At 52.1% G+C, this 115343-nt stretch carries 101 protein-coding genes and 6 tRNA genes (1 of these 107 running past the window's edge); 48 read left to right on the forward strand and 59 right to left on the reverse strand.

The window, feature by feature from the left end:
* Positions 1–529: 529 nt before the first annotated feature.
* The 7 genes from AB1N33_RS08690 to thrS all read right to left on the reverse strand — a co-directional run bounded on the left by AB1N33_RS08690 (position 530) and on the right by thrS (position 5938).
* Positions 530–1018 (reverse strand): hypothetical protein, encoded by a 489-nt coding sequence (locus tag AB1N33_RS08690; RefSeq protein WP_411271157.1) that lies wholly within the window; start codon positions 1016–1018, stop codon positions 530–532.
* Positions 1019–1164: 146 nt separating this feature from the next.
* Positions 1165–1761, reverse strand: a complete 597-nt coding sequence (locus tag AB1N33_RS08695; protein WP_411271158.1) for a hypothetical protein — start codon at positions 1759–1761, stop codon at positions 1165–1167.
* Between the two features lie 137 nt (positions 1762–1898).
* A complete protein-coding gene (locus AB1N33_RS08700) occupies positions 1899–2354 on the reverse strand; it encodes a hypothetical protein (RefSeq protein WP_411271159.1) in 456 nt (151 codons plus the stop codon).
* Between the two features lie 326 nt (positions 2355–2680).
* Positions 2681–3037, reverse strand: coding sequence for a 50S ribosomal protein L20 (gene rplT / locus AB1N33_RS08705; protein ID WP_411271160.1), 357 nt, complete (start codon positions 3035–3037; stop codon positions 2681–2683).
* A gap of 20 nt (positions 3038–3057) precedes the next feature.
* Positions 3058–3255, reverse strand: a complete 198-nt coding sequence (gene rpmI, locus AB1N33_RS08710) for a 50S ribosomal protein L35 (RefSeq protein ID WP_411271161.1) — start codon at positions 3253–3255, stop codon at positions 3058–3060.
* Positions 3256–3371: 116 nt separating this feature from the next.
* Entirely contained in the window at positions 3372–3911 is a 540-nt protein-coding gene (gene infC, locus AB1N33_RS08715) for a translation initiation factor IF-3 (protein ID WP_411271298.1), read from the reverse strand.
* Positions 3912–4021: 110 nt separating this feature from the next.
* Positions 4022–5938: a threonine--tRNA ligase gene (gene thrS, locus AB1N33_RS08720; RefSeq protein WP_411271162.1), complete on the reverse strand. Its 1917-nt coding sequence runs from the start codon at positions 5936–5938 to the stop codon at positions 4022–4024.
* 194 nt (positions 5939–6132) lie between these two features.
* Here thrS and AB1N33_RS08725 point away from each other — a divergent pair, with 194 nt between their 5' ends.
* Genes AB1N33_RS08725 through AB1N33_RS08735 form a run of 3 tightly spaced genes read left to right on the forward strand, consistent with a single transcriptional unit; the run spans position 6133 to position 8848 of the window.
* On the forward strand, positions 6133–7074 hold the full coding sequence (locus AB1N33_RS08725; protein WP_411271163.1) for a fructosamine kinase family protein: 942 nt from the start codon (positions 6133–6135) through the stop codon (positions 7072–7074).
* Between the two features lie 12 nt (positions 7075–7086).
* Positions 7087–7836, forward strand: a complete 750-nt coding sequence (locus AB1N33_RS08730) for a pteridine reductase (RefSeq protein ID WP_411271164.1) — start codon at positions 7087–7089, stop codon at positions 7834–7836.
* Positions 7817–8848: a DUF3080 family protein gene (locus tag AB1N33_RS08735; protein ID WP_411271165.1), complete on the forward strand. Its 1032-nt coding sequence runs from the start codon at positions 7817–7819 to the stop codon at positions 8846–8848. Before AB1N33_RS08730 ends, AB1N33_RS08735 begins: the two co-directional genes overlap by 20 nt.
* Positions 8849–8854: 6 nt before the next feature.
* Here AB1N33_RS08735 and AB1N33_RS08740 read toward each other — a convergent pair whose 3' ends face one another.
* Both AB1N33_RS08740 and AB1N33_RS08745 read right to left on the reverse strand, forming a co-directional pair.
* Positions 8855–10912 (reverse strand): ATP-binding protein, encoded by a 2058-nt coding sequence (locus AB1N33_RS08740; protein ID WP_411271166.1) that lies wholly within the window; start codon positions 10910–10912, stop codon positions 8855–8857.
* 102 nt (positions 10913–11014) lie between these two features.
* Positions 11015–11959, reverse strand: a complete 945-nt coding sequence (locus AB1N33_RS08745) for a diguanylate cyclase (protein ID WP_411271167.1) — start codon at positions 11957–11959, stop codon at positions 11015–11017.
* Between the two features lie 175 nt (positions 11960–12134).
* On the opposite strand from AB1N33_RS08745, the gene AB1N33_RS08750 reads away from it, so the two are divergent.
* A complete protein-coding gene (locus AB1N33_RS08750; RefSeq protein ID WP_411271168.1) occupies positions 12135–12503 on the forward strand; it encodes an Hpt domain-containing protein in 369 nt (122 codons plus the stop codon).
* Between the two features lie 16 nt (positions 12504–12519).
* Here AB1N33_RS08750 and AB1N33_RS08755 read toward each other — a convergent pair whose 3' ends face one another.
* Positions 12520–13524, reverse strand: a complete 1005-nt coding sequence (locus AB1N33_RS08755) for an adenosine deaminase (protein WP_411271169.1) — start codon at positions 13522–13524, stop codon at positions 12520–12522.
* A 210-nt stretch (positions 13525–13734) separates the two neighbouring features.
* On the opposite strand from AB1N33_RS08755, the gene AB1N33_RS08760 reads away from it, so the two are divergent.
* A complete protein-coding gene (locus AB1N33_RS08760) occupies positions 13735–15063 on the forward strand; it encodes an NCS2 family permease (protein WP_411271170.1) in 1329 nt (442 codons plus the stop codon).
* Between the two features lie 47 nt (positions 15064–15110).
* On the opposite strand, the gene AB1N33_RS08765 is transcribed toward AB1N33_RS08760, so the two are convergent.
* The 6 genes from AB1N33_RS08765 to AB1N33_RS08790 all read right to left on the reverse strand — a co-directional run bounded on the left by AB1N33_RS08765 (position 15111) and on the right by AB1N33_RS08790 (position 19471).
* Positions 15111–15362 carry a DUF3862 domain-containing protein gene (locus AB1N33_RS08765; protein WP_411271171.1) on the reverse strand — a complete coding sequence of 84 codons (252 nt, stop codon included), beginning with the start codon at positions 15360–15362 and terminating at the stop codon, positions 15111–15113.
* 28 nt (positions 15363–15390) lie between these two features.
* Entirely contained in the window at positions 15391–16056 is a 666-nt protein-coding gene (locus tag AB1N33_RS08770; RefSeq protein WP_411271172.1) for a TetR family transcriptional regulator C-terminal domain-containing protein, read from the reverse strand.
* A 119-nt stretch (positions 16057–16175) separates the two neighbouring features.
* Positions 16176–17483 (reverse strand): diguanylate cyclase, encoded by a 1308-nt coding sequence (locus tag AB1N33_RS08775; RefSeq protein ID WP_411271173.1) that lies wholly within the window; start codon positions 17481–17483, stop codon positions 16176–16178.
* A gap of 145 nt (positions 17484–17628) precedes the next feature.
* Positions 17629–17705: transfer RNA gene (locus AB1N33_RS08780), tRNA-Val, on the reverse strand.
* A gap of 125 nt (positions 17706–17830) precedes the next feature.
* The gene (locus AB1N33_RS08785) at positions 17831–18922 is read right to left on the reverse strand and encodes a patatin-like phospholipase domain-containing protein (RefSeq protein ID WP_411271174.1); all 1092 of its coding nucleotides are present in this window, start codon (positions 18920–18922) and stop codon (positions 17831–17833) included.
* 93 nt (positions 18923–19015) lie between these two features.
* A complete protein-coding gene (locus AB1N33_RS08790; RefSeq protein WP_411271175.1) occupies positions 19016–19471 on the reverse strand; it encodes a MarR family winged helix-turn-helix transcriptional regulator in 456 nt (151 codons plus the stop codon).
* 133 nt (positions 19472–19604) lie between these two features.
* Between AB1N33_RS08790 and hmgA the strand changes: the two genes are divergently transcribed.
* Entirely contained in the window at positions 19605–20909 is a 1305-nt protein-coding gene (gene hmgA / locus AB1N33_RS08795; protein ID WP_411271176.1) for a homogentisate 1,2-dioxygenase, read from the forward strand.
* Positions 20910–21169: 260 nt separating this feature from the next.
* Positions 21170–22246, forward strand: a complete 1077-nt coding sequence (gene hppD / locus AB1N33_RS08800; RefSeq protein WP_411271177.1) for a 4-hydroxyphenylpyruvate dioxygenase — start codon at positions 21170–21172, stop codon at positions 22244–22246.
* Between the two features lie 43 nt (positions 22247–22289).
* Here the strand turns inward: hppD and AB1N33_RS08805 are convergent, their stop codons facing one another.
* Positions 22290–22655 carry a VOC family protein gene (locus AB1N33_RS08805; protein WP_411271178.1) on the reverse strand — a complete coding sequence of 122 codons (366 nt, stop codon included), beginning with the start codon at positions 22653–22655 and terminating at the stop codon, positions 22290–22292.
* Positions 22656–22906: 251 nt separating this feature from the next.
* Here AB1N33_RS08805 and AB1N33_RS08810 point away from each other — a divergent pair, with 251 nt between their 5' ends.
* From AB1N33_RS08810 to AB1N33_RS08835, 6 genes are all read left to right on the forward strand, one after another.
* Positions 22907–23287, forward strand: a complete 381-nt coding sequence (locus AB1N33_RS08810; protein ID WP_411271179.1) for an ACT domain-containing protein — start codon at positions 22907–22909, stop codon at positions 23285–23287.
* Positions 23288–23298: 11 nt separating this feature from the next.
* Positions 23299–23805 carry a PTS sugar transporter subunit IIA gene (locus AB1N33_RS08815; protein ID WP_411271180.1) on the forward strand — a complete coding sequence of 169 codons (507 nt, stop codon included), beginning with the start codon at positions 23299–23301 and terminating at the stop codon, positions 23803–23805.
* Positions 23806–23896: 91 nt separating this feature from the next.
* Entirely contained in the window at positions 23897–24250 is a 354-nt protein-coding gene (locus AB1N33_RS08820; protein ID WP_411271181.1) for an ArsC family reductase, read from the forward strand.
* Positions 24243–25370, forward strand: coding sequence for a succinyl-diaminopimelate desuccinylase (gene dapE, locus AB1N33_RS08825; protein WP_411271182.1), 1128 nt, complete (start codon positions 24243–24245; stop codon positions 25368–25370). Before AB1N33_RS08820 ends, dapE begins: the two co-directional genes overlap by 8 nt.
* Complete coding sequence (locus AB1N33_RS08830) at positions 25367–26056, forward strand: M15 family metallopeptidase (RefSeq protein ID WP_411271183.1); 690 nt, start codon at positions 25367–25369, stop codon at positions 26054–26056. Before dapE ends, AB1N33_RS08830 begins: the two co-directional genes overlap by 4 nt.
* Complete coding sequence (locus AB1N33_RS08835) at positions 26053–26223, forward strand: DUF2897 family protein (protein WP_411271184.1); 171 nt, start codon at positions 26053–26055, stop codon at positions 26221–26223. The genes AB1N33_RS08830 and AB1N33_RS08835 overlap by 4 nt, the downstream gene beginning before the upstream one ends.
* Positions 26224–26392: 169 nt before the next feature.
* Here the strand turns inward: AB1N33_RS08835 and AB1N33_RS08840 are convergent, their stop codons facing one another.
* From AB1N33_RS08840 to seqA, 7 genes are all read right to left on the reverse strand, one after another.
* A complete protein-coding gene (locus AB1N33_RS08840; RefSeq protein ID WP_411271185.1) occupies positions 26393–26713 on the reverse strand; it encodes a heavy metal-binding domain-containing protein in 321 nt (106 codons plus the stop codon).
* A complete protein-coding gene (locus AB1N33_RS08845; RefSeq protein ID WP_411271186.1) occupies positions 26710–27135 on the reverse strand; it encodes an HIT domain-containing protein in 426 nt (141 codons plus the stop codon). Before AB1N33_RS08845 ends, AB1N33_RS08840 begins: the two co-directional genes overlap by 4 nt.
* On the reverse strand, positions 27128–28165 hold the full coding sequence (astE, locus tag AB1N33_RS08850; protein WP_411271187.1) for a succinylglutamate desuccinylase: 1038 nt from the start codon (positions 28163–28165) through the stop codon (positions 27128–27130). The genes AB1N33_RS08845 and astE overlap by 8 nt, the downstream gene beginning before the upstream one ends.
* Positions 28166–28238: 73 nt before the next feature.
* Positions 28239–29561 carry a putative bifunctional diguanylate cyclase/phosphodiesterase gene (locus tag AB1N33_RS08855; protein WP_411271188.1) on the reverse strand — a complete coding sequence of 441 codons (1323 nt, stop codon included), beginning with the start codon at positions 29559–29561 and terminating at the stop codon, positions 28239–28241.
* A gap of 193 nt (positions 29562–29754) precedes the next feature.
* Positions 29755–32232, reverse strand: a complete 2478-nt coding sequence (locus AB1N33_RS08860; protein ID WP_411271189.1) for a glycogen/starch/alpha-glucan phosphorylase — start codon at positions 32230–32232, stop codon at positions 29755–29757.
* 215 nt (positions 32233–32447) lie between these two features.
* Positions 32448–34100: a phosphoglucomutase (alpha-D-glucose-1,6-bisphosphate-dependent) gene (gene pgm / locus AB1N33_RS08865; protein WP_411271190.1), complete on the reverse strand. Its 1653-nt coding sequence runs from the start codon at positions 34098–34100 to the stop codon at positions 32448–32450.
* 49 nt (positions 34101–34149) lie between these two features.
* Positions 34150–34743, reverse strand: coding sequence for a replication initiation negative regulator SeqA (seqA, locus tag AB1N33_RS08870; RefSeq protein ID WP_411271191.1), 594 nt, complete (start codon positions 34741–34743; stop codon positions 34150–34152).
* A gap of 231 nt (positions 34744–34974) precedes the next feature.
* Here seqA and AB1N33_RS08875 point away from each other — a divergent pair, with 231 nt between their 5' ends.
* From AB1N33_RS08875 to AB1N33_RS08885, 3 genes are read left to right on the forward strand one after another with little or no spacing between them, the layout of a single operon-like run.
* Complete coding sequence (locus AB1N33_RS08875) at positions 34975–35892, forward strand: AAA family ATPase (protein WP_411271192.1); 918 nt, start codon at positions 34975–34977, stop codon at positions 35890–35892.
* Complete coding sequence (locus tag AB1N33_RS08880; RefSeq protein ID WP_411271193.1) at positions 35889–36860, forward strand: DUF58 domain-containing protein; 972 nt, start codon at positions 35889–35891, stop codon at positions 36858–36860. The genes AB1N33_RS08875 and AB1N33_RS08880 overlap by 4 nt, the downstream gene beginning before the upstream one ends.
* Positions 36857–38869 carry a transglutaminase TgpA family protein gene (locus AB1N33_RS08885; protein ID WP_411271194.1) on the forward strand — a complete coding sequence of 671 codons (2013 nt, stop codon included), beginning with the start codon at positions 36857–36859 and terminating at the stop codon, positions 38867–38869. The genes AB1N33_RS08880 and AB1N33_RS08885 overlap by 4 nt, the downstream gene beginning before the upstream one ends.
* An 83-nt stretch (positions 38870–38952) precedes the next feature.
* Here AB1N33_RS08885 and fusA read toward each other — a convergent pair whose 3' ends face one another.
* The 5 genes from fusA to AB1N33_RS08910 all read right to left on the reverse strand — a co-directional run bounded on the left by fusA (position 38953) and on the right by AB1N33_RS08910 (position 44200).
* Positions 38953–41040 (reverse strand): elongation factor G, encoded by a 2088-nt coding sequence (gene fusA, locus AB1N33_RS08890; RefSeq protein ID WP_411271195.1) that lies wholly within the window; start codon positions 41038–41040, stop codon positions 38953–38955.
* A 194-nt stretch (positions 41041–41234) separates the two neighbouring features.
* Positions 41235–42305, reverse strand: a complete 1071-nt coding sequence (gene rlmM, locus AB1N33_RS08895; protein ID WP_411271196.1) for a 23S rRNA (cytidine(2498)-2'-O)-methyltransferase RlmM — start codon at positions 42303–42305, stop codon at positions 41235–41237.
* A complete protein-coding gene (locus AB1N33_RS08900; protein ID WP_411271197.1) occupies positions 42302–42676 on the reverse strand; it encodes a DUF423 domain-containing protein in 375 nt (124 codons plus the stop codon). The genes rlmM and AB1N33_RS08900 overlap by 4 nt, the downstream gene beginning before the upstream one ends.
* Entirely contained in the window at positions 42673–43308 is a 636-nt protein-coding gene (locus AB1N33_RS08905; RefSeq protein ID WP_411271198.1) for an alpha/beta family hydrolase, read from the reverse strand. The genes AB1N33_RS08900 and AB1N33_RS08905 overlap by 4 nt, the downstream gene beginning before the upstream one ends.
* Positions 43301–44200, reverse strand: coding sequence for a transcriptional regulator GcvA (locus tag AB1N33_RS08910; protein ID WP_411271199.1), 900 nt, complete (start codon positions 44198–44200; stop codon positions 43301–43303). The genes AB1N33_RS08905 and AB1N33_RS08910 overlap by 8 nt, the downstream gene beginning before the upstream one ends.
* A gap of 228 nt (positions 44201–44428) precedes the next feature.
* Here AB1N33_RS08910 and AB1N33_RS08915 point away from each other — a divergent pair, with 228 nt between their 5' ends.
* Positions 44429–44710, forward strand: a complete 282-nt coding sequence (locus AB1N33_RS08915; RefSeq protein WP_411271200.1) for a hypothetical protein — start codon at positions 44429–44431, stop codon at positions 44708–44710.
* 69 nt (positions 44711–44779) lie between these two features.
* Here AB1N33_RS08915 and kdsA read toward each other — a convergent pair whose 3' ends face one another.
* The 6 genes from kdsA to hemA are packed head-to-tail and all read right to left on the reverse strand — an operon-like array spanning position 44780 to position 50870.
* On the reverse strand, positions 44780–45634 hold the full coding sequence (gene kdsA, locus AB1N33_RS08920; protein WP_411271201.1) for a 3-deoxy-8-phosphooctulonate synthase: 855 nt from the start codon (positions 45632–45634) through the stop codon (positions 44780–44782).
* A 17-nt stretch (positions 45635–45651) separates the two neighbouring features.
* Positions 45652–46029, reverse strand: coding sequence for a SirB2 family protein (locus AB1N33_RS08925; RefSeq protein WP_411271202.1), 378 nt, complete (start codon positions 46027–46029; stop codon positions 45652–45654).
* An 11-nt stretch (positions 46030–46040) separates the two neighbouring features.
* Positions 46041–47567, reverse strand: a complete 1527-nt coding sequence (locus AB1N33_RS08930; RefSeq protein ID WP_411271203.1) for a DUF3369 domain-containing protein — start codon at positions 47565–47567, stop codon at positions 46041–46043.
* A 59-nt stretch (positions 47568–47626) separates the two neighbouring features.
* Positions 47627–48463: a peptide chain release factor N(5)-glutamine methyltransferase gene (gene prmC / locus AB1N33_RS08935; RefSeq protein WP_411271204.1), complete on the reverse strand. Its 837-nt coding sequence runs from the start codon at positions 48461–48463 to the stop codon at positions 47627–47629.
* Between the two features lie 5 nt (positions 48464–48468).
* On the reverse strand, positions 48469–49554 hold the full coding sequence (gene prfA, locus AB1N33_RS08940) for a peptide chain release factor 1 (protein ID WP_411271205.1): 1086 nt from the start codon (positions 49552–49554) through the stop codon (positions 48469–48471).
* Positions 49551–50870 (reverse strand): glutamyl-tRNA reductase, encoded by a 1320-nt coding sequence (gene hemA / locus AB1N33_RS08945; RefSeq protein ID WP_411271206.1) that lies wholly within the window; start codon positions 50868–50870, stop codon positions 49551–49553. Before hemA ends, prfA begins: the two co-directional genes overlap by 4 nt.
* Positions 50871–50983: 113 nt before the next feature.
* Here hemA and lolB point away from each other — a divergent pair, with 113 nt between their 5' ends.
* The 5 genes from lolB to AB1N33_RS08970 all read left to right on the forward strand — a co-directional run bounded on the left by lolB (position 50984) and on the right by AB1N33_RS08970 (position 54161).
* Positions 50984–51592, forward strand: a complete 609-nt coding sequence (gene lolB, locus AB1N33_RS08950) for a lipoprotein insertase outer membrane protein LolB (protein ID WP_411271207.1) — start codon at positions 50984–50986, stop codon at positions 51590–51592.
* Positions 51577–52461: a 4-(cytidine 5'-diphospho)-2-C-methyl-D-erythritol kinase gene (gene ispE / locus AB1N33_RS08955; protein ID WP_411271208.1), complete on the forward strand. Its 885-nt coding sequence runs from the start codon at positions 51577–51579 to the stop codon at positions 52459–52461. Before lolB ends, ispE begins: the two co-directional genes overlap by 16 nt.
* Before the next feature lie 9 nt (positions 52462–52470).
* Positions 52471–52546: transfer RNA gene (locus AB1N33_RS08960), tRNA-Gln, on the forward strand.
* Between the two features lie 31 nt (positions 52547–52577).
* The gene (locus tag AB1N33_RS08965) at positions 52578–53525 is read left to right on the forward strand and encodes a ribose-phosphate pyrophosphokinase (protein WP_411271209.1); all 948 of its coding nucleotides are present in this window, start codon (positions 52578–52580) and stop codon (positions 53523–53525) included.
* Positions 53526–53657: 132 nt separating this feature from the next.
* Positions 53658–54161, forward strand: a complete 504-nt coding sequence (locus AB1N33_RS08970) for a hypothetical protein (protein ID WP_411271210.1) — start codon at positions 53658–53660, stop codon at positions 54159–54161.
* Positions 54162–54188: 27 nt separating this feature from the next.
* Here AB1N33_RS08970 and AB1N33_RS08975 read toward each other — a convergent pair whose 3' ends face one another.
* The 3 genes from AB1N33_RS08975 to AB1N33_RS08985 form a co-directional block, all read right to left on the reverse strand.
* A complete protein-coding gene (locus AB1N33_RS08975; protein WP_411271211.1) occupies positions 54189–55283 on the reverse strand; it encodes a PepSY-associated TM helix domain-containing protein in 1095 nt (364 codons plus the stop codon).
* Positions 55284–55344: 61 nt separating this feature from the next.
* Positions 55345–57471, reverse strand: coding sequence for a TonB-dependent siderophore receptor (locus AB1N33_RS08980; protein ID WP_411271212.1), 2127 nt, complete (start codon positions 57469–57471; stop codon positions 55345–55347).
* Between the two features lie 159 nt (positions 57472–57630).
* On the reverse strand, positions 57631–59442 hold the full coding sequence (locus AB1N33_RS08985) for a PilZ domain-containing protein (protein ID WP_411271213.1): 1812 nt from the start codon (positions 59440–59442) through the stop codon (positions 57631–57633).
* Positions 59443–59715: 273 nt separating this feature from the next.
* Here AB1N33_RS08985 and ahr point away from each other — a divergent pair, with 273 nt between their 5' ends.
* Positions 59716–60717 carry an NADPH-dependent aldehyde reductase Ahr gene (gene ahr / locus AB1N33_RS08990; RefSeq protein ID WP_411271214.1) on the forward strand — a complete coding sequence of 334 codons (1002 nt, stop codon included), beginning with the start codon at positions 59716–59718 and terminating at the stop codon, positions 60715–60717.
* A 125-nt stretch (positions 60718–60842) separates the two neighbouring features.
* Here ahr and AB1N33_RS08995 read toward each other — a convergent pair whose 3' ends face one another.
* Positions 60843–62123 (reverse strand): winged helix-turn-helix domain-containing protein, encoded by a 1281-nt coding sequence (locus AB1N33_RS08995; RefSeq protein WP_411271215.1) that lies wholly within the window; start codon positions 62121–62123, stop codon positions 60843–60845.
* A 121-nt stretch (positions 62124–62244) separates the two neighbouring features.
* Here AB1N33_RS08995 and AB1N33_RS09000 point away from each other — a divergent pair, with 121 nt between their 5' ends.
* The 10 genes from AB1N33_RS09000 (at position 62245) to AB1N33_RS09045 (ending at position 69734) form a co-directional block, all read left to right on the forward strand.
* Positions 62245–63648 (forward strand): S41 family peptidase, encoded by a 1404-nt coding sequence (locus AB1N33_RS09000; RefSeq protein WP_411271216.1) that lies wholly within the window; start codon positions 62245–62247, stop codon positions 63646–63648.
* A 218-nt stretch (positions 63649–63866) separates the two neighbouring features.
* Complete coding sequence (locus tag AB1N33_RS09005; protein WP_411271217.1) at positions 63867–64502, forward strand: 50S ribosomal protein L25/general stress protein Ctc; 636 nt, start codon at positions 63867–63869, stop codon at positions 64500–64502.
* Positions 64503–64507: 5 nt separating this feature from the next.
* Positions 64508–65095: an aminoacyl-tRNA hydrolase gene (pth, locus tag AB1N33_RS09010; protein WP_411271218.1), complete on the forward strand. Its 588-nt coding sequence runs from the start codon at positions 64508–64510 to the stop codon at positions 65093–65095.
* A 30-nt stretch (positions 65096–65125) separates the two neighbouring features.
* Positions 65126–66217 carry a redox-regulated ATPase YchF gene (gene ychF, locus AB1N33_RS09015; protein ID WP_411271219.1) on the forward strand — a complete coding sequence of 364 codons (1092 nt, stop codon included), beginning with the start codon at positions 65126–65128 and terminating at the stop codon, positions 66215–66217.
* A gap of 400 nt (positions 66218–66617) precedes the next feature.
* The gene (locus AB1N33_RS09020) at positions 66618–67481 is read left to right on the forward strand and encodes a peptidylprolyl isomerase (protein WP_411271220.1); all 864 of its coding nucleotides are present in this window, start codon (positions 66618–66620) and stop codon (positions 67479–67481) included.
* A gap of 157 nt (positions 67482–67638) precedes the next feature.
* Positions 67639–67715 (forward strand) — tRNA-Met (locus tag AB1N33_RS09025).
* Between the two features lie 46 nt (positions 67716–67761).
* Positions 67762–67846: transfer RNA gene (locus AB1N33_RS09030), tRNA-Leu, on the forward strand.
* 4 nt (positions 67847–67850) lie between these two features.
* Positions 67851–67926, forward strand: a tRNA-Gln gene (locus AB1N33_RS09035).
* Between the two features lie 37 nt (positions 67927–67963).
* Positions 67964–68039 (forward strand) — tRNA-Gln (locus AB1N33_RS09040).
* A gap of 291 nt (positions 68040–68330) precedes the next feature.
* Entirely contained in the window at positions 68331–69734 is a 1404-nt protein-coding gene (locus AB1N33_RS09045) for an alanine/glycine:cation symporter family protein (protein ID WP_411271221.1), read from the forward strand.
* Between the two features lie 19 nt (positions 69735–69753).
* On the opposite strand, the gene AB1N33_RS09050 is transcribed toward AB1N33_RS09045, so the two are convergent.
* Positions 69754–69930, reverse strand: a complete 177-nt coding sequence (locus AB1N33_RS09050; RefSeq protein WP_411271222.1) for a hypothetical protein — start codon at positions 69928–69930, stop codon at positions 69754–69756.
* The gene (locus AB1N33_RS09055; RefSeq protein WP_411271223.1) at positions 69918–71120 is read right to left on the reverse strand and encodes an FAD-dependent monooxygenase; all 1203 of its coding nucleotides are present in this window, start codon (positions 71118–71120) and stop codon (positions 69918–69920) included. The genes AB1N33_RS09050 and AB1N33_RS09055 overlap by 13 nt, the downstream gene beginning before the upstream one ends.
* 300 nt (positions 71121–71420) lie before the next feature.
* Here AB1N33_RS09055 and miaB point away from each other — a divergent pair, with 300 nt between their 5' ends.
* From miaB to AB1N33_RS09100, 9 genes are all read left to right on the forward strand, one after another.
* The gene (gene miaB, locus AB1N33_RS09060; protein ID WP_411271224.1) at positions 71421–72857 is read left to right on the forward strand and encodes a tRNA (N6-isopentenyl adenosine(37)-C2)-methylthiotransferase MiaB; all 1437 of its coding nucleotides are present in this window, start codon (positions 71421–71423) and stop codon (positions 72855–72857) included.
* Positions 72858–72887: 30 nt separating this feature from the next.
* Positions 72888–73943 (forward strand): PhoH family protein, encoded by a 1056-nt coding sequence (locus tag AB1N33_RS09065; protein WP_411271225.1) that lies wholly within the window; start codon positions 72888–72890, stop codon positions 73941–73943.
* Complete coding sequence (ybeY, locus tag AB1N33_RS09070) at positions 73940–74434, forward strand: rRNA maturation RNase YbeY (protein ID WP_411271226.1); 495 nt, start codon at positions 73940–73942, stop codon at positions 74432–74434. The genes AB1N33_RS09065 and ybeY overlap by 4 nt, the downstream gene beginning before the upstream one ends.
* A 33-nt stretch (positions 74435–74467) precedes the next feature.
* Positions 74468–75325 (forward strand): CNNM family magnesium/cobalt transport protein CorC, encoded by an 858-nt coding sequence (gene corC / locus AB1N33_RS09075; RefSeq protein WP_411271227.1) that lies wholly within the window; start codon positions 74468–74470, stop codon positions 75323–75325.
* Between the two features lie 32 nt (positions 75326–75357).
* A complete protein-coding gene (gene lnt, locus AB1N33_RS09080) occupies positions 75358–76839 on the forward strand; it encodes an apolipoprotein N-acyltransferase (RefSeq protein WP_411271228.1) in 1482 nt (493 codons plus the stop codon).
* A gap of 92 nt (positions 76840–76931) precedes the next feature.
* Positions 76932–78206 carry a Xaa-Pro dipeptidase gene (locus AB1N33_RS09085; protein ID WP_411271229.1) on the forward strand — a complete coding sequence of 425 codons (1275 nt, stop codon included), beginning with the start codon at positions 76932–76934 and terminating at the stop codon, positions 78204–78206.
* Positions 78207–78347: 141 nt separating this feature from the next.
* Positions 78348–78794, forward strand: a complete 447-nt coding sequence (locus AB1N33_RS09090; protein ID WP_411271230.1) for an Hsp20 family protein — start codon at positions 78348–78350, stop codon at positions 78792–78794.
* A 129-nt stretch (positions 78795–78923) separates the two neighbouring features.
* Positions 78924–80663: a PAS domain S-box protein gene (locus tag AB1N33_RS09095; protein ID WP_411271231.1), complete on the forward strand. Its 1740-nt coding sequence runs from the start codon at positions 78924–78926 to the stop codon at positions 80661–80663.
* Positions 80664–80759: 96 nt separating this feature from the next.
* Complete coding sequence (locus AB1N33_RS09100; RefSeq protein ID WP_411271232.1) at positions 80760–81467, forward strand: substrate-binding periplasmic protein; 708 nt, start codon at positions 80760–80762, stop codon at positions 81465–81467.
* A gap of 24 nt (positions 81468–81491) precedes the next feature.
* On the opposite strand, the gene AB1N33_RS09105 is transcribed toward AB1N33_RS09100, so the two are convergent.
* A complete protein-coding gene (locus AB1N33_RS09105; RefSeq protein WP_411271233.1) occupies positions 81492–84491 on the reverse strand; it encodes a ligand-binding sensor domain-containing protein in 3000 nt (999 codons plus the stop codon).
* Between the two features lie 134 nt (positions 84492–84625).
* On the reverse strand, positions 84626–85000 hold the full coding sequence (locus AB1N33_RS09110) for a PH domain-containing protein (protein ID WP_411271299.1): 375 nt from the start codon (positions 84998–85000) through the stop codon (positions 84626–84628).
* 139 nt (positions 85001–85139) lie between these two features.
* Here AB1N33_RS09110 and AB1N33_RS09115 point away from each other — a divergent pair, with 139 nt between their 5' ends.
* The gene (locus tag AB1N33_RS09115; protein ID WP_411271234.1) at positions 85140–86105 is read left to right on the forward strand and encodes an alpha/beta hydrolase; all 966 of its coding nucleotides are present in this window, start codon (positions 85140–85142) and stop codon (positions 86103–86105) included.
* Positions 86106–86181: 76 nt separating this feature from the next.
* Here the strand turns inward: AB1N33_RS09115 and greA are convergent, their stop codons facing one another.
* The 4 genes from greA to dapB all read right to left on the reverse strand — a co-directional run bounded on the left by greA (position 86182) and on the right by dapB (position 92248).
* Positions 86182–86658 (reverse strand): transcription elongation factor GreA, encoded by a 477-nt coding sequence (gene greA / locus AB1N33_RS09120; protein WP_411271235.1) that lies wholly within the window; start codon positions 86656–86658, stop codon positions 86182–86184.
* Positions 86659–86771: 113 nt separating this feature from the next.
* Positions 86772–89993, reverse strand: coding sequence for a carbamoyl-phosphate synthase large subunit (gene carB, locus AB1N33_RS09125; RefSeq protein WP_411271236.1), 3222 nt, complete (start codon positions 89991–89993; stop codon positions 86772–86774).
* Between the two features lie 13 nt (positions 89994–90006).
* Positions 90007–91137 (reverse strand): glutamine-hydrolyzing carbamoyl-phosphate synthase small subunit, encoded by a 1131-nt coding sequence (gene carA / locus AB1N33_RS09130; RefSeq protein WP_411271237.1) that lies wholly within the window; start codon positions 91135–91137, stop codon positions 90007–90009.
* A gap of 307 nt (positions 91138–91444) precedes the next feature.
* The gene (gene dapB, locus AB1N33_RS09135; protein ID WP_411271238.1) at positions 91445–92248 is read right to left on the reverse strand and encodes a 4-hydroxy-tetrahydrodipicolinate reductase; all 804 of its coding nucleotides are present in this window, start codon (positions 92246–92248) and stop codon (positions 91445–91447) included.
* 173 nt (positions 92249–92421) lie between these two features.
* Between dapB and AB1N33_RS09140 the strand changes: the two genes are divergently transcribed.
* Positions 92422–93105: a cytochrome b/b6 domain-containing protein gene (locus AB1N33_RS09140; RefSeq protein WP_411271239.1), complete on the forward strand. Its 684-nt coding sequence runs from the start codon at positions 92422–92424 to the stop codon at positions 93103–93105.
* A 3-nt stretch (positions 93106–93108) separates the two neighbouring features.
* Here AB1N33_RS09140 and AB1N33_RS09145 read toward each other — a convergent pair whose 3' ends face one another.
* The 10 genes from AB1N33_RS09145 to grpE form a co-directional block, all read right to left on the reverse strand.
* Positions 93109–95019: a propionyl-CoA synthetase gene (locus AB1N33_RS09145; RefSeq protein WP_411271240.1), complete on the reverse strand. Its 1911-nt coding sequence runs from the start codon at positions 95017–95019 to the stop codon at positions 93109–93111.
* 142 nt (positions 95020–95161) lie between these two features.
* Complete coding sequence (locus AB1N33_RS09150) at positions 95162–96172, reverse strand: M14 family metallopeptidase (RefSeq protein WP_411271241.1); 1011 nt, start codon at positions 96170–96172, stop codon at positions 95162–95164.
* Positions 96169–97614, reverse strand: a complete 1446-nt coding sequence (locus AB1N33_RS09155) for a glutamate-cysteine ligase family protein (protein ID WP_411271242.1) — start codon at positions 97612–97614, stop codon at positions 96169–96171. The genes AB1N33_RS09150 and AB1N33_RS09155 overlap by 4 nt, the downstream gene beginning before the upstream one ends.
* A 68-nt stretch (positions 97615–97682) precedes the next feature.
* A complete protein-coding gene (locus AB1N33_RS09160) occupies positions 97683–97895 on the reverse strand; it encodes a response regulator (RefSeq protein WP_411271243.1) in 213 nt (70 codons plus the stop codon).
* Between the two features lie 232 nt (positions 97896–98127).
* Complete coding sequence (locus tag AB1N33_RS09165; protein ID WP_411271300.1) at positions 98128–99687, reverse strand: amidohydrolase family protein; 1560 nt, start codon at positions 99685–99687, stop codon at positions 98128–98130.
* A 128-nt stretch (positions 99688–99815) separates the two neighbouring features.
* Entirely contained in the window at positions 99816–100814 is a 999-nt protein-coding gene (locus AB1N33_RS09170; RefSeq protein ID WP_411271244.1) for a hypothetical protein, read from the reverse strand.
* A gap of 238 nt (positions 100815–101052) precedes the next feature.
* Complete coding sequence (locus AB1N33_RS09175) at positions 101053–101532, reverse strand: c-type cytochrome (protein WP_411271245.1); 480 nt, start codon at positions 101530–101532, stop codon at positions 101053–101055.
* A 118-nt stretch (positions 101533–101650) separates the two neighbouring features.
* Positions 101651–102778, reverse strand: a complete 1128-nt coding sequence (dnaJ, locus tag AB1N33_RS09180) for a molecular chaperone DnaJ (protein ID WP_411271246.1) — start codon at positions 102776–102778, stop codon at positions 101651–101653.
* Between the two features lie 161 nt (positions 102779–102939).
* A complete protein-coding gene (dnaK, locus tag AB1N33_RS09185) occupies positions 102940–104862 on the reverse strand; it encodes a molecular chaperone DnaK (RefSeq protein WP_411271247.1) in 1923 nt (640 codons plus the stop codon).
* A 105-nt stretch (positions 104863–104967) separates the two neighbouring features.
* Entirely contained in the window at positions 104968–105609 is a 642-nt protein-coding gene (gene grpE, locus AB1N33_RS09190) for a nucleotide exchange factor GrpE (protein WP_411271248.1), read from the reverse strand.
* A 171-nt stretch (positions 105610–105780) separates the two neighbouring features.
* Between grpE and AB1N33_RS09195 the strand changes: the two genes are divergently transcribed.
* Positions 105781–109152, forward strand: a complete 3372-nt coding sequence (locus AB1N33_RS09195) for a PAS domain-containing hybrid sensor histidine kinase/response regulator (protein ID WP_411271249.1) — start codon at positions 105781–105783, stop codon at positions 109150–109152.
* Between the two features lie 256 nt (positions 109153–109408).
* Entirely contained in the window at positions 109409–110677 is a 1269-nt protein-coding gene (locus AB1N33_RS09200) for a sugar phosphate nucleotidyltransferase (protein WP_411271250.1), read from the forward strand.
* Positions 110678–110698: 21 nt separating this feature from the next.
* On the opposite strand, the gene AB1N33_RS09205 is transcribed toward AB1N33_RS09200, so the two are convergent.
* Positions 110699–111340 (reverse strand): response regulator transcription factor, encoded by a 642-nt coding sequence (locus tag AB1N33_RS09205; RefSeq protein ID WP_411271251.1) that lies wholly within the window; start codon positions 111338–111340, stop codon positions 110699–110701.
* A 153-nt stretch (positions 111341–111493) separates the two neighbouring features.
* Positions 111494–113803: a TonB-dependent receptor gene (locus AB1N33_RS09210; protein WP_411271252.1), complete on the reverse strand. Its 2310-nt coding sequence runs from the start codon at positions 113801–113803 to the stop codon at positions 111494–111496.
* Between the two features lie 183 nt (positions 113804–113986).
* On the opposite strand from AB1N33_RS09210, the gene AB1N33_RS09215 reads away from it, so the two are divergent.
* Complete coding sequence (locus tag AB1N33_RS09215; RefSeq protein ID WP_411271253.1) at positions 113987–115285, forward strand: GntP family permease; 1299 nt, start codon at positions 113987–113989, stop codon at positions 115283–115285.
* 8 nt (positions 115286–115293) lie between these two features.
* Positions 115294–115343, forward strand: the beginning of a protein-coding gene (locus tag AB1N33_RS09220) for an E22 family MetX-like putative esterase (protein ID WP_411271254.1). Its footprint extends 1132 nt past the window's final position; the window shows 50 of its 1182 coding nt (coding positions 1–50); its start codon is at positions 115294–115296; its stop codon lies beyond the right edge, outside the window.

A 115343-nucleotide genomic window follows, 5' to 3' on the forward strand; every position in this document is an offset into this window, starting at 1 on the left:
GATCTTAACGATCTGTGTTTCTGTGTATCGGGACTTTTTCATCAGGAGTTCTCCTTCTTGGCTCAGTGTACGCCGAAGAACTCTAAAAAGGTATGTCACTAGTTTAGGGGAGGTTTACATTATGATGGCAGTAACTTAACGGTTATTGATCCACGAACATAGACTGATGAGAAGGTGACCACGGCGGAATGAGTAAGGTAGGCACTGTTCACTGAAAGGTGAATAATCCACGGATACCAGCATGACAACCGACGACATTACTGCCTCATCCGGTGCGTAAGCTCATTTTAACTGGGCATTGAAAGAACTGATTATGGACCGAAATAATGTCAGGGAAACACTCGGTTATTATTGACAAAGGGAGTCATACCAACGCTAAGCTTTGGGGCGCAGGCACGGGGCTATAATCGCGAAGCGGCCCCGTGTATGCGTCCCAACGAACGAAGTGAGTGACAATAGCGTTTTGTTAAGTGCTCGCTGCAATAGACTTTTCATTTTGTATGTTATTGATATGTTTTGACTTAAAGATTTAAAACGTTATTCGATTGAGTACCTCATCAAAGCAACTCCCGCCTTTTGCACGCAGCTTCCATAAACTATGAGTTTCACCATTACTTAAATTAGTTCGTCTTTCAACTCCTGAAATAAATGCTTTTTTACTCTCAACTAACCATTTGAACGCTAGGTCGTATTTGTAGTCATCGGATACAAGAGATAAATATACAAACTTATCACTATCGTTCAGGCCAAGATTTGATGGCGTACGCGGCTCACTTTTTAAGCAGTTAATTAAGCTCGATTTAGCATTTTGGCTTTGGACATCCCTCCAACCTTTGAAGTTGACAGAGAGCGCAATTACTAATTGGTACTTTTCGCTATTTTCAAATAGGTCTTCGTAAAACTCTTTTTCGCTTATTTGAGTGGTTAGGCCTAAAATGTCAGAGTTTACATATACAAGAATCAACAAAGAAACCAGAATACCCAACAGCTTTGGCCCACCTATTGTCAGTTTCTTCATTTTTAATTACGACTCAAATTAATTAGCTTGAACGGCACTTAACTTCCCACTAAGGGGCGATAACGCATGGGCTAAAATTAGGAACGAAGTGACGCAGCCCATGTGTTAGCGTCCCAGCGAGCGAAGCGAGAGCCTTGAGTGGTTTGTTAGGCGCTTACAGCATCTCTATTAAGAGTAATGATCATTGTTTCATTACATTCATAGTCTTCTCGCCTTTTAAGCAATTCTTCACAAAAGTGCGTTGGCAATTCAAAAGTATACGTTTGTGAGTCTAATTTTCTTGAATCTCTGTCGTAATACTCGAAGCTTATCGATGACTTACCAGCAGATACAATGATGTTAGAAAGTTCTTGGGAAGAGTCATAAGGCACTTCTACGAATTTTATCGGGCACTGAATGCCTGAATTGCCATGGACCAGCATAGGAGAAGCTCTTCTAATATCATCCCAGCTTTTACCTTTTAAAGTATGATCTTCAGAATAGCAGAGCCACTTAAGTTCCCAAATCTGGTTATTACTATGAAGCTTCAATTTGAAATCCGATAACGTTCCTGATTTAGAACCTTCGTTTATTACTGTAACTGGAACATAAACGCAGAACGAGTTTCTCAGATAATAAATGACCAACCTATTATCGATATAGGCTTTTAACTTAGCATTTGAGTTACTAAGTATGTATCCGAGCAATGTTCCCAAAAGTGTTCCAATAACACCTAATATTCCGGCAATTATCGTTGTATCCATAACACGTCCTTGTAAATTGACCTGGCGCCTAACACCCGCATAACGGGCAAAAACACGTGGGCTACAATATCAAGCGAAGCGCCGGGGAGCCCACGTGTTTTTGTCCCTGGCGAGCGCAGCGAGTGTTAATGCGCTTGTTAGTTGCCAGTTGTCCTTAACCACATATTTAATATGTGCCAGATAATAAACAGGATGCCACCCATTACTAAAAATCTGAACTGCCACTTTGAATGCCGATTTTGAGCAGCTTGGTTTGAAGCATACGCTTGCCTAATACCTTGAGACGCAGCAGAAATATAGGCAGGGTTATTTCCAATCTCTTCATGCTCACCTCGCTCTACTTTGAGGAGGTCGATATTCGCGACAGTGTTAGAATTGTCATACTGGACTGTCCTGCAGCCGCAAAAGAAACTAAGAGCCCAACAAAGTACAGCAATACCAAGAGGAATAAGAGAATATTCTAACTCCATTTCCTTCGTTACCTGCGTGCTAAATGCAATTGCTGAAGCTGCGACAGCTAATAGAAAGTAAATATATTTATGCTGCGATGTTACCAACTGATTGTGCAGCATTCTTACGTTATCATCGGACATTGCAAATTCCTTTTGGCAACTAACATCTTAATAGATCCCAAAACGGTGTGATACACCACACCAATTTGGTGTATTTAACTTTTGTATTAAGTTCAGATTACGCGACAAGGCAATCAAACGAAAGAGAAAATCTACTGCTGTGCACTTTGCAGTAGAATTAAAAACACCAAAACGCCTGTTAGGTGAAAATGTCGTTTTTATGTACGCAGAGATGAGATAAGCGGGGCGTTTTTTCGCTATTTCTATATTTTTTCCCCACAACGAAAAACGGCGAACCATCCTGGTTCGCCGTTTCCCGAAAGAACTTAAACTTAATTAGTTAATAATTAAGCTAATGCGCCTTTAGCCGCTTCGACTAGTGCGCTGAATGCTGCTTTGTCATGTACTGCGATGTCAGAAAGGATCTTACGATCGATTTCAACAGACGCTTTCTTCAGACCGTTGATGAAACGGCTGTATGACATACCATTTTGACGTGCCGCAGCGTTGATACGTGCAATCCACAGTTGACGGAATTGACGCTTGCGCTGACGACGGTCACGGTAAGCATATTGACCAGCTTTAGTTACAGCCTGTACTGCTACGCGATAAACACGTGAACGTGCACCGTAGTAACCTTTTGCCTGCTTGAGGACTTTTTTGTGACGAGCACGTGCAATTGTGCCGCGTTTTACTCTAGCCATTATTCAGTCTCCTTCAAGTCTTATACGTATGGCAGCATGCGCTGAACCAGTTTGGTATCAGAATCATGCACCAGTTTCTTGCCACGCAGATGGCGTTTACGCTTAGAACTCTTCTTGGTCAGAATGTGACGCAAGTGAGACTGTTTGCTTTTAAAGCGGCCAGAACCAGTTTTCTTAAAACGCTTGGCGGCACCGCTTACAGATTTCATTTTAGGCATTGCTAAAACTCCGCATTGTTTAAATATCGACCCTTCGGATGTGCAGTTCCTTTGGTCGGTTAATGTTTGCAGCAGGGTGATTCAGGGTGCAGATTCCTGAATACTTTAGACCGCTACTACTTCTTGCTTGGGGCCAGCACCATGATCATCTGACGACCCTCTACCCGTTTAGGGAAAGACTCGCAGCTGGCAACGTCTTCCAAATCACCTTTAATGCGATTCAGCAGATCGATACCAATTTCCTGGTGTGCCATTTCACGTCCGCGAAAACGAATCGTGACTTTGGCTTTATCACCCCCTTCCAGAAAGCGACGCAGGTTGCGCAGTTTGACCTGGTAATCGCCTTCATCAGTGCCAGGGCGGAATTTAACCTCCTTGACCTGAATTTGCTTCTGCTTTTTCTTCTGCTCTTTCTGAGCTTTACTTTTTTCAAAGAGGAATTTGCCATAGTCCATAACTTTACAGACTGGCGGCTCGGCATTTGGACTAATTTCTACTAAATCCAGATTGGCGTCTTCGGCTGCCGACATCGCTTCGTCCAACGTTACGATACCGACCTGTTCGCCGTCTTTACCAATTAATCGAACTTCTCTGGCCTTAATTTCATCGTTAATGCGGGCTTTGTCGCCCTGAGCCTGTTTGTTAGCGCCTTTAATGTGCTATTCCTCCAAAAATTCTTGTCGTTTGCCTGCACCACCCTGTCATCACGTCAGGTGCAGGCCCCGTTGGTGGCAACCATTATGTTGCCACACAGAAAGTGCCGTTGTTACTTAATGACTTTGTCGGCCACTTCCTGGCCAGCCATCGCGATAAAGTCATCCAGGTGCATTTTGCCCAGATCATCGCCGCGACGTGAACGTACAGCCACCTCGCCAGCTTCCATTTCTTTATCACCAACAACAAGCATATACGGAACACGCTTAAGTGTGTGCTCGCGGATTTTAAAGCCTATCTTCTCATTTCTCAAGTCAGACTTCGCTCTAAAGCCTAATTCATTGAGTTTTTCTACACAAGAACGGGCATAGTCAGCCTGATTGTCGGTAATATTCATCACCACCACCTGCTGTGGTGCCAGCCATAACGGGAAGAAACCGGCATATTCTTCGGTCAGAATACCGATGAAGCGCTCCAGCGACCCTAGTACCGCACGGTGAATCATGACCGGTACGCGGCGCTCGCCATCTTCGGCCACATAGCTTGAGCCAAGGCGGCCAGGCATAGAGAAGTCCGCCTGCACGGTGCCGCACTGCCATGCACGATCAAGACAATCGTACAGGGTAAACTCAATTTTCGGGCCGTAGAACGCGCCCTCACCCGGCAGATACTGGAATTCAATGCCTTTGCTGTCCAGTGCATCGGCCAGGGCTTTTTCGGCTTTATCCCAAATTTCATCACTGCCAACGCGCTTTTCAGGGCGGGTAGACAATTTCACCGCAATTTTTTCAAAGCCAAAGGTTTTGTAAGCGTCGTAAATCATATCAATACACTTACACACCTCTTCCATGATCTGCTCTTCGGTACAGAAGATATGCGCATCGTCCTGGGTAAACCCGCGAACACGCATCAGACCATGCAGCGCACCTGACGGCTCATTACGGTGACAGCAGCCAAACTCGGCCATCCGCAGCGGCAGGTCGCGGTACGACTTCAGCCCCTGATTGAAAATCTGCACGTGACCCGGGCAGTTCATCGGCTTAATGGCATATTCACGCTTTTCAGATTCGGTCGTGAACATGTTTTCGGCGTATTTGTCCCAGTGGCCGGATTTTTCCCACAGCACACGGTCCATCATCAGCGGACCTTTCACTTCGTCGTACTCGTATTTACGCAGCATCTGACGAACAAACTTTTCCAGCTCGGTGTAAATGCTCCAGCCATCGTTATGCCAGAACACCATACCCGGCGCTTCTTCCTGCCAGTGGAACAGATCCAGCGCCTTACCAATTTTACGGTGGTCACGCTTTTCTGCTTCTTCCAGACGCTGCAGGTACGCTTTGAGCTGCTTCTTGTCAGCCCAGGCGGTACCATAAATACGCTGCAGCATTTTATTGTCGCTGTCGCCACGCCAGTACGCGCCCGCCACTTTCATCAGTTTGAAATGATGGCAGAATTTCATATTCGGCACGTGCGGACCACGGCACATGTCCACGTATTCTTCGTGGTGATACAGACCTGGACGGTCGCTCTTGTCGATATTCTCGTCAAGAATTTCCATTTTGTAGGTTTCACCACGCGCTTCAAACGCATCACGGGCTTCCTGCCAGCTGACTTTCTTCTTAATCACGTCGTAGTCGGTTTTTGCCAGCTCCAGCATGCGCTTTTCCAGCTTCTGTAAGTCTTCCTGGCTGAGACTGTGGTCCATATCAACGTCGTAATAAAAGCCGTTATCGATAACCGGACCAATGGCCATTTTGGTGTTTGGCCATAATTGCTTTATCGCATGGCCCAACAGGTGTGCGCAGCTGTGACGGATAATTTCCAGACCTTCGTCATCGCGGGCAGTGATAATTTGTAGCTGGGCGTCTTGCTCAATCAGATCAACCGCGTCAACCAGTTCACCATTTACCTTTCCGGCAATGGTGGCTTTCGCCAGGCCCGGGCCGATGTCATTGGCAACATCCATTACAGAAACGGCATTATCGAAAGCGCGCTGGCTTCCGTCAGGAAGAGTAATTACAGGCATGTTCTTTCCTTTACAGTGGTGACGCCTACTCTGCGCCACTTGTTCGTTTTTTAGCGTGAAAAATAAAAAAACACCGCAAGGGTGTTACGAAAGTCAGGGCAATACCAGTGCCCTGGATGTTTGCGATTATAACGGCTTGTCAGTCACATGCAACGCTGGCGGCAGGAAATAAGGCACGGCATAATTTAATGTTCATGAAACAGGCAAAACCCACAATCATTAACCATACTCATGAAAAATCAGCAACCACGATGACACGCGCCATGTGGCACTTTATCAGCGAACGGATCTCTACCGCGCTGGATACGCCGTTTATCGTCCAGCATCGTACTGCCGCCGCGGGTGGCGACACGCATCAAAGCTTCGTGATACGTGACGAGCGCCGTCGTTTTTTTGTCAAAATTCATCCACTCAATGGCGAGCGCCCGCTGGAGGCTGAAGCCGACGGGCTGCGCGCGCTGGCCGCTGTCGACGGCGTCACGGTACCCGAGGTGATCACCGCCGGCGATATCTCCGTTGACGGCGTCGCGCACGAGTATCTGGTGCTCAGCCACCTTCGGTTTACCGCACAAACCAGCGACGCTGATTTTGCCCTCGGTAAAATGATCGCCACACTGCACAACGCCACCGGTTACGATACCTACGGCTGGCACCGTGACAACTACATCGGAGCCACCCCACAAATCAATGCGCAATCTCATGACTGGGCGTCTTTTTTCGCCCACCAGCGGATTGAAGCTATGCTGCACCGGCTGCATGATGCCGGCTACAGCATGGATGATCCTCAGACTGTTGTGGATGCCGTAAAGCAGCGTCTGGCCGGCCATCATCCCGCGCCTTCGCTGCTGCACGGCGATCTGTGGTCGGGTAATGCCGGGGTAACCAGCAGAGGGCCGGTTATTTTTGACCCGGCCGTATATATCGGCGATGCCGAAACGGATCTGGCTATGACCGACCTGTTCGGCGGCTTTTCACCCGCGTTTTACGAAGGCTATTCGTCACTTCGCCCGGTGGCGCCCGATTACCGGATGCGTAAACCGGTTTATCAGTTGTATCATATACTCAATCACGCAGTATTATTTGGCGGTAGCTACCTGACGCAGGCGGCGTCGCTTATCGCTGAAATAAAAAAGTAGATTGAGGTCACTATGTCAGAGTCTTCTCCGGTAGCACTGGTTACCGGCGCGGCGAAGCGCATTGGCGCTACCATTGTCCGCCACCTTCATGCCAACGGTTATCGCGTTATCATTCACTGCAATCAGTCAGTGGACGATGCACAGCAGCTTGCTGATGCGCTTAATACCATACGCCCGCACTCTGCCAGTGTGATCCAGGGCAACCTGTGTGACGACAACGCCGTTGCCGATGTGGCGAACCAGGCAATGTCGGTGTGTGGCAGGCTTGATGTGCTGGTGAATAACGCCTCGGCGTTTTACCCCACGCCGGTCGGCGACATTAGCCTGTCTGACTGGGATGCGCTGGTGGGCAGCAACGCCAAAGGGCCATTGTTTCTTAGCCAGGCGTTGGTACCCGCTCTGCGCGAACGCGGCGGCAACATTGTGAACATTGTCGATATGCATATCGACCGCCCGCTCCCCTCGCATTCGGTTTACTGTATGGCGAAGTCGGCCCTGGCCACCATGACCCAAGCGCTGGCGGTGGATTTGGCCCCTGATATCCGGGTCAACGGTATTGGTCCGGGTGCTATTCTGTGGCCTGAGCGCACCCTGTCCGACGACGAGCAGCAGGCCATGCTCAATACCATCCCGCTGCGACGTCTGGGTACGCCCGACGATATCGCCTCCACGCTGGGGTTCCTAATCAATGCACCCTACATAACCGGTCAGATCATTTATGTGGACGGTGGCAGAAGTGTTAATGCAAATACCGTGGCGTAGCATTATCGGCGGCCTGCTCATTGCTGGCAGTCTGACCGGCTGTAGTGGCGGCGATCCGCTGCGCGACGCCACAGAAGAATACCGTGACCGGCTAAGCCGGGTACTGGATGTGCCCTTACCCGACCTGCCAGAAACCGGCTCGCTGGCCTACCCTGACGCTCAGGCCCTGCAGGTTGCGATCGCGCCTGTCAGTGTTAATTTACGTGATTTTTATGCGCTTAAAGACTGCGCCCTGTATACTCTGATTGCCGAGCGCAACACCTCCACCGGCAAAGTGCAGCAGCCGTCTCAGCGGCTGGTTTACGAAGCGGCATTTATCCGCGCGGCTGATGACTGCATTCACACACTCAACAGTAGCAACCCTGCACTGTCTGCACGCCTGGCCGACATTCAGCAACAAAAACTCACCCAGTATGAGCGGGTCTGGGCCACGCTTATTCAGCGCAGTGAAGCCTTGCACTACGCATTTGCGCTGCCAAACGGCCTGTTAAAACAGGAAGAAAACCGCGACGCGGGCGCCGCGGTGGTCGCCCTTCATTACCTCGACAAACGCCATCAGCCTGGTGAAGTCACGTCTGCCGAGCTGGAGGAAGCCCTACAGCAAAGTGCATCAGCCCGCCTGCCGGCCAAGCTCTGGCTGACACAGCAATACCTGACCAACGCGCTGACAACACTCACCCCAGCGCTGTCGGCGGCGCTGGATAACATTGCCTGTCCGGAGGGACGCGCGCCTGAACAGGCAAAAATTTTACGAAACGTGTTCTATTTGTTTTTTATCCGGCAGATCCAGCCGGTTGGCAGTGTACTTAACGACTATCACTATCAGCTTGACGGGGTATTCTCCCGCTGGCAGACAACGCCGGCGTTATCGCCGGTATTCAGAGACTATCTGACCCGCTATGCCACAGACGGCTTTAATGCCTACCAGTCGGCGATGCGGGAGCATGTGGCCTTGTGGCAGGCTTTTTTAGGCCGGTGTAATTTGTCGCCGCAGGCGCCGTCGGCGTCGTAACAACGCTCAGGCGATATCCGGGCGGTCGTAATGCAGCAGTTGTCTGCCGCGCACCGCCGCATTGATCACCCGAATCATTTCCGGTTTCACCAGCGGCTTGGCAAGGAAGAAGTGCATGCCTGCCCGCTCTGCAGCAAGACGATCAGCATCCGACGTGTTCGCGGTCAGTGCAGCAATCACGGTACCGGCGTGCACCAGCCCCTGCACCACCAGCTGACGTGAGGCCTCAATGCCATCCAGCTCCGGCATCACGACATCCATCAATATTAAATCATACAGTTTTGCCTGCGCGGCCTTAAGTGCCTCAACCCCGTTGACGGCGACATCGGCAGACAGATTAAGCTGTTCAAGCATTGCCAGCACCACGTAGCGGTTCACCTCGTTGTCATCGACTACCAGTACGGACAAGCTCCGCGCGGCAGCAGGATCATCAATGTCAGTGGAAACCGGTTCGTTATCCTGCATCTGCTCTGACGTATCCAGCGGCACCACAATATCGAAACAACTGCCTTCGCCCGGCCGGGATGACACTTCAATTTCACCGTCCAGCCGATCGACAATCTCCTTCACAATGGCCATGCCCAGGCCGGTACCCAGTTTATGGGCATCAACGCGCTTGTCACCCTGAATAAAGGGTTCGAACAACGAAGACAGTGTCTGCTCGGTCATGCCGGTCCCGGTATCAGATACCGTGATGAGCAGGTTGGTTTTATCGCGAAAGGTTTTCAGCAGTGCCACCAGGGTAATGCTTCCCTGATCGGTAAACTTAATCGCATTGGTCAGCAGGTTTGCTACAACCTGTTGCAAACGCGTGGCATCAGAATAAAGCGGCTGGCGGGTGTCAACGCGAATATCGGTATGCAGTGACAGGCCCTTTTCTTGCGCCAGTGGCGCGAACTGGCTTACCAGGTCGTCAAACAGTCTGTCGGGTTCAAACCGGGTTTTATTCAGTGAAAAACTGTCGCTGGCCACTTTGGTGTAATCAAGCACTTCGTTAATCAGACGCTGCAGTAAATCAGAGCTTCGTAACGCCAGTGACAGCTTCTTCTGTCGTTCCTCGGGGCGTGACTCATCTTCCAGTGACTGCAGCATGCCCATTACACCATTTAACGGGGTGCGCAATTCGTGACTGATTTTCCCCAACAGACGGCTTCTGTCTTCCAGCGCCTGCTCGGCAATTTTGCGCTGGCGAATCGCTTCGCGCCGTGCACTCACCTCGTCATTCACATCCTGGATCGTGCCAAATAAGCGAACACACTGGCCATCCTGTATCTCAGCGGTGCCGTGGGTTTTAATCCAGCGACATTCGCCCTGCGCAGTCACCAGTTGAAGTTCTTCTTCCCATGACTGGCCAGACTCTATCGCACGTTGTACAACAAGGCTGATGCGCTCGCGCGATTTCCCCTCTTTATAAAATTCGATAGCCTGATGAATAGCCGGATCAAACGCTTCATCCACCTGGTGAATTTTTTTCGTCTGCGACGACCAGGTGATACTGCCGGAAGGAATATCGTACTCCCAGGTGCCAATGTTGGCAGCCGTTTCCAGCTGTGACAGCAACGATTCCTGCTTTTTCAAACGCAGAAACTGCTGTTCTCTGACCATCGCCACACCAAACCATTCAGCCAGCAGTTGCAGGTTTTCGTTGGTCACTACCGCGCTGTCGTCGCATGCCAGCACACGGTTACCGAAAAACAACATCGCGCCGGTCAGCTCACTGTTGTGGTATACCGGCAGGCAGATAATAACCGGACAGGTGCTAAAAGCCGCAAATACATCACAGTCGGGGTTTCCTTTTGCGTTGCTGACAGCCTGCCCGGTGTGCTCACTCAGCCGGGCTTTCCAGCCGGCAACCTTTTGTTCCGACATTCCGGACAGCACCGCAACAGGTACATTATCACCACACTGGCCCTGCAGCAGCGCACGCTGCTGGTCAAAACGCACCAGCATACCGGACGACAGCCCCAGTTCCCGGCACCCAAGCGCCAGTAACGCAGAAAACTGTCCGCCGGCACACTGCGTGTGTGAAGTGGTAATTGCATGAAACTCGCGAAGGAAAAGCATAAGCGTCCGGCAGAGCGTACTCGTAAATTAACGTGATTAAAGCTTAGCCGCTACAGGTAATTTGAAAATTAGACAAAAGGTTAAAGTAGACGAAAGTGTAAGTCAGGCAACATCACTCATGGCGCTGGCAGCCTGAACGCGGTCGCGGCCTTTCTCTTTTGCCAGATACAGGGCGTCATCAGCTTGCCGGAGCAACATGCTGATGTCGCCTTTTTCGCAGGCCTTGGCATGACACACGGCCACACCCGCACTGATAGTGACCCGATCGTTTAACACGCCTTCATGCGCAAGACCCAGCTCGCGAATGGTCGTTACCATTAGTTCGGCCACCTTAATAGCGCCTTTTTCGTCCGTCTCAGGCAGCAGAATAACAAACTCTTCACCGCCAAACCGGATACACAAATCGCTGGTCCTATGGGTACAGGTTTGCAGGGTTTCGGCCACCTTGCGCAGACATTTGTCGCCTTCCAGGTGTCCCTTGGTATCGTTGTAATGCTTGAAAAAATCGATATCGATAACAATTGCAGCCAGAAACGCGTTGTATCGCGCCAGGCCGCCGACCAGCTGTGGCACTTCGGATGCCAGATAAATGCGATTATGCAGCCCGGTCAGCTGATCGCGAATAGTCATACTTTCCAGTAGTTCCATACGCAATTTACTTTGCAGGTGGTGATTGACACGATGTTGCAGCGTCGAGGCGGTGACCGGTTTTAACAAGAAATCTGACGCGCCCGCCTCCCAGCAATGGTCTTCGGTTTCCGGGTCAATCGAAGAGGTGACAAACAGCACGGGGACGTCTTCCAGTCGTTCCTCGGCTTTGAGTTCCTGACACACCGTGATGCCGCTCTTGCCCGGCAGGTTCATGTCCATCAGAATAAGATCTGGCAGATGCGCCCGGCAATACGCCAGCGCCTCCTCGCCACTGGTCACCACAGCGCACTGCACCATGTCTGATAACAGGGTGCTTAATAGCGCCTGACTGACCGGATCATCGTCAACAATGAGGACCAGGCACTCGGCCAATGGTTTTACGTCTAGCTTTATCATAATTTCGGTAGCGCTTGCTTATATCGTCTGCATCCCAGATCCAAAAAATACACAGCCGTTACAGATTATCGCGACCGTCACTGTACGGGAAGTAGACTTTTGATTAAGCTAACGTATCACATATGAGCTCAGTGTCACTATGATTTCGTTACTGTTACATGCAAGGAATCGCTGATTGAACGCAAACAACTTAAGCAATAATGACGCTGTCTGGGACAAAGCCGCCCTGCTTCAGCGCATTGGTGGTAGTGAGGCACTTGTTACCACACTGGCCAACCTGTTTCTTAACCAGGCGCCCGGGCTGATGGCTGAGTTGCATAGCGCACTCGCGGCCTGTGACGCCGAGGCGATTCGCCAACACAGCCACAAGCTAAAAGGCAGCGCAGGTGATCTTGCCCTCACACAGCTTGCCCGGGTTGCCGCTAAAATTGAGGGTCTGGCCCGTGTCAACGCGCCACAGGAGGCCCAGGCATGTGAATCGGCACTGGCTGCGGCAATGGAAGGCGCTACCAGCGCCCTCACACAGCATATCAATACGCCCTGACGCGGCATCCCAGCCGTTATCGGCTTGCTGCGTCAACCATACTCAGGTAATGCTGTTTCTGTGCATCACTTAAGAAGCTGCCGGTAAACCCGTTTTTCACCAGCCGTGTCAGCTGGTCGCGGGTTAATCCTAAGGCGGCGTCCAGCGCCACAAAATTTTCGGTCAGGTTACCGCCAAAGTAGCTGGGATCATCCGAATTAACGGTAACCAGCAAACCTTTGTCCAGCAGCGACAGAATATTGTGCGCCGCCATATCATCAATCACGCACAGTTTAAGGTTGCTCAGCGGGCACACGGTCAGTGGCACTTGGGTTTTAGCCAGGTGCGCCAGCAGCTCGGGATCCTGCTCAGACTGCACGCCATGGTCAATACGATCGACGTCCAGCAGCCGTAATGCCTGCCAGATATACTCAGCAGGTCCTTCCTCTCCCGCGTGGGCGACGCGCCGGAATCCTAATGCTTTGGCAATGCCAAACACCCGCTCAAACTTTTCCGGTGGGTTACCCACTTCGGCACTGTCCAGTCCAACTGCGGTGATGTGCTGATACCAGGGACGCGCCTGCTCCAGCGTATTTATCGCATCCTCTTCGCTGTGATCGCGAAGAAAACACATGATCAGCCGCCAGGTCATCCCCCACTTTTCTTCTGCCTCATTCAGTGCGCGCAGAAAACCAGACATAAAGACATCAAAGCCGATGCCCCGATGCGTGTGGGTTTGCGGGTCGAACATAATTTCCGTGTGGACAATATGCTGCGCATGGCAATCGTTCAGATAATCCATCATCAAAAGATAAAAGTCCTGTTCGTCCCGAAGTACCTCTGCGCCCTGGTAATACAGGTTAAGAAAGCTCTGAAGGTCCTCAAACTGATACGCGCGGGCAATCTCCTCAACACTCTCATACGGCAGCATCAGGCCATGCTTTTGTGCCAGCGACCACATACGTGACGGGGTCAGGGTGCCTTCAATATGAAGGTGTAGTTCCGCTTTGGGTAAGACTTTTATCAGTTCGGATACGGCCATGCATCGGCTCCTGTGCTGCAGACATTTAATGCGTCTCATTGATGGATATCGCGCTACGTGGTTAAATCCAGACCTGGTTACCGCAACGACTCGCTGACAAAACAGACTGCACGGTGAAAAAACAGTCGCTTGCAGCAACAACCAGACGGGTCAGCGCGTGTGTTATCAACATGACATAAAATCAAAAATAAATCATCCCGAGAACCCGCTATGCTCAGCTTACTGGAACGTGTGTTTAAACTAGAGGCGCATCAGACCTCTGTGAAAAAAGAGGTCATGGCAGGCCTGACGACCTTCGCTGCCATGTCGTACATTCTGATTGTAAACCCTGAAATTCTGGGCCTGAGCGGCATGCCGGTAGCGGGACTTATTACGGTGACGGCACTGTCGGCCTGTATTGGTACCCTGCTGATGGCCGCCTTTACTAACTACCCTATCGCGCTGGCGCCCGGCATGGGGCTGAATGCCTTTTTTGCTTTTACCATCTGTCTGGCCCGCGACGTCCCGTGGCAGGGTGCACTGGGTATTGTCTTCTGGAACGGTGTGCTGTTTCTGCTGCTGACATTAACCGGGATCCGCCGGCATATTGCCGAAGCCATCCCACGCGCCCTGAAAATTGGTGTGCAGTGTGGTATCGGCCTGTTTATTGCGTTTATCGGGCTGAAAAATGCCGGACTGGTGGTGGACAATCCCGCCACCTTTGTGAGCCTGGGCGACCTGTCAGAGCCTGCTATCCTGCTTGCCCTGTTCGGAGTGCTGCTGACCCTGATCCTCTACATTCAGCGTGTTCCCGGCGCAATTCTGCTGTCTATCCTGGCACTGACCCTGATTGGCCTGGTCATTCCCACCGACTCAGGCCCACTGACGCCGGTGCCCGACGCCATTGTCGGTCTGCCGGAATCTATCAGCCCAACCTTCATGGCAATGGATATCTTCTACCCGCTCACCCACTTTTCACAAACCTGGGATCTGGTGTTTGCCCTGATGTTCGTTAACATGTTTGACACCATCGGCACCCTGATTGGCGTGTCACGCCGTGCCAATCTGCTGACACCAGCAGGCAAGCTACCGAAAATGGGCAGTGCCATGACCGCCGATGCTGCTGCCAGTGTGGCCGGTGCGGTACTGGGAACCTCGCCGGTGACCAGTTATGTTGAATCTGCAGCCGGTGTGTCAAGCGGCGGCCGTACCGGGCTGACCGCGATTACCGTTGCCGGTTGTTTTTTGCTTGCGTTGTTTTTCACGCCGCTGATGAAAGTGATCCCACTGATGGCAACCACACCGGCGTTGCTGGTCGTCGGCATTCTGATGATGGAGAGTATCCGGCAACTGGATTTTGATGATATTGGCGCGCTGGCCACGGCATCGGTTGCACTTATCGCCATGCCGCTGACATTCAGCATCAGTGAAGGCATTGCGCTGGGTTTTATCACTTACACGGGGATCATGCTGGGCACCGGCCGCCATCGTGAAGTCAGTCTGCTGACCTATATCCTGGCTGCCGTCTTTTTGCTGCGCTATGTGTTCGATCTGAAATAAGTTAACAATGAAAGGCGCCGATGAGATCGGCGCCGGTCAGCGCCTGATCACTCAAGCCCTTCGTAAGAAAACGTGACAGCTTTATCGCCGATAAAACCAATTTTGATGTGTGTGGCTTTTTCGTCGCCCCAGATACACGCCAGCGTGCCAAGCGTTTTACTGCAATTGTCCGCGCTGCCAATAATGGCTTCAACTTCCGCCTGGCTCATGCCCGCTTCCAGCTTTTCGTAATTTTCTATATTTAGTTTTGAGCAGCCTGCCAGTAACAGTACGGCTGCGCCAATAAGGATTTTACGCATAGTTATCACCTTTATTGTTTGTTATCGATTATGACTGTATAGCACAATAGGTCGCTTTCACCGAATCCGGTACGCTAAGACCACAACCAGCCAGAATGCTCTGAATTAACTGGTAGGTTGCCTCATCGTAATCGGCTTTGCGCATTTTGCCACCATGCAGCAGCGAAATCTGCGCAGCGAAGTTGGCGTAATGTTCCGTACTGGCCCAAATCTGATAAAGCAGGAACTCAGGGTTAACCGGCGTCATTTTGCCAGCATCAATCCAGCTCTGGATCAGCGACGTCCGCCCTTTCATCCATGCCACATGCTCGTCATTAAAGTAACGGGACAGATTAGGTGCCCCACTTAAAATTTCCATGGCAAATAACCGCGATGCGGTTGGCTGTGTGCGTGATAACGTCATCTTCTCGGCAATATAGCGGCTAAGCACGTCAGCCGGATCATCCTGCGGTGTGGCCTGTTCAAACTGAGACGTCCATAAATTAAGAATATTGTCGAACACCGCACTGTACAGTGCCTGTTTGGATTTAAAATAATACAGCAGGTTGGTTTTTGGGATCCCTGCCATGTCGGCAATCTGCTGTACTGAAGCCCCTTTAAAACCAAATCGGGCAAACGCCTGTTCTGCGGCTTCGAGGATTTTACGTCGGTTTCGCGCACCGATACGCGCGTCGTTATCGCTTTTGCTGCTCATTGCTGTGATTACCGTCAGTGACGACTGACTGCTTATTCTGTAATGTCGGCATAGTGTGCCATAGCAGGGCAAACTGGCAAGTGTTATCCGCTTTGACACTTACCATAAGGAAGGCCAGCTTACTGCTGCATATGATTTTGATGGCGCAACTGGCGTTTTTGCCGGTACATCGACGAGTCAGCCAGCTCAACCCACTGCTGTGCACTTTGAATAGCGGGCGTCCACACACTCTGCCCCACCGAAAACTTCACCGGTACGTCAACATTGTCGCCACCTGTCACGCTGACACCGGCATTAAGCAGACGCTCTTCAAACAGCTTCGCGGCGGTGTCACCCGCGTCATGCAGTAACACCAGAAATTCATCGCCACCGTATCGACCGAAGCAATCTGACTCGCGCAGCAGCGCACCTATAACCTGACAAAAGCGTCGCAACGCATCATCGCCGGTGCGATGACCGTAATCATCATTGATGGCCTTAAATTCGTTGAGATCGATAAACAATAAGGTGGACTGGAGATTGTCTCTGCGCAGACGCTTAATTTCCTGGTCTACCTGATACAGCATTTCGCGTCGGTTAAGGATCCCGGTCAGACCGTCCGTGCGCGACATCAGTTCGAGTTTCTTGTTGGCATTAAGCAGCGCGTAATACATGCACTTGTCATCGGTCACATCATCTGCCGTGCCCACCACGTACAGCGGTTTACCGTTGTCGCTGTATACCGTCATGCCTCGATCGTGAATATAACGCATGACACCCGCATCATTTAAAATACGGTATTCCAAATCCCACTGGACCCGCTCTTTGCTCCGATAGATCTCACTGACCCGACTTTTATCCTCTTCGTGGATGTAATTCAGAAATTTCAGCGGATAATTAAGCAGTTCCGTCCGGCTACCGCCCCAGATAAGGCGGTAACCGTCGTTCATGTAGATCATTTTTCTGAGCTCCGGGTCGGCAACCCAGACGAACGTGCGGACCGAAAACGAAGACACAATTTGCTGAAACAGGGTTTCGGTATCATGCAGCTTTGACTCACAGCGCTTCTTTTCATCAATGTCCTCAACCACTGAAATAAAATACCGGGGCTGCCCGGACAAGTCGCGCACCAGTGACACGGTTAACTTTCCCCATACCAGCCGGCCGCTTGAGTGCATGTACTGCTTTTCCATGCTGTAGCTGTCGCGTTTACCCGCTATCAGTTCTTTTGCGAAGGCGACATCTTTATGAACGTGGGCATCGGCGGTGAGTTGCTGGAAGGTAAAGGTACTGAGTAGCTCAGCCGGATAACCTAAAAAATGGCAAAGGCTGCTATTGACGCGAATAAAGCGCCCGTCTAGGGCCACGTGTGCCATACCCACGGCACAATGGTAAAAAGAGGCGTGATACACGTCATGAGACAGCGTATCTGAACGTAGGTCGTCCATGAAAAGTGGTAACTCGTTCTGCGTTATTATTTTTTAATGTGTAAAGAATAAAACGTAGTCGATCACGGCCACTTTCGCGAACAAATCTTGTTAAAAAGAACGTGAAAAACGTGGTTGAAAAAGAATGAGTCGGGATGAAATAAGATGGTGCGTCTACCCTGACTCGAACAGGGGACCTCTACCATGTCAAGGTAGCGCTCTAACCAACTGAGCTATAGACGCAAACAACATGAGTTGTCGTTCAGACGGCGCGTATAATAGCGACGCCGTCTCTGTGGTGCAAGCAGATTTTTCATCATCACGATTTGTTTGCTTGTCTGTTAACCAATTTCATCGTGTTCGGAGAGTCAGGCCACCGATGCAGGCTTGTGCAAGGCAAACGGCAACGGCTTAATATGTTCAATAAATGACGGCTGCTGAGCCATCGACATGAAGTAATCGCCCAGCCTGTCGGATTCACTTAATACCGCCTGCCAGTATTTTATCCGGGTTGGCGCATCCATGGTTTCAAAATCTTTACGATCAGGAATTTTGCCATACGGCAAATTGGCAACAAACTCTGAGGATGGCACCAGCATCACGGTGTTGTAGTAATTCTCATAATGCGGCAGGCGATTTTTCAGGTGTTTGTCGAACCAGCCCGGTATCGCAAACGGGTAAAAATGCGGATACAGCACAAGCCCCGGCTCTGGTCCAAATTTCACGTCAAAGTGGTAATCCACAATACCACCGTCGCGGTAGGTCGTCTCCGGCGCCCCAATAATATGCCGGACACTTTGTAACACCATAGGAATAGAGCCTGACGCCAGCAGCGACGTGGAGATACTGTTGTGGCCCAGTTCATAATACTCAGTAGGAATATTGTACGGATCGTCAATGCTAATTTTCGCGTGCGGCGCTGAAAACACGCAGCGGGTGTAGAAACGTCGCAAGTGCCGACGACCCAGCGAGTTTGCCGCCGCGCTCATTGCCAGTCCGGTTAGCTGAGACAGACTGTTATCGCTTTTCACCGGTCCATGGCAGCGTGCCACAATAAAGTGCGCTTTAAAAAGCTCATTGGTGATCAGGTCGAGTTTGCCCTGCTCACCCAGCATATGGCGGATGAGTGCCCTCGCCTTACCGGTGATTTCCCGCGCGGTCGGTTTGTCAGAATACTCGGTGTGCGAATAGTGATCGGCCAGCCGGTTAATTGCAGCCAGCGGATCGCGCTGTACCGCGCAGGCCGCCCTGAACGCGCCCGCAGACGAACCAATAATGTGCAGTGGCGTACCGCGCTGCCTCAGCCACTCAGGGAACAGCACGCGATCAAGCCCGGCCAGTACAAACCACTTAGGTCCGCCTGAGGCACCCAGAAAATATTTGAAATGGCGGGGAAGAAATCCCTCTTTTTTAATTACGCTCATGGCGCCGGGGCCAGCGTATATGTCTAGCGGTGCCAAAGCACGTCCTCACTTTCCGTTCACTGTCAGGTAATGTACCAGTCCGTCCCCCGATTACAATGACTTCTGCTGATATCCGTCCATTGGTACAGGTTATGGCATGGGCGTTGAGTCCAGCACCTGCTCCAGTTTATCCATTGCAGACAGCAACGCCTGCTTTTCAGCATCATCCAGCACGGCCAGCAACCGGTCCTGCCACGCCTGGGCGAGTGGCATGATGCGCTGGTACAGCAACTGCCCTTCCCCGGTTAACGCAATACGGTATGCCCGCTTATCTTCACTGGTCTGTTTGCGCGCAATAAGGTCGCGATGAAGCAGTGACTGCACGGCACGCGACACTTTTACTTTGTCCATGCCAGTGCACTGAGCTATCTGCTGGGCACTGAGGTCCGGCTGATCGGCAAGCGTGGCAAGAATGCGCCATTGGGGAATACTGAGGTCGAAGCGTTCGCGGTATACCGACGATACCGCCTGACTCATTTTACCTGCCAGTCTGACCGTACGGTACGGCACAAATTCTTCCAGTTTCAGCGTAGTGCGTGCAGTCATATCACTCCTTTAAGCGTGGGGTAAAGATTCATTGACAGCAGGATGTAGCGTGCTTTTCACATAACACTATACCGTGCAGGGTTTCGGCATTATAGTTTCAAATGAAACTAATTGCACAGGTAAGGTAAAGGATATGAGTGATACCGCATCGCTGTCATACCTGACAGGCTTTGATAACGAACATGAAACCGAAGCGCTGCCTGGCGCACTGCCAAAAGGCCAGTTCAGCCCGCAGCGATGCCCGTATGATCTGTATTGCGAGCAGTTCAGCAGCACGGCCTTTACCGCGCCACGACATAAAAACCGCCGCAGCTGGACCTACCGTATTCGTCCGTCGATTACGATGGGCGACTACACGCCACTGGCCCACCCGCTATTAAAAACGGCGCCGCTGAAAAATACCCCGTGTCCGCCCAATGTGATGCGCTGGGATCCCCTCGACATTCCAACCGAAAGCACCGACTTCATCGACGGTCTGGTGACCATAGCCGCGAACGGCGATGCTGCCACCCAATGCGGTATTGGCATTCACGTTTATCGTGCCAACCGCGATATGGGCAACCGCTTCTTTTGTTCGTCTGACGGTGAATGGCTGCTGGTACCGCAACAGGGTGAACTGCTTGCCAAAACCGAATTTGGTCACCTGGCGGTGAAGCCGGGCGAAATTATGGTGATCCCCCGTGGCGTTAAATTTTCTGTCACACCGGTAGACGGGCCTGTGCGGGGCTACATTTGCGAAAACTACGGCGCTCCGCTGGAGTTGCCTGAGCGTGGCCCGGTGGGTGCCAACGGCTATGCCAACGATCGCGATTTTCAGTATCCGGTAGCGGCATATGAAGACGTTGAGGGCGATTTTGTGCTGGTCAATAAATTCTGTGGCGAGCTGTACGAAGCGCCACTGGATCACTCTGTGCTGGATGTGGTTGCCTGGACTGGGAACTCGGCGCCGTACAAATATGATCTGTCCCGCTTTAACGTTATTAATTCAGTCAGCTTCGACCACCCGGATCCGTCTATCTTTACCGTACTGACCTCGCCGTCCGACTCGGCAGGCGTTGCCAACGTTGATTTTGTTATCTTTCCGCCGCGCTGGATGGTGGCAGAAAACACCTTCCGTCCACCCTGGTATCACCGCAATATCATGAGCGAGTTCATGGGGCTGATTGAAGGTGTTTATGATGCCAAGGAAAAAGGCTTCGTGCCGGGCGGAATGAGCCTGCACAACTGCATGACACCACATGGTCCGGAAGCGGAGGTGTTTGAAAAAGCCTCCACCGTTGAACTTGCACCGCAAAAGTACGAGAACACACTGGCCTTTATGTTTGAGTCCCGTTACGTCATCGCGCCCACGCAGTACGCGCTCGACACGCCATTGCGTCAGCGTGATTACCTGGATTGCTGGAAAGGGCTGAAAAAACACTTTACCGGTAAAAAGTAACCGGTCCTGACGGGCGGGCATTGACAAGTGTAGCGAAAAGTGAACACTTTCAGCGCCCGCCTGACAACAAAATATTCATTTAAATTCAAGCCCTTAAATTTTTTACGCTGCCCGTCACACCAGCATTACCTGTCTCCATCAATATTTCTTTACACCTTTTACAGCGTTTCGTGTTAGCGGGTTGTAAACGCCCTGTTGATTAGGCTTTATCGCCTTTTTAAAATCACCGGCAGACTGATAACCAATAAGAGACAGATGTCATGGCAGATTTATTTGATAACCCGATTGGGCTCGATGGCTTTGAGTTCCTGGAATTTACCGCGCCGGAGAAAGGGATCCTGGAACCCATCTTTGAGGCAATGGGTTTTACCAAAGTAGCACGCCATAAGTCGAAAGACGTTGAACTGTGGCGTCAGGGTGACATTAACCTGCTGAGCAACTACGAGAAAAACTGTCACGCCGAATTTTATGCCGACGAGCACGGCCCGTCTGCCTGCGGCATGGCGTTTCGCGTGAAAGACGCGCAGAAAGCCTATAAAGAAGTGCTTGAGCGCGGTGCACAGCCCATGGACACCTACACAGGTCCGATGGAACTGAAACTGCCGGCTATCAAAGGCATCGGCGGTGCAATGCTGTATCTGATTGACCGCTATGAAGGTGAAAATACCATTTATGACATCGACTTCAACTGGATTGAAGGTGTTGATCGTCACCCCATCGGCTGTGGATTCCACACGCTGGACCACCTGACCCACAACGTTTACCGTGGACGCATGAACTACTGGGCGAATTACTACGAGAAGCTGTTCAACTTCAGAGAAATTCGCTACTTCGACATCAAAGGTGAATACACCGGCCTGTTGTCAAAAGCCATGACCGCTCCTGACGGCAAAATCCGTATTCCTCTGAATGAAGAAGCCGTTGGCGGCGGTGGCCAGATTGAAGAGTTCCTGATGAAGTATAACGGTGAAGGTATTCAGCACATCGCATTTGCGTGTGATGATCTGATCAGCTGCCTGGACAAGCTGCGTGATCGCGGCATGAAGTTCATGACGGCGCCACCAGAAACCTATTATGAAATGCTGGAAGAGCGTCTGCCTGGCCACGGAGAGCCGGTTGATGAGCTGAAATCACGCGGCATTCTGCTTGATGGCACAACAGAAGGCGGCCAGCCGCGTCTGTTACTGCAAATTTTCTCAGAAACCGTATTTGGGCCGGTATTCTTTGAATTTATTCAGCGCAAGCAGGACGAAGGCTTCGGTGAAGGTAACTTTAAAGCGCTGTTTGAATCTATCGAGCGCGACCAGGTTAAACGTGGCGCACTGAAAACAAGCTGACAGACACTGTAATGATAAAAAGCCCGGTATCAACCGGGCTTTTTTATTTCTCCGCTGTTTCATACAGCGCACAACAGGCGCCGGCAACATCGCGTATGGCACAGTATCGCCCGTCACCAAACTGACGCACGTTGCCCAGCATCTCGCCGCCCTGCTTCACTACCGCGTTCAGCGCGACGTCAAGATTGTCCACGGCAAAATACATCAGCCATACCGGCGGTAGCGCGCTGTTAGGCCCTGCAGCGTGACATATACCACCAACCACCTTACCGTCGCTGTCTTTCATAACATAGTCATTGTAGCCGTTCATCGGCACTGCCTCGCGCTGCCAGCCGCAGACCTGCGCGTAAAACTCACACAGACTATCCGCATCCGCTACGCTGATATCACACCATGCACTTATTCCCATTCGCTATTGTCCTGTTAATTTTTTTAAAAGAGTATAGACATTGCCTGTGGAAAATGTTGAGGGTATCTGCTTATTTATCCACTGCGCATTGTTTGCACAAAATTTATTATTTATTACAAACAATAACTTACAGTTAACTCCCAAACTACTTAACAAACTTATCCACAGATTACGTGGATAACACAATGGCGCATTTGCGCAGTAAATGATTTAATAACCGTAGCCTTCTCAGACAACGAGCGACCGCGTTTATGCCAAAACAGACACTGGAACTGCTGCCACAGGAATTCACCATACACAGTTTTGATGTTGACGATGACATCCCTGCTGAGGTGCTGGCCAGTCCTTTGTATTTTCTTGGTAAAACGCCGGATGAACTGTCCATCGTCGTGCCGTCAGACATCGCGCTTACCTCTCTCGATTCAGACACAGGATGGCGGGCTATGGAAATTATTGGCCCCCTGCATCTGTCGATGGTCGGCATCATGGCGCAGATAGGCAAAGTGCTGGCAGATGCCAAAGTCGCGATTTTTGTGGTATCAACCTTTGATACGGACTTTTTCCTTTTAAAAAACAATAAGCTCGATGATGCAGTGAACGCACTGCGGGCCGCGGGCTATACCATCAGATAATTGCTGACTGCATGACAGGACTCTCACACATTCGCAGCGCGGTGCCCACGGTATACAGTAAAAAGCTCGCGATTACGGCGCCGGTGAATGGTAAAACAACGTCACTGAGCAGCGTAGACAATCCACTTTATGCGGCAGGCGCGTGGGGACCCGGTCATGCGGTAGTGACTGCCTCGAGTCAGGTCATCACCCCGCTTGCTGGTGTCATCGCGCTCACCGATCCGCTCGACTACGCCGTTATAGTAAATGCAGAGAACGGTGTCAGAATGAAAATCAAACTGGGAGACAATACCGGCTCACTGCTGGGTGAAAAGTGTTTTTTCAACGTAAAAAAAGGCGATGCTGCAGGCAGGAACGCCCCGCTTATGACCTTTTCCCCTGCCTGGCTTAAACAGCAGCATGTTGAGCCGGTCTGCCTCGTCACTCTGTTAAATGCGGATAAAGCCCGGGCCGTGGTGCCCACTGACCGGTCTCAGGTTACCGCCGGTGAAGATGTGCTTTTCACCCTGTACGTATAAGGCACCTGACCATGCGTCTGTTTACGCTGCGTTCAGTTTTGCATTCGTTTCAGATAGACTTGCCAGCACGATGTAATGAGGTATCACACACATGACAACCACTCTGTATGGTATTGCGAACTGCGATACGGTGAAAAAAGCAAAAAAATGGCTGGCCGCCAATAACATTAATTATGTTTTTCATGACTTCAGAAAGGACGGTCTGGATAAAGCCTGGCTGGACGCTGTCGCCGAACAGGTCGACTGGAGTGTACTGCTGAATAAGCGTGGAACCACATTCAGACAGCTTCCCGACGAAGATAAACAGGACATCGATAAAGACAAAGCCCTGGCTCTGATGCTGGCCCATCCGGCCATGATAAAACGCCCGGTGCTGCTGCATAACGACACCTGCCAGGTTGGCTTTTCAGAGGCGGTATATCAGGATGTGTTCGCCAATGAATGACGTCATTGCGCTGACAAAAGCGCTCATCAACCGCCCGTCTGTGACACCTATCGATGCTGGCTGTCAGGACATGATGAAAGCGCATCTGGAAAAGCTTGGGTTTACTAATGAAACCATGGTGTTTGAAGACACCACGAACCTGTGGTCACGGCGTAACACCGACGGTCCGGTACTCTGCTTTGCCGGCCATACCGATGTCGTGCCTAGCGGCCCTGAAAATGCCTGGAAAACACCGCCGTTTACCGCCACCGAGGTAGATGGGTACCTGCACGGGCGCGGCGCAGCCGACATGAAGGGCAGTCTGGCCGCCATGTTAGTTGCCGTGGAGCGCTTCGTCACCGATTACCCTGCGCACAAAGGCAGCATTGCCTTTCTTATTACCAGTGACGAAGAGGGCCCGTTTATCAACGGGACAACACGGGTTATTGATACTTTGGAGGCGCGCAACGAGAAAATCACCTGGTGTGTGGTCGGCGAGCCTTCCAGCACAAATGAAGTGGGCGATATTGTCAAAAACGGACGCCGTGGCTCACTGACCGGCGATCTGGTGATAAAGGGGATCCAGGGCCATGTTGCCTATCCGCATCTGGCCAAAAACCCGGTGCATGAAGCCGCCGCCGCGCTGCATGAACTGGCACACACTCACTGGGATGACGGCAATGCGTTTTTCCCGCCCACCAGTTTCCAGATATCCAACATTCATGCCGGGACCGGCGCTGGCAATGTCATTCCCGGTTTACTTGAGGTCTGTTTTAACTTCCGTTTCTCTACCGAGGTCACCGATCAGGAGCTCATTCGTCGGGTAACCACCGTACTGGACGCCCACGAACTGGATTACGACATTAAATGGACATTCAACGGTCAGCCTTTCCTGACCGACTCCGGTGCCCTGCTGGATGCCGTGCAGCAGGCAATCAGTACCGTCACCGGTAAGCCCACAACACTGTCAACGGCCGGGGGAACCTCTGATGGCCGCTTTATCGCGCCGACCGGCGCAGAAGTTGTCGAACTTGGCCCGGTAAACGCTACGATCCACAAGATTGACGAGTGTGTGAAGATGGATGACTTAACCAGGCTGACCGACATGTACTATCACATTATGGTGAACCTGCTGACATGACAGGCGCTGATGCACTGACCAGAGAATGGCTGAGCGCGGATCCGTCGTGGCTGGCCGATGCCGGCGACGGACACCGGCTTCATCATGACGTGGTGGGCCCCTTCGTTGCCATGCAGCAGGCCGCCCGCGAAGACGGTATCGATTGTCAGATTGTCAGTGGCTACCGCAGTGTTGAGCGTCAGCTGTCGATATGGAACCGCAAATGGCACGGCGCCCTGCCACTGTATGATCAGCATGGCGAAAAACTCGATACCGCTGCGCTGTCAGACAGTGAAAAACTGCACGCAATCCTGATGTATTCGGCCTTGCCCGGTGCCAGTCGCCATCACTGGGGCACCGACCTTGACGTTTATGACAAACAGCGGGTGCAGGACTGGTCAGGCAATTTTTCACTGGTCAACGACGAGTACCTTGGCGACGGCCCCTGTGCCGTATTGTCACAGTGGCTTGATGATCATGCAGCGGATTACGGCTTTTCCCGCCCCTATGCGCAGTATCAGGGCGGCGTTGCACCCGAACTGTGGCATCTCAGCCATCGACAGACCGCACAGCCCTTTGAGGCCGCACTGAGAGCCGATGCCTTAAAAACCTTTCTTTCCGGCGCGGACGTTGCCGGAAAAACGACCATTCTGGCAGCGTTCGACACGCTGTTCACCCGCTATGTACTTAATCAGGGGACATTATGACAACCGGATGGATCATCGCCATTGTGCTGCTGGTGCTGGGCATCGTCGTGGGTAATTTACTGTTGCTGAAACACAGTGCCAGACTGAAAATAAACACCCGAAGAAAAGACGGCTCAACGGTCAAAGACAACAACGTCAACTTTGACGACGAAGACGACTGGAAGTAACACAGCGGGGTAATACCCTGGTCACGCCAGGCCAGACTGACGTCAGATAATCAGAGGGTGTGCAACCCGCGATTTACTTCCGTCTGAGGCATGGATGCCGAAGCCGAGCCCCCATGGATGGGTGCACGGCGTGAAGTAAAGCGCGGGTTGCACACCCTTGCTGCGTCCGTCAGGCAAGTCGAACAGCGGTGCCGCTGATACTGACCATCAGCATGCTGCCTTTTTCGCCAATCACCTGATAGTCGATATCTATGCCCACAACGGCATTGGCGCCCATGTGCAGCGCCTCCTGCTCCAGTTCACTGAAGGCCATTTTCCGGGCCTTGGTCAGCTCATCTTCGTATGAGCCGGAACGGCCGCCAACGATATCCCGGATGGAGGCGAACAAATCTTTAAACAGATTGGCCCCCATGACAGCTTCACCAATCACAATACCGTGATAAGCCTCAATAGTTTTACCTTCCACGCTGGGTGTTGTTGTCAGGATCATGGTAATTCCTTTTTCTCGTCAGGTTGTAGCAGCGCTGCGAGCTGACTACACCGCGTCGTCGCATCCTGCTCAGAATAGGGGATGGCCGGTTGCCTGCCCCATACCGGGTGTGGCCACGCCACATCATTTTTATAGCGCGCAACGTGATGCACGTGCAACTGTGACACCACGTTGCCTAATGCTGCCACATTCATTTTGTCGGGCCCGAACACCTGCTGCATGACCCGGCTGACGTGCAGAGACTCCTGCCACAGCTGTTGCTGATCGGTCTCGCTGAGTTCGGTGAACTCGATGACATTGTCGCGGCGCGGTACCAGAATAAGCCACGGAAACTGGCTGTCATTCATCAACAGCACCCGGCACAGTGGTAGGTCGGCCACCTTCAGCGTGTCGCCCTGCAGGCGTTCATCCAGCTTAAACATCAAGATCACTCAGGGTGGTCGGAACCACGGTCAGCAGTGCACGCTGACCCAGTGCAACGTTGGCGTTTGGAAACACAATCGCCTCACCATCCTGCTGCGCAACATACTCTGCACCAGACTCACTGGCCAGCACCGTCCCTTTATCATAATCCGTAAAGTTAGGGGTATCGTCGGCGAAATGCAGTTTAAAATCGTCTTTATGACGATTTATTACCTGATAAACCCGATAAATATCCAGGCTGTCCAGGTCAACATCAGGGGCAAAGTCCGGCTCACTGATAAGCCGCGTGATCGCCTCCCGCGCATCAGCAAACCGGCTCATGTCGTTTTGCCCGAACGGGCGCACTTTACCCAGCTCAACGGTAAACGCATGCGCACCGTGAGTATGTGAAGAATAGTAACTGAATGTCGTTGTCGGGCTTTCAGACAGCAGGATTGTTTTTACCCCGCAGGCAGCCAGAAACGCCAGTTGGCCTCGACTGTGACGACGTTCATGCAAATAGGGATACACTGCAAACTTCTCATTTTTTGAGGCGCGGATTGCGGTATGTAAGTCGTAATGATAACGCCGGCTGCCTGGGCCTGCATCGGCAAAAAACGTGGTTATGGCCTCCTCCAGCTGCTTCGCACGCCGGCGCTCGTCATTCACCAGGCCCTCACCCGCGGAATGTGCGCCACTGAAAAGGCGGTTCATGTTCTCTTCGACAAAGCGCTCACCAATGTCCATGGCGGGCAGATTACCGAACAAAAACAGTACAGAATGCGCCAGTGTCAGTGTGCCGGTCAGAATGGCTCTGACCAGATCGTCACAGATTTCTATCGGCGCGGTCTCGTTGCCGTGCACACCACAGGACAGCACAATAAATTTGTCGGCCGTTGCGCCGACAGGATCAAACCGGATGATACCAGGCGCTATTACGTTTACCCGCGTGTCGTTACTTAATGTGAATGGTGGCAGCGAGGTCACAGCGTCAGGCTGTCGTCTGGATAACTGCAGAAATTCGCCATGCTCGGTCAGTAAAGCTGTCATCAAAAATCCCGTTTGCTGAAAATGACGCTAGTCTACCGAGAGCGCACGAGAAATGCCAAAAAAGCGCGAAAATTCAGGCGCTCGCCTGGCGCCTTGGAGAACTTCCAATAATCAGATCGCTATTGGCCAGGGCAATAAACTCTTTTATCGGCACGGCGCGTGAGAACAGATACCCCTGCCCTGTTTTAATGCCGATATCGCGCAAAATATGTAATTGCTCGAGGGTCTCAATACCTTCCGCCAGCACATCACAGTTCTTGGCCTGACCGATAATACGTGCAGCCTCGATAATCGCCCGGTTCACCGGATTGTCATCCAGCGCCATCACAAAGGTTTTGTCTATCTTCAGGGCATTAATATCGAGATCACGAATGTAGGCAAGGTTGGAATAGCCTTTACCAAAATCATCCACTGATATGCTGACGTTCATCGCCCTGAGCTGCTGTAGCTGCTTTTTGACCATCAGCGAATTCGACAACGCCACGTCTTCTGTCAGTTCCAGTTCCAGTCGGTGCAGCGGAATGCTGTAGCTCTTGCTGAGTAATACCAGCGTGGGGATCAGCTGACTGTCGTATAGCTGTGTAGGCGAGATGTTGACGGACAGGTTCATCGACTTGCCACTGACATCCAGTTCAGCGAGGCTACGGAAGGCCTGCTCGAAGGTCCAGTAGGCCAGTTCGTTCATCATGTTGTACGACTCTGCCGCCTCAATCAGCGGCCCCGGGAACAGCACACCGTCGAGCGGGTGATTCCACCGCAGCAGACACTCTGCCCCCACCACATCGAGTGTCATCAGGTCAACTTTGGGCTGAAAATACAGTTCCAGTTCACCCTGGGTCAGTGCACGCGTCAAGTCCGCTTTCAGCGCCAGACTGCGACCGGTATTAGCCTTGTCGTCAGTGCTCAGGTAATAAAAGTTCTGGTATTTGTTTTCTTTCGCCTGCTTGAGCGCGGCTTCTGCACGCGAGACGAACGCCGTCAAGTCAGTATTTTTACATTTGCCGCCAACAACACCCACATTGAAGTCGGCAATAAAGGCATGCGACCCGTAGTGCATGGGCGTTTTGAAATGCTCGACAAGCCGCTCGAACATCCGCTGCATCTGCATCTGGGTGCGCCGGCCGGGGAATATCAGGCCAAAGACATCGCCACTGATGCGTCCCAGCTCAACCTCTTCTTCAAACAAGCGTGAAATACGGTTGGCAATTTCCAGCAGAAACTGGTCGCCAACTTCAATGCCCAGACTGCTGGTCACATCAGAAAAGCGCACAATATCAACCAGCATCAGAGACAGGTGCGAATGCTGCCGCGCATGCCGTTCGACATTATCGATAAACGCGTAACGATTCGGAATAGTGGCCAGAGACAGGTGTCGGCGGCGTTGATTTACCATCATCAGGTAATACTGCTAGCGGGTTATAATTATAATTTCTGATATAAAAACACGATGGATCAATCTGTGCAACTACTCATTGGTATAAGACGGCACACTTGACGGAACATTGTGCAGCTATCAGGAGGGCTGGCTCGCCTAAACGTATGCCAGTGCATAAGCAAACGCCCTCACAGGAGGGCGTTTTCATCGAGGTTTATACATCCACCCTGCACGGGCTGAGTTTCCAGATACGTTCCACGTAATCGCCGATAGAACGGTCAGACGTGAACTTACCCATCTTGGCGGTATTGATAATGGCCATTCTGGCCCAGCGGGCCTTATCCCGGTAAGCGTCGTCTACTTTTTTCTGCGCGTCAGAGTACGCGCGGAAATCAGCCAGTACCATGTAGGCGTCGCCCTGATCGAGCAGACTCTGTTTGATGGACACCAGCGCACCGGGCTTACCCGGTGTAAAGTAGTCGGTTTCCAGCCAGTCGAGCACGGCTTTAATTTCAGGGTCACGATAGTAATAATCGTAAGGGTTGTATCCCGCTTTACGCAGCGCATCGACCTCTTCGACCGTCATACCGAAAATGAAAATATTGTCGTCGCCGACTTCTTCAGCAATCTCGATATTCGCACCGTCGAGGGTACCTACGGTAATTGCACCGTTCAGCGCCAGTTTCATATTACCGGTACCGGACGCCTCTTTACCTGCAGTACTGATTTGTTCAGAAACGTCAGAGGCCGGGATCATTTTTTCAGCCAGTGACACCCGGTAGTTGGGCAGAAATACCACTTTCAGCTTGCTGTTAACACGCGCATCGTTGTTAATCTTCTCTGCCACTTTGTTGATGGCATAAATGATATCTTTTGCCAGTTTGTAACCGGGCGCCGCTTTTGCACCAAAAATGAATACCCGTGGATGCATGTCATAATCCGGGTTTTCCAGCAAGCGACGGTACAACGCCATAATATGCAGCAGGTTCAGGTGCTGGCGCTTGTATTCGTGCAGACGTTTGATTTGCACATCAAAAATCGCATTCACGTCCACATCAATGCCTGTTGATGCTTTAATTTCAGCTGCCAGACGCTGTTTGTTTTCCAGCTTCACCTGCATAAACTGCTTCTGGAACGTCTTATTGTCGGCATGTTTCACCAGGCCTTCCAGTTTACTCAGATGCAGCGGCCAGTCCTTACCCACCTTTTTATCAATCAATGCAGACAGGGCCGGATTACAGGCTTTCAGCCAGCGGCGCGGCGTAATGCCGTTGGTCACATTGGTCAGCTTGCCTGGCCACAACTGGTCAAATTCAGGGAACAGATTCTGTTTAACCAGACGCGAATGAATTTCAGCTACGCCGTTCACAGCAAACGAGCCAATCACCGACAGGTGGCCCATGCGCACCATTTTTTCATTGCCTTCCTCAATAATCGACAGTCGGGCTTTGATCTGGTTATCTCCCGGCCACTTCTTATCAACTACCGCCATAAACCGATGATTAATCTCGTAAATGATTTCAAGATGGCGTGGCAGGATCTTTTCAATCATACGCGCAGGCCACTTTTCCAGCGCCTCAGGCAACAGGGTGTGGTTGGTGTAGGCAAATACCCGCGTACAAATACCCCAGGCCTCGTCCCAGTCAAGCTCGGCACGGTCTACCAGAATGCGCATCAGTTCAGGAATGGCAATGGCCGGATGGGTGTCGTTCAGCTGGATCACCACCTGGTCGGCAAACCGGCTCCAGTCATCACCGTGCGCGCGCTTATAGCGGCGGATAATGTCTTTTAGTGAACACGAGCAGAAGAAATACTGCTGGATCAGGCGTAATTCCTTGCCCGCTTCGGTCTCATCATTCGGATAAAGCACCTTGGAAATGGTTTCAGCCTGCACGTTTTCACGCTGTGCATCCACGTAACCGCCGGCATTAAATACGTCCCAGTTAAAATAATCAGACGATTCACTTTGCCACAGACGCAGCACGTTGACCGTTTTACCCTCGTAACCGACCACCGGGATATCCCACGGCACGCCTTTCACGATGGAGCCCGGGTGCCACTCTTTCTGGATGCGGCCGTTTTCACCGTATTTGGTCTCAACATAACCATATAGCGACACTTCCTGAATAGATTCCGGACGGCAAATCTCCCAGGGGTTGCCATAATCACGCCAGCTGTCAGGACGCTCTATCTGTGCGCCGCTCTTTATTTCCTGACGGAACAGACCATGTTCGTAATGGATCCCGTAACCAATGGCGGGAAGCTCCATGGTGGCCAGTGAATCAATAAAGCACGCCGCCAGACGGCCAAGACCACCATTACCCAGCGCCATGTCCGGCTCTTCTTCCATGATATCGGTCAGCTCAACGCCAAGCTCTTTGAGCGCGCTGCTGGCAACATCAAACAGCCCCAGGTTATGCATATTATTGGACAGCAGTCGTCCCATCAGAAACTCTGCCGAGAAATAGTGTACGGCCCGGGTGTCATTCAGATAATGGGCTTTTTGTGTTTTACGCAGTCCTTCCAGTACCTGCTCCTGAATCGCTGCGCAGGTCGCTTTCCACCACGCATGATTGTTGGCTTTGTTTTCGTCTGTACCGAGGGTGCAGTGAAGGTGTCTGACGACAGCGGATTTGAAGTCGTTTTTAGTCAGCGCCAGGGTCGACGCACTGGCGGTAGATGTAGCATTCATTTGCAGTCTCACTCTGTCTGTTCAGGGTGCGGGCCCTGAGGCCCGCCAATTCGTAATAAAATTACAAATAAACCACGAGATATGACCGCAATATAGCAGTGTTTTTTTAATGCGTTTGTAATAATTTTGTTAAATTACATCATTTTCCGATGAAATCGTATGCAAAACACCAGCATTTAACATTATATTTACATAATCATTGAAAAAACGTGTCGTTATTTAATGATTTTTGCCACCAGCTGTTCAGCTTCTCTCACCAAATCCTGTAAGTGAGTTTCACCTTTAAAGCTTTCTGCATAGATTTTATACACCGATTCGGTGCCCGATGGACGTGCTGCGAACCAGCCGTTCTCAGTTGACACCTTCACGCCACCAATCGCGGCATTGTTTCCTGGTGCATGGGTCTGCACCTGGGAAATAGCCTCACCTGCCAGGGTTTTGCTGGTGACCACAGACGCATCCAGCCCGGCCAGTTTTTGTTTTTCCTCATGACTCGCTGCCACATCATTACGGGTATACACCGGTTCACCGAATTGCGCAGTCAGGGCGTCGTAATGTTCACCCGGATCTTTGCCTGTGACGGCAGTAATTTCAGCAGCCAGCAGGCACATGATGAAGCCATCTTTATCGGTCGCCCAGGTTTCGCCGTTACGCTGAAGGAAAATACCACCGGCACTCTCCTCGCCGGCAAATCCAATACGACGCGATGTCAGACCGTCAACAAACCACTTAAAGCCCACCGGCATTTCTGCCAGTTCGCGGCCCAGGTGCGCAGCGACGCGATCAATCATGCTGCTTGAGACCAGCGTTTTGCCAATTTTTAAGTCTGACGGCCACTGTGTTCTGTGCTGATACAGGTAATGAATAGCCACCGCCAGATAATGGTTCGGGTTCATCAGCCCCTTGCTTTTGCACACAATACCATGACGGTCAAAATCCGGATCGTTACCAAACGCAAGATCAAAGCGGTCGCGCATGTCAATCAGTCCCGCCATGGCATAGGGCGAGGAACAGTCCATGCGCAACTTACCGTCTTTGTCGCGGCGCATGAAACCAAACTGCGGATCGGTGTCTTCGTTGACTACCGTAATGTTTAAGCCATAGTGCTCAGCAATCACATCCCAGTAACCTACGCCAGCGCCACCCAGCGGGTCGGTACCCAGTTTGAGGCCGGCTTTGCTGATGGCCTGCATGTCCACCACCTGTTCCAGTTCCTCAATATAGGGCATCATAAAATCGGTAAGTGAAACACGTTCAGACTGCATGGCGTCGCGCAGCGGAAGACGACGGACACCTTCATTACCCTGCGCAATCAACGCATTGGCACGAGTCTGGATTTGTGCCGTCACGTCTGTATCCGCAGGGCCGCCGTTAGGCGGGTTGTATTTAAAGCCACCGTCAGACGGCGGGTTATGCGACGGCGTAATCACCACACCATCGGCCAGCGAGCCCGGATTGTTGCGGTTGTGCCGGATAATGGTACGGGAGATCACCGGCGTTGGCGTGTAGCCACGGCTGGCATTATCCGCACGCTGCAACACCACATTCACGCCATTGGCGGTGAGCACTTCTATTGCGGTGTTCATGGCCGGCTCAGACAGCGCATGGGTGTCTTTACCAATAAACAATGGTCCCGTGTAACCCTGCTGCTCACGGTATTCAGCCAGCGCCTGACAAATCGCCGCGATATGCATGTCATTAAACGTCGCGTTAGACGCCGTACCGCGGTGGCCCGACGTGCCAAAACTCACCGCTTCGGATGGTGTTGCCGGGTCAGGACGATAGCTGTAATACTGACTGATCAGTGATGCTACATTGATCAGTTGCGCTTTGTCGGCCGGTTGACCTGCCTGTGGATGTAATGCCATGGAAACTCCCTTACCTTAACCACCGGCACATCAGTACCGGCGGAGTGAATCAGTTGTCCGGCGCAAACCTCGCCAGCACGTCGTTAATCATTGCTTCTTCATAACCAAGCCGCTGCATAACCTGGCTGATCATGGTCATTTTCTTTGCGGTATTGTTGTTGGTTACTACCCAGTACGGACTATCCGGGATGGGCTTAGGGTTTGTGCTGCTGCCATTTTCCAGCAACGCCGCTTTGGTTTGAGCAAAATAGGTCCGGTTTTTACCCCGGATACTTTCTACCTCTGCAAACGACTCACCGTGGATCGCATGCAGTACTCCCAGAATATACAAAAACTGATCAACGCGCTTGGTCAGCGAAGCCAGACGCTGCGGGCTGACCATGTCCAGCAGGTCATTCTCGCTCACTGACGACGCCTGAGTCGCCGTGTTAGTCACCGGTGCCGATTCGCCTTTTTCTGCTGCAGCAGAAGATGCTGGGGCGACCTCTGGTGCGGTCGATGCAGCAACAGCCGGTGCCGGCGTTGACCCGGCGCCATCCCCCAGTAAAAGTCGACGCAATATATCTGATGCGCTCTCGCCGATATGTTTGGTCTGAGCGGCGATAAAGGCGTACAAATCATCATCAATATCAATACTTTTCATAACTACTTCCTTTTTTCGACGACCCATTATAGACAACCGGCGCCGCTATGGCAGCACTTAATCCGGGCAAATTTTCGGGTCTTCGCGGTTTGACGTACGTCGATCCTATACTTGAGTATCAGTCGTATCACCCAGTACACGCCGTTTATTGATAGACTCTTAGAAAGTGACGGTCTGATAGACGCCCGCCTGATGATGGGCCGGCCCAAAACGTAATAAGGATTGGCAACCATGAAAACTGAGTTTCATGCTGTGCTGCGCGCGCTGTCTTCGCGTGTTATTGGCAAACAGGAGCAGATAAAGCTGGCAATGACCTGCCTGCTTGCTAATGGCCACCTGCTGATTGAAGATTTGCCCGGAATGGGAAAAACGACGCTGTCACATGCGCTGGCCCGCGTATTCGGGATGGACTTTTCGCGCGTCCAGTTTACCTCTGATTTATTGCCGTCGGACATGCTGGGGGTGAACATTTTTGACAGCGTACAAAAACAGTTCAGCTTCCGGCCCGGCCCTATTTTTAACCAGCTGGTTCTGGCCGATGAAATTAACCGGGCCAGTCCGAAAACCCAGAGTGCTCTGCTTGAGGCAATGGAGGAAAAACAGGTCAGTATTGACGGTGTGACCTACCCATTGCCCTCCCCGTTTTTTGTCATCGGTACGCAGAACCCTGGCTATCAGTCAGGTACTTACCCGTTACCCGAGTCGCAGCTCGATCGCTTTCTGATGCGCATTTCCCTTGGCTACCCCGACTGGGACGCTGAGAAGAGCATGTTGCAAAGCAGCGACGTCCATGATGACAACAGCATGGTGGCTCTGATGACACCGGAAACACTCAAAGAACACCAGCTCGCGGTAGGTAAGGTACACGCCGGTGATGATGTGCTGCATTACATTTTGCGTCTGGTCACCCGCAGTCGCGAAGACGATCACTACCCCAATCCGTTATCTCCGCGTGCTACCAAGGCGATATTGCAGTCGGCTCGGGCCTGGGCCTATCTGCAGGACCGGGATTACGTGGTACCCGAGGACGTGCAGTTTATCTTTACCGCAGTGGCCGAACACCGTCTTCGCGCCTCGCGCAGCGACCAGAAAGACCCGGTAGTGCTGAGCAAGGTACTGCTGGACGAGGTTGATCCACTTGCCGCATGAGAGGCCTGAAATCACTTAAACAGCGCTACGACACCCGCTGGCAACGCTGGTTAAACAAACGTATTCCGCCTGCCGCGACACAGGCGCTGGACATGCGTTCGGTGTTTATTTTTCCCACCCTGTTTGGCTGGGGCTATCTCATCATGTGTGTCTGCGTATTTCTGCTGGGAACCAATTATCAGAACAACCTGATGCTGTTTTTGTGTTATTTCCTCACCGCGATCATGTTGATCAACCTGTTTTTGTCGTATCAGAACTTTGCTGCGCTGCAGATACAGGCTCATCCGGTCGCACCAGTCTATGCCGGACAGCCGGCCACGCTGAGCCTGACCCTGAGCGCACAAACGGATCATCAGGTTCATGGCCTGGTGCATGCGCGCTGGTGGCAAAGTCCGTCCAGTGTCAGTACTGACGCTGACACCAGCCCGATAACCCTGAGTCTGCCGCACTATACCGAACGTCGCGGCATCTTCAGTCTGCCGCGGGTAACCCTGTGGAGTGATTATCCGCTCGGTCTTTACCGCTGCTGGACGCACCTGGATCTAAAGCAGCAACTGGTGGTGTATCCTTCTCCCCTTCCGGGCCCGCTTAGCCTCGACAGGCTGACCGATGAAGGGGACAAAGAAACCGACCAGCGCGGACATGACGACTTTTACGCCCTGCAGGATTATACCGATGGCGAACCGCTACACCGGGTTGCCTGGAAGCACGTTGCCAAAGGCGGCAACTGGGTGACAAAAACATTCAGCCAGCATCAGAGTGAAACCGGTTACCTGACATTTCCTCCGGGTACAGAGCGGGAACTGGCGTTAAGCCAGCTAACCACGCAGGTTGATGACCTAAGTGAGAAGTCAGTGACCTTCGGACTCCGGCTTCCGGGCGAGGAGATCCCGCCCGGTTCCGGACCAGCACATCGCGCGCGCTGTCTCAGAGCGCTCGCGGCATACCCTGGGGGACCCGGCGTATGAGCCCGCCCCGCCTGCCCATTGCCGGTCATAAGGCCAGCCTCTGCATCGCGATCCTCTTCGCGTTGCTGTCACTCAGTCTGATGACTCCGCTGTTGCTGTGGGTCCTGCTGCTGGCAGGCTGCGCAGTGCTGGTCAGGGTGGCGCTTTTCTGCGGCTGGTATCAGTCGGCGCCGAGCGTGCGTACCGTCAATCTTCTCGCGGTGCTGTGCGCGCTCGCCCTGGCCTGGTTCAGTACGGGACTGGGCCTGCTGCTGTCGATGATTAATCTGCTGGTCATGGCCTGTGCACTCAAGCTTATGATGATGAGCCGGCGGCAGGACTTTTTGCAGTTATTCACGGCCATGCTGTTTCTGATTGGCTGCGGCTTCATTTTTGCGCAATCCTACGCCAGTTTGTTTTTTTACTTTGCCCTGCTGGGTCTCGCGCTGCTCTCGTTATACAGCGCGTTTGCCCCGTCGGTGTCGCTGGTCGCCGCCTCCCGTGCGCTCGGCGTGATGTTTGCGCAGGCTGCCCCCATCGCGATCCTGCTCTTTCTTATCATGCCGCAGCTATCACCCTTGTGGAAAATGCCGACCGCCCGGTCATCATCCACGGGCCTGTCTGATCAGGTGACACCGGGGGACATTGCCAGTCTCAGCCAGTCGGATGAACTGGCGTTCACCGTGACCTTTACAGACAGCACGCCACCACCGGCACAGCGCTACTGGCGGGCACTCACATTAGAGGCCTTTGACGGCAGAACCTGGTCTGTCAGTGACGCGCGCCGTGACCTGATGCGTGAACAGCAAAAACTGGGAAAAGCGTTCTCACCGGATTTATCCGGCCCGTCCGTTTCCTATGAAGTGATTGCTGAACCGACCGGGCAGCGCTGGCTCTACGCCATCGACATTGCAGAACCCGCAGACCGGCGCAGTGAAACAGCAATCTGGCGTGCGTTTAATTATCAGATCCTGGCCCGTGAGCCACTGATGAGTAAGCGCGCCTATCAGCTGCGCTCGTTTCCTGACGCGCGGCTGGATCAGGGTCATCTGCGTTTTGATAAACTACTGAATGCACAAATACCACAAAGCGGCAGCCCTCGCACACGTGAACTGGTCAGCCGGCTGCGACAGCAATGGCCGGATGATCGCCAGTTCGCCGACGCGCTGATGCGCTATTTTGCAACGAATCCGTTCCGCTACACGCTCAACCCTGCCCCCATGCCCGTTGAACCTACCGATACCTTTCTGTTTGAGGAACAAGCCGGCTTTTGCAGTCATTACGCCAGTGCCATGGCCTTCGCGCTGAGACTGGCTGGCATTCCTGCACGACTGGTCACCGGCTATCACGGCGGCGAGGCTATCGCGCCATCGGTATACACCATCCGCCAGTATGATGCCCATGCGTGGGTTGAAGCATGGATAGACAATCAGGGCTGGGTGCGGTTTGACCCAACCAGTGTGGTTGCGCCAGACAGACTGACACTGGGCTTACAACAGGCACTTGAGGCGTCAGGTGAATCACTCACAGGGAGTGCGTTTGATGGCCTTTATCAGTTTGCCAGCTTCAGACAGTTCCGGCTTTTCATGGCCAATCTGGATTATCTGTGGAGCAAATGGATACTGGGCTTTGATGCCAGTGCCCAGCAAAGCCTGTTTGAACTGCTTCTGGGCAAGTTTACCCCGTTAAAGCTGTCGTTACTGCTGCTCGGCGTGGTGCTTTTGATCGTGCTGCTGTTGCTGTTTTACTTCCTGCCCTTGTGGCGCCGGTCTGACATACCTGCCGATGTCGCCCATTATCAGCGTGCGGTCGCACTGGTGACAGCGGCGACCAGTGTTAAGCGCGGCACACGAGGACCTGCTGAGTATCTGGCAGACGTTGGCCCTCAGCTTCCCGATAGCGCCAGACAAACATTTGCGCGCATTACCCACGCATTTATCGCCGCCCGCTACCAGCCAGACGGTGCGCGTCAGGCGAGCTTATCGCGCGCTGATATCCGGCATTTACGGCGGGCGCTCAATAGCAGGTAATATACCACTGGCAAATAAAACAGCCGCCAACGGACATAAAAAAACCCGCCATAAGGCGGGTTTTTCAAACACAAGAAGAAAACTTACTTCTTCGCTTTACGTGCTTTTGCTTCTTCAATGACTTTTTCAGCAACGTTCTGCGGACACGCAGCATAGTGGCTGAATTCCATTGAGAACTGACCACGACCAGAGGTCATAGTACGCAGGTGACCGATGTAGCCGAACATCTCTGACAGCGGTACGTCAGCTTTGATGCGAACGCCAGTTGCACCCGCTTCCTGGTCTTTGATCATACCACGACGACGGTTCAGGTCACCGATAACGTCACCAACGTGATCTTCCGGCGTGAATACGTCAACTTTCATGATTGGCTCAAGAAGCTGAGGACCTGCTTTTGGCATTGACTGACGGTATGCACCTTTCGCAGCAATTTCAAACGCAATCGCTGATGAGTCAACCGCGTGGTATGAACCGTCGAACAGTTCAACTTCAACGTCAAGTACCGGGTAACCAGCCAGTGGACCTTCCTGCATCATGCTTGCGAAGCCTTTTTCGATAGCAGGGAAGAATTCCTTAGGAACGTTACCACCAACAACCGTAGACTCAAACTTGAAGCCAGAGTTAGTTTCGCCCGGACGAATGCGGTAATCGATCTTACCGAACTGACCAGAACCACCAGACTGCTTCTTATGCGTGTAGCTGTCTTCTACCGGAGTAGTGATAGTTTCACGGTATGCAACCTGAGGCTGACCTACTTCCAGTTCAACGCCGTAGGTACGCTTCAGAATGTCTACTTTGATGTCCAGGTGCAGCTCACCCATACCTTTCAGGATGGTTTCGCCAGACTCTTCATCTGTTTCAACCTGGAACGACGGATCTTCCGCAACCAGTTTACCGATAGCGATACTCATCTTCTCGTTAGCGCCTTTGTCTTTCGGCTTAACGGCAATTGAGATTACCGGCTCTGGGAAGATCATCGGCTCAAGCGTACATTCGTGGTTTGGATCACACAGGGTGTGACCAGTCTGTACGTTCTTCATACCAACAACGGCCAGAATGTCACCAGCGTGAGCACTTGACAGCTCAGTACGGTCATTCGCGTGCATCTCAACCATACGGCCGATACGCTCAGTTTTACCGGTTGCACTGTTAAGAATGGTATCACCCTTCTTCAGCTTACCAGAGTAAATACGGATAAACGTCAGTGCTCCGAAGCGGTCATCCATGATTTTGAATGCCAGCGCACGGAAAGGCTCATCAACCGATACGGTCGCCACTTTACCAGTAGGCTCACCAGTTTCCGGATCAGTCAGGTCCTGAGGATCAACTTCGGTTGGGTTAGGCAGGTAATCAACAACCGCGTCCAGTACCAGCTGAACACCTTTGTTTTTAAATGCAGAACCACAGTAAGTCGGGAAGAACGTCATATCACGGGTACCCTTACGGATACAACGCTTGATGTCTTCGACAGACGGCTCTTCACCATCCATGTACGCCATCATCAGGTCGTCGTCCATTTCAACAGCAGATTCAATCAGCTGTTCACGGTACTCAGCGGCCTTCTCTTTCATGTCTTCCGGGATATCAACCACTTCGTAGTTCTCAGGCAGGCCTGAGTCGTCCCAGATGTACGCTTTTTGTTCAAGTACGTCTACAACGCCTTTGAAGTCATCTTCGATGCCGATTGGCAGCGTCATGACCAGCGGGTTTGCGCCCAGCACTTTCTTAATCTGACCAACAACGCGATAGAAGTCTGCACCCATACGGTCCAGCTTGTTAACGAAGATAACACGTGCAACTTCTGATTCGTTAGCATAACGCCAGTTGGTTTCTGACTGAGGCTCAACACCGCCAGAACCACAGAATACGCCGATACCGCCGTCCAGTACTTTCAGTGAACGGTAAACTTCAACAGTGAAGTCAACGTGTCCTGGAGTATCGATGATGTTCAGACGATGGTCTTTCCAGAAACAAGTTGTTGCTGCTGACTGGATAGTAATACCACGCTCAGCTTCCTGTTCCATGAAGTCAGTTGTTGACTCACCATCGTGTACTTCACCGGTCTTGTGGATTTTACCGGTTAGCTTAAGAATACGTTCAGTTGTGGTGGTTTTGCCCGCGTCTACGTGGGCGAAAATACCAATATTTCTATATTGAGATAAGTCTGCCATTAGTTCACTTTCGTTGGTTCGGTGTAAAAAAACGGCGGGATTATAAAGGATCTTGCTACCAGATTTACACCCTTTTCCGCAGAAAGTATGAAACTCATTCTGCTTATATTACCAAGAAAACCACATTCATCTTTAATATCAGCAACTTAGCAAACTTTAAGAATTTGGAGAATTTTTACCCTGCCGCGACGGCGTTAACGACGGATAACACACACCGTCACTTCATCGCGGTCGTGATAAAGGTGTCGCGCAGAGACTGTGAATACATCAGATAATGCACTCAAACGCTGCGTCAGCGTGGTCAGTGCCGTTGTCACCGTTTCGTAACGGCGTTTCATCGGCAGCTTGAGGTTAAATATGGCGTGCTCGGTCCAGCGTTTACACAGCCAGTCGCCCATTAAAGTGGCAACGCGGTCAGGTTGTTCAATCATGTCACAGACCAGCAGGTCAACATGGCCTTGCTGAGGCCGGTAGGTGAAACCATCATGCGAAAAATGGGCAACCTGCCCCGTCTGCATCAGCGCATCGTCAATCGCACCGTTATCAACCGCCTCGACAAACATGCCGCGCTGTACGAGCTGATACGTCCAGCCGCCGGGACACGCCCCAAGGTCAACCGCGCGCGCGCCCGCACGGCATACCCGCGCACGACTGTCGTCATCGAGCATGGTCAGCAGCGCTTCTTCCAGCTTCAGCGTCGACCGGCTTGGCGCATCTGAGGGAAACTTAAGCCGGCAAATCCCCATCGGAAACGGACTGGCGCAGCGCGGATGCGAGTAGCCGACGATACAGGTATCAAAATCACTGAAGAAAACATGCAGCCGGCGGCGTTTTTCATCGGGTTTCGTGGTCAGCAGCCCGGCCTTGCGCAACGACTGGCGCAGTGGCACCACAAACTTCCGGCAAAATTTGGCCAGCGCTTTACCAGCTTCGGTATCCGGGTATTCAACCACCACGTCACCCGCTTTATCTGCCGGGGCGATGTCCTGCAGCGCCTCAACCACCGGCGTAATACGATCCTGTCGGTCAAGGTTATTAAGTGTCGTCAGTACGACGACCAGCTGGCGCGAAAAAATGGTGTCGCTGACCGGCCATTTCGCCACTGTACCGGCTTGCGCTTCATCATACAGGTGAAACATTACATAGCCTTGTCCGGGTACGGATTCAGGGTAACCAAACACCTGCTGTTCGGCGGTCAGGGTACTCAGTTCATTGGCGGTGTCGTTTTCGTACCCGGCACGACAATATGCCAGCAGGCCGCTCATTGGTCAGTTCCTTTGGCCAGCGCCGTGATAAGGCAGCCCCATCCCAGCATGAAGCACAGACCACCGAGCGGTGTCACAGGACCGAACACACTCAGCGACGTCAGTGTCAGCGCGTAGAGACTACCACTGAACAGGACAGTGCCGGCAACAAAAAACCACCCTGCACGTCTGAGCCAGGGATAACGGGCATGATTGCTCATCGCAGGCAATAGCAGGATAGCCAGCGCATGGTACATCTGATAACGCACACCGGTTTCGAATACGCTGATAGCCTGTGCATCCAGCACGGCCTTAAGACCATGGGAGGCGAAGGCGCCGAGTATGACGCTCAGCAGCGCGCTCACCGCGCCGATAATTGTTAAAGTTTTCATGATGACAGGTTTCCGTTAATAAACGCGGCGGATAACTGTGCCGCAGCGATAATGTGTTCCTGCTGCGAATGACCACTCGACTTTCTCGGCTTGAAGCTGTGATCGCCATCGGCAAGAAAATCGACACTGACGTTCGGCCCCAGCGTATAGGTTGCAATATCAGCACAGTTGCCGAATGTATCGCGCTCGCCCTGAATAATACGCACCGGCACGGTTAGCTCCGGTAAGTGAGCAACCCTCGTCTTTTCTGGTTTTCCTGGCGGGTGAAACGGATAGCCATAAGCCAGCGCTCCCCGGCATTCGATGTTGTTAGCGACCAGCGTGGCGATACGACCGCCCATCGATTTACCGCCAATGAAAAGCGGGAGCGGTGGCAAGGTGGCGGTCAGGTGTGCAGCCAGTTCGGTAAAGTGCGCCATCAGTTTGTCGCCCTTGTCAGGTGGACGGCGCTTTCCCGTGGCCTGGCTGGTCTGCATATAGGGAAAATTAAACAACACAACCTCTATGTGCTCAGCCACCAGCGCCGCCGCCAGGCTTTGCATAAAGTCGTGCTCCTTGCCCGCACCGGCACCGTGTGCCAGCAATAGTCGCGCAACAGGCGCCGCTGCGGTTATCTGCTGATAATCAAACATCGTCCTGCTCCTCTTCTACCAGCGCCATGATCCAGTCGCGGAATGCGGTGATCTTACCGAGATCGGCCCGTGACTCATCACACACCAGATAAAACGCATCGCGACTTTCAACTTTTTCCTCAAATGGCATAACCAGTCGGCCGGCATCAATTTCCGGCCTCGCCAGGACAGTATTTCCCAGCGCAATCCCCTGCCCCAGGGCAGCAGCCTGCAGAACCAGCATCGAGTGACTGAAGACCGGTCCCTGATTAACATTCACTCCCTGGACACCCACCTGCTTCAGCCAGTTTTTCCATGCAGAGCGGCTGAGATCGTGCAGCAATACGTGGTGACGCAGATCATCCAGTGACATCAGTGGTTTGGGCCCACTAAGCAAGGCTGGCGAGCACAGTGGCGTAAGAAATTCACGGTGCAGCTTGTCGGCTTTGAGTCCGCTCCAGCGACCCCGACCATAATAAATGGCCACGTCGACGTCGTCGTCCAGGAAGCCTTCATCAAAATCTACGGCTTTAATTCTTACGTCAATGTCGGGCTCGGCCAGGCTGAACTGACTGATGCGCGGCACCAGCCACTGACTTGCGAAACTCGGTGGCATCGCCACCGTTATTGCCCCTTTGCTGCCTTTTGCCAGTAATCGCTCGGTGGCTTCCTGCAGACTTTTAAAAATGTCTTTCAGCTCCAGAAAATAAGCCTGCCCTTCCTCAGTCAGCAACAGGGTGCGATTGCGCCGAATAAACAGCTTCATGGATAAGAATTCTTCCAGCGCCTTGATTTGATGGCTTACCGCAGCCTGTGTCACAAAAAGTTCATCGGCAGCGCGTGTGAAGCTCAGATGCCGGGCCGCAGCCTCAAAGGCTTTCAGCGCATTCAGCGGAGGGAGTCGACGGTGCATAGCGGAGTCTCAGAGTGATTTAGGCGGATACGATTTTAGCATTAGTTTTTCTAATTAAAAACCCATACTTTTACTCGTTTTTAAACTTCACAGCAGTTGTTTATCATTTAACCGCAATAAGGGAACAGACTTAATCGTCAGTGACTTATGCATCATATTTTTGTCATTTTTGTTAACAGCGTTAACAAGTGACACCCAACTTTTTAATTATTTTTATTAGGTGTGAAAATGAAAAAATTACTGTTATCCAGCGTCTCTGTTATGGCCTTTGTCACTGCAGCAAGTCAGGCCGCTGAACTGCCGGTTACTGCCGATGAAATGACCCTGTCTGCCACTGCCCAACAGCAACTGGCAAGCCAGATGATTGTACCAGAAATTGATATGAATGCGCTGGTTAAAGCGCAAACGCTGAGTGTACTGAGTGAAGAAAGTCTGCGTGTACTGGGTAAGAGCCTGTACGCACTGAATGAAGAAGGTGATAGCGTAACCACCCCCGCCGTCGCGGAATAATCAACACGCCACACCTGATACACACGCCGGCGTCCGGTTCTCACGGGCGCCGACCTGTGCCATCACACCTCAGGTATTGCTGGTATCCAGTTCAGCAAAGCCTTTCACCAGCTCGTCCAGCGCTTTCATCTGCGCCAGATAAGGTTCCAGCTTTGCCAGTGGCAACGCACACGGACCGTCACATAATGCCTGATCAGGATCAGGGTGTGCCTCAATAAATAATCCGGCCAGTCCCAGCGCCATACCACTTCTCGCCAGTTGTGCAGCCTGCGCCCGACGGCCATCAGCCGACGATGCTCTGCCTCCCGGCATTTGCAGTGCGTGAGTTGCGTCAAAAATCACCGGTGCATAGGTTTTCATGGCGTCCATACCCAGCATGTCAACCACCAGGTTGTTGTAACCAAAACAACTGCCACGCTCGCAAAGGATCACCTTGTCATTACCGGCTTCACTAAACTTGGTGAGGATATGACGCATTTCATGGGGCGCAAGAAATTGTGGTTTTTTAACGTTAATTACCGCGCCTGTCTTCGCCATTGCGACCACCAGATCGGTCTGGCGCGCCAGGAACGCCGGTAGCTGGATCACATCAACCACCTCGGCGACCGGCGCAGCCTGATGAGGCTCATGCACATCGGTGATCAGGGGTATGTTGAACGTGCGCTTGATTTCTTCGAATATTTTAAGGCCCTCATCCATACCGGGACCACGGTAAGAATGCACGGACGAACGGTTTGCTTTATCAAACGAAGCCTTAAACACATACGGAATGTCGAGCTTCTGCGTCACTGTCACGTAATGCTCTGCGATACGCATGGCGAGGTCGCGGGATTCCAGTACGTTCATTCCGCCAAATAATACGAAAGGCAAGCGGTTACCGACACTGACGTCGCCAACCTTAATGATTGAATCTGATGTAGACATGGTTATCCGTTATTAGATTAATGAAGAAAAGGCACAACCTTGGAATAGGCTACTGACGCGGTAAAGCCAAGTACGGCCAGTGCACCGATAAACGCAGCCCACTGTCCTGCGCCTGTTTTGGCCCATTTAAACGCTGCCAGCCCAAGTACCACATAGCCGACCAGACCGAGTAGTTTTACGGCCAGCCAGGCATGACTGAGCGGGAAAACCTCAAAGGTTGTAATAACCCAGATTGCAGACAACAGCAGCACCGTATTCACAATGTGGGGAAGGATCTTGAGCCACTTTTTCTCCAGCGCCGCCGGGTTCGCCCGGGACCAGAGAAAGCGCAGCATAAATAACACAATACTCAGCGCAACCGCGGTAACGTGAAGGTGCTTAGCCAGCATATACATAATGATTCGTCCTATTCCTGATTTTTATATTTGTTGTGAGTGGCCATCAGCGCATCGAGGTGTTGAACGGCAACGTCAACCAGCGCAGGATCGAACCGTTTTCCTTTGCGCTCACCGAGTACCGACACCACGTCGGCGCCCTCAGAAAGCAGTGTGTCAATGGCATCAACCAGCGCAGTGATACGGCTTTCCAGGGAGATGTCTGTCCCTTTCAGTCCCTGCGGGTAGCCTTGACCATCCCAGCGTTCATGATGTTGCCTGGCCAGTGTCGCAGCCAGTTGGATAGTAGGCTGCTCTGAGTCTTTCAGAATTTGATAGCCAAATTCCGCATGCTGACGAATTGCGAATTTCTCATCGTCTGTCAGCGGCTCCAGCTTGTTTTTCAGCACGTCCGGTATTTTTGAATTACCAATATCATGCAATGGAATGGCTAAACGTAACTGCCGACGGCGCTCCTCCGGCATGCCCTGCGCGGTGGCAATCACCTCCGCCAGCTCGACCATACGGGTGATATGCCGGTTGCCGGCACCCGAGGCGTCCATCACACTACCCAGACGCTCAATAATTTCACGTTGGGTCGACTCAACTTCGCTGGTTTTGAGCACGTTATCAAACGCCAGCTGCACACTGTCGGAGAACCGGCGAACGAGGTGTTTATCACTCTCGCCAATACGACGGGGCAACCCTGACAGATACAGCAGTGAGCCTTTTCTGGATTTACTGTTACAGTACGCGACCACATGGTCTTCGGCGTAGACGATATCCTGATCGGTCAGGGCGCGCTGACACAACTCATACTCTTCCCGCGATACCGCCTCGCGCAGCGGCAGCCCCTCTTTCTGGGCATATTCACCGTTGCCGGCAAAGACATACAGCTCTTCAGGATCAGTGGCATTGAGCGGCCGCGGCACGGCAACCGCGGTGGTAATGTAAGCCGCATCTTTGGAGCAGCCGAGAATAGACGACAGCTGCTGGATGATGCCCTGCATGAACTTCTCAAGTGAGCGTGATGAAAACAAATCGACCGAGGCATCAAGGATTTTTTCCAGCCCGGCACGGTTTTCTTCAATCACGATGATGTCACGGTATGAACGCAGCGCCGCAATAATCACAGTAAACAGCTTCTGCGCTGTGAGTTCGGTTTTCGACTTATAGTCGTTGATATCGTAATTGATGATGACGTCTTTCTCAGGTGCCTGACCCGGCTGTCCGGTGCGCAGAATAATGCGGGTAAAGTGATTATCCAGGTCGTTACGTACGTAATCGGCAACTTTCAGACCTGCATCATCAGATTCCATCACCACGTCCAGCAGCACCACGGCTATGTCGTTGTGCTCACGAAAACAGGCTCTCGCCTCTTCACCGCTATAGGCACTGACAAACTCCAGTGTTTTGCCGTTAAGCGAAAAGTCCGACAACGCCAGCTTGGTTACCGCATGCACTTCAGGCTCATCGTCAACAATCAGTATCTTCCATGACCCAAGGTGTTCACTCGGCTCTTCATCTACATCATCTGCAAACAGTAAATCGTCATTCATTTGCCGAAGCCTTTTATTATAGGAATGGTTTTGACTATGAAATACTACTGCACGTGCAATTAATCGCAAGCTTTGCAGAAACCCAGCGACACCCGGTCATGCCCGGCGAAATCTTTGAGCGTGGTTACACCGGTGTAGCCGTTTGCCGTGAACAGGGCGCGAATTGCCTCGCCTTGTGCAAAGCCGTGCTCCAGCAACAGACTGCCTCCGTCGTTAAGGTACCCTTTTGCCTGCGGAATAAGGTAGCGGATATCATCCAGACCGTCTTCACCGGAAATCAGCGCAGATAAGGGCTCAAAGCGCACATCCCCCTGCTTCAGATAAACGCTGCTGTGTTCAACATAGGGTGGGTTCGACACAATCATGTCGTATGAATCGTTTAGGGCATCAAACCAGTGACTGTGCACAAAACGCGCATTACTGATGTGATTACGCTGGGCGTTATGCTGTGCCAGCTTCACTGCCTCTTCCACCACATCCACGCCCGTCACCTCAAGTTCGGGTCGTTCGGCAGCAATGGCGAGCGCAACCGCGCCGGTCCCTATGCCCAGATCACACACACGCCGGGCGGTTGCAGGAAGTCTCTCAAGCGCGGCTTCAACCAGCAGCTCGGTTTCCGGTCTGGGAATGAGGGTGGAGGGTGACGTTGCCAGCGATAACGTCCAGAAATCACGCTGACCGGTCAGATACGCCACCGGTGTACCGGTCTTGCGTTGCGCAATAAGGTCGCAGAACGTCTGCTGCTGAGCGGCTGTCAGGACATGTTCAGGCCAGGTGAACAAAAAGCTCGCTGGTTTATCCAGCACGTGACACAACAACACCCGGCAGTCCAGTGCAGGACTTTCCTGGCCAGATAACTCGGCGGTGCCCCACGCGAGCGCGTCATCGACACGCACGGGGGTTATTCGTCCGCCAGCGAGGCCAGCAGATCGGCCTGATGTTCCTGCAGGATCGGATCAATCAGCTGCGCAAGATCGCCCTCAATCACTTCATCCAGACGATAGAGCGTCAGGTTGATACGGTGGTCCGTGACCCGCCCCTGTGGGAAGTTGTAGGTGCGGATCCGCTCTGAGCGGTCACCGCTTCCGACCAGTGATTTACGCGTACTGGCTTCCTCTTTCTGGCGCTTTTCTTCTTCAATCTGATTCAGTCGCGCCTGGAGCACCGACATCGCCTTTGCACGGTTCTTGTGCTGCGAACGTTCATCCTGACATTCCACCACCAGCCCGGTCGGCAAGTGGGTAATACGAATAGCCGAGTCGGTTTTGTTAACGTGCTGCCCGCCCGCGCCGGATGCCCGGAATGTGTCTATGCGAAGGTCTGCCGGATTAATCTCAATTGCCTCTGACTCGGGAATTTCAGGCAGCACCGCCACGGTGCAGGCAGAGGTATGAATACGCCCCTGAGATTCGGTTTCGGGGACACGCTGAACACGATGGCCGCCCGATTCAAATTTCATCACACCGTAAACACCGTCGCCACTGAGGTTGGCAATCACTTCTTTAAACCCGCCATGCTCACCTTCGCTGGCACTCACGACATCCACTTTCCAGCCGCGCGATTCCGCGTAACGGGAATACATTCTGAATAAGTCACCGGCAAAGATAGCGGCTTCGTCACCACCGGCACCGGCGCGAATTTCAAGGAAACAGTTGTGATCATCGTTGGGATCTTTAGGCAACAACAGCACCTGAAGCTCGGTTTCAAGACGCGCCATGTCGTCTTTTGCCGCCTTGATCTCCTCCTGCGCCATCTCACGCATTTCGGCGTCATCCTCCTGCAGCATCTCCTGTGCAGAGGCAAGGTTCTCCTGCGCCTGAGAGTAGGCATTAAAGCCTTTTACCACGTCTTCCAGCTGACTGAATTCTTTTGACAAACTGCGAAAACGTTCCTGGTCGCCGATCACCTGAGGATCGCCAAGCAGCGCCTGTACTTCTTCAAACCGTTCAACCAGATTTTCAAGTTTTCTGATCACCGACTCTTTCATAATTCTTTGTTTACCTTATTTTTCTCAGCACTGTTGTCTGAGGCGGGGCTCGATACCTGAGACTCCCCGGATAGTGAAAATGCCGCGCGCAGCCAGTCCGTCAGCGCTGCGTTGTCCTGCGCTGCCGCTTCTCTCAGTGCCCGTGTAGGCGCATGCAACATGGCATTCGTAAGTTTATATGCAAGTTCGTCGATAACGTCCTCGGGGGCTTTGCCTTCATTGAGCTGATGTTTGGCCCGCAGGGCGAGTTCGTCACGCAGCTGCATGCCACGCTGCCGGTATTCCCGCACCAGATCCACCGACTGTTGTGCCTGCCGCCAGGCAAGAAAATCGTCGACCTGGGCAGCAATCAGCTTTTCTGCTTCCTCGGCGGCCTGCTCGCGGTTGGCGAGGTTTTTCTCAACGATATGCTGCAGATCATCCACGGTGTACAGGTAAGCGTCGCCGAGTTCGTTAACCTCGGCCTCGATATCGCGCGGGACCGCTAAATCAACCAGAAACATGGGCAGGTTTTTACGCTGCTTAAGCGCCTTTTCAACCATGCCCTTACCGATAAGCGGAAGCTGGCTGGCGGTTGAACTGATGACAATGTCAAAGTCATGCAGGTGCTGTGGAAGCTGTGACAGGGTTAATACGTCCGCATCAAGCGTGGCCGCAAGGGCTTCGGCACGCTGTACCGTCCGGTTTGCCACCGCCAGGCGTTTAACTCCCTGCTCTTTAAGGTGCTGTGCCACCAGCTCGATAGTTTCTCCGGCTCCCACCAGCAGCACCGAACGCTTGGGTAATTCGGCAAAAATATGTCGCGCAAGCTGAACCGCAGCATACGCCACAGAAACCGCGTTCGCACCGATTTCAGTTTCACTGCGGACCCGCTTGGCTACCGCGAAGGTATGCTGGAACAGTTTTTCAAACTCAGTGCCCACGGTGCCGGAGCGCTTTGCGTCTGAAAAGGCCTGTTTGACCTGCCCTAGGATCTGAGGCTCCCCCAGAATCAGCGAGTCGAGGCCGCTGGCAACACGCATGATGTGTCTGACCGCGTCCTGCTGACTGAAAACATAACTATTTTGGGTTATTTCATCATTCATTACCTGATGAAACGATGACAACCAGGTCAGTAGATCGTCAGCACCATCACCCTCGGTGTTGACGTAAATTTCGGTGCGATTGCAGGTAGACACAATGACCGACTCGGCCACCCCATCGAGTGCTTTTAGCGACGACAGTGCCTCCACCAGAGAGTCTGGTGTAAAGGCCACTTTTTCGCGAAGTGCAACCGGTGCGGTTTTATGGTTAATCCCGAGGGCGAGTAAAGTCATGCATATCTGTGCTGGCAACGTCGGAGCGGCATTGTACGAAAAAGCCAAAATGATTGAAAGTGTTCACGAATCTGTGTTCCCATTAGCAAACGATAAAAACCGATACCGACTGTATGCGCCTTCACCTGATTATTCTTGCTTTTTTGCTGTTCATTCTGGCGGGGTGTACTGCCTTACCCAAAGGCCCGGATCAGCGCGTTGACCTGCCGGTTCAGCTCGCCAGACTCGAGCGGCTTGAGCACTGGTCCCTGTCAGGCAAAATGGCGGTTCGCAACGGTAAAGAGGCGGTAAGTGCCTCGTTAAACTGGAAAACCGATGGCAGTGATTTCGGTTTTCGATTAACCAATATGCTGGGGATCACCCTGGCAGATTTAGACGTAAACCAGGACGGCGCAGTGCTCGAAGCGGATGGTGAGCGTTATGAGGATACCGACCCAAACCGACTGATAGCTTCGGTAACCGGCCTTGATATTCCTCTCTCGCGACTGCTCAGCTGGATCAAAGGATTACCCCGGCAGGACGATCAGTACGTGCTCAATGAGGCTGGCCTGGTCAGCACCCTGTCACCACGCTGCGCCGATTGTGATGGCTGGCAGGTTGACTACGACAATTACGGGAATGCCGGCAGCGATATCTGGCTTCCCCATACCATTACCCTGCGGCAAACTACCGCACAAGCGATGTTAATTAAGATTCGAATTTACGAATGGACACTTCCCTGACTACCAATAGCAATACGTGGTGGCCGAGTCCGGCCAAACTGAACCTTTTCCTGCATATTACCGGTCGCCGTGCTGATGGCTATCATCAGCTTCAGTCGCTGTTCCAGATGCTGGATACCGGAGACCAGCTGACGTTTGATATTACCCATGACGGTATTATTCGGCTCGACACGGAGATTGACGGCGTTGCCCACGACGACAACCTGATTGTGCGTGCGGCCAGACTGCTTCAACACCACACGCAGTGTCCGCTGGGCGCCCGCATTCAGTTGGATAAACAGCTTCCCATGGGCGGTGGTATTGGCGGTGGCTCGTCCAATGCGGCCACGACGCTGGTTGCCCTGAATCACTTGTGGCAGTGCGGTCTCAACGAAGATGAACTGGCCGAACTGGGCCTGACGCTTGGCGCGGATGTACCGATTTTTGTTCGCGGGCGAACCGCTTTTGCCGCAGGCGTGGGCGAAGAGATTACCCCGGTCAGCCAGCCTGAACGATGGTTTTTGGTGGTCAACCCCGGGGTTCATGTCAGTACCGGCGAGATTTTTTCACTGCCAGCACTGCCCAGGAATACGCCTGAGATTGACTGGCAGGCGTATTCGTTTGAGAAAACCCACAATGATTGTGAGCAAATTGTCTGTGATCGCTATCCGGAAGTTGCAAAATTATTACAGTGGTTGGTACACTACGCACCGTCGCGGATGACGGGCACAGGCGCGTGCGTTTTCGCCATTTTTTCTGACAAGAACAAAGCCAGCCAGGTTCAGGCCACGTTGCCCGCCGACTGGCACAGTTTTGTTGCGAAAGGGGTGAATGTATCGCCATTACAACAAAAACTACAAGATGTGAACGCTTTCCCGGACAGTAACTGACAGAAAAATTGGGGTATAGCCAAGTTGGTAAGGCAGCGGGTTTTGATCCCGCCATTCGTTGGTTCGAGTCCAGCTACCCCAGCCACCTCTTTTATCAATGCACTGAGGAAACACTTGTGCCAGATATGAAGCTCTTTGCAGGTAACGCCGTCCCAGAACTTGCCCAGAAAGTTGCCGACCGTCTCTACACCAAGCTGGGTAACGCCAGTGTTGGTCGTTTCAGCGACGGTGAAATCAGCGTAGAAATTCATGAAAACGTCCGTGGCTCGGACGTTTTTATTATCCAGTCTACGTGTGCGCCTACCAATGACAACCTGATGGAACTGATTGTGATGATCGACGCGCTGCGTCGTGCATCGGCAGGACGTATCACCGCGGTCATGCCGTACTTTGGCTATGCCCGTCAGGACCGTCGCGTACGCTCTGCCCGCGTGCCTATTACTGCCAAGGTAGTTGCAGACTTCCTGTCGAATGTGGGCGTTGACCGCGTTCTGACCATCGACCTGCACGCTGAGCAGATCCAGGGCTTCTTCGATGTACCGGTAGACAATGCATTTGGTACACCGATTTTGCTGGCCGACATGATGCGTCGCGACTTTGCAGATCCGGTAGTGGTATCGCCTGATATCGGCGGTGTGGTGCGTGCTCGCGCTACCGCTAAACTGCTTAACGATGCCGACCTGGCGATTATCGACAAGCGCCGTCCGAAAGCCAACGTGGCACAGGTTATGAACATTATCGGTGACGTCAAAGAACGCGACTGTATTATTGTTGACGACATGATTGACACCGGCGGTACGCTGGCGAAAGCAGCCGAAGCACTGAAAAGCCATGGTGCAAGAAATGTATACGCCTATGCGACCCACGCTATTTTCTCTGGCAATGCGGCGAAAAACCTGGCCGACTCAGTCATCGATGAAATTATCGTGACTGACTCGATTCCGCTGAGCGATGAAATGAAAAAGCTCAAAAAGGTCAAGCAGCTGACACTGTCAGAAATGCTGGCAGAGACCATTCGTCGCATCAGCAACGAAGAGTCTATCTCAGCCATGTTTGACTATTAAGTCGCGCACGGCACACCACAAAAGGGCAGCATCACGCTGCCTTTTTTTATGCCCGTGATTCAGTCTTCATTCATTTACAGTCTGTATATTTGGCCTTATGCTGGTTTTTAGCAACTAACAAGGAATGCAACTATGCAAAATAAACATGCAATGCTGATGGCTTTATTGCTGATGACAGGTGCCGTTTCAGGCTGTTCGGATGAGGACAAGGCGTCATCAAACGCCGCACCTGAGCAGGACGTTCAGACCGAACAGGCACAAACCCAGCCAGAATCTGCGCCGGAAACTGCAGCGCCAGCCGAGGCAGAAGGCACTGTCACGACCGCCCTACCCCGCAATATGGATCCGGATATGAAACCCAAACAACTTGACCTCAATGCCGCGGTCACCCTTAAAGGCACGATTACCTTTAAAGATTTGGAAGGCGGGTTTTACGCACTTATCACTGAATCCGGCCAGCGTTTTGCGTTACAGGGGCTGGAAGAAAAGTACCGTCAGCATGGTCTGGTTGTGAGCGTGACGGGTAAGTCGATGCCTGACATGAAGACCATCACCCAGTTCGGTATTCCGTTTAAGGTAGAAACAGTAGAAATCCTGGACGACACCATGGTTCGTCCTGAAGGTGAGGAAATGTAACCCGCGTTTCCGCGGGCGTCTCCTGCTTCAGATTGTTTTTTGCATACGCCGTCGTTTCGACGGCGTTTTGCGAAACCAGTAAAAATAAAGACCTGTCAGCGACAACCACAGAGGGCTCAAGCCCAGTACGGCCCACACAATTTTACTCGGCAGCCCGGCAAAATAACCGAAGTGCAGCTTTCTGAACATATCCACAAAAACCGGCCAGCCCCCGGCCTCTCTGACATCGATTACGGACAGTACCGCACCTGAACTACGATCATAGGTGACAACGGATGAGTACTCGCTGGACAGGTAGGGTTTTCCGGGCACATCACCGAATACATTAATTTGTGCTTCTTCATCATACGGAAATGTCAGATAGGTTGGTCTGTGACCCTTGATAATATCTGCTGTGCCATTTACCAGCTTGTCAAAATCCAGTGAAGGATGATAAATCGCCCGGTCAACATAACGGTGTTCGCCTCCATGCTCGATAACATCATGAACAACCTCCGACGCATTCCAATACCCCCCCGTGAAGGCAAGTAAAAGTAATACCGGTGACGAAAAAATACCAATCAATTTATGGATGTCACTGTAAAGCACCCGTTTGGCAGCATGGATACGCAGCGTAAACAGCTTTTTCCAGAACTGACGATGAATGACAATACCGGTCACTCCCAGAAGCAGCAGCATAATGGAAAAAATGAAACCCAGTAATGTGCCTGCGACCCCGAGCAAAAACGTATAATGCAGAGACAGTAACCAGTCGGTAACATCATGCGTAACCGGCACCGGATCAGACAATATGGTGCCCTGATACTGATCAACATACAGCTTGTACCACTCGCCTGTCGCTTTATGAATAAGGTAAGCGGCATCGCTTCGCGATTTATTGTCAAACAGCTCCCAACTGCCGAGCACAAATGCATCATGAGCGGTTTCAACGCGTTCAATCAGCGTATTCAGGTTTACCCGCTGGCTGTCGTCACCCGCGTTAACCTGCATATGCGACGGCATCAGCCAGGTATCCAGTTCGGTTTTAAATACCAGAATACTGCCGGTTACCGAAATCACAATAAGCGGTATACAGGCTATCAAAGCCAGGGTTGAATGCCATTTAAACAGTGTGCGGCGCATTGTAAACTCCTTTAGTCATACGCTGCGCAGCCGGACGGCTGCGCATACTCACTTACACGGTTTAAAGCGACCAGCTTGCGCTGAGCATGTAGCTGGCTGGCGCACCATAGAATCCCTGTGCCCAGTACAAACTGTTGATGTATTTTTCATCCGTGACATTGTTAATATTCAATGCCACAGACACGTTGTCACTGATGCGGTACCTGGCCATCAGATCAATCAGTGCATAGGCCCCCTGCTCGGTAATAATAGGCGCGCCGGCATTTGCAAAACCATCCGCAACGGTGCCCTGAAGGCGTGATATGGCAGACTGCCAGCGCATATTGACCCCGACAGACAGCTTGTCGAACTGCTCAGGCGTGTAAGTTGCCGCCAGTTTGAACAGCCGCTCGGGGGTATAGTCGGCAACCAGATCATCGCCATCAATGGTGAAATCGGTATAGCCGATACTGGTCTGCAAACCAGGCAGCAGTTCGCCGGCAATATCTATTTCATAACCACTGGACGAGATACCTTCGGCACCAATGTAGCGCTGTTGCTCTGGCGACAGACCAGCGGTAGCGGGATCGGGCATTGCCAGGTTTTTCTGGACGATATCGAAATAGGCAACGGTAGCAATCAGGCGATCGTCATACCACTGACTTTTCACTCCGACTTCTTTGCTTGCGCCGGTAATCGGTGCAAGCGGGTTGTTATTGATATCCAGCTCAGTTTGAGACAGAAAGGTTTCTGTGTAGCTTGCATATGCTGACACATTGTCGGTTAACGCATAAACAATACCTGCATAGGGAATAAACTCATTATCTGAGGCATCCTGCGCAACATCGTAAGATACGCCGGTCCTCTGCCAGTCATTTTGTCTGCCTCCGACGGTCAGATGCAGATCGTCAGACAGACTGAAGCGTGCAGTGAAGTACACTGCCTGCTGCTCGGTGTCGACATCGGCGCCGGTTTGACCGTCAGCAAAAGTCGGCAGAGGCGTATTACCGTCCCAGGTCTCAAGAGGGGGCATTGCAGGAAAGCCGTTCCCTGTCGTAAAGTCATACAGCGATAAATCCTCAAATGTCATTGACGCATGATTAACGCCAATAACAAACTCATGACTGCGCCCGAATAAATTAAAATCGCCGGTCAGATAGACATCAAACAAATCGGTCTGTTCGTCATGATCATACTCGCTGCCGTACCCCGTCAGCCCCAGACCTGTCTCGCTGTCGGGCGTACCATAGACATAAAACAGCTCTGAATCTTCATCGGTTTTCTTGTGCGAGTAGGTCGCGCGTAAATACCAGCTATTATCAAAAACATGATCCAGTTCAACCAGCGTATTCTGACGCCTTACATTCCAGTAAGCCCAGTCAGCAGAGGTTGATGTAGACACGTCAAAATCAGTCGCCGAGCCATCAGAATAAAACAATGGGTTGGCACCCCAGTTATTGCCATCGGCGTCGTTGCTGTGAAATGCGTGACTAACGGACAGCGTTGTGGCGTCAGACAGGGAGTACTCTGCAAACGCATACGCAACCCGTCGTGTCTGTTTATAGCGATCAAGGTATGAGTCCTGAGTCTGGGCAACCGCCACACCGCGCACAGCGAAGTCCTCATTGATACGGTACGTACCGTCGACTTCAATACGCTGATTGTCCCAGCTGCCGACCAGCCCCTGTACCGACAAGGCATTGTGCTGACCCGGACGCTTACGAATAAAGTTGACAGTTGCAGACGGATTACCAACCCCTGTCATCAGGCCGTTCGCACCACGAATAATCTCAATACGATCATAAATCGCTGAATCTTCATCGCCGTGGTTATTACCGCGAATCAAGGGTAAACCAATTCCATCTACCTGAAAGTTATTGATATCGAAACCACGTGCTGTGTAATAAGTTCTGTCGGTTTCAATACGCTGAACGTTCACCCCTGTCGCTGTGTCCAGAACCGCATTAATACCGTTTAACTGGTAATCGTCAAACTGCGCACTGGTGATAACAGAAATGGACTGCGGAATGTCTTTGATCGGCAGGTTAATCCGGGACGCGCCGCTGGCTTTATGCGCACCGTAACCTTCTATATAAGAGCCCTTAACTTCAATCGTTTCCAACGACGCCTCATCAGGCAAGGCGGATTCTGAAGCCGCAAATGAAGAAAATACCGAGGTGATTGCAAGCGTAAGTAATGACCTTCTCATGGTTTGTGCCGTTTCCTTAGTGAGCGTGAAAGAGCCTAAGAGTCTACACAAACAAACAATGATGTAAATGATAATTATTACTATTTAGATTTAAAAGAGCATCTTTTAATCAGAAAATGTCACACACTGCCCGCCCGGCAGTGTGTGATTTTGGTGGGTTTACCCCCCTTCCTGCAGCAAAAAGTTTTGCGTAGGTATGTTATGACTGGGTACCAGCAGCCCCATCTCCAGGCGCCCCCGGGACTTTTTCCTGGTCCAGCGAACGAGTGCCTCTATTGGCCCGCCGTTAAATATGTCAACCTGCACTTTGTCACCTATCTGATGCACTGTTTGTGCAGTAATTTTCATTCCCCCCTGAGAGATATCCAGCACGACTGCCGGCGGCCCCGTCTCTGACAGCCTGACAGGTATTTCCACTTCCTTACGCGGATATTGCCTCAGGCTTTTCAGTAACTGTGCCCGTTTGGTGTACTGGATGAGGTACGAAATAAAGGTGCCGAGTACGGCCCCTTTCATAAAGCCAATCGCGGCCATGTACATCATCTTATTTTCCTGTGCAGTGAAAAAATGCAGTACCGATGTGTAGGGCTCCGCGGTACGCATGTTAAAGGTATAAGACACCGCACACTGCATTGCTGCCATTACGATACCGAGGATCATCCCCTGGGTGACAGCAAAGCGTTTCACCTCGCTCTGATCCAGGGTATTCATGACGATGGCGCGATAAACGACAGGGCTTAACATGCCAAAGGATAATGCCAGCGTTACTCTTGCGATGGGGTTACTTTCAGAGCGAAGATGCAGTTCATTGACCACAATAAAATAAATGGCTGACGCCAGGGTAGAAATAACCAGACAGACAAGCATAGCAACTGCCTGATTGATAGAACCGCTGCGCCCTTTAAATGACGCAACCATGGCTGCCGCCATGATAGCAACGGTAAATGAGAGAAAACTTCCCAGCGTCCAGGTAACAAACCGCTCCAGTGTCACCGGCACGGGAGTGATGTTGGCCAGAACCTGAAGGATCATCAGCACGGAGACAACTGACACCAGTGCCACACCAGCGGCACACTGCAAAAACGAGGCCGTCAGCTTGGGTTTAAAGTAGTCTTCGTGCGTGGTATTGAAACCACAGTTCTCCAGTGCTCTGACCCTGTCCACCGCATTTTCATGTTTTTTGACGATGCTTTTGCAAATACAGATTTCGAGGTACTCGGTGATCTCATCGAGGTCTTTCCGGTATTCCTGGCTGTCCTTACCATTTCTGGCAATAATCAGACTGCCTAAGTCCTGAAGCTTTCTCTCGGTATCCTCGGTCGAACCCAGAATACGATACGGACAGGTATGCTTAGCGACAATTAACAGACAAACACAATTCAGGAAATACCAGAAGATAGAGCCTTTACGCTTTTCTTCCTCGAAGTTTTCGAGGTACTCAAGCCAGCGCTGTTCCAGCAAACTGAACTGCGGGGAGAACTCCTTGCCCGCTTCCGCAATCTGCTCTTTGGCAATCCGATAATAAAACGGCGACGGCGTGAAGCGGTTTGCGGCAACTATCCGGTTGCGCAGCTCCATCACATCACGGGGTATTCTTGCCAGCATATGCAGGCGGTTTCGCCAGTCTTCCTCAAATTTCTTAAGCGGCGGCACACTGACAATGCATACCACCGTCAATGCCCAGAAAGCGTAAGAATCGCCATGTGCAGACAGGTTCCACTGTTCGAAAATGGGTTTCAAATACGCATGGTCAGTCAGTTCAGGAATACCATGCAACGTAAGGATCATCATCAGTACCGACAGTACATACACGGCAAAGAAGGCGACAAAACGTTTCGCGCTGATAAAGTCAAACGGTTTGCCTCTGATGCCCGCCGGTGAGTGTCGTGGCCAGGCATTGAAGCGGATTACTGAAAAGGTGATTACAATGACGGCGGTTGCGATCATATCGATGACCAAGCTGATATCCATATTCTATTCCTCTGTACCAGATTGTTATTGTTGTTATTGAGGCGGTACAGCCCGATCTGCCCCTGTTAAGCGTAGCTAAAAGTCACGAAACTGACCATTTTTTAACCAACCAGGGATGAGCAGAGTTCTCGCTCACGACGTTGAAGGTAGGGACATCGCCCCCTATCACGTCCATTTTCAGACCTGAGGGTCCGTGTATCGTTGACTGTCAGGGTGATCGAATCGTCGTCTCCCCCGCGTAGAAACCGTGTTTTAACGAGAAAGGAGCACTGCATGATTAACGCTTACGCCGCGCAAGAAGCTGGCGGAAAACTTGAACCTTTTCAATATGATCCTGGCGCATTGGGTAAAGATGAAGTTGAAATAAATGTAGCGTCGTGCGGGATTTGTCACAGCGATCTGAGCATGCTGGATAACGAATGGGGCATGACACAATACCCGTTTGTGCCGGGCCATGAGGTGGTCGGTACCATTAACGCGGTGGGAGAAAACGTCACCAGCCTCAAGCCAGGACAAAAAGTGGGACTGGGTTGGCACTCTGGTTATTGCAACACGTGCCGTACGTGTGAAGGCGGTGATCATAACCTGTGTCAGTCTGCCGAAATGACCATTGGTGGACGCCATGGCGGCTTTGCCGACAAAGTGCGGGCACAGGAAAAGGCTGTGATCCCGCTTCCCGACGGCATTAACCCCGATAACGCCGGACCGCTTTTCTGTGGTGGCATTACCGTCTTTAATCCACTGGTACAGTTCAACATTACGCCCACCTCGGAAGTCGGTGTGATTGGTATTGGTGGGCTGGGCCATATGGCGCTGAAATTCCTGAACGCATGGGGCTGTAAAGTGGTTGCCTTTACGTCCAGCGAGAGCAAAAAGCAGGAAGCCATGGCCATGGGCGCACATGAAGTGATCAATAGTCGCAACAGTGAAGAACTGGAAGCTGCCGCCGGTCGCTTCGATTTAATTATCTCGACTGTCAATGTGAAACTGGACTGGAATACCTATGTTGGGACGCTTGCGCCTAAAGGTCGCCTGCACTTTGTCGGCGCCACGCTCGAGCCGCTCGATCTTCAGGTATTCCCGCTGATTATGGGGCAGCGCTCGGTATCTGCCTCTCCTGTCGGCAGTCCGTCTACTATTCGTAAAATGCTGGATTTCGCCGCACTGCATCGGATAGAGCCGGTGACCGAATACTTTTCATTCGACCAGGTGAACGAGGCGCTTGATCGTCTGCGCGAGGGTAAAGCCCATTACCGGATTGTGCTGAAAAAATAATACGCTATAGCACAGCGTGTTATCCGTCACCTGACGCTATCGGGCACCGCAAGGTGCCCGTTTGTTTACTGCCCCTGAGCCGGGCGTCACCCAGACCGAAAGCGCCCCCAGCACACAGCCCTTCATCAACTATCGCAAACCGCAATACCCACACGTTCCTGATAAGCCTGACACAACCGCTCTGCTTCACCCTTTCTTCCGGTATTTATCAGCACGATAGACAACCCGACGGTTGCCTCATTATCAAACGGCGCAAACGACAAAACATGGCGAAACCAAATTTCGGCTTCATTTACGTTGTTTTGTTCAAGGTATTTATTCCCAATTGCAGAACCAATTCCGGCACGCCAGGGACGGCCACGGTTTGACTGCTCTGTGACACCTGAATGCATGACATGCAGGGCCTTTTTATAGTACGTAATTGCATCCGTGCTCTGTCCTGATATATCGCTTATCTCCCCCAGATTAATCAGGACATCCCAGGCTGCAGGATTGATCTCAAGCGCCTGCAAATACGCATTTTTCGCCTGTTCTAATTTATTTTGAGCAGACAACACAAACCCGTACGCCTTGTATGTCCTGGCGTTATCAGGTTCCAACTGAATCGATTTTAGTGCCAGATTTTCAGCCTTTTTCAACTGCGCTATGGCTGCCGTGCTGCCAGTTCGGCCATCGCCTAACGCTTGTCGCAGACTCATTGCTTCCCATGACGTATCAGAATCTGCAGCAGGAAGCCGAATGACCCGCTGAACCAGGGCATTTGCCAGCCCCGAGGTTGCCTCAGCCGACTCTGGATCCAACGCGATGGCTTGTTGATAAAGCTCAACGGCCATTTCGTTAGCGGACCGGTTAATTCGATGGTAGTAATCATCAGCCTGCCGCACCAGCATGCTGTCAGTATCATTTGGATTGTCGGCATAGATGCTGAATATCACTGCGCCGATAAGTAAAACCGAGCTTAAAAGTAACAATCGTAGTGAGGCCGGAGTGACACGTATCAGGGGGTCTTTTTTCTGAGACTCCTGCCCCTTGGTAGCTTCGGATGAAGCAGGCGTCGGTGTCCACTCTACCGCTTCAGCAATAAGCCGGTAGCCTCTTTTGGGCAGTGTTTCGATAAATTCGGGATTGCGGGCATCGTCGCCGAGTTGTTTTCTTACCCGGGATACACATCGCGACAAGGCATCTTCGGTGACAATGGTATCGGGCCAGACAGATGCCATGAGCGTCTCTTTGGTTACCAGTTCCGCTTTTTTCTCAGCCAGCAGCTGCAGCAATTTAATGCCCTGCGGGTCGATACGCTCCTCTGACTCTGAAGTGCCTGAGCCGTCAGTGTCCGACAGTTCACCAGTCAGTATATTGATTTCCCAGTTATTGAGGCGAAGCATGTTATGCGATACGGTTTTCATTGTTAGTTACTACGGGATACCTGCTGAAGGCTTTGTCAGGAAAATAAGAGGATTTTGTCAACACTCCGGAACAGAGAATACCTAGAGTGTACGCATGTTCAACCTGTTTATTGGTCATCTTATGAAATATCCCCGTTTTGTTTTTGCTGCTTTGGTTTATAGCTCGCTAGCCTTGTGCTCTCTGCTCTCACATGCAGGAGAGGAGACGTTCTCAAAAGAACAGATCCTGGAAGACTTCGATGTGCTTTACCGGTCTCTTACTGAGACGCATTACAACCCGTATGCATACATCACCGAGGACGCGTTAAATACACAATATCGGCACATCAGAACACAGTTTTCCGCACCGGCATACTCACAACTGGAAACGATAACGCGCTTTCAGCAACTCGTATCGTCGATCAACAATGGCCACACTGAAGTCGAGTTTCCGGTCGCTGCATACATGCGCTATGCAGAATCCGGCGGTACCGTATTTCCGCTGGTTCTGGCCTTTGAGGACGGTCTGGCTTTTATCCGGGCAAACTATTCAGATACAACCACAATTACCCCCGGCACGGAACTGATTGCGATTAACGGGGAACCCATAGGTCATATTCTTGCCCAAATTTACCCGCAAATTTCCGCCGAACGCCATTACCTGAAAAACGCCAAGCTGGAAGTCCTCTCCTTCCCACGTTATTACTGGTATGTGAAAGGGGAAAAAGACCACTTTACTGTTACGTTAAGAATCAATAACGAGCTCAGGGTTCATACCATCTCTTCAATTCCCGTGGTGGACGGCTTCGAGGCAAAGAAAGACGAAGTTTTGCGCGCACAGCAGGAAGTCAGATTCTTTGACGATATTGCGTACCTTAACCCTGGGCACTTTTCAGGGGACGAAACGCAGTATAAGCAGTTCATTGATAATGCTTTCGAAACCATCAACAACCAGCATTCAGCAACGCTGATTATTGATTTAAGGAACAATGCTGGCGGGGATGATGCCTTCAGTGACTACCTGGTGGCCTATCTGGCGGATGCGCCATTCAAATGGAATGCCCGATTCAGGCTTCGCACCAGCGCTTTGCTTAAACAGGACACAAAACAACACCGGGATCTTTCTGACCCTTACTGGAAATCGATAATGGCGCATCAGGATGGCGTGCGTTATGACTTTGAATTTGCCCCCACCCTGCCTGTAGATAGCGTTAGACGCTATGCAGGGAAGGTTTACGTATTGATTAACCGTCAGACACATTCACAGGCCAGCGTTACCGCCGCGCAAATTAAAGACTACGGGTGGGGGATCACGGTGGGAGAGGAAACCGGAGACTACCCCACGTTATATGCATCACAATTTAGCTATACGCTGCCCAATACAGGCATTACTGTCCGTATTTCAAAGGGGTACATTGTCAGGGTCAGCGGAAGCGAAAAGCAACACGGCGTATTGCCGGATATCCCTATCCGCGATCATCTTCTTGACAGTACCGACGAGATCCTTTCAGGTCTGCTGTCTCGGCTCAAACAAGGAGAACGTTAAGACGGTTTACCGCAGTGGAGGCTGGCCGTGCCCGAATCCGGCGCAATATATTCGCTTTCGCATCTGTGGGTTTGTATGTTGCGCTAAGCAGTGGTAGAATTCGCCGCCCTTGAAATTCAGGGTCGCTGCGTCATTTGTTCTTACACGCAGTGTAGTAGTAGATTTTTGGTCGCGAAAATCTGCATTTTCAATCACTTATTATTTTTTGGAGACAGTCCATGGCTGGATCAATTTTTAATCTGGATGCCCAAATCCGTACTGACCTGGGGAAAGGTGCGAGCCGCCGCCTGCGTCGTGCAGATAAAGTGCCTGGCATCCTGTACGGTGGCGACGAAGCCCCGGTTGCACTGACGTTCGATCACAACAAGATCAACAACTCTGCTGACTACGAAGCATTCTACTCTCACGTTCTGACACTGAACATTGAAGGTAAAAAAGTAGAAGCGCTGGTTAAAGACATGCAGCGTCACCCATACAAGCCGAAAATCACTCACATCGATTTCCAGCGTGTTATTGCCGGTGAAAAACTGCACACTAACGTTCCTCTGCACTTCATCAACGAAGAAAAATCTGCTGCTATTAAAGCGGGCGGTATCGCAGAGCACCACGTAAATGAAATTGAAGTGACCTGTCTGCCTAAAGATCTGCCTGAGTTCATCGAAGTTGATCTGGCGAACGTTGAAATGGGTGCCACACTGCACCTGTCTGACCTGACTCTGCCTGCAGGCGTGTCTTCAGTTGAACTGGCGAAAGATGACGAAGCGCACAACCTGGCGGTTGTGACTGTTAAGCCAGCACCTAAAGCACCTGAAGCTGACGAGTCAGCTGAAGAAGAAGGTGACAACGAGGAATAATCAGCTTGGCTGATATCCGTCTTATCGTGGGCCTGGGTAATCCGGGCCCCGAATATCAACACACCCGTCATAATGCCGGCGAATGGTTCTTAAACCAGCTTGCCGACACCTTTCATACGTCATTGACCCCTGAGTCAAAATTCTTCGGAAAAACCGCCCGCATTACTATTGCCGGCCATGATGTCCGATTACTCTACCCGACTACGTTTATGAATCGCAGTGGCCAGGCCGTTGCCGCGATGGCGAACTTTTACCGGATAGAGCCTGAACAGATTTTAGTGGCGTTTGATGAACTGGATTTACCGCCGGGTGTTGCAAAATTTAAAGTGGGTGGCAGTTCCAGCCAGAACGGCGTGCGCGATATCGTTGCCAGACTCGGCAACAATAAAAACTTTCTTCGCCTGCGAATCGGTATTGGCCATCCCGGTCACAAAAGTAAAGTCACAGGGCATGTACTCGGAAAACCCGCAGCTGCTGAAAAAGAAGCAATAGACAGCGTGATCGATGAAGCGGTGAGATGCACAGAAATGTTGTTCACTCATGACTTCACGCTGGCGCAGAACCGGCTGCATTCGTTCAAAGTTACCCCCTGATAACAGACAAACACACAAGGAACCACAACCATGGGTTTTAAATGCGGTATCGTTGGCTTACCAAATGTGGGTAAATCAACGCTGTTTAATGCACTGACAAAAGCAGGTATTGAAGCGGCAAACTTCCCGTTTTGTACCATTGAACCTAATACTGGCGTGGTTCCGGTTCCTGACACTCGTCTGGATAAACTGGCCGCCATTGTCAATCCACAGCGCGTGATCCCGACATCAATGGAATTTGTTGATATCGCCGGTCTGGTAGCGGGCGCATCAAAAGGTGAAGGACTGGGCAACAAATTTCTCGCTAACATCCGTGAAACTGACGCGATTGGCCATGTGGTCCGCTGCTTTGAAAATGACAACATTGTTCACGTTGCCGGTAAAGTCAGCCCCAAAGATGACATTGACGTTATTAACACTGAACTGGCGCTGGCAGACCTTGAAACCACGGAAAAAGCCATGATCCGTGTTGGCAAGCGCGCCAAAGGTGGCGACGCCGAGGCGAAATTTGAGCTGAAGGTGCTGGAGAAAATTAAGCCGCATCTGGATGAGGGCAACATGCTTCGCTCGCTTGAGCTGAGCAAGGAAGAACTGGCCGCCATCAGCTATATGAACATGCTGACCCTGAAACCCACCATGTATGTGGCTAACGTGAATGAAGACGGTTTTGAAAACAACCCGTACCTCGATGAAGTTAAAGCCATTGCTGAAAATGAAAATGCCGTGGTGGTTGCGGTATGCGCAGCGATTGAGTCTGAAATTGCGGAACTCGACGATGACGAGCGTGCCGAGTTCATGCAGGACATGGGATTGGAAGAGCCTGGCCTGAACCGCGTAATTCGCGCGGGCTATAACCTGCTCACCCTGCAAACCTACTTCACCGCCGGTGTGAAAGAAGTGCGTGCATGGACCTTCCCTCAGGGTGCCACTGCCCCGCAGGCCGCCGGTAAAATTCACACCGACTTTGAGAAAGGCTTTATCCGCGCGGAAGTCATTGGCTATGACGACTATATTGCCTGTAACGGTGAACAGGGAGCTAAGGACGCTGGAAAATGGCGCCTGGAAGGAAAAGACTACATTGTAAAAGACGGTGACGTCATTCACTTCCGTTTTAACGTGTAACCCGTCGCGCACAGCATAGTCTGAAAGATAAAAGCCCTGCCGCCGTGCAGGGCTTTTTGGTATTTATCACCGGTAAGACTTTCTTTATTGTCTGCACTATGGTTAGGTAATTCCTGCTAAGAAAACCCACAGGGATGTACGTATGATCAGACTGAAACGCTTTCAAACCACACTCTTTCTTACTTTTCTTATGTCGGGATGCTCCACGCTAAATACCGGCCCGTCCACAGCGGACACCGCGCCACAGGTTGACTATGGTAATACCTGCTACGTGGGTGGTGGAGGTGCGGTAGCACGCTGCCCTGCCAAACAGGAATTAGTGGGTACACATTGCGTCTGCGTCACAGAAAATGGTCAGGCCAATGGCACCATCATCAGGTAGGCTTTGAGGAAACACCCCATGCGACTGATTTTGCTCGTTCTTTATCTTTGTGTACTCAGCCTGCCGACGGTGGCACAGCAAAACACGGCAACGTCTGCGTGGCTTCGTGTTCCCCAGGGCAATCTGGTTTATTTGCGTGTTGCCGGTGGTGACGTGGTAGTGATGCTGAGCGATGCGGTCGCACCGGCACATGTAGCCCGTTTTAAAAGCCTGGCCACAGACGGTTTTTATGACCAGCGCTACTTCTACCGCGTAATTGACGGGTTTGTTGCCCAGGGCGGACAAGGAGAATCAGAAGAAGGCGACGCCACGCCGGCTTATCCCCCTCTGGCCGCGGAGTTTACTTCTCCCCTGTCAGCAGAGTTTGTAACTGCAGAAGCCAATGCCGTCTATGCGCCGCGAACCGGCTTTATTGATGGTGTTGCCGCCGGCACAGACGGTAAGACGCAGTGGCTGTTGCACTGCCCGGGGGCTGTAGCTTTTGCCCGCAGCACGGATAAAGATTCAGCAACCACTGAATTTTATATCGTACTTGGCCAGGCGCCCCATCACCTGGATAAAAATATGGCGGTCATCGGGCGAGTGCTCAGCGGCATGGAATACCTTCAGGCACTGCCACGCGGCGAGCGAGAGAACGGCGGCGTTCTTAGCGACATGACACAACGCAGCCAGATACAATCAGCCCGCCTGGGAACACAGTTGCCTCAAAGCGCACAACGTCAGTTTGAGGTCCAGCAGGCCAGCGATCCGGATTTTCAGGCGCGCCTGAACCGCGCCCGTACCCTCGACAACCCTTTTTATGTTGATAAATCCCTGACACCACGCACGGTTGATGTTTGTTATTATCAGACCAGTGTAAGAGAAATTTTAGAAAATCCATAGACTTACTGCTCACAATAGCAGCAATACGCTGGGTTTTTATGCACGCCGGTTCAGATAATAGCCAGTCAGACACTTGTTGCAAAAAAAGGGGTTGACGATAAAACATCGAATCAGCATAATACGCGCCACTTCCCGAGAGGGAGGCAAATCAAAAAGTGGCTACGTAGCTCAGTTGGTTAGAGCACATCACTCATAATGATGGGGTCGCAAGTTCGAATCTCGCCGTAGCCACCATTCACACCTAAGCCCAGTCTATGGGTTTTTTATTGTGTGACACTGCGCGGAAGTGGTGGAATTGGTAGACACGCTGGATTTAGGTTCCAGTGCTTCACGGCGTGAGAGTTCAAGTCTCTCCTTCCGCACCATCGTTGGGGTATAGCCAAGTTGGTAAGGCAGCGGGTTTTGATCCCGCCATTCGTTGGTTCGAGTCCAGCTACCCCAGCCACTTTTTAAATAATCACGCGTCACGCGGGATTATCACTTGGGGTATAGCCAAGTTGGTAAGGCAGCGGGTTTTGATCCCGCCATTCGTTGGTTCGAGTCCAGCTACCCCAGCCATATTGAAAAAACCGGCCCTGAGCCGGTTTTTTTGTATCTTTATTCCGGCTAAATACGTCCATTCGATCTCACTGACCGACACACAGTGGTTGTATGCGCGCCCCCTCCCCTTTATGCTCAGATGTAAAGCTCGGGTTTACCAGCTGACCGGCAAACGGGTTTGTTCGTCAGTTTATCTCATCCTGAAGCCGTTTAGACTTCCATACGTCCAAATAATTGTTATGATGGCAGGTCTGTGCGCTGACAGCAAAAGCAGTGCTACAACAAGAAAAACGAACAAGGAAATAATGCGTGATCAGTGAAATCGTTTCAGCAGTGAATAACGTGCTGTGGGGTAACGGTCAGGTTCTGATTGTTATGCTACTGGTATGCGGCGTGTGGTTTACCGTCCGTTTGGGCGGTGTACAGTTTAAATACTTCGGGCACATGTTCAGCCTGATGAAAAACAGCACAACCGCCACGAAGGAGGGGATCAGCTCCTTTCAGGCACTGTGTACCAGCTTATCAGCACGGGTTGGCACCGGTAATCTCGCTGGTGTGGCGGTCGCCATTTCGCTGGGCGGCGCGGGCGCCGTATTCTGGATGTGGATGATTGCGCTGCTGGGCATGGCTACCGGCTTTGCAGAAAGCGTATTGGGACAACTCTATAAAGTCCGCGACGATCACGGCGAGTTTCGTGGTGGCCCCGCCTATTACATTAAACAGGGCCTCAATAAAACCTGGCTGGCAGTGGCATTTTCACTGTGTCTTTTCTTTGGCTATGGTTTTGTGTTCAGTGCGGTGCAGGCCAACACCATTACCGACGCGCTGAATAATGCGTATCAAATCCCGCCCGCCTGGTCAGGTGTGGTCATCATCTCACTGGCCGCACTGATTGTGGTTGGCGGATTACGCGGCATTGCACGTTTCGCCGAATATGTCGTGCCGTTTATGGGCATTGGCTATGTGGCTGTCGCACTGGTGATTACTTTCATCAACTACGACGCTATCCCGGGTATGTTGTGGCACATTATCAGCTCGGCGTTCGGCCTCGAAGAAGCTGGTGCAGGTGCCCTCGGCGCAGCCATCAAGAATGGTATTCAGCGTGGACTTTACTCCAATGAAGCAGGCTCCGGATCGGTGCCACACGCCGCCGCGAGTGCCGCACCAAACCCGAATCATCCGGTATCACAAGGGTATGTGCAGATGCTGGGTGTGTTTGTTGATACCATGATCCTGTGTACTGCCACCGCGTTTATCATCTTACTGGCCGGCGGTTCAAGTTCCGATCAGATGGAAGGGATCCGCCTCACCCAGACCGCCATGAGCGCCCATTTAGGTGAAGGGGGCACCGACTTTGTTGCGGCCGCCATCTGTTTGTTTGCCTTTACTTCGGTGGTTGCCAATTATGCCTACGGCGAGAGTAACCTGCACATGTTCAAACTGGACAACAGAGCGGGACGCGCAGCTTATACCGTCGGTTATCTTGCGATGATCTTCTGGGGAGCCCAGGCCGCCCTGCCAATGGTGTGGGCAATGGCCGACATGGCGCTTGGCATGATGTCGGTGATTAATATTATCGCGATTATCTGGATGACACCCACCATTGTGTCAATTTCCAGGGACTATTTTGAAAAACACAAACGCGGCGAACGACCGGAATACAAAACCGGTGACTGTGAAATTCAGGGTAAGACCGAAGAAGGGATCTGGTAATGCGCCATGCCTGGCGCATTTATCCCATCATCATACGAATTAGCTGCACAATCAGCAGAATGCCCATCAACGGCCATATCCACTTTGCCCATTTCGCTGCATCCTCTGTGCTGATACGCATTTTTGAACGCTCAATCAGCGGAATAACAACAGCAAGGCTGATAAACAGTACAGCGAGTAAAATCAGAACTTCCATTTTTTCATCCCCAGTGCATAGCGCAGCACGGCACGCTTCCCGAATGGAAACGACTCAGTCACCGATAACAGCGCGTTCCGTAATGTTTTTATGGGGCCAATGTCATTACTGAACAAGTGATAGAAGCCGTCCATTGCTGTCATCATTAGCGCATTGTCACGCTTTCGTGGCGTTTCATAGTCAGCGATAAGCGCGTGGCGAAACGCCGCTGATGATAAATCCGGGTGTGATGCAGTGACGCTAAGCAGCGCCTCGACGTCTTTAAACCCTAAGTTTACCCCCTGCCCGGCCAGCGGATTAATGGTATGTGCGGCGTCGCCAATCAGGATCACCGGATCCATCACATACGCCGAGGCGTGCGAGCGGGTCAGCGGAAACACAGCGGTGCCCTCAATGGAAAAGTCCGGGCAATCCTGGCGCAGCCTGTCAGGAAATACCTCATACAGCCTTGCTTTGAGCGCCGCGTTGTCCATGCTACTGGCAGCCTTGAGCACATCCGGGCTGTCATACCAGATAAGCGAGGCCACATTGTCGTACATAGGCAGATACGCCTTGGGGCCGGCTGGTGTAAACTGCTGCCAGGTCTCGCCCCCGCTGTCACCGCCTAACCGGATGAGTATGCCCATTGCCTGCTGGCCGTACTGCCAGCCACTGGTGCCGATGTTCGCGGTTGCCCTGACCTGTGAACGGGCCCCATCCGCGCCCACCAGCCAGCGCGCCGTCAGTGTGGTTTCGTTATCCAGTGTAATGCGGGCAAAACGGTGGTCTGCTTCCTGAGAGAGCTCGAGGCTTTGCACCGCATGGCCGGTGTAACAGGTCAGGTTGTCATAGCGTTTCATGGCTGACATACAGCCAAGCTGAATCAGACGATTCTCAACAAAATAGCCCAGCTCGTTCAACCCGGCCATGTCAGCTGTGAATGACGTACTTTTATCGGCAGCTTCCCATACCGACAACCCGGTGTATGGCTTAAGTCGCATTGCAGCAATCTCTGGCCAGGCATGCAGTGCATCAAGTAATACCACTGAATTATGGCTGATGGCCGACACCCGCAGATCGGGTGGCTGCGCCGGGTCAAACGGCGCGGGCAGCTGTGGCTCTATCAGAGCGACCTGATACCCCTGCGCGGCCAGTCCGAGTGCCAGCGCACTGCCAACCATACCGCCGCCGTTGATACAAAAATCGTACATGACGTCTCCTTATGATTGCGCCCTATTATGCGCAGACCCGGCAAAAATGTCATGATCATCATGGCTATCGGCATCAAGTTTGTGCTGACAGTCTGTGCCAGATCAATGGCTTGTCAGTTCCCGCCCCCCTTAACCTGCCCTTTGTCGGCGAAGCGTGCGCTTTGGCTGGGCAAACCGGCTCAGAAAAGGTAAAATGCCCGGCTATTTCATGCTGTATCAGCACAAGGCGACAAACGCGGCACACTGCGACCGGGATCGCCTCGCATTCACGCAACATACACGGGCAATAAACGAGTTGTTATGACGAAAAAGCTGTATATCAAAACCTGGGGCTGCCAGATGAACGAGTATGACTCGGAAAAAATGGCTGACCTGCTTGATTCAACACATGGGTACGGTCTCGCCTCTGAGCCGGAAGACGCCGATGTAATTCTTCTGAACACCTGTTCTATCCGTGAAAAGGCGCAGGAAAAAGTATTCCATCAGCTCGGTCGCTGGAAACACCTGAAACAAACCAACCCTGACCTGATTATCGGGGTGGGTGGCTGCGTTGCCTCTCAGGAAGGCGAACTTATTCGCCAGCGTGCGCCATTTGTCGACATTGTATTTGGTCCACAAACCCTGCATCGTCTGCCTGAAATGATTAACCAGCTTCGTGGTGGCGCATCTTCAGTGGTCGACGTCAGCTTCCCTGAAATTGAAAAGTTCGACCGCTTGCCTGAGCCGCGTGCAGAAGGCCCGACCGCCTTTGTTTCAATAATGGAAGGCTGCTCAAAATACTGTACTTTCTGCGTGGTTCCTTACACCCGCGGTGAGGAAGTCAGCCGCCCGGTAGATGACGTTCTGCTGGAAGTGGCACAACTCGCTGAACAGGGCGTACGTGAAGTGAACCTGCTGGGACAGAACGTTAACGCCTATCGTGGTGAACATCATGACGGTACCATTTGCCGCTTCGCCGAACTGCTTGAGCTGGTTGCTGCAATTGATGGGATTGACCGTATTCGCTATACCACCTCGCACCCGGTCGAATTTACCGACGATATCATTGAAGCGTATGCGTCGGTGCCTGAGCTGGTAGACCATCTGCACCTGCCTGTGCAAAGCGGTTCAGATCGCATTCTTAATCTGATGAAGCGAGGCCATACGGCACTGGAGTACAAGTCAAAAATTCGTAAGCTGAAAAAAGTCCGTCCTAACATCTGCATGTCGTCTGACTTTATCGTCGGCTTCCCGGGCGAGACCGATGAAGATTTCCAGGCGACCATGGATCTTATCCAGGCTGTCGACTATGACTTAAGTTTCAGCTTTATTTACAGTGCCCGTCCCGGCACCCCCGCCGCCGATGCGGTTGACGACGTTAGTGACGACACCAAAAAGCAGCGCCTCTATCTTCTGCAGCAGCGCCTGAATCAGCAGGCTCAGCGCATTGCACGCAATATGCTGGACACCGAACAGCGTATTCTGGTTGAAGGTCCGTCGAAGAAAAACCCGATGGAACTGTCTGGCCGCACTGAAAACAACCGGGTGGTCAATTTTGAGGGCACGCCGGACATGATTGGCGAGTTTGTTGACGTCAGAATTACCGATGTGTTTGCTAATTCACTGCGTGGTGATGTGATCCGTCGGGAGAAAGACATGGGGTTGCGTGTTGCCGTTTCGCCCCAATCTATAGTAGCAAAGCATCAGAATGAACTGCCCGACGCACTCGGTGTGGGTCAGTTCAGTCCGGGTGCATAACGTAACGACATAAACGAGGTATACAACAGTTTGAGTACACTGGTAAGCAATGAATTTGTTCTGGAACCTGAAGACAATCGCCGCCTGTCGAGCTTGTGCGGCCCGTTTGACGAGAACATAAAGCAAATTGAGCGTCGTCTTGGCGTTGAGATCACCTACCACAATAATGCGTTTAAAGTGTTAGGCGAGCCTCAGCAAACCAGTGGCGCGGCAGAACTGCTTAAGCTGTTGTATATCGAAACCCAGCCGGTGCGCGGCGTAATCCCGGTTCTGGAGCCCGACCAGGTGCATCTGGCTATACAGGAAGCCCGCTCGCTGGAACAAAATGACAGTCCCCACTACGGCAAAGAGTCCACCATCCGCACAAAGCGCGGTGTGATCAAGCCGCGTAACGGTAACCAGGCGCAGTACGTACAAAACATCGTGAATCACGATATCACGTTCGGCATTGGTCCGGCCGGAACCGGCAAAACCTACCTGGCGGTGGCCTGTGCCGTTGATGCACTGGAGCGTCAGGAAATTCGCCGCATTCTGCTGACCCGACCGGCAGTTGAGGCCGGCGAAAAACTGGGCTTCCTGCCCGGCGATCTGTCGCAGAAAGTTGATCCTTACTTGCGCCCGTTGTACGACGCGTTATTTGAAATGCTCGGTTTCGAGAAAGTAGAGAAGCTGATCGAACGTAACGTCATTGAAGTTGCGCCACTGGCCTACATGCGCGGACGCACGCTCAATGATGCGTTCATCATTCTGGACGAAAGCCAGAATACGACGGTCGAACAAATGAAAATGTTCCTTACCCGTATCGGCTTCAACTCAAAAGCCGTGATTACTGGTGACATTACCCAGGTAGACCTGCCCCGGGGCGCCCGCTCTGGTCTTCGTCATGCCATTGATGTGCTCAGTGATGTGGGTGATTTGTCTTTCAATTTCTTCAATGCCGCCGACGTAGTGCGCCATCCGGTTGTCGCGCGCATTGTAGAAGCGTACGAAAAACATGACGCTGAACAGGACAAGCTGCGTCAGGCCCGTAAAGCCGAGCGCGACAATGCCGACAAGCCAACCGACAGCAAAGACGACAGTCAGTGACGAGCGATACGCCCATTAAGCAGGGGTTAGCCCTGCTCGACTACCAGTCAGCATGTGAAGGCCGCCTGCGCACATTGCTGCCGGACGAGACCGCTGTCCAGCTCTGGGCGGATGCGGTGTTAACGCATCAGGCGAGCGGTGAGCAGGAAGTGACGGTCCGCTTTGTCGATAATGACGAATCACAGGCGTTAAATCTCGCGTACCGGGGGAAAGACTACCCCACCAACGTGCTGTCTTTTCCGTTTGAAAGCCCACCGGGCATCACCCTGAATCTGCTGGGTGATCTTGTGGTTTGTGTACCTGTGATTGAAAATGAAGCGCAGGAACAAGGCAAGCACATTACCCATCATTTTGCCCACATGATCGTACACGGCCTCTTGCATTTACTGGGCTACGACCATATTGAGGACGCTGATGCCGAGCAAATGGAAGCACTGGAAATACACATTTTGTCTCAATTAGGCATTGACGACCCTTACCAAGAACATTAAGTTTTGAATTGAACACAGTAATGAATGGAAGTTATGAGCGACGATAATCCCCACTCTACCAACGGCTCCTCGGGACGAAGTTGGTTAGACAAACTGAAACTGTCATTCTCCGGCGAGCCGAAAAGCAAGGAAGAACTGGTAGAAGTTATCAGCGAAGCTGAGCTTCGCGAAGTCATTGATCCACAGACCCGTGAAATGATTGAAGGGGTCATTGGTGTTAATGACATGAAGGTCCGCGATATCATGATCCCGCGGGCACAAATGACCACCATCGATATCAATCAGAAAGTGGAAGAGTTTCTGCCTGTTATGCTGGAAACTGCCCACTCCCGCTTCCCGGTCATTTCCGAAGACAAAGATCATATTGAAGGCATACTGCTGGCAAAAGATCTGCTGAACTATGTCTTTAACACAGAAAAAGAATTCCATCTGCGCGATATCCTGCGTCCGGCCGTGATTGTGCCTGAAAGCAAGCGTGTTGACGTCCTGCTTAAGGAATTCCGTCAGCAACGCTACCATATGGCGATTGTGGTTGACGAATACGGCGGCGTGTCTGGTCTGGTCACAATTGAAGATATTCTTGAACTCATCGTGGGTGAAATTGAAGACGAGTACGACACGGAAGAAGACGGCACCGATGATATCCGTCCGCTTAACAAGTACACCTACTCGGTGAAAGCACTAACGCCGGTGGAAGAGTTCAACCGCTTCTTTGAAACCAAATTCAGTGAAGAAGAAGCTGACACCATTGGCGGCATAGTGCTCAAAGCATTTGGCCATATGCCATCAACCAATGATGAAATTATGATTGATGATATCCAGTTCAGAGTAACCCAGTCAGACAAGCGCAGGCTGGTACAACTGAAAGTGACAGTGCCCGCTCTGGAGTAAGTACGCTGTCTCACTATCGTCCTTTTGCCCTGTTGTTTCTGGCAGGTTTCTCACTCACTTTCGCGTTTGCGCCGTTTAATGCCTGGCCGGTTACCCTGCTGGGCGGTGCACTTGCGGTGCGTCAGCTTGCCCTGCTCCCCGACCGCCATTTTTTGGGTGGCTGGCTGTTCGGCATGGGCTGGTTTGGAGCCGGTATCAGTTGGGTGCATGTCAGCATCGCTGATTTTGGTGGCCTGCCGCTGATTGGCTCTGTGGCCATGATGGCACTGCTCTGTGCCTATCTTGCGCTTTACCCTGCACTTGCCTTCTGGCTGACCGCACGCTATTTCAAATCCGCACTCTGGCCGCTGGCACTTCCCCTGCTCTGGACCCTGACAGAATGGCTGCGCAGCTGGATGCTGACAGGCTTTCCCTGGCTTTCCCTCGGTTACAGTCAGATTGACAGCCCGCTTGCCGGCTGGCTGCCGGTTGTGGGCGAAACCGGCGTGACCGCCCTGCTGGTGTGTCTGATTGCACTGGCAGGCATCAGCCGAACCCCCAGACAATGGATACTGACGCTGTTTGCCATTACCGTTGCGGGCCTAAGTGGCTGGGTAGCAAACCGGCACAATTGGGTGAGCCCCGAGCGCAACGTCAGTATGGCGATGGTTCAGGGCAACATTGCACAAAGTCTCCGCTGGCAGCCGCAGCAGGATGGGCCGACCATGGAAAAGTACCGGTCCCTGTCCGCCCCGCTGTGGCAAAGCGACGTGATCATCTGGCCTGAGGCGGCCGTGCCGAAACTTGAACCGCTGGCCCTCGATTACCTCAACGACATGGATAAGCAGGCCGCCCAAACCGACACCGCGCTGGTAACCGGCATTGTGAACTACAACTGGGAGTCGGATGAGGCGTGGAACAGTGTGATTGTGCTGGGAAAACGTGAGCCGGACGACGAACGCGGACAATACCGTTACTTCCATGCCAACCGGTACGCGAAACACCACCTTTTACCGGTAGGTGAGTTTGTTCCCTTTGAATCCCTGCTGCGCGGGCTTGCCCCGATATTTGACTTACCCATGTCGTCGTTCTCCCGAGGGGACTTCCTGCAGCCAAATCTCATCGCCAATGGCGTCAGTATGGCCACCGCATTGTGTTTTGAAATTGCCTTCCCGCGTCAGGTCAGTGCGAACGTACATGCGGATACCGATGTTATCCTCACGCTGAGTAACGACGCCTGGTTTGGCCGTTCTCACGGGCCCGCCCAGCACCTCGAAATTGCCCGGGTCAGAGCGAAAGAGATGGGACGTCCTGTTGTCAGGGCGACCAATAACGGCATTTCTGCCTTTGTCGACCACCGTGGCTCTGTCATCGCCCGGCTGCCCCAATTTGAGGCGGCATCACTGAGCGCTACGGTCACCACAACGCGTGGAATGACACCCTACCGACGGTATGGTGACACCCTGGTATGGCTCGCTACCGCACTGCTGTTCATTATCGCGCTTATTCGCAAACGCCCGTCTGTGCTCCAATAATCTGCAAGACCCGTCAATTTGTCGTACAGCCGCTATACAAGGCGCTGCCTATCGTGTTGAATGGCGTTTAATCCAATTATACGGAACGCCTTATGACACGTTTATTTGCACTACTGAGCTTTTGCTTTTGCACATTCGCCCTGGCTGACGACGTCACGGTCATCACCGCAGACAGGATGATAGACGTCAATGCCGGCGCAGTCATTCAACAGGCTGCCATTGTGGTAAAAGGCAACACCATTGTTGCGGCCGGGAAACGCAACCAGGTCAGTCTGCCTGACGGCGCAACGGTGATTGCACTGGGTGACGCAACACTGATGCCCGGCCTGATGGACATGCACGTACACTTAACCAGTGATGCCGCCACGCACGGGTATAAGCGACTCGGGGTATCAGTCCCGCGGGCAACGCTGCTGGGCGTAAAACATGCCCGGGCCACACTGATGGCCGGGTTTACCACCGTGCGTAATGTCGGCGCACCGGGTTTTGCCGACGTAGCACTGCGCGATGCCATCAATGATGGCGATATCGCAGGCCCTCGCATGTTTGTCTCCGGCCCGGCGCTGGGTGTCACCGGCGGTCACTGCGACAATAATCTGTTGCCATTTGACTACCATGTTGTCAGTGAGGGAGTTGCTGATGGTCCGTGGCAAGTCAGAGAAGCCGTGCGCCGCAATATTAAATACGGGGCGACCGTCATTAAATTCTGCGCCACCGGTGGCGTGCTTTCGAAAGGCACCAAGGTTGGCGTGCAGCAGTATACTCTCGAAGAAATGCAGGCTCTGGTAGATGAGGCGCATATGCGCGGCGTGACGGTAGCCACCCACGCACACGGCACCAGCGGTATCAAGGATGCCATTCGCGCTGGCGTTGACTCTGTGGAACACGTCAGCCTGCTTGACGATGAAGCCATCGCGCTGGCGCTGGAAAATGGCACCTATATTTCAATGGACATTTACGTAACCGAGTACATCCTGGGCGAGGGAGAAAAAGCCGGTATCCTGAAAGAAAGCCTCGACAAGGAACGGATTGTCGGGAAAACCCAGCGCGATAATTTTGCTAAAGCCGTAAAAGCCGGGGTAAAAATGGTGTTCGGCTCTGACGCCGGCGTGTACCCGCACGGCGACAATCCAAAACAGTTTGCGCGTATGGTCAAATTTGGCATGACGCCTATGCAGGCCATTCAGGCGGCAACAATCCACCCTGCCCGTTTACTCAAACAGGACAAATCACTGGGTAGCCTTGAGTCAGGCAAGCTGGCTGACATCGTTGCGGTGCCAGGCAATCCGCTGGATGATATGTCGCAGATGGAGAACGTCAGCTTTGTGATGAAAGACGGCCAGCTGGTGAAATCACTGGCAATGTAAAAAAATTATTTTTTTGCCTTGAAAAGCATTTGACCCGCCATATATAAACAGTGTCGGAGCTGATGAACAGGCCGACACTGAACCGCCGCCGATGTTTCGGGGCACTTTAACACCATATTGCTTAATTTTGAGGATATGACTATGCGAACTATCGATCTGTCTCCACTTTACCGCTCTTTCATTGGTTCTGATCACCTTGCATCTCTGATTGATGCTGCTACCCGTTCAGAAAAGCAAAGCACCTACCCTCCCTACAACATTGAGTTGCTGGGTGAGGACAAATACCGTATTACCATGGCTGTGGCTGGTTTCAGCAAAGACGATGTCACTATTGAAGTGATTGAAAACACGCTGACCGTGACCGGCAAACGTGCCAGTGAGGAAAATACCGATGAGCAGCGTAAATTCCTGCACAAAGGCATTTCTGAGCGTAACTTTGAACGCAAATTCCAGTTAGGTGACCATGTCAAAGTGTTGGGCGCTGACATGGAAAATGGCCTGTTACACATCGATATGGAGCGCGTCATTCCTGAAGCGAAGAAGCCGCGTCAGATTGAAATCGGCTCACGGCTGATTGAAAACAAATAATCGGTCTTCCCCTGGACACGCGAGACGGCGCCCTGATGGCGCTGTTTTTTTATTCGCAATAGCGTAGTAAAATCGGTGTATCTGTTTATTTCAACTAAGACCGTTTCCGCTTTAAGAGAAGTCAGAGTTATGTTTTCTTTTCTTCGCCCTACATCAACAATCCATGAACAAATTCTAGAACAGGCTATTGATGCTTTTGTTGCCATAGACGAGAACAACTGCATCGCGCTATTCAACAAAGCAGCGGAGAGTTTGTGGGGATATAGCCGCGAACAGGTACTTGGTAAAAATGTAAAGATGCTAGTTCCGGCGCTCCATCGAAATAATCACGACAGTTATATTAATCAGCATCGTCAGACCAGGCAGAATAAACTTGTTGGCAGTACTGTTGAGCTTTTCATTGAAAACAGCGAAGGGAAGCGCATCTGGTGCTCGTTGTCACTTTCACAAATTAATGTTGGTAAAAAACTTTGGTACGCTGCAACGGTTAAGGATGTATCTGAACAACGAGCAACCTCGCAATTATTTGACCAGACCCTTGAACAAAGCGTTGACGCAGTAATTACCATTGACGAAAACAATAATGTTATTGTGTTTAATGCGGCGGCGGAGAAACTCTGGGCATGCAAACGTGAACAGGTGCTCGGTAAAAACGTCAAGCACCTTGTTCCCGCTGGCGTTCGTGATCATCACGATGATTATGTTAATCGCCACAGACAATCTAATCAGGACAGACTGGTTGGCAGTACTGTTGAACTAGAGATTACCGCGTTTGATAACAGCAAAAAATGGGTCTCGTTATCACTTTCAAAAATTACCCTGGATGATCGAATCCTATACACTGCGTTCGCGAGAGACATTACGGCCGAGTATCATGCCCGTGACGTTTTTAAACGGTTGTCCTTAGTTGCCAACAATACCAGCAACGCTGTCATCATTACCGACTCAACGGGACTGACGCAATACGTAAACCGAGGCTTTACTGATATGACCGGCTATACGCTTGACGACATCGAAGGGCGCAAACCCGGTGAGTTACTTCAAGGAGATCTTACGGACAAAGAAACCGTGTCCCGAATCAAAGAAAAACTCAAACTACAGCAGCCTTTCTATGAGGAGATACTAAACTATCATAGAGATGGAAGCGCCTATTGGATTTCGTTGGCTATCGATCCTGTATTCGATGAAAAGGGTAAACTCACCCACTTTGTTGCCGTTCAGGCAAATATTGACGAAACAAAAAGAAAATCCCTTGATACTGACCTCAGAATGGCGGCACTAAACAAAAACAGCCTCATGCTGGAAACCGATAAGCACGGTAACATAATCAAGGCGAATGAACGTTTCCTCGCAACCTTGCGCTGTCAAAACCTTGAACAGGCAAGAGCAAACATCGGAAGCATGTCAGAGCATCTGGGTAGCGAACAGTGGAGTCGACTGCTCGCAGGAGAAGCTTTATTGAGTGATTGTAAAGTGAATGACTGCAATGGCCAGACAGTCATGCTGAAAGTTGACGCCACACCAATCGTCGATATTCGTAATGAGGTCGGCCAGGTACTCATTTATGCCGAGGATATTTCAAACAAAAATGCGGTTGTGAGTGACTCTTATCAGGCAATGGTAAACGTACTCGATAAAATCAGCGATATTGTTAAAGCCATTAACGCGATATCCAGCCAGACCAACCTGCTTGCATTGAATGCGGCTATCGAAGCGGCAAGGGCCGGCGAGGCAGGAAGAGGTTTTGCCGTGGTGGCTGATGAAGTGCGAAATCTTGCACAAAGTTCAACTGACTCAGCATCAGAAATAACAGCGTTGATTACGGAAACCAGGGAATACGTCGACCAACTGGCAGAACATATGGATTAATTCAGCATAAAAAAGAAGGCGTCTGACTGGTTTAATACATATACTGCCAGCAGAAGCCCGCAACGATAACGGGCATAATCTGAAAAAGATGTAGTCATGCGTGTAGTCACCCTTTTTTTGGTGCTGATGTCATTTGCAGTCAGTGCGACAGACAAACCGCTGCGTGTTGCGGTAAATATTGGTCCGCCATGGGCCTTTTATGACGAAGACCGTGGTGTGGTGGGCATTGACGTCGATATCATCCGGACGGTACTTAGCCGCCTCGGCCATTCAAGTGAGTTCTACCTGCTGGCCTACAACCGCCTGATCAACGACTTTAATGCCGGCAAATACGATATTGCCAGCCCCGCAGCCTTCCCCTCCGACATCGGTCATCTCACTCAGCGCTATCTCCCGTTCAAAGATGTGGCGGTATCACTGACAGCGCGGCAGCTGACTATCGATAACGTGAACGATTTGGCTGGAAAAAAAGTCATTGCGTATCAGTCAGCGACACAGGTACTGGGCAGCGATTATGCGGCAGCCGTAAGCCAGGCAAATTATCTTGAGGTAGCCGAACGAGAGGTGCAGCTCACGCTGTTGGTCAGCGGCCGCACTGATATCGTTATTGGCGAGCAGCGACTGTTAACCTTCATCATGGAAAATCAGTATCCTGAGCAGGCCATGACGGTGCATCCCATTTTTGAAACGCGCTCTTACGGCGCAATATTTAAAGACGCAACACTGCAACAGCAGTTTGATCTGGAGCTCGAAAAAATGCGGGCATCCGGTGAGTTTGACGCGATTATGAGTGAATGGCACTAGATTAAACGCTTTCATTAATATTAATCACGCCTGCACGTTATTACGCCCTTCTCGTTTTCCCTGATACAGTCGCTTGTCCGCCGTGTTAATGCAATCATCCAGGGACTGTTCAGACTGTATTTCACTCACCCCGATAGTGACCGTGATCCTGAATGACTGATGCGCCACAATAATGCGCTCCTGTTCAAGAGCTGTACGGATTTTCTCTGCCATCAGACGTGCCTGCTCAAGTGCCGTATCGGTGGCCAGAATAATGAATTCCTCGCCTCCCCAGCGGGCCAGCAGATCGTTCTTCCTGACCATATTTTTCATTACCCCGGCGGCAGCCACCAGCACCGCGTCCCCCACCGCATGACCACGCTGATCATTAATCTGCTTAAAATTATCAATATCCATCATCAGCACCGAAAATGTGCGCCCCGTGCGACGAAAACGTTCCACCTCATGCTCGGCATGTGTTCTGAAATCACGGCGGTTTTTAAGGCCGGTCAGCTCATCCAGCGACGACAATGTGAGTAGCTTGGCATTGCTCTCTTCCAGCGCACGTGTGCGCTCTTCCACCAGCCTGGACAGTTCTGTAGCCCTGACCTGCAGCGCCCAGATACGCCAGCGATACAGCAGGGTAAAGAGTGCTAAAGTCAGCACCAGCCAAAGCACTTTTGACCAGGTTGTCCAGTACCATGGCGGCGTAACCAGTATTTCAACGTCAGCAATCTGGTCGCTCCAGACATGGTCCTTGTTGGTTCCTCTTACCTGCAGCACATAACGGCCGGGATCGAGGTTGGTGTAAGTCGCCACACGATTTCTGGCAATTGCGGTATTCCAGTCACTGTCAAACCCGTCCAGCCTGAATGCATACTGGTTGTTTTCCGGTGCAGAAAAGTCCAGCGCACTGAACTCCACGCTGAACACGTTATCGTCTGGTCCCAGAACAATCCTGTCGGCAATATGGACCGGTTTGTCGAGCGGGTGTCCGGGCTCGGACGAGGGTTTAACCGGCTGGTTCAGCACCAGCAGATTGGTCAGAACAACAGGTGGTTTCCAGTCAGACAGGCCGATGTCTTGCGGAAAAAAGTACGACAGCCCTTTCGGACCGGCAAACAGAATTTCGCCCGTCCGGGTTTGTTGCGCGTGATTGATGTAATAGCCCTCAGAATAGGCACCGTTTTTCTTGTTGTAATAGCTGATTTCACCAGCAGCAAGGTCAATGTGCGCAATACCTTCGGTTGTGCTGACCCACAGATTACCCTGCTGGTCTTCCTGAAGTGCACCCACTGACAGCGTTGCCAGATGGGAGCCAGGCTGGATGGGTGTAAACTGCATACCGGTCGCCTGCTCAGTCATTTTATACACACCAGCGCCCTGTGCACCAAGCCAGTAGCCGCCATCCCGGGCTTTTGAAATCCAGGTGATCACTCGTGGACTGCGTTGCACTTCCGGTCGGGAAGGGGCTGATAAGTTAGTCAGCCTCTGCGACGCCCGGTCTATCAGCATTAACCCTTCGATAGTACCGGCAATGACACGATCGTGATCACCGGTATACACGTGGGTGACGGTTGAGACGTTCCAGTGGCCGGTGATTGACAGCGTTGACGGATCAATCTGGTAAAGCCCCTTGTTAAACGTCCCTGCCCAGAGCACCCCCTGATTGTCTTTTTTAAGAAAAAAGATGGTCGCGTCCTCAAGCAGCGGCAACTTTTCCAGTCGGTCCTGATCAGGCTGCAGGCGGTAGATACCCGCCGTCGTGCCGACCCAAAAATCGTCCCTGTCTTTATCGTATGCGATGCTGCGAATGTTGCTTTGCTCTGCCTGTCCGCTGACACCCTGTTGCTCGGGAAACACCCACGGCCCGTCTATGCTCCTGCCGGCGCTGCGTCGCCAAATACCGGCCGGCGTGCCAAACCAGATATTTTCATCGGCGTCTTTTTCCAGTCCGCGAACCCAGGTATTCGGTCTGGCATTGAGAGATTTAATCTGCAGATTATCAGGGTCAAAAATAGAAAAACCACTGGTCCAGGTGCCCTGCCAGATAAGCCCTGAGCGGCTTTGAAAACTTCGGGTCATCTGTGCGGCACTGAGCAGACCGTTCGCATTACCCGCTTTTACCAGCGCATGGGCTGCATGAGGCTGGGTCTCACGGGTAATCGCCAGGCCGGCGTTGGCGCTTAGCCAGATATCGCCATTATTCATTTGTGTGATGGCATTAACGCCACTGTTAATGATGGCATCAGGCAAGCCATCAACCTGCCTCAACGCCGTCAGTAACGGGGTACCATCCGGTTTGCTGAGAATGCCGGCCCCTGCCGTCGATATCCAGAAATGTCCGGATCCCAGCAACACAATGTCCGTCACTTTGTGATTTTTCAGTCGATGTTCAAAACGGGTCGGGTCGGCAATATTGATTGCCAGCAACCCTTCTGTTGTGGCGACCAGCAGGTGACCGCTTTTGTCTTTTTCAATGTCCAGCACCCAGGCGGCTTCTGAGATGGCAATCGGGATGGCCTGGAACTGGTCTTTAACCTTATCGTAACGAAACAGGCCCTGGCGGGTGCCGGCCCACACCTGCCCCTCTCTGTCGATAACAACGGTTGGCACGATCAGCCTGGCTTTTCCGTCTGCGCCGGGCAGCGTGTAGTGACGAAAACTGTCGGACGCATACAGGTACCGGCTCAGTCCTCCTGATGTTGCCACCCAGATATCTGATGTCGCCGTATCCAGCGCCATTTTGTAAGAAAACTCACCGACAGGTCCGCTACCATCACGCGTCTTGTCACGTTTGTACTGAATGAAGCTGTAGCCATCATAGCGGTTAATGCCATTCTGGGTGGCGAACCACATAAAGCCATGGTTGTCCTGAAGGATGTCGGCGACGGTGACCTGTGATAAACCGTCCTGCACAGAAATATGACGAAAATAGGTGGGGATCAGCGGTGTGACATCATTCCCGGCCCGCGCCTGCTCCAACGACGATAACGTCACAAAGCATGCGACAACCAGCGTGATCAGTACGTGAGTAACAGACAACCGTTTAATGATTCACCCCTTAACTGTTACCGGACAACCCGCCGTGATGAACACGTTCGCGGCCCTCTCTATAAGGTATATGTGGTAAACGCGAATACGACAAGAAATCAACGCGTTATCCGGTAACATTGCGTCTAGTGAGGCAGGTAGGTTGCCAGCGTTTGCTGAATACCAACGACGGTATGCTTATTCAGTTCCTTCTCAATCGGGGATGACTGGCCGGACACCCAGATTTTCAGCTCGGCATCCATGTCAAAGTGACCCGCCGTTTCCAGTGTAAACATGGTGATGGCTTTGTAGGGCACAGAGCGATACTCTACTTTTCGCCCTGTCAGTCCCTGTTTATCAATCAGCACCAGACGCTTATTGGTAAACACGTACATATCACGAATTTCCTTGAACACACGTGCCAGGGTCTCCCCCTCACCGAGTATCGGTGCCAGTTCGTCGCTGACTTCACTGACATCTACCTCAGCCGCGTTGCCTATCAGTTTATCGAGTAATCCCATTACTGATTCCTTCTGCATTATTTGACCTCACTATAGCCAACTCTCCACAGCAAGACCATTGATTCAGCTCAGCATCCTATTAACTAAAGTAACTAAAAGGTAACATGCTGCTATCATCGCCAGTTATGGACAAACTGTAATGAAACGGATTATTACCTTACCACTGCTTGCTTTGATTGGTGCTCTTTCTGGAGGTTGTGCAACCTTCATTTCTTACCAGATCAATCATTTCACTTCGCAGGGAATCGACTTTTCTCAACTTGAGTCACAGTTCGCTATCGGTGAGTATTGTGAATCACCGGACATGAATTGCGTTCCTTATTTTCAGGCAAATCCTGACATTGGGTCAGATACGGATCTGAATTTTAAACTGTCGATAAAAGCAAATGAAAGCACGGTAAACAAGTCACTGTTCGTGGCTGCAGAGGATAAGCCACGCTACAAGGGGACTGTATTGTTATTACATGGCTTTGCACAATCCAAAAACACCATGCTTGCGAGTGCGCTATATTACAGAAGCCTTGGATTTCACGTACTTATTCCTGATTTACCTGGCCATGGCGACTCATCAGCGCCAAGGGGTATGGGTGTACTTGGTGCACTTAGCATCACTGCATGGCTATCCACTGAACTAGATACGCCAGATTTACCCAGACCTCTTTATATTGTTGGTTATTCGATGGGAGCGGTCACTGCACTACATATTGCACGCTCAATGGCCTCACCACCAAATGGACTCATACTATTTGCGCCAATGCAAAGACTGGATAAAGCGGCTATTGCATTTAGCCAGCTTGAGAACTCCTGGTATGCCATGCTGTTTGACGAAGACGATATCGTCGATGGTGTAAATCTATCATTGAACGATAAACAGATTAATGTTCATCAGACCGATTCGGTGGTATTGCTCGAAACCGTAAAGATACCGACTCTGGTGTTTGCATCCAATACCGACCCCATCGCCCCTTTTGAAATGTTCACGACGTTAAATAATCCTGCAGTTAAGGTCCTTGAAGTCGATGATACTCCACATATCTTAATGTTATGGCTGGAGAACTGGCAACATGAAGCGCTGAGCACTTTTTTCAGTGAGAACGGGCAATAAAAAACCCCCAGTAATTGGAGTGTCCAACTATTGGGGGTCACTTCAGAACGCCAGTTTTTTAGTTCAGTGTCAGTGGTCAGATGTACTCGACTTCGGCAATTTCCACTTCGACCTTGCCCGACGGCGTCGTGATCACCACCACATCATCGAGCTCTTTACCAATCAGCCCTCTGGCAATCGGTGAATTAACCGAAATCAGATTATTCTTAATGTCGGCTTCATCGTCACCGACGATACGATAACGGGTTTCTTCCTCGGTATCGACATTCAGAATGGTTACGGTGGCACCAAAAATCACCTTGCCGTTATTTTCCATCTTGGTCACGTCGATGATCTGGGCGTTAGACAACTTGCCTTCAATATCCTGAATGCGGCCTTCACAAAAGCTCTGCTCTTCGCGTGCCGCGTGATATTCCGCATTTTCTTTCAGGTCACCGTGCTCACGCGCTTCGGCGATGGCCGCAATGATCCGCGGACGGACCTTGGTTTTCAGCTCATTAAGCTCTTCGCGCAATAGCTGTGCGCCACGAACGGTCATTGGATACTGACTCATGGTAACAGTCTCACTTCAGTTATTGTTTTAACCCATGCAGCGAAAAAGTGCGCCATCAGGCGCACTTTTTAACTCTTTGTATTACAGGATACCCTGTCTACCCGGCGATGTCATCAATCCTGAATGCGGGCGTGCAGTTCCTGTACAGACGCAACTTTATTGCGATCATCAGCCGACTTCGCGCGGATAGTCGCAAATGCCGCGTTCATCGTGGTTGTATACGTCACCTTATTCAGCAGTGCTTCACGGCGGATGTACATTGAATCAGTAATCGCCTGACGCCCTTCTGTGGTATTGATGATGTAGTCATACTCTTTGTTTTTGATCGCATCCACAATATTGGGGCGACCTTCAGAGAGTTTATTAACCACTGAGCTTACGATGCCTGCATCGTACAGCTCGGTTGCGGTACCGCGGGTTGCTTCAATCGCAAAGCCTGCACCGGTCAGTTCTTTCGCCAGTTCAATGGCTTTCTGTTTATCCGTGTTTCTGACCGACAGCAATGCTTTGCCCGATTTTGGCAACGGTGCACCAGCACCCAGGTTCGCTTTGGCATACGCTTCTTCAAACGTATCGCCTACGCCCATCACCTCACCGGTCGATCGCATTTCAGGCCCGAGCAGCGGATCAACGCCCTGGAACTTAGCAAATGGCAGAACCACTTCTTTCACCGAGAAGAACGGCGGGATCACTTCCTTGGTTACGCCCTGCTCTTTCAGGCTGACACCCGCCATTGCGCGGGCTGCAACCTTCGCCAGCGGCACGCCGGTTGCTTTTGACACAAACGGTACGGTTCGCGCAGCACGCGGGTTCACCTCAATCAGATACACTTCGTTATCCTTGATGGCAAACTGGGTATTCATCAGACCAACAACACCCAGTTCCAGCGCCATGGCTTTCACCTGCTCGCGCATCGTGTCCTGAATGTGTGCAGGCAGTGAATGTGGCGGCAGTGAACAGGCAGAGTCACCGGAGTGTACACCGGCTTGTTCAATGTGCTCCATGATCCCGCCAATTACCACATCGGTTCCGTCGCAGATCGCATCGATATCAACTTCAATCGCATCATCGAGGAAGCGATCCAGCAGCACCGGGGCGTCATTAGACACTTTCACCGCTTCATTCAGGTAACGCTTGAGATCTTTCTTGTCGTACACGATTTCCATCGCGCGGCCACCCAATACATAAGACGGACGCACCACCAGCGGATAACCAATCTCGTCCCCTTTGGCGATCGCTTCTTCGTAATTGGTAACCGTAGCGTTGGCAGGCTGTTTCAGGCCCAGCTTATTGACCATGTGCTGGAAACGTTCGCGGTCTTCGGCACGGTCAATGGCGTCAGGTGACGTCCCCATGATAGGAACGCCAGCCGCTTCAAGCGCACGAGCCAGCTTCAGCGGTGTCTGACCGCCATACTGCACGATAACGCCTTCCGGCTGCTCTTTTGCCACAATTTCCAGTACGTCTTCCAGCGTGACCGGCTCAAAGTACAGACGGTCAGAGGTATCATAGTCGGTCGATACGGTCTCTGGGTTACAGTTGACCATGATGGTCTCGTAGCCGTCTTCACGCATGGACAGTGCCGCGTGCACACAGCAGTAGTCAAACTCAATCCCCTGACCGATACGATTAGGGCCACCACCGAGTACCATGATCTTACGCTTGTCCGACGGCGCCGCTTCACACTCTTCGTCGTACGTTGAGTACATGTAGGCAGTGCTGGTCGCAAATTCGGCGGCACAGGTATCAACACGCTTATACACCGGGCTGATGCCCATTTCGCGACGGGTTTCACGCACATCGACTTCACCCACGCCGGTCAGTTCAGCCAGACGCGCGTCCGAGAAGCCTTTGCGCTTCAGCTGACGCATCATCGACGCATCAATGCCGCTCAGTCCTTTTTCAGCAACCTCACCCTCAAGCAGGATGATGTCTTCTATCTGTACCAGGAACCAGGGATCAATGTTGGTCAGGCTAAACACCTCATCCACACTCATGCCCATACGGAACGCATCACCGATGTACCAGATACGCTCTGCACCTGGCTGACGCAGTTCGTAGATAACCTTATTGCGCGCATCCGGATCGTCAAGGTCGACCATCGGGTTAAAGCCGTTGGCACCCACTTCCAGGCCGCGCAGGGCTTTTTGCAGAGACTCCTGCTGGTTACGGCCAATGGCCATCACCTCGCCCACCGACTTCATCTGCGTAGTCAGACGGTCATTGGCACCGGCAAACTTTTCAAAGTTGAAGCGAGGGATCTTGGTAACGACGTAATCAATAGAAGGCTCAAATGACGCCGGGGTCAGGCCACCGGTAATTTCGTTGGCCAGTTCATCCAGCGTATAACCTACGGCCAGCTTCGCTGCCACTTTGGCAATAGGGAAACCGGTGGCTTTTGATGCCAGTGCAGAGGAACGTGACACCCGCGGATTCATTTCAATGATGACCATACGGCCGGTTTTCGGATCAACACCGAACTGCACGTTCGATCCACCGGTCTCAACACCGATTTCGCGCAGTACCGCCATCGCGGCATTACGCATGATCTGGAACTCTTTGTCAGTCAGCGTCTGGGCTGGTGCAACCGTAATCGAATCACCGGTATGAACGCCCATTGCATCGATGTTTTCAATGGTACAGACGATGATACAGTTATCGTTCTTGTCGCGTACCACTTCCATTTCGTACTCTTTCCAGCCAATCAGCGACTCATCAATCAGCAGCTCATTGGTTGGCGACAGGTCAAGACCGCGGTGGCAGATTTCATTGAATTCATCAATGTTGTAGGCAATACCGCCACCCGAGCCGCCCATGGTGAACGAAGGACGAATGATGCACGGAAAACCAATACGGCTGAGCACATCGTGTGCCTGCTCCATGCTGGTTGCAATTTCAGCACGCGGGCACTCAAGTCCGATTTTACGCATTGCATGGTCAAAGCGGTCACGGTTTTCGGCTTTATCAATGGCATCGGCTGTCGCACCAATCAGTTCAACGCCGAATTCAGCCAGTACGCCTTGCTTGTCGAGTTCCAATGCACAGTTCAGTGCTGTCTGGCCACCCATAGTAGGCAGAATCGCGTCCGGTCTCTCTTTCTCGATGATTTTACGTACAACTTCCCAGTGAATCGGCTCGATGTATGTGGCATCTGCCATATTCGGGTCTGTCATGATCGTCGCCGGGTTCGAGTTAACCAGAATAACCCGGTACCCTTCCTCACGCAGCGCCTTACACGCTTGCGCACCAGAGTAGTCAAACTCACAGGCCTGGCCAATTACAATAGGGCCAGCACCGATAATCAGAATGCTTTTTATGTCATTACGTTTTGGCATAGCGGGCTCTTTCCTACTGCTTGGACTGTTCAATCAGGTCGATAAAGTGATCAAAGAGGGTGTCAGCATCGTGCGGACCCGGGCTCGCTTCAGGGTGCCCCTGGAAACTGAACGCCGGCTTGTCAGTACGGTGAATGCCCTGCAGTGATTTATCGAACAGTGAAATGTGGGTGACTTCCACGTTATCAGGCAATGACGCTTCGTCGACCGCAAAACCATGGTTCTGACTGGTAATCATCACCCGCCCGGTTTTCACATCCTGTACCGGATGGTTAGCGCCATGGTGGCCAAACTTCATTTTCACCGTTTTTGCACCACTGGCCAACGCCAGCAACTGGTGGCCAAGGCAGATCCCGAAGATAGGGATCCCGGTTTCGAGCAAAGCTTTGATCGCTGTAATGGCGTAGTCACACGGCTCCGGATCGCCCGGTCCGTTAGACAAAAACACACCGTCAGGGTTTAGCGCCAGCACGTCTTCAGCTGACGTTTTCGCAGGCACCAGCGTAATTTTACAGCCACGGTCTGCCAGCATTCTCAGGATGTTTTGCTTCACACCAAAGTCATACGCGACAACGTGATACTTAAAGGTATCGGGAGAAACAAACCCCTGACCCAGTTGCCAGCTTCCGCTGGTCCAGGTTTTCGGCTCGCTGATACAGACTTCTTTGGCCAGATCCATGCCTTTCAGCCCCGGGAACGCTTTAGCTTTTTCAAGCGCTGCGGCTTCATCAATCTCTTCACCGCACACGATACACCCGTTCTGTGCGCCTTTATCCCTGAGAATGCGTGTCAGTCTGCGGGTATCAATGTCCGCAATGCCAACGACGTTTTTTGATTTTAAGAAGTCAGACAGTGTCTGCTGATTACGGAAATTACTGGCAACCAGCGGCAGGTCGCGAATGACAAGGCCTTTAGACCAGACTCTGTCACTTTCTACGTCTTCGTTGTTGGTTCCGGTGTTTCCGATATGGGGATAGGTGAGTGTTACGATTTGTTCAGCGTAAGAGGGGTCGGTAAGAATTTCCTGGTAGCCGGTCATGGATGTATTAAAAACCACTTCACCGACGGCGGTACCACTAGCACCAATAGCCGTACCTTTAAACACCGAACCGTCTTCTAACACCAAAAGGGCAGAATTAGCCAAGTCAACCTCCAGCTTAAGGATAACTAACTGAGTGTTTGATTACGCAGATAATCAAACCCCACAAAAAACGGGAGGTAATCGTAAAGTTACATCCCGTTTAGCGATCTTTGCAGCTAATAAAACCGCATTTTTAAACGCCGGCGGGCGTTTAAACGCGAAATTTTGGCAAATTCCGGTGAGTATACATGACTGCTCAAAAAAGGTCTAACTTAATGTGGAAAAATATCAAAAATAACCCGTTATGTGTGTTTTCGTCCTGTAACCTGTGAAAAGCACAGGTTAGTGTACAAAAATCAAGCTTTTGCGTTCACCGCGGCAGCCCGAGTACATCGACCATGTCGTAGCGCCCCGGTGATTTGTCTTTCACCCAGGTCGCGGCTGTTACCGCACCTTTGGCAAATGTCAGACGGCTTGACGCTTTGTGCGTGATCTCCAGGCGTTCACCCAGGTCGGCAAATAACGCGGTGTGCTCACCCACAATGTCACCGGCTCTGACTGTGGCAAAACCTATGGTGTTATGATCCCGTGCCGGCATTTTGCCTTCACGGCCATATACCGCGCAGTCTTTCAGGTCTCTGCCCAGGGTGTCGGCAATGGCTTCACCAATCGCCAGCGCCGTTCCGGATGGTGCATCCTGTTTAAACCGATGGTGCGCCTCGATAATTTCAATATCGGCTGTTTTGCCGAGCGCCCTGGCTGCCTGTTTGACCAGTGACAGCATCAGATTCACGCCAACACTGTAATTTGCGGCAAACACCAGTGGAATTTTTTTCGCCGCCTTGTCCAGTTTTTCAAGCTGAGCAGCCGACAGGCCGGTTGTGCCAATAACCATGGGCACACCGTTTTTCTCACACCAGTTCAGGTTCTCGTCAAACACCACAGGTAATGTGAAGTCGATCATCACATCAACGTCCGACGGTGACAGGGATGACACACCGGTACACATCAAATCAGATGCCCCGGTACCTGCCAGTTCACCCACTTTCATGCCTACCCAGGGCGAGTCATCCCGCACCGTGGCAACCGAAAGCTGTGCGCTGTCGTGTTCATTCAGTGCTTCAATCAGCACCCGCCCCATGCGCCCGTTAGCGCCAAACAGACCTACTTGCATCGTTCTTCACATCCGTTAATTGCGTATTCGGTATTGTGCATCATGCGACCTGAGATGAAAATGGCGAACTGTCGTGCCAGATCTGCGTCAGAGCGAACCAGCAGCCCCTCCCCATTGATTTTCACTACGTTCGCACGCAAGCTATTGCGACACGACTAAAAGGAACGCTCTTCATGCCGCAAACTCGTATCTGGGACATACCTACCCGACTTTTTCACTGGCTTCTTGTTGCCTGCATTGTGGCGCAGTATGTGACCGCAGAGTGGCTGGATGATGCCATGCAGCTCCATTTTCAGATTGGCTATTTTACGCTGGGTCTCATCATTTTTCGTGTCCTGTGGGGCATTGTCGGGACACACTACGCTAGGTTCAGTAGTTTTGTGCGCTCACCGGCAGCGGTGATTGGCTATGCCAAAACACTGACTGATAAAAACAGTCCGGCCTATGCGGGCCACAATCCGCTGGGCGGGTATGCCGTCCTTTTATTGTTACTGATGGTTGCGCTACAGGCTGTCAGCGGGCTGTTTATGACGGACGATGTGTTTTTAGATGGTCCGTACCGGCATCTTGTCAGCGACACGACCCTGGAGGTGATGAACTGGCTTCATCACAATGTGTTTAACCTGCTTATCGCTGTCATTGCGCTGCATGTTGTGGCGATTGGCTATTACGCGCGTTATAAGCAACAGCCGCTGGTACCAGCCATGTTACACGGTAAAAAGCCTGTCAGCTCACCGGGTATTCCGTCATCGCGCCTGCTGCTTGCGATTGTTGTGGCGCTGATAACAGCCGGACTGGTGTACTATGCCCTGTTTGTGGCACCACCCGCCCCGGCTGCTGACGAACTTTTTTACTGATGGTCAGGCGGGCTGACCATCGGCCCGCTGAATCAGACCATTGCTGGACATGATGTCAGTGATCTCACCCACACTGGCGGGGTCGTCGATAGTAGACGGCACGGACACACTTTCGTCACTGGCAATCTGACGCAGCAGTTTGCGCAGGATTTTCCCCGAACGGGTCTTGGGCAGTCGGGGCACTCTGATAATCGTCTTAAGACACGCAATGGGCCCAATTTGCTTTCTTACCAGTGCGACCAGCTCAGACTGCAGTGTCTCATCGTCAATGTCGGCGCCGTCTTTGAGTAACACCAGCCCAACCGGGATCTGCCCCTTCAGATTGTCGTGTATACCAATCACACAGCACTCTGCCACAGCGTCATGTGAGGCCAGCACCTCTTCCATTTCACCGGTCGACAAACGGTGCCCTGCAACGTTAATCACGTCATCAGTACGCCCCATAATAAAGACATAGCCGTCCTCATCGATATAGCCGCCATCACCAGAGCTGTAGTAGCCGGGAAACTCACTGAGATAACCGGATTTAAAGCGCGAAAAGTCGCCCCAGATGGTTGGCAGACAGCCTGGCGGCAGTGGCAGTTTTACTGCGATTGCCCCCTGCGTATTCGGTGGCAGTGGCTCGCCCTGCGCGTCCAGTACCTGCACATCAAAGCCAGGCGTAGGGACTGTCGATGAGCCTGGTTTCGGCACCATTTTTTCTATGCCGACCGGATTGGCACAGATTGGCCAGCCGGTTTCGGTCTGCCACCAGTGGTCAACAACCGGTTTACCGGTATTGTCGACGGTCCAGTGATAGGTGGACGGATCCAATCGTTCACCCGCCATGAAAATGGTGTGCAGCGACGAGATATCATACTGACGCAGACAGGTCGCTTTGGGATCTTCCTTACGAATGGCCCGGAACGCCGTCGGCGCGGCAAACAAAACAGCAACGCCATACTCCTCAACCACCCGCCAGAATGCACCCGCATCCGGCGTACCCACCGGCTTACCTTCGTAAAGCACAGTGGTCGCGCCACGAATGAGCGGTCCGTAAACAATGTAAGAGTGACCTACGACCCAGCCCACATCCGATGCCGCCCAGAATACATCGCCAGGATGAATGTCATAAATCGCCTGCATGGAATAATTCAGCGCTACCGCATGGCCGCCATTGTCACGCACGACGCCTTTGGGTTTTCCTGTGGTGCCTGAGGTGTACAGAATATAAAGCGGATCGGTTGCACTGACCGGCTCACACGCCGCCGGCTGTGCAGCGTCAACCAGCGCATTCCAGTCAGCATCAATGGCATTGTCCAGTTCGGCCCTGTGCTGCTCACGCTGATACACAATACACCGCTGAGGTTTATTCTCAGACAGGCTGATCGCTTCATCCACCATAGGTTTGTATGGCAGCACTTTGCTACCCTCGATACCACAGGACGCGCAGATAATGACTTTCGGTGCCGCGTCGTCAATTCTGACCGCCAGTTCATTCGCGGCAAACCCGCCGAACACGACGGAATGGATCGCGCCCAGACGGGCAACCGCCAGCATGGCAATAACCGCCTGCGGGATCATGGGCATATAAATGATAACCCGGTCGCCTTTAGCCACCCCCGCCTGTTTCAGTGCACCGGCAAAATGAGCAACCTGATCCTGCAGCTCGGCATAGGTATAGGTTGCTTTCGTCTGCGTCACAGGCGAATCATAAATCAGCGCGGTGTCATCTCCCCTGCCCGCCTCGACATGATGATCCAGTGCCATATAGCAGGTGTTCATGGTGCCGTCTGCAAACCAGCGGTTTATGCCATTGTCATCATTGGACAAAATAGTTTTTGGCTGCGTATACCAGGGTAACGCTGAAGCCGCGTCGCCCCAAAACGTCGCCGGGTCGTCAATAGATTGTCGATAAATGTCCTGATAAGCCATGTGATATCTCTTTATCTTTGTAGGGTCTTGTTCACTAAACCAACAGTAATACAAATCGCGTTGTTACGGGCATAAGACTTCAGGCGTAGATGCGTCAGCCTGATGTCACCCGCCGAAGCGTTTCGCCGCAAGCGTATCGCGCTCAGGTGGGTATGAAGTAAAACAGGCAGTCACTGCGGGCAATATCCGCATTGGTGGTAACCATAAACAGTCGCAGCGGCACCTTATTGAACAGGCTGTGCTCGTCCGTAGTAAAAAACGCAGACACCGCCTCATCGTCGCAGTCCAGCCTGAATGCAGCCAGTCCCTCTTCTCTTACCCAGCCCAGATGTGTGCCTGCCGGGGTACATCCAAAATTCAGTGACTCAATATCGGTGCGCAGGCAGACATCCGTGGCGGTATCGGGTCCATCCTGATAAGCCACAGTGCAGCCGGTTTGTAATTCCAGTCGTCGGGGATGACAAAGCAGGCTCACTGGCTGACTGGCAACCAGCGGGTTGTCCCGCCGCCCAAGTTCAATGATGCCGGCCAGCGCAACCCTGTCGGCCAGTGCGTCCTTCGCACCGCCAGCCTCAATCGTTACCACCGGACACCCCAGCGACTGCTCCATCAGTGAGCCCAGGCGAATATCTGTCACAATCATCCAGGGCGCAAAGGCCGAGGCCAAAGCCTGATGCTGCGCACTGTCGCTGACACTGACGCAAAACGCAGGGCCGCTGCCTGAAGTATTGTGTAAATCGATCACGCACTCCGGCTCCAGCGAGATAATGGTCCTGACTATTGCATCAGCTAACGCATATTGCGGACTGTCTCCGCGGCCGGAAAAGCAGCGGTTGAGGTCCTCGCATCCTGGCAGCATACGATGACTGAACATAGGCAGTGTGGCAGCGGCCGCGGTCGAGGCGATGATGACGTGCGTGGTAACCGCCGGCTGCCACCCCTGCTGTGCAAGGGTCATCACAGCGCGCAGCCCGGACGGTTCATTACCATGTAACAATGTCACAATCACCCGGCAACGCTGGGTATCTCTGCCTGCAAACGTCAACAGCGACGGACCGCCTAACCCCATCAGAAACCCTTCAGGCGTGCGGTCTTTTACCAGACTCTGCACGTCCCGAATCACATTAAGCTGAGGGGCATACTGCGTTGTCATACCTGCCACTCACCTACTGGTGTGCCTTCAGCCGACTGGCTGATATAGTCGCGCAGCATGGCATGGAGCCCGCTGTGGTTGCAGCCACCGTATTTTTCCAACTGGTGCAGTTGCCATGCGGCACCGGTTTGTCCACTGGCAAGGCGCTGCTCCAGGATTGTCAGGTTGCGTGCAATGTCAGCACTGTCGATGTCAAGGCTTGCAAGCCCATCGGCCACATCATTGAGGTGCTGTGCAATGATATCCCTGACCGGCGATTCGACCACACCATGCTGCTGATCTCTCGGCCACAAAATGCGGGCGGCCAGTCCGTCTTTAGCTGCACGATAAAAATTGTATTCAGCATAATTGAACGGGATCGCGGGTAACATGCCTGCAACCCGGTCGGCAAATGCCACCGTCAGACCAATCAGCATAGCGGCATTCGCCATCATATCTGCACTTGTTGGCCCCGATGGCAGTGCGCGAAATTCAATGCGCAAATGTCCGTCACCTTTTGCGTCAAACACGGCGCGATTCCAGGACCACACCGTGCCGTGATGTAAACACAACTCAGCAAAAGGGGGGGTATCAGTAAAACAATAAGGGATCAGCGGCGCGTACAACATCACATTCTCTGCGAACAGCTCCCATGCGCCGTCGCGCACCCAGCCATGACCAAATGACACCCTCGCAGGTCGTCGCCAGTTTTTGGTCGCCGGATGGCGGTCATCAATAGACTGTTTAAACAGGGCGATGCGGGTTTCCTGCCATAACCGGTTGCCCAGAAAAGTGGGCGAATTACCCGATAGCGCCAGTACCAGCGGTGTAATAAGCTGCGCCGCATTGTAGTAATCCGCAAAGCGGTCTGCAGGCACTTTCAGGTGGACCTGAAACGACGTGTTAGCCCCTTCCAGAGTGACCTCGTCAGACAGCATTTTGAGCGAGTCGGCACCGTTAATATCGACTGAGAATGCACTGCCTTTCAGCGCAGTGAGTCCCGTAGTAAGCGCACGATAACGCGGCCTGTCAGTCATGAACTCGCGATGCAGGTGACGACGTTCAAGCGTTGGTAAAATGCCAATACTGACGACCCGCGCGTGATGGCGGGCGGCCTGTTCATTCAGCCTGGCCGTCAGCGTGTCCAGCTCGCGCTGCATGTGTAAAAACGGGGTGCCTTTCGCCGCCAGCGGCGACAGGTTGATTTCAAGATTGAAGCGATTGAGCTCTTCGGTCAGCAGCGGATTGTTTACCGCCTCGAGTAATGTGGTGTTGAGCGGCGCAGGAAACTGCTGGTCGTCAACGATATAAAGTTCTGCTTCCGCGCCCAGACTTGCAGGGCCTGATGAAAAGCCGGGCCGGGACAGGCGGGCTTTTAAAGCCTCGAGTTGTTCCTCCAGCCTGCCGCAAAACCGCTGATGATCATTCTTGCTAAAGGTTTCCTGCTGTATATCCTGCCCCATCGCTGCATCCGTCTGTGTGTCATAGACCTAGTATAGACAGCGGCAATTAATGGGCAGGTTGCGGTGGATCAAGCTTTTGCGTGTCTGGCCAAAACGCGATCCACCTTGGCATAAAGGACATCCGGCGTCACCGGTTTAGCAATAAACTCCGTGGCGCCCGCACGCGCGGCCTGCATCACAACCTCTTTGGTCACTTCGCTGGTGATAAAGATAAATGGCACAACCACCCCGGCCTGGTGGGTTTGTTGTAGCAGCTCTATACCGTTTAGCCCGGGCATCATCAGGTCACTGATGACACGGTACAGGAATAATGCGATTCAAGCGCGTGGGTAATCATATCCAGCGTGATAATGTCATCATCCACAACAGCAAGATTTATATCATTCATACCATGATGTTCGCAGCAGACCCGCAATACGTGCTATTACATTAACCCGATAACAGGAAATCGCAAAAAACTACGGCCGTCTGTTCCGCTAACACAAAAAGAAAGTGCGCATCTGCGCACTTTCTTCATTTTTTTGCATCTGCAACCATCTTTCGGACATCGCTTAACAACGCCTTAGCGTCGTAGACAATACCATCCTTAACGGTATAGGTGACGCCACCAACAGTGACAGGCTGATTGTCACTATTGAGGCGATAATGGCCGGTGCCATACAATACTTTAAAGTTTTGCAGTGGGTTGTAGTCGACAATCACCATATCAGCCAGTTTGCCGATGCTCACCGAACCGATTTTATCGGCCATGCCAAGCGCCTCTGCGCCGTTAAGGGTCGCGGCCTGAATAACTTCCAGCGGTGTAAAGCCAGCTTCCTGTAACAATTCCAGTTCGCGTATATAGCCAAAGCCATAAATTTTATAGATGTAGCCAGAGTCAGAGCCTGTAGTAACCCGGCCCCCGTGGTTTTTATAGTCATTAATGAACTGCATCCATAACCGGAAGTTGTGCTTCCAGGCAACCTCATCCGCGGTTGTCCAGTCAAACCAGTAAGAGCCATGTGCATAGCGGCTGGGCTTAAAAAATTCCCACAATGTCGGCAGCGTGTACTCGTCATGCCACGGCGCATAACGTTCACGCATCAGATCGCGACTAGCTTCGTAAATGGTCATGGTCGGATCGAGCGTGAAGTCCATGGAGATCAGTGCGTCACGCACCTGATTCCAGGTGTCGCTGCCCGGTGCTGCCGCCTGCTCCCACAACCGTCCGGCTTCGGCAAACCGATGCTGCTCATTGTTGTAGTTATAGTCTGAGGGATAATGCTGAATGATGCGGTCTTCAAACATGGCCTCGGGTAAACCGTACCAGTGCTCCATGGTCGTTAAGCCCAGTTTCGCTGAATCCATTACGTTCATCCGCATGACATCCAATTGGGCATGATGCATGGCAGAGCCCATTCCGAGTTTGCCTGCCTCATCCAGCGCCGCAGCCATGATTTCAGGCGGCGCACCAAAAAACTTAAGCCCCTCTGCGCCCTGTTTTTTTGCCTGACGAACAAATTTTCTTGCCGCCTCCGGCGTAGAAATGCGCTGCCCGTTACTGCCCATAAACCCTTTATAGGCAATCAGCCTGGGCGCAACAATGGTGTTATTACGGCTGCGTTTGACGTGATCCATGACCCAGTCCATGCCATTGAAGCTGCCGGGCTCTCTGACCGTGGTGATCCCGTGCCCCAGCCAGAGCTTAAATACATACTCTGCCGGAATGTCATCCGCCGACCCGCCGATATGACCATGCATATCTATAAAGCCTGGAAGTATATATTTGCCGCTGACATCCAGCTCTTTATCACCGGGCTGCGCTTTCGGCCGCCGCGCCTCAATAACCGGTACGCCCGGATTGCCCACGCTGACAATATCGGCAATACGGTTACCTTCGACAATAATATCCACCGGCCCGATGGGCGGTGCGCCCTCGCCATTTATCAGCGTACCACCTCTGAGAATAAGGCGCGTAAACGGCCCCTGGCCTTCATTATCTCCACGCGGGGGAGCTGACGCACCGGGTTTAGCCATGGCTGGCGTCACCATCACAAGTAGCAGTAACACCCAAAGTCGCTTTAACAAGGTCATCACTTTACATCCGTTAGTCTTGAGTCTTTCCAACCCTAGCGGAAAACTGACGATTTGCACACTCTCTTTGTGTCACAAAAAAGCGAGCCTGATATCAGGCTCGCTTTTTAACGGTGAAGAAATCTGACTCAGGCTTTCAGTACCGGCAGCTTAATTTGCACATGACGGGGAATAAAGCGCAGCACGCCGCGGCGGCACCCCTGCCAGAAGGCTGACAGTAACAACAGTGACGAACCAATACACAGACCGGTGACGGCGAAGCTATAAGTGACCATGCCATAGTTTTCCATGAGTGAGGAGAACGCATAAATCACATACACCAGTGCCGACACCATTATCGCTCTGCGATCAACCGCAATAGAAATCACCGCCAGTAACACATACAGCGCAAGCACTACACCCGACGTCACCAGGTTACTGTGGCCATCAAGCACACCCAGACTGCTGAAAATAGGATGGACAATCATAGGCGCGGCAATCAGATGCAGCCAGAATGCAACGTCCGATGCGCGGGTCTGACGCAGCGTGTCTTTACTGTCCCAGTACATTGCCAGTCCGAAAATCATCAGGCCGAATACCAGTGCCAGCGTGTCCACGTAGTACATCGCAGGCGGAAAAAAGTAAGCAATTGCCCCGATGGCACCGGCAGCCAGTGCGCCGGCGCCTGCCGCCACGGTGATAGGCACGCGGAAACGAACCCAGTGTGCCAGCGCCCCGACGCCAGTCAGCAGCCCGGACGCGATAAAGGCATAGGCTTTGGCCTGAGGCTCAAACAAAATAGGAATAACAAACAACCCCGCCAGGAAAGACAACAGCAAGGCAATGGCCGGCAGCGCCATACGACGGCGGTTGACAAAATACTCCGCCAGTCCCCATGACCCCACCGCAACAGCCACACCTGCAAGCGGGTGATACAGCTCAAAGCCCAGCCATGCCAGTGATGCCAGCAACAGCGCACTGGCAATGACCACAAAAATATCATTGAACCCGTTGATCAGGCGAAAGTTTTCCTCATCAACAGCATGGGTATTACGAACCTCACTGATGTGTTGTCTGAACTGACCAACGGCATCCGGTGTGAATATATTTGCTTTTACAGCGAGTGCCAAATCTTCATCTGTGTACATGTGTCTTTCCTTTTTATTTTTTGACAAACAGCTATAGCAACTTAAAAGCCAGAAATTTAACGCTTATATTTCATATAGTTAGATTTGACTTTAAAAAGGAGTAGTCATTTTGACCAAACATGTTTAACAAAACTGACTATTTTTTAGCCCCCAAGGTCAGCGCTCATCGTGCTCACTGCCCAACATAAAAAAAGGAGCCCAGGGCTCCTTTTCTGCATGACTTAACCATTACCCGGTATCAGTCCTTTTTAAAATCGTCGTGACAGGATTTACAGGCTGCCCCTACGTTACCAATTGCGCTGCGGTAGTTGTCAGTATCTTTGGCTTCTGTAACGCGCTGCAGATTTACCGCGGCAGTTTTCAGCGCAGCAACTTTTTCCTCAACCTTGTCCATATTTTCCCAGAGACTGTCTTTCGCACCCGTTTCAACGTCGAAATTTCTGGTATCCGGATGGAGGTAATCGGCCATCATATCAGCCAGTTGCTCAAGGCGAACAGCATTGGTCATCATGACCGATTCATCGTACGGTAATGCACCTTTCGCCATGCCGCCAAGTGGCGCCATATTGCTTTTTACCAGCTGAAATAAAGACTGACGGTATTTTACCGCTGCATCTGCGTGTTTCTGTGACATGACTTCGTGCGCGCTAAGGCTGGCAGACAGCAGTGCTGACGCCGCAAATAATGCGGTGATAGTCTGACGAACGGTCAGGCTCATAATATGAATCTCCCTTTTAAATTAACTGGCTACAATGCAATACGCGTTGCACCCTGACTAAGCCCATAATAATTAGTCAGGCAGCAATAAAAAAGCCCTCCATGCGGAGGGCTAACAATTAGTTGGTCAGGTCATCGAAGAATTTCTTCACGCCGTCAAAGAAGCCCTGCTCCTTCGGACGGTGTTTTCCGGTTTCGCCACCCATCGACTCTTCGAGCTCTTTAAGCAGCTCTTTTTGTTTGGCTGACAGGTTAACCGGTGTCTCAACGACCACTTTGCACAGCAGATCGCCGACCACGCCGCTGCGTACCGACTTCACGCCTTTACCGCGCAGACGGAACATTTTACCGGTCTGGGTTTCCGGGCTGACTTTCAGCTTCACTTTACCGTCAAGGGTTGGCACCTGCAGTTCGCCACCCAGTGCTGCGGTCGTGAAACTCAGCGGTACCTCGCAGTACAGGTTATTGCCATCACGCTGGAAAATCTTGTGTTCGCGCACATGCACCTGCACATACAAGTCACCTGCCGGCGCGCCATTTTCCCCGGCTTCACCTTCGCCACTTAAGCGAATACGGTCGCCGGTGTCGACCCCTGCCGGTACTTTGACCGACAACGTTTTGGTTTTTTCTTTGCGTCCATGGCCGTGACAGCTGTTACACGGATCGTCAATAATTTTACCTTTACCCGAACAGGTCGGGCAGGTTTGCTGTACGGCAAAGAAGCCCTGTCGCATCTGTACCTGACCGTTTCCGTGACAGGTTGGACAGGTTGTGGGAGACGACCCTTTCTTCGCACCGGAGCCATGACAAACGTCACATTCAACCAGCGTCGGCACCCGAATTTCTACGTCTTTACCACGAACGGCTTCTTCCAGCGACAGCTCCAGGTTATAGCGCAGATCAGCGCCCTGTCTTGCGCGCGACTGACGGCCTCTGCCACCACCGAAGATATCGCCGAATACGTCGCCGAAAATATCACCAAAATCAGCGCCGCCGCCGAAACCGCCCGCGCCACGATTCGGATCCACCCCAGCATGACCGTACTGATCATAGGCTGCCCGTTTCTGCGAATCGGTGAGGATTTCGTAAGCTTCCTGTATTTCCTTGAATTTTTCTTCGAGCGCTTTATCGCCCTGTGTGCGGTCAGGGTGATACTTCATCGCCATCTTTTTGTACGCCTTTTTAATTTCGCGTTCAGTGGCGCTCTTCTCTACCCCAAGCACTTCGTAGTAGTCACGTTTCGACATATCGCTACTTTTCCTACCCTGTTTGTCAGCAACGGCCGTAACCTCTTACTGATACTGCATAAATACGCCGTGTTTTTTACACGACAAAGGCGCAACAAGCTTTCCCTGCTGCGCCTTACTGCCAGATGTGGCCCGCAGCGCGGGCCTATCGCAACAGTGTCTTACTTCTTATCGTCGTCTTTAACTTCTTCGAATTCAGCATCAACGACGTCGTCATCGGCGTTATTGCTGCCTGCATCGGCACCGCCTTCAGCACCGGCTGCGCCGGCTTTTGCCTGAGCGGCTTCCATCAGTTTGCTGGACGCCTGGATAAGCTCCTGGGTCTTCGCTTCGATTTCCGCCTTGTCTTCGCCCTTAGCGGCTGTCTCCAGCGCGCTCAGCGCTTCTTCGATAGGCTTCTTGTCGTCCTCAGACAGTGCATCGCCGACTTCTTCAAGCTGCTTACGGGTAGCGTGAATCATGCCATCAGCCTGGTTGCGGGTCTGCACCAGCTCTTCAAACTTCTTGTCCGCGTCTTTGTTGGCTTCCGCGTCAGCAACCATTTTTTCGACTTCTTCCTCGCTCAGACCAGACGACGCCTTGATGGTGATCTTCTGCTCTTTGCCGGTATCTTTGTCTTTCGCAGATACGTGCAGGATACCGTCGGCGTCAATGTCGAAGGTGACTTCGATTTGCGGTACGCCACGCGCAGCCGGACGAATACCTTCAAGGTTAAACTGACCCAGCGACTTGTTACCCTGCGCCTGCTTACGCTCACCCTGAAGTACATGTACGGTTACCGCAGACTGATTATCTTCCGCAGTCGAGAACGTCTGTGACTTCTTGGTCGGGATGGTGGTGTTTTTTTCAATCAGCACCGTCATCACACCGCCCATGGTTTCGATACCCAGCGACAATGGCGTTACGTCAAGCAGCAGTACGTCTTTAACGTCACCAGACAGTACACCGCCCTGGATAGCCGCACCAACTGCAACCGCTTCGTCAGGGTTCACGTCTTTACGTGGCTCTTTACCGAAGAACTCAGTCACGTACTTCTGTACCAGCGGCATACGCGTCTGACCACCTACCAGAATGATGTCGTTAACATCGCTGGCCGACAGGTCTGCATCCGCCAGGGCTTTTTTCACAGGCTCCAGTGAATTTTTCACCAGTTCTTCTACCAGCGACTCCAGCTTCGCACGCGTCAGTTTGATCGCAAGGTGCTTCGGACCTGACGCATCAGCAGTGATGTACGGCAGGTTAACCTCGGTCTGCTGTGAAGAAGACAGTTCAATTTTCGCTTTTTCACCGGCTTCCTTCAGACGCTGCATCGCAAGCGGATCTTTACGCAGGTCGATACCCTGATCTTTCTTAAACTCATCAACCAGGTAGGTAATGATACGGTTATCGAAGTCTTCACCACCTAAGTGAGTATCACCATTGGTTGCCAGTACTTCGAAGGTGTGCTCACCGTCAACTTCATCAATCTCGATGATTGAGATATCGAAAGTACCGCCACCTAAGTCATATACCGCAACAACGTTGTCGCCTTTCTTCTTGTCCATCCCATAGGCAAGGGCAGCAGCAGTCGGCTCGTTGATAATACGTTTAACTTCCAGACCCGCGATACGACCGGCATCTTTCGTTGCCTGACGCTGTGAGTCGTTGAAGTAAGCCGGTACGGTGATAACTGCACCGGTCACTTCCTCGCCCAGGTAGTCCTCGGCGGTCTTTTTCATTTTCTTCAGCACTTCAGCAGAAACCTGCGGTGGTGCCATTTTCTCGTCTTTGGCCTGTACCCACGCATCGCCATTATCTGCCTTAACAATCTTGTAAGGCATGATATCGATGTCACGCTGTACTTCTTTGTCTTCGAAACGACGACCAATCAGACGCTTAATCGCGAACAGGGTGTTTTCCGGGTTGGTCACTGCCTGACGTTTTGCAGACTGACCGACCAGAGTCTCACCGTCTTTGGTGTAAGCAATAATAGAAGGAGTTGTACGATCGCCTTCTGCATTTTCAATTACGCGAGGTTTGTCGCCGTCAAGGACCGCGACACAAGAATTGGTTGTACCTAAGTCGATACCAATGATTCTACCCATAACGTGTCTCCAAACTTTCTATAAATCTAAATCTGCAATTTTAGTGGGGTTATTTCCCCGACTTTTCAATAGCTGCCAGTAAAATTTATCTGGCAAATCGCCTGTTTACGCCTTGGTATCGACGCCACTTTCCGGCGCACGCGCTACCATTACCATGGCCGGACGTAACAGACGGCCGTTTAACTGATACCCTTTCTGCATCACAGCCATAACACTGTTTGGCTCGTGATCAGCACTTTCCTGCATCGACATAGCCTGATGCAGATCAGGGTTGAAGGCTTCACCCTGCGGATTAATAGGCGTTAATCCGAATTTTTCAATGGTCGACAGGAAGGTTTTTCTTGTCATGTCGACCCCTTCAAGCAATGGCTTGACCGCGTCATTGTCGGCGTCTGCCATTTCCAGGGCTCGTTCAAGGTTGTCCAGTACAGGCAACAATTCACCGGCAAAGCGCTCAAGCGCAAACTTGCGGGCTTTTTCCACTTCACTGTCGGCACGGCGACGGGCATTTTCCATCTCGGCACGCGCGCGTAGTACGCTGTCCTGCTGTTCCTTAATTGTGCTGTGCGCCTCTGACAAGGCCGTTTCCAGCTCATAAATACGTTGTGCGGTCTCATCCGCAGGCGCCTGTTCGGCACTGGTGTCCACGTTGTCTGCAGTCTCAGATTCTGCTGCTACGTTCGTGTCTTTGAGCTTCGCATCATCGTTATTGTCGTTTTGATGCGGTGCGTTACGCTCATCGCTCATGCCTACCTCCAAACCAGTTTTTTCTTGGGCAAATTGCTAACTGGGCTAATTAATGGGGGTGGTTTGTCAGGCTTCAAGTGTATCCACAATTTTTTTGTGGAATGACGTCAGAAGATGCGCTTTTTCGCCGGTTTATGATAGGGTAACAAGCTGTTTTCTCGGGCAATTACTATGTTAAGTATCTGGACTGTCGGCGTTATTGTCGCGCTTTATCTTGGGCTGCTTTTTTTGCTCGCCTTCTGGGGCGATAAGCGGCTGCGTGATAACAGGCAACATCCTGTGCTCTACAGCCTTGGACTGGGTGTTCACTGTACCTCCTGGGCGTTTTTCGGCACCACAACGCAGGCTGTTCAGTATGGCTGGGCGATTGTTCCAACTTATGCCGGTATTATGCTGGCCATGGCGTTTGCCTTCCCGGTCGTGCTGCGTATCAGCCGGCTGTGCCAGCAGCACAATATCAGTTCACTGCCTGATTTTATCAGCCTGCGTTACCGCCACTCACATTTACTGGCTGCACTCATTACCCTGCTCTGCTTTATCGGGGTTATTCCCTATATTGCCCTGCAGTTAGATGCGATAACCGAAAGCATAAACCTGATCACGCCATCCACCTCTGACAGCAGCAATACGGTGGGATTTTACGTAGCCGCCCTGATGGCCCTGTTTGCGATTTTGTTCGGTACCCGCACACTCAACCTGACCGATAAGCACCCGGGTCTGCTGCTGACCATTGCGGCAGAATCGGCAATAAAACTGATCGCGCTTTGTGTGGTTGGCATTTTCGTCTGTTACGAACTGTATGACGGTTTATTTGACCTGGTTGCCAAGGCAGGGCAGCACCCGCGCGGACGCGATGTGCTCTACGCCGATCCCGCCCCCTGGGTCTACCTGAGCCATGTTTTACTGGGCGTCTGTTCATTGTTTGTGCTTCCCCGCCAGTTCCATATGAACTTTGTTGAACTCAACGGTGAAGACGAACTGCGCACCGCCCGCTGGCTGTTCCCTCTGTACCTGCTGGGAATGACGGTGTTTCTGGTACCTATCGCGCTGGCAGGCAGTATGCTGCTGCCGGCTAGTGTCAAGTCGGACGCGTTTGTGCTGGCGCTGCCGTTGAGTACAGACAATCTTTCAGTCTCTGTGATTGCCTTTATTGGCGGACTGTCAGCGACAACCAGCATGGTTATTGTCGCCACCCTGGCGATGGGCATTATGATTGCCAATAACCTGATCACACCGGTGTGGCTGAAAGTTCGCCTGCGTCAGGGCACTGAAGCATCAATGAAAGCAGACAGCCTGCTCACGATACGCCGTCTTACCGTACTGGTGGTGCTCACGGTGGCATTCTGGTACCACCTTAATGTCAGTCAGTCTGCACCGCTAGTAAAAAGCGGGATCATTGCCATTGCCCTATTGTCGCAGTCGTTTCCTATTCTGATGTTTGGTCTTTACTGGCGCCGCAGTAACCGGCAGGCCGCGCAACTGGCGCTGCTTGCCGGTTTCAGTTGCTGGGTCTACTGGCTGCTCTACCCCAGTGTGATGTCGAGTTACTATTTCAACCCGCCGCCGTCTGATGGTGAACTGGGCCTTGGGTTTATTTACTCTCTCGCGCTCAACTGCCTGGTGTTTATTGTAGTCGCGCTGCTGACATCCAAACCACAACCCGGTGATATAACAGACAGTCACGATAACAATGAACAAAGTCTGGCGCTGTCGGTCAGGATCAGCGACCTGATTGCGCTGACCGCCAAAGTGCTGGATAAACGGGACCAGGATGCACTGGTCAGTCAGCTATCGGTCGACGTGGATCAGTACAGCCAGGCCTATGCCAGCCATGCGCTGCTGGCCCGTGCCGAAAAAATGCTTGCGGCACAGGTGGGTACGCCCAGTGCGCGCATTCTGCTCGGCGCCATTGCCGATACCCGAAAAGACACCATGCTCGATCTGGTTGAATGGGTGGAAGAGGCGTCGCAGTCGTTTCAGTTTAATCACGAAGTACTGCAATCGTCGGTACAGCATATCGAGCAGGGAATTTCGGTACTGGACGACAAACTCTGCCTGCTGGCCTGGAACGAACGCTATGTGGAACTGTTCCGCTACCCCCGCGGGTTCCTGAAGGCCGGCATGCCAATAGAGACATTACTGACCTACAATGCGGAGCGGGGACTGCTGGGTAACGTCGATGATGTGGCGCAGGAAATTCACAAGCGTATTTCGTTTATGCGCGGCGGCAGCCGGTATAAATATGTGCGCAAGCAGCCTGACGGCAAGGTCATAGAACTGAACGGCAGCCCACTGCCAGGCGGTGGCTATGTCACCACCTACACCGACATCACTGAATACATTGCGATTCAGGATGCACTTGAAAAGTCGAAAGAGGAACTTGAGGCGCGCGTCGCCGAGCGTACAGAAGCACTGCAGCACGCTAAACTGGATGCCGACCGCGCAAACGAAAGTAAAACCAAATTCCTGGCCGCTGCCGGACATGATCTGATGCAGCCTTTTAATGCGGCCACATTGTTCGCTTCCATGCTGGCACAAAAAACCGCCAATACGGATCTGGCGAGCCTGTCTGAAGGGGTTGTCACGTCACTCAACAGCGCAGAGAGCCTGCTGACCATGCTGCTGGATATGACCAAGCTGGAATCTGGTGTGCTGACCCCGGAACTATCCCAATTCGCTATTGACGATGTGCTGGCGCCACTGGTACGCGAATTTTCACTGATTGCCGGGCAAAAAGGCCTCGCATTACGTTATGTGCCGACCGGTGTGATTGTTCGGTCTGATAAGAAACTGCTCAGGCGTATTATTCAGAACCTGCTGTCGAATGCCATCCGTTACACCCAGACGGGCGGTGTGCTGATTGGGGTTCGTCGAGCGCGCGCAGGCCAGGCTCACGTTTGTGTTTATGATACCGGGCCGGGCATTGCTGCTCACCAGCAGGCAGAGATCTTTAATGAATTTCATCAGCTCGACAAACAAAAGAGTCAACAGGGGCTCGGGCTGGGATTAACCATTGTTGAGCGGATCAGCGATCTGTTGGGTCATCCTGTTGGGCTGAATTCCGTCATGCAGCACGGCACGGTGTTCCGCGTCACACTGCCTCGTTGTGCACGCGCCTCCAGCTCGCGTGCTGCCGCGCACTCGTCAGGCCCAAGTTCGTCAGCCCTGCTGGCCAACAAAACTGTCCTGTTACTGGAGAATGACGAGCAAATCATCCGCGCCATGCGGTTGTTGCTGGAAGACTGGGGCGCACGGGTGATTACGGCCGCTGATGAGAACCAGGCGGTTTCACGCTGTCCGACTGCACCGGATCTGCTGATTGCTGATTTTCATCTTGATCACGATGAAACCGGTATCGACGTGACCGACGCACTTCGCTCGCAGTGGCAGAAGCTCGTTCCCGGTATTCTGATCACAGCAAACCGCAGCGAAGGAATACGCGAGCAGGCTGCCCGCCATGATTTATTATACCTTCCAAAACCGGTAAAACCGGCGGCACTGAAACGCCTGATCAAACGGGAAATGATATTTTTACAGGCCTGAACGGCTTTGCTCCAGCTTATTGAGGATACGATTTCCTCCCACCAATTACTTCTGCCCAATATTTGACCAAAATCAAAGCAGGTTGTGTGCTTTTCCGCTTTACTTAATAAAGGCGCTGATAAACTGCGATGGTGTTCTGCGACCCGCTCTTGAGAACACGCTGTCACGCTACTTATCTTCTTTATTCTCAAGATATGCGGAGGACAACATGCTCTCATTTCTGCAACCGTCCGGCGTCGGGGAGGCGCGGTAGATTATGGTCACACATCCTGCCTCACTCACCGATGCAATTGACAACACCCTGGTGCTTATTCTTGCCGGCGGACAGGGTAGTCGTCTGAAAGCCCTTACCCGGTCCCGCGCCAAACCCGCCGTAGAATTTGGCGGCCACAGCCGGCTTATCGATTTTACGTTGTCTAACTGTATCAACTCCGGCTTCAACCGAATTGGGGTCATTACCCAGTATCAGTCCCAATGTCTCATCCGTCACCTGATGAAAAACTGGGGGCATATCAATCATCACTTTGACGGCTGCCTGGACATTCTTCCGGCCTACTCCGCGACAGTCAAAGAAGGTTATACCGGCACGGCTGATGCCTGTTTTAAAAACAGCGACTACATCAGAAACAGCAAAGCGCGCTATGTGCTTATTTTATCCGGTGATCATATTTATCAGATGGATTACCGCAAACTGCTGCAAACCCACCTTCACCAGCAGGCAGATATGACCGTTTCCTGTATCGAGGTCCCCTGCCCTGATGCCGCCAATAAGCTTGGGGTGGTGTGCACCGATGCAGAAAGCCAGCTTATCGGCTTTCATGAAAAGCCGGATATCCCCTGCGAGATAAAAAACATGCCTGGCTACAGCCTGGCCTCAATGGGCATATATCTGTTCACTGCCGACTACCTGCTGAGCAGCCTGAAAGAAGATGCGCTTGACTGCACATCCGCACACGATTTTGGAAAAAATGTGATCCCGGAGCAACTTGGAAAAGCCCGCGTGATTGCACACCGCTTTCGGGGTAAAGATAATCGCATTACGCCCTACTGGCGCGATGTCGGTACCCTTGATTCCTACTGGCAGGCGCATATGGATTTGTTTAACAGCACCTCGCCATATTGCCCGGACGATGACAACTGGCCATTATGGGGAGCGGCGGCCAACGCGCACAGTACGCGGATCCAGCATGGTCAGTGTCAGCTGTCTGACGTCATTCTTGGTGCCGGATGCGAACTTCAGTCCTGTACCCTGACGCGCACGGTGATGAGTGCCGGTTGCCGGATTGGTCAGGACAGTGCGCTGGATGCCTGCATTCTTCTGCCAAACGTAACAATTGGCAACGCCGTTACGCTCAATCAGGTCATTGTCGACCGTGATTGTGTGGTTCCCGATGACACTCGAATACTGTCAGCGGGCCACGCACGCGAGCTGGGCCTGACGGTCACCGACAACGGAGTGGTATTGCTGACCCAGCATGACATCCAGCGCAATGCTGCGTTTGCCCGGCTTCCGCGGTTTGGCTAATGAGTGAAGATAATAGCGCGTTTACTCCGTACCCATCAGGTTGCGAAAAACCACCCCTGCTTTGGTACGGTTGATTACGCCCAGTTTTTTGAGCACGGCAGAAACATGCTGTTTGACGGTAGATTCGGAAATTGCCAGTTCGTAGGCAATCTGCTTGTTAAGCAGACCGTCTGACAGCATGCGCAGCACCTTCAGCTGATGCGGCGTCAGCTGTGACAGTCGCTGTGCAATCAGCTGTTCTTCCTCAGATGCATACACGCTGATACTGGCATCGAACCCTTCCGGCAGCCATTGCTCGCCGTCCAGCACCTGGTTAACCGCCGCTTCAATGGTCTCAACCGACGACGACTTCGGAATGTAGCCGCTGGCCCCCAAATCCATTGCTTTTCTTATCAGTACCGGCTCTTCGTGTGCTGACACAATCACAACCAGTACATCGCTGAACTGACTGCGGATCTCGCTCAGGCCGGTCAGCCCGTCATTACCGGGCATATTAACATCGAGAAACACCAGCTCCACATCGGTATGCTCAGCAAGCATCGCCATGGCATCGTCAACTGTGGCGGCTTCCAGCGTCTCAGGCCCCGTGATATCGGTCAGCGCTGAGCGCATGGCAGCCCGGAACAGCGGGTGGTCATCGGCAATAAGTACTTTCACGTCCATAGCGGTATGGCTTGTTACTGCAGTGTTAAACAATCCTGTGGACGATGTTAATCCAAAGCGTTCGCTGTTGAAAGGAACAATCAGACAGGAAAGACAGGGCACCATAAAAAAACGCCGGGATGTCCCGGCGTTGTCTTACTGATGAAAGGGCTATCAGAAGCGATAACCCACGGTCAGGTGAATGGTACGTGGATCGCCGTAGTAGCCAATCAGCGTGGTATCGCCACCCAGACCCGGGCCATAGCCACCGTCTTCTGTACGGGTAACAAAGTCGTAGCCACCAACCAGATACTCTTCGTCCGTCAGGTTCTTACCATGCAGACCGGCATACCAGTGACCGTCATGGCTTTCCCAGCGAACGCTCAGGTTAACCATACCGTAGGAGTCCTGCTCCAGCAGATCGCTGGTTTCAAACAACAGGTAGTCATCACGGTAGTAGTAGTTGGCGTTGAAGATAAAGTCACCCCAGTCTGATTCCAGCAGGTAGTTGGCACCAAAGTTAAAGGTGTTTTCCGGCGTATTGGACAGACCAATCAGTGGCGGTACGGCGTTGTTCTTCTTGATTTCAAAGTCAATGAAACCGTAAGCCACATCAAACTTCAGATTTTCAGTAGCAACCCAGGTCATTTCCACTTCAACGCCATCTGCCGCGGTTTCTGCCGCGTTACGCAGACGCTGATCCAGCGCCGTCGGGTCAGACAGGTCGCCTTCAATACCAATGTACTGACGGTCTTTGTGATCATAACTGAACAGGGTGACGTTCAGACGAAGCGCGTCGGTCAGGTCGCTCTTCATACCCAGCTCGTAACTGTCTACAATTTCAGGATCCACACCCGGCTCATTGGTGGTAGCTCGCGGGTTAAACGTTCCCGATTTAAAGCCCTGCGAGTAACTGGCGAAGAACATTGTATCGCGGTCCATCTGGTATTCTACGCCAACACGCGGTGTGAAGCGCGACCAGCTCTGTTTTGCCGGAGCATCCAGCATGCCGTCACCGTCCGTATCACTACCCAGCACCTGAGGCACTAACTGTCCATCCGGACGAACATAGCCCGGGATCCAGCCGGTAGACGGATAGGTATTCGCGAAAATCAGGCCGTTGTTAACGAACGCAGTCTTTTCTTCGTCAGTGTAACGGGCACCAACGGACAGTGACCACTGTTCATTAATGTCGTAGTTCACCTGGGTATATGCCGCCCAGCTTTCTGAATTATTACAGCCGGTCACTTCACGGGTCAGGCCGGGAGCACCAAGTGCGACACCCAGTACGCCCAGTACCGCGTCGAAATTACCGCAGGATTCACCGTCATAGAAATACAGACCGGATACCACCGAGAAGTCTTCACCAAAGTAATTAGCCTGAAGCTCATGGGTATCGTTGCTATCATCGTACTCTGCCGGCACGTCAAAAATTGGCAGCTGAGTGTTGTCAAAATCAATGTTGGTCGGTGAATAGCTTTCACGGTGTGAGCCAATGTATTTCAGCTCAAGATTCGGATTCACATTGTAACGAACCAGCCAGTTATAGCCTTCCAGTTCCACCTTGTTCCAGGTTGGCAGGCTGGTATAGGAATCGTAGACAGAGTCAGGTACCGGTGCATCCGTCAGCAGGCTTGGCAGCAGACGGTAACCGCCTTTGGCATTCGACTTATCTTCGGTTTTATCCCAGCCGATACGGAAAAACAGGTCGTCGGTGGGATGCACTTCCAGCGTCACACGTGCTGCCCACAGATCTTTGTTGTAGTTCTCGCGGTCCTGATCGGGCAGCGCAGAAATCAGGTACTCACCAAAGCCATCACGGTTCAGGTCAGCATAGCCTACGCCCAGATACACCGTATCCTCAACCAGCGGGTACTGCCCCGTCAGTTTGACATCACGCTGGTTGTAGCTACCCACGGTAGCTTCAACATTCATTTGTGCGTCGCCTGACATTTCCTTGGTGACATATTTCACTGCACCACCAATGGTGTTTTTACCGTACAGGGTACCCTGCGGGCCACGCAGTACTTCAATACGCTGCACATCCAGCAGGTCAAGCACCGCACCCTGAGGACGCGCGATGTACACATCATCAACATAAATACCAACACCCGGCTCATAACCCCAGAGCGGATCCTGCTGACCAAGACCACGGATGAAGGCGGTCAGTGTAGAGTTTGTACCCCGGCTGGTTTGCAGCGTGGTATTTGGCGAGAATTGCTGTACTTCGGTAATGACAGCAATGCCCTTCTCGCCCAGTTCAGCAGCGCCAAGCGAGGTAATGGCTACCGGCGTTTCCTGAAGTGATTCAACCGTACGACGGGCAGTAACTTCAATGCGTTCAAGCTTGCCTTTCTGGTTTTCTTCAGCGGCGGCCTGGTTGTCCTGAGCCAGCGCCATGGGCGAACCAATGCACGCGGCGGCCACAGCAGCAGCGCACAGTGAGCGGGTAAAGAGATGCGATGTTGTGTTCGAAATTGACATAATATGTCCCTGTTATTGTAAATATTGACTATCGGGTTCATGCCTGCGGTCGACATTTACTCTAGGGCAGTTTCCTTTTAGCGTATGTAGTACCATCGTACTATGGGCAATATGACACGCTAACGCCACAATTAGCGGCAACCCAAAAGATCTGCGGTCACAGATTTTTGCAAGGAAACCATTATGTTAAGTATGTTTGGATTAATTGGCGGCCTGCTGCTTCTGATCCTGTTGACCATTCGCGGCATGAACCTGTTCATTGCCGCGCCACTGTGTGCGCTGCTGGTTGCCCTGACCAACGGGCTGCCGGTTTTCATCGGCGACACCAACTTTGTGGCCACCTACATGAACGGATTTACCGGCTTCATTGCGGCCTGGTTTTTCATGTTTTTGCTGGGCGCGTTATTCGGTAAATTTATGGAAGATACCGGTGCGGCCGACTCGGTGGCCCGCTGGATCATCAGTAAAATAGGCTTTAAACAGGCGGTGCTTGCCGTTGTGCTGGCCTGCGCCATCCTGACCTATGGCGGTGTCAGCGTGTTTGTGGTGGCGTTCTCCGTTTATCCCATGGCGGTCAGCCTGTTTAAGGATGCCAACCTGCCGCGCCGGTTTATTCCCGCCGCGATGGCGTTTGGTTCGGTCACATTCACCATGACCTCTGCCGGCTCACCGGAAATTCAGAACTGGATCCCGATTAAATACCTGGGCACCTCGCCCTTTGCTGCGTGGGAAGTCAGCCTGGTGGTGGCGGTCTTTATGGCGCTGTTCGGCTACTGGTGGCTGCGCCGGATGATCAATAAGGCAGTTGCCAATGGCGAGCACTTTGAGGCCCGCGACAGCGACCCGGTGATTGCCGAACGCGACTACCCCCACCCGTTCACCGGGATCCTGCCGCTGATTGTGGTACTGGTACTCTCATTTACGCTGCACGAGGCACTGGCACAGCTGGCGCTGATTGTTGCGCTGAGCGGTGGCGTGCTGAGCCTTCTGCTGATTAATTTCCGTTACTTTCATAGTCTGGGTAATGCGGTCAATATGGGTACCACCGGCGCATTGGTCGCCATCGGTAATACCGCAGCGGTGGTTGGATTTGGCGCGATTGCCAAAGAAACCATGGCATTTCAGGATACCGTGGCACTGATGACACAGATTCCCGGCAACGAGTTGATTGGCGCCGCGATTGCTGTGAGCGTGATTGCCGGCCTTACCGGGTCCGCATCGGGTGGTCAGGCAATTGCCCTGCCGCTTGTTGGCCCGCACTATCTGGATCAGGGCGTTGAACCGGAACAACTGCACCGGATTGTGTCTATCTCATCGGGCGCGCTCGATTCCCTGCCCCACAACGGCTATGTAGTTACCACCATTCGGGCTATCTGTCATGAAACCCATAAAGCCGCCTACGCTGCTGTGGGTGCACTGACGGTAGTTGTGCCCGTCATTGGGCTGGCGATGGCCATTGGGCTGTTTAGTCTGTTTGGATAGAGGTTGTGATGACACGCATTATTTCTGTACTGTTTTTCCTGCTGGCTACCTGCGGTGT

This window comes from Alteromonas nitratireducens, from assembly GCF_040812025.1.
Lineage (GTDB): Bacteria > Pseudomonadota > Gammaproteobacteria > Enterobacterales > Alteromonadaceae > Alteromonas > Alteromonas nitratireducens.

Coding starts and splice junctions, on each gene's coding strand:
- AB1N33_RS09160 (WP_411271243.1), bottom strand. CDS start 97,895: ATGATGCCCGGGCTAAACGGTATAGAGCTGCTACAACAAACCCACCAG.
- AB1N33_RS08835 (WP_411271184.1), top strand. CDS start 26,053: ATGACAACCGGATGGATCATCGCCATTGTGCTGCTGGTGCTGGGCATC.
- AB1N33_RS09150 (WP_411271241.1), bottom strand. CDS start 96,172: ATGACAACGCAGTATGCCCCTCAGCTTAATGTGATTCGGGACGTGCAG.
- AB1N33_RS09000 (WP_411271216.1), top strand. CDS start 62,245: ATGAAATATCCCCGTTTTGTTTTTGCTGCTTTGGTTTATAGCTCGCTA.
- AB1N33_RS08725 (WP_411271163.1), top strand. CDS start 6,133: ATGAAACAGGCAAAACCCACAATCATTAACCATACTCATGAAAAATCA.
- AB1N33_RS09145 (WP_411271240.1), bottom strand. CDS start 95,019: ATGGCTTATCAGGACATTTATCGACAATCTATTGACGACCCGGCGACG.
- prfA (WP_411271205.1), bottom strand. CDS start 49,554: ATGAAAGAGTCGGTGATCAGAAAACTTGAAAATCTGGTTGAACGGTTT.
- carB (WP_411271236.1), bottom strand. CDS start 89,993: ATGCCAAAACGTAATGACATAAAAAGCATTCTGATTATCGGTGCTGGC.
- AB1N33_RS08740 (WP_411271166.1), bottom strand. CDS start 10,912: ATGCTTTTCCTTCGCGAGTTTCATGCAATTACCACTTCACACACGCAG.
- AB1N33_RS09210 (WP_411271252.1), bottom strand. CDS start 113,803: ATGTCAATTTCGAACACAACATCGCATCTCTTTACCCGCTCACTGTGC.
- AB1N33_RS08695 (WP_411271158.1), bottom strand. CDS start 1,761: ATGGATACAACGATAATTGCCGGAATATTAGGTGTTATTGGAACACTT.
- hemA (WP_411271206.1), bottom strand. CDS start 50,870: ATGACTTTACTCGCCCTCGGGATTAACCATAAAACCGCACCGGTTGCA.
- rplT (WP_411271160.1), bottom strand. CDS start 3,037: ATGGCTAGAGTAAAACGCGGCACAATTGCACGTGCTCGTCACAAAAAA.
- AB1N33_RS08980 (WP_411271212.1), bottom strand. CDS start 57,471: ATGAGAAGGTCATTACTTACGCTTGCAATCACCTCGGTATTTTCTTCA.
- thrS (WP_411271162.1), bottom strand. CDS start 5,938: ATGCCTGTAATTACTCTTCCTGACGGAAGCCAGCGCGCTTTCGATAAT.
- AB1N33_RS08820 (WP_411271181.1), top strand. CDS start 23,897: ATGACAACCACTCTGTATGGTATTGCGAACTGCGATACGGTGAAAAAA.
- AB1N33_RS08745 (WP_411271167.1), bottom strand. CDS start 11,959: ATGATAAAGCTAGACGTAAAACCATTGGCCGAGTGCCTGGTCCTCATT.
- fusA (WP_411271195.1), bottom strand. CDS start 41,040: ATGGCAGACTTATCTCAATATAGAAATATTGGTATTTTCGCCCACGTA.
- AB1N33_RS08700 (WP_411271159.1), bottom strand. CDS start 2,354: ATGTCCGATGATAACGTAAGAATGCTGCACAATCAGTTGGTAACATCG.
- AB1N33_RS08840 (WP_411271185.1), bottom strand. CDS start 26,713: ATGATCCTGACAACAACACCCAGCGTGGAAGGTAAAACTATTGAGGCT.
- AB1N33_RS09215 (WP_411271253.1), top strand. CDS start 113,987: ATGTTAAGTATGTTTGGATTAATTGGCGGCCTGCTGCTTCTGATCCTG.
- AB1N33_RS08830 (WP_411271183.1), top strand. CDS start 25,367: ATGACAGGCGCTGATGCACTGACCAGAGAATGGCTGAGCGCGGATCCG.
- lolB (WP_411271207.1), top strand. CDS start 50,984: ATGCGCCTTCACCTGATTATTCTTGCTTTTTTGCTGTTCATTCTGGCG.
- corC (WP_411271227.1), top strand. CDS start 74,468: ATGAGCGACGATAATCCCCACTCTACCAACGGCTCCTCGGGACGAAGT.
- seqA (WP_411271191.1), bottom strand. CDS start 34,743: ATGAAAAGTATTGATATTGATGATGATTTGTACGCCTTTATCGCCGCT.
- AB1N33_RS09110 (WP_411271299.1), bottom strand. CDS start 85,000: ATGGGATTACTCGATAAACTGATAGGCAACGCGGCTGAGGTAGATGTC.
- dapE (WP_411271182.1), top strand. CDS start 24,243: ATGAATGACGTCATTGCGCTGACAAAAGCGCTCATCAACCGCCCGTCT.
- pgm (WP_411271190.1), bottom strand. CDS start 34,100: ATGGCATTACATCCACAGGCAGGTCAACCGGCCGACAAAGCGCAACTG.
- AB1N33_RS08730 (WP_411271164.1), top strand. CDS start 7,087: ATGTCAGAGTCTTCTCCGGTAGCACTGGTTACCGGCGCGGCGAAGCGC.
- ychF (WP_411271219.1), top strand. CDS start 65,126: ATGGGTTTTAAATGCGGTATCGTTGGCTTACCAAATGTGGGTAAATCA.
- AB1N33_RS08970 (WP_411271210.1), top strand. CDS start 53,658: ATGCAAAATAAACATGCAATGCTGATGGCTTTATTGCTGATGACAGGT.
- AB1N33_RS08930 (WP_411271203.1), bottom strand. CDS start 47,567: ATGAATGACGATTTACTGTTTGCAGATGATGTAGATGAAGAGCCGAGT.
- greA (WP_411271235.1), bottom strand. CDS start 86,658: ATGAGTCAGTATCCAATGACCGTTCGTGGCGCACAGCTATTGCGCGAA.
- AB1N33_RS08985 (WP_411271213.1), bottom strand. CDS start 59,442: ATGGATATCAGCTTGGTCATCGATATGATCGCAACCGCCGTCATTGTA.
- dapB (WP_411271238.1), bottom strand. CDS start 92,248: ATGCAAGTAGGTCTGTTTGGCGCTAACGGGCGCATGGGGCGGGTGCTG.
- AB1N33_RS08910 (WP_411271199.1), bottom strand. CDS start 44,200: ATGCACCGTCGACTCCCTCCGCTGAATGCGCTGAAAGCCTTTGAGGCT.
- grpE (WP_411271248.1), bottom strand. CDS start 105,609: ATGAGCGATGAGCGTAACGCACCGCATCAAAACGACAATAACGATGAT.
- AB1N33_RS08770 (WP_411271172.1), bottom strand. CDS start 16,056: ATGAGCAGCAAAAGCGATAACGACGCGCGTATCGGTGCGCGAAACCGA.
- AB1N33_RS08755 (WP_411271169.1), bottom strand. CDS start 13,524: ATGGCCGTATCCGAACTGATAAAAGTCTTACCCAAAGCGGAACTACAC.
- AB1N33_RS09090 (WP_411271230.1), top strand. CDS start 78,348: ATGCGAACTATCGATCTGTCTCCACTTTACCGCTCTTTCATTGGTTCT.
- AB1N33_RS08915 (WP_411271200.1), top strand. CDS start 44,429: ATGAAAAAATTACTGTTATCCAGCGTCTCTGTTATGGCCTTTGTCACT.
- AB1N33_RS08690 (WP_411271157.1), bottom strand. CDS start 1,018: ATGAAGAAACTGACAATAGGTGGGCCAAAGCTGTTGGGTATTCTGGTT.
- AB1N33_RS09170 (WP_411271244.1), bottom strand. CDS start 100,814: ATGTACACAGATGAAGATTTGGCACTCGCTGTAAAAGCAAATATATTC.
- AB1N33_RS08880 (WP_411271193.1), top strand. CDS start 35,889: ATGAGAGGCCTGAAATCACTTAAACAGCGCTACGACACCCGCTGGCAA.
- AB1N33_RS09155 (WP_411271242.1), bottom strand. CDS start 97,614: ATGGGGCAGGATATACAGCAGGAAACCTTTAGCAAGAATGATCATCAG.
- ahr (WP_411271214.1), top strand. CDS start 59,716: ATGATTAACGCTTACGCCGCGCAAGAAGCTGGCGGAAAACTTGAACCT.
- AB1N33_RS08775 (WP_411271173.1), bottom strand. CDS start 17,483: ATGGACGACCTACGTTCAGATACGCTGTCTCATGACGTGTATCACGCC.
- AB1N33_RS08845 (WP_411271186.1), bottom strand. CDS start 27,135: ATGTTTAAGCTGGATGAACGCCTGCAGGGCGACACGCTGAAGGTGGCC.
- AB1N33_RS08925 (WP_411271202.1), bottom strand. CDS start 46,029: ATGTATATGCTGGCTAAGCACCTTCACGTTACCGCGGTTGCGCTGAGT.
- AB1N33_RS09055 (WP_411271223.1), bottom strand. CDS start 71,120: ATGTACGATTTTTGTATCAACGGCGGCGGTATGGTTGGCAGTGCGCTG.
- ispE (WP_411271208.1), top strand. CDS start 51,577: ATGGACACTTCCCTGACTACCAATAGCAATACGTGGTGGCCGAGTCCG.
- AB1N33_RS09175 (WP_411271245.1), bottom strand. CDS start 101,532: ATGAGCCTGACCGTTCGTCAGACTATCACCGCATTATTTGCGGCGTCA.
- AB1N33_RS08760 (WP_411271170.1), top strand. CDS start 13,735: ATGCTCAGCTTACTGGAACGTGTGTTTAAACTAGAGGCGCATCAGACC.
- AB1N33_RS08815 (WP_411271180.1), top strand. CDS start 23,299: ATGACAGGACTCTCACACATTCGCAGCGCGGTGCCCACGGTATACAGT.
- AB1N33_RS09100 (WP_411271232.1), top strand. CDS start 80,760: ATGCGTGTAGTCACCCTTTTTTTGGTGCTGATGTCATTTGCAGTCAGT.
- AB1N33_RS08885 (WP_411271194.1), top strand. CDS start 36,857: ATGAGCCCGCCCCGCCTGCCCATTGCCGGTCATAAGGCCAGCCTCTGC.
- AB1N33_RS09095 (WP_411271231.1), top strand. CDS start 78,924: ATGTTTTCTTTTCTTCGCCCTACATCAACAATCCATGAACAAATTCTA.
- AB1N33_RS08810 (WP_411271179.1), top strand. CDS start 22,907: ATGCCAAAACAGACACTGGAACTGCTGCCACAGGAATTCACCATACAC.
- dnaJ (WP_411271246.1), bottom strand. CDS start 102,778: ATGTCGAAACGTGACTACTACGAAGTGCTTGGGGTAGAGAAGAGCGCC.
- AB1N33_RS08875 (WP_411271192.1), top strand. CDS start 34,975: ATGAAAACTGAGTTTCATGCTGTGCTGCGCGCGCTGTCTTCGCGTGTT.
- AB1N33_RS08975 (WP_411271211.1), bottom strand. CDS start 55,283: ATGCGCCGCACACTGTTTAAATGGCATTCAACCCTGGCTTTGATAGCC.
- AB1N33_RS09005 (WP_411271217.1), top strand. CDS start 63,867: ATGGCTGGATCAATTTTTAATCTGGATGCCCAAATCCGTACTGACCTG.
- AB1N33_RS09020 (WP_411271220.1), top strand. CDS start 66,618: ATGCGACTGATTTTGCTCGTTCTTTATCTTTGTGTACTCAGCCTGCCG.
- AB1N33_RS08900 (WP_411271197.1), bottom strand. CDS start 42,676: ATGAAAACTTTAACAATTATCGGCGCGGTGAGCGCGCTGCTGAGCGTC.
- miaB (WP_411271224.1), top strand. CDS start 71,421: ATGACGAAAAAGCTGTATATCAAAACCTGGGGCTGCCAGATGAACGAG.
- AB1N33_RS08855 (WP_411271188.1), bottom strand. CDS start 29,561: ATGATGGTAAATCAACGCCGCCGACACCTGTCTCTGGCCACTATTCCG.
- hmgA (WP_411271176.1), top strand. CDS start 19,605: ATGAGTGATACCGCATCGCTGTCATACCTGACAGGCTTTGATAACGAA.
- rlmM (WP_411271196.1), bottom strand. CDS start 42,305: ATGAGCGGCCTGCTGGCATATTGTCGTGCCGGGTACGAAAACGACACC.
- AB1N33_RS08765 (WP_411271171.1), bottom strand. CDS start 15,362: ATGCGTAAAATCCTTATTGGCGCAGCCGTACTGTTACTGGCAGGCTGC.
- AB1N33_RS09050 (WP_411271222.1), bottom strand. CDS start 69,930: ATGGAAGTTCTGATTTTACTCGCTGTACTGTTTATCAGCCTTGCTGTT.
- dnaK (WP_411271247.1), bottom strand. CDS start 104,862: ATGGGTAGAATCATTGGTATCGACTTAGGTACAACCAATTCTTGTGTC.
- kdsA (WP_411271201.1), bottom strand. CDS start 45,634: ATGTCTACATCAGATTCAATCATTAAGGTTGGCGACGTCAGTGTCGGT.
- AB1N33_RS08805 (WP_411271178.1), bottom strand. CDS start 22,655: ATGGGAATAAGTGCATGGTGTGATATCAGCGTAGCGGATGCGGATAGT.
- hppD (WP_411271177.1), top strand. CDS start 21,170: ATGGCAGATTTATTTGATAACCCGATTGGGCTCGATGGCTTTGAGTTC.
- AB1N33_RS08735 (WP_411271165.1), top strand. CDS start 7,817: ATGCAAATACCGTGGCGTAGCATTATCGGCGGCCTGCTCATTGCTGGC.
- AB1N33_RS08860 (WP_411271189.1), bottom strand. CDS start 32,232: ATGAATGCTACATCTACCGCCAGTGCGTCGACCCTGGCGCTGACTAAA.
- AB1N33_RS08905 (WP_411271198.1), bottom strand. CDS start 43,308: ATGTTTGATTATCAGCAGATAACCGCAGCGGCGCCTGTTGCGCGACTA.
- AB1N33_RS09205 (WP_411271251.1), bottom strand. CDS start 111,340: ATGGACGTGAAAGTACTTATTGCCGATGACCACCCGCTGTTCCGGGCT.
- AB1N33_RS09115 (WP_411271234.1), top strand. CDS start 85,140: ATGAAACGGATTATTACCTTACCACTGCTTGCTTTGATTGGTGCTCTT.
- AB1N33_RS09165 (WP_411271300.1), bottom strand. CDS start 99,687: ATGACCTTGTTAAAGCGACTTTGGGTGTTACTGCTACTTGTGATGGTG.
- AB1N33_RS09195 (WP_411271249.1), top strand. CDS start 105,781: ATGTTAAGTATCTGGACTGTCGGCGTTATTGTCGCGCTTTATCTTGGG.
- astE (WP_411271187.1), bottom strand. CDS start 28,165: ATGACAGCTTTACTGACCGAGCATGGCGAATTTCTGCAGTTATCCAGA.
- AB1N33_RS09140 (WP_411271239.1), top strand. CDS start 92,422: ATGCCGCAAACTCGTATCTGGGACATACCTACCCGACTTTTTCACTGG.
- AB1N33_RS08995 (WP_411271215.1), bottom strand. CDS start 62,123: ATGAAAACCGTATCGCATAACATGCTTCGCCTCAATAACTGGGAAATC.
- AB1N33_RS09085 (WP_411271229.1), top strand. CDS start 76,932: ATGACACGTTTATTTGCACTACTGAGCTTTTGCTTTTGCACATTCGCC.
- AB1N33_RS09200 (WP_411271250.1), top strand. CDS start 109,409: ATGGTCACACATCCTGCCTCACTCACCGATGCAATTGACAACACCCTG.
- AB1N33_RS08790 (WP_411271175.1), bottom strand. CDS start 19,471: ATGACTGCACGCACTACGCTGAAACTGGAAGAATTTGTGCCGTACCGT.
- rpmI (WP_411271161.1), bottom strand. CDS start 3,255: ATGCCTAAAATGAAATCTGTAAGCGGTGCCGCCAAGCGTTTTAAGAAA.